95 protein-coding genes, 5 tRNA genes, 1 pseudogene, 1 riboswitch and 1 other annotated feature (1 of these 103 running past the window's edge) are annotated in these 115343 nt (G+C 66.0%); of the genes and pseudogenes, 62 read left to right on the forward strand and 39 right to left on the reverse strand.

What is annotated here, in order from left to right; all coding sequences use genetic code 11:
• Positions 1 to 50 precede the first annotated feature (50 nt).
• Both A1D30_RS16170 and A1D30_RS16175 read left to right on the forward strand, forming a co-directional pair.
• A protein-coding gene (locus tag A1D30_RS16170; RefSeq protein ID WP_109790971.1) for an IS3 family transposase occupies positions 51 to 1282 on the forward strand; the annotation gives its coding sequence in 2 pieces (ribosomal slippage) (positions 51 to 342 and positions 342 to 1282; 1233 coding nt in all).
• Positions 329 to 445, forward strand: a sequence feature (AL1L pseudoknot). Its footprint overlaps the gene before it by 117 nt.
• A gap of 188 nt (positions 1283 to 1470) precedes the next feature.
• Positions 1471 to 2238: pseudogene (locus A1D30_RS16175) on the forward strand (HD-GYP domain-containing protein); the annotation flags it as partial.
• 255 nt (positions 2239 to 2493) lie between these two features.
• Here the strand turns inward: A1D30_RS16175 and hrpA are convergent.
• Positions 2494 to 6594 carry an ATP-dependent RNA helicase HrpA gene (gene hrpA, locus A1D30_RS16180; RefSeq protein ID WP_063461889.1) on the reverse strand — a complete coding sequence of 1367 codons (4101 nt, stop codon included), beginning with the start codon at positions 6592 to 6594 and terminating at the stop codon, positions 2494 to 2496.
• A gap of 105 nt (positions 6595 to 6699) precedes the next feature.
• On the opposite strand from hrpA, the gene A1D30_RS16185 reads away from it, so the two are divergent.
• The 4 genes from A1D30_RS16185 (at position 6700) to argA (ending at position 12657) form a co-directional block, all read left to right on the forward strand.
• Entirely contained in the window at positions 6700 to 8571 is a 1872-nt protein-coding gene (locus tag A1D30_RS16185; RefSeq protein ID WP_063461890.1) for a serine hydrolase domain-containing protein, read from the forward strand.
• A gap of 358 nt (positions 8572 to 8929) precedes the next feature.
• Complete coding sequence (locus A1D30_RS16190) at positions 8930 to 9181, forward strand: hypothetical protein (protein ID WP_063461763.1); 252 nt, start codon at positions 8930 to 8932, stop codon at positions 9179 to 9181.
• Between the two features lie 17 nt (positions 9182 to 9198).
• Positions 9199 to 11226 (forward strand): AAA family ATPase, encoded by a 2028-nt coding sequence (locus A1D30_RS16195; RefSeq protein ID WP_082836489.1) that lies wholly within the window; start codon positions 9199 to 9201, stop codon positions 11224 to 11226.
• 84 nt (positions 11227 to 11310) lie between these two features.
• A complete protein-coding gene (gene argA / locus A1D30_RS16200) occupies positions 11311 to 12657 on the forward strand; it encodes an amino-acid N-acetyltransferase (RefSeq protein ID WP_063461764.1) in 1347 nt (448 codons plus the stop codon).
• Between the two features lie 161 nt (positions 12658 to 12818).
• Here the strand turns inward: argA and bla are convergent, their stop codons facing one another.
• Entirely contained in the window at positions 12819 to 13721 is a 903-nt protein-coding gene (gene bla, locus A1D30_RS16205) for a class A beta-lactamase (RefSeq protein ID WP_063461765.1), read from the reverse strand.
• Positions 13722 to 13834: 113 nt separating this feature from the next.
• Between bla and A1D30_RS16210 the strand changes: the two genes are divergently transcribed.
• A complete protein-coding gene (locus A1D30_RS16210; protein WP_063461766.1) occupies positions 13835 to 14713 on the forward strand; it encodes a LysR family transcriptional regulator in 879 nt (292 codons plus the stop codon).
• Between the two features lie 90 nt (positions 14714 to 14803).
• On the opposite strand, the gene A1D30_RS16215 is transcribed toward A1D30_RS16210, so the two are convergent.
• On the reverse strand, positions 14804 to 17860 hold the full coding sequence (locus A1D30_RS16215) for an EAL domain-containing protein (RefSeq protein WP_131798472.1): 3057 nt from the start codon (positions 17858 to 17860) through the stop codon (positions 14804 to 14806).
• Between the two features lie 156 nt (positions 17861 to 18016).
• The gene (locus A1D30_RS16220) at positions 18017 to 19645 is read right to left on the reverse strand and encodes an HD family phosphohydrolase (protein ID WP_063461768.1); all 1629 of its coding nucleotides are present in this window, start codon (positions 19643 to 19645) and stop codon (positions 18017 to 18019) included.
• 90 nt (positions 19646 to 19735) lie between these two features.
• On the opposite strand from A1D30_RS16220, the gene A1D30_RS16225 reads away from it, so the two are divergent.
• The 3 genes from A1D30_RS16225 to A1D30_RS16235 all read left to right on the forward strand — a co-directional run bounded on the left by A1D30_RS16225 (position 19736) and on the right by A1D30_RS16235 (position 21802).
• On the forward strand, positions 19736 to 20737 hold the full coding sequence (locus tag A1D30_RS16225) for a rhodanese-related sulfurtransferase (protein ID WP_063461769.1): 1002 nt from the start codon (positions 19736 to 19738) through the stop codon (positions 20735 to 20737).
• Entirely contained in the window at positions 20734 to 21429 is a 696-nt protein-coding gene (locus tag A1D30_RS16230) for a glutathione S-transferase (RefSeq protein WP_082836490.1), read from the forward strand. Before A1D30_RS16225 ends, A1D30_RS16230 begins: the two co-directional genes overlap by 4 nt.
• Positions 21430 to 21583: 154 nt before the next feature.
• Positions 21584 to 21802, forward strand: a complete 219-nt coding sequence (locus A1D30_RS16235) for a hypothetical protein (RefSeq protein WP_063461770.1) — start codon at positions 21584 to 21586, stop codon at positions 21800 to 21802.
• Positions 21803 to 21938: 136 nt separating this feature from the next.
• Here the strand turns inward: A1D30_RS16235 and A1D30_RS16240 are convergent, their stop codons facing one another.
• The 6 genes from A1D30_RS16240 to A1D30_RS16265 all read right to left on the reverse strand — a co-directional run bounded on the left by A1D30_RS16240 (position 21939) and on the right by A1D30_RS16265 (position 27274).
• Positions 21939 to 22475, reverse strand: a complete 537-nt coding sequence (locus A1D30_RS16240) for a disulfide bond formation protein B (protein ID WP_199866001.1) — start codon at positions 22473 to 22475, stop codon at positions 21939 to 21941.
• A gap of 56 nt (positions 22476 to 22531) precedes the next feature.
• A complete protein-coding gene (locus A1D30_RS16245; RefSeq protein ID WP_063461771.1) occupies positions 22532 to 23656 on the reverse strand; it encodes a sulfate ABC transporter ATP-binding protein in 1125 nt (374 codons plus the stop codon).
• A 13-nt stretch (positions 23657 to 23669) separates the two neighbouring features.
• On the reverse strand, positions 23670 to 24572 hold the full coding sequence (gene cysW / locus A1D30_RS16250) for a sulfate ABC transporter permease subunit CysW (protein ID WP_063461772.1): 903 nt from the start codon (positions 24570 to 24572) through the stop codon (positions 23670 to 23672).
• Complete coding sequence (gene cysT / locus A1D30_RS16255; RefSeq protein ID WP_063461773.1) at positions 24569 to 25438, reverse strand: sulfate ABC transporter permease subunit CysT; 870 nt, start codon at positions 25436 to 25438, stop codon at positions 24569 to 24571. The genes cysW and cysT overlap by 4 nt, the downstream gene beginning before the upstream one ends.
• Positions 25439 to 25475: 37 nt before the next feature.
• Positions 25476 to 26480 carry a sulfate ABC transporter substrate-binding protein gene (locus A1D30_RS16260; protein ID WP_063461894.1) on the reverse strand — a complete coding sequence of 335 codons (1005 nt, stop codon included), beginning with the start codon at positions 26478 to 26480 and terminating at the stop codon, positions 25476 to 25478.
• A gap of 209 nt (positions 26481 to 26689) precedes the next feature.
• Positions 26690 to 27274: an alpha/beta hydrolase gene (locus A1D30_RS16265; RefSeq protein ID WP_063461774.1), complete on the reverse strand. Its 585-nt coding sequence runs from the start codon at positions 27272 to 27274 to the stop codon at positions 26690 to 26692.
• Positions 27275 to 27467: 193 nt separating this feature from the next.
• Here A1D30_RS16265 and A1D30_RS16270 point away from each other — a divergent pair, with 193 nt between their 5' ends.
• From A1D30_RS16270 to A1D30_RS16285, 4 genes are all read left to right on the forward strand, one after another.
• Entirely contained in the window at positions 27468 to 28373 is a 906-nt protein-coding gene (locus A1D30_RS16270) for a hypothetical protein (RefSeq protein ID WP_063461775.1), read from the forward strand.
• Between the two features lie 152 nt (positions 28374 to 28525).
• Positions 28526 to 29275, forward strand: coding sequence for a hypothetical protein (locus tag A1D30_RS16275; protein WP_063461776.1), 750 nt, complete (start codon positions 28526 to 28528; stop codon positions 29273 to 29275).
• A gap of 39 nt (positions 29276 to 29314) precedes the next feature.
• Positions 29315 to 29929, forward strand: a complete 615-nt coding sequence (locus A1D30_RS16280; RefSeq protein WP_063461777.1) for a sigma-70 family RNA polymerase sigma factor — start codon at positions 29315 to 29317, stop codon at positions 29927 to 29929.
• Positions 29926 to 31074: an ankyrin repeat domain-containing protein gene (locus tag A1D30_RS16285; RefSeq protein WP_063461778.1), complete on the forward strand. Its 1149-nt coding sequence runs from the start codon at positions 29926 to 29928 to the stop codon at positions 31072 to 31074. The genes A1D30_RS16280 and A1D30_RS16285 overlap by 4 nt, the downstream gene beginning before the upstream one ends.
• Before the next feature lie 221 nt (positions 31075 to 31295).
• Here A1D30_RS16285 and A1D30_RS16290 read toward each other — a convergent pair whose 3' ends face one another.
• Both A1D30_RS16290 and A1D30_RS16295 read right to left on the reverse strand, forming a co-directional pair.
• A complete protein-coding gene (locus A1D30_RS16290) occupies positions 31296 to 32165 on the reverse strand; it encodes an HDOD domain-containing protein (RefSeq protein WP_082836492.1) in 870 nt (289 codons plus the stop codon).
• A 299-nt stretch (positions 32166 to 32464) separates the two neighbouring features.
• On the reverse strand, positions 32465 to 33412 hold the full coding sequence (locus A1D30_RS16295; RefSeq protein ID WP_063461895.1) for a LysR family transcriptional regulator: 948 nt from the start codon (positions 33410 to 33412) through the stop codon (positions 32465 to 32467).
• A gap of 131 nt (positions 33413 to 33543) precedes the next feature.
• Between A1D30_RS16295 and A1D30_RS16300 the strand changes: the two genes are divergently transcribed.
• Positions 33544 to 34188, forward strand: coding sequence for an FMN-dependent NADH-azoreductase (locus tag A1D30_RS16300; protein ID WP_063461780.1), 645 nt, complete (start codon positions 33544 to 33546; stop codon positions 34186 to 34188).
• 128 nt (positions 34189 to 34316) lie between these two features.
• On the opposite strand, the gene A1D30_RS16305 is transcribed toward A1D30_RS16300, so the two are convergent.
• The gene (locus A1D30_RS16305) at positions 34317 to 36647 is read right to left on the reverse strand and encodes an EAL domain-containing protein (RefSeq protein ID WP_063461781.1); all 2331 of its coding nucleotides are present in this window, start codon (positions 36645 to 36647) and stop codon (positions 34317 to 34319) included.
• Between the two features lie 321 nt (positions 36648 to 36968).
• A complete protein-coding gene (locus A1D30_RS16310) occupies positions 36969 to 37949 on the reverse strand; it encodes an IS110 family transposase (protein ID WP_063461782.1) in 981 nt (326 codons plus the stop codon).
• Between the two features lie 345 nt (positions 37950 to 38294).
• Between A1D30_RS16310 and A1D30_RS16315 the strand changes: the two genes are divergently transcribed.
• Positions 38295 to 38732 (forward strand): hypothetical protein, encoded by a 438-nt coding sequence (locus A1D30_RS16315; protein WP_063461783.1) that lies wholly within the window; start codon positions 38295 to 38297, stop codon positions 38730 to 38732.
• Between the two features lie 18 nt (positions 38733 to 38750).
• On the opposite strand, the gene A1D30_RS16320 is transcribed toward A1D30_RS16315, so the two are convergent.
• The 7 genes from A1D30_RS16320 to hpnC all read right to left on the reverse strand — a co-directional run bounded on the left by A1D30_RS16320 (position 38751) and on the right by hpnC (position 46503).
• Complete coding sequence (locus A1D30_RS16320) at positions 38751 to 39764, reverse strand: tripartite tricarboxylate transporter substrate binding protein (RefSeq protein ID WP_063461784.1); 1014 nt, start codon at positions 39762 to 39764, stop codon at positions 38751 to 38753.
• Between the two features lie 120 nt (positions 39765 to 39884).
• Positions 39885 to 41201, reverse strand: a complete 1317-nt coding sequence (hpnE, locus tag A1D30_RS16325) for a hydroxysqualene dehydroxylase HpnE (protein ID WP_063461785.1) — start codon at positions 41199 to 41201, stop codon at positions 39885 to 39887.
• Positions 41202 to 41217: 16 nt separating this feature from the next.
• Positions 41218 to 42060 (reverse strand): presqualene diphosphate synthase HpnD, encoded by an 843-nt coding sequence (gene hpnD / locus A1D30_RS16330; protein WP_063461786.1) that lies wholly within the window; start codon positions 42058 to 42060, stop codon positions 41218 to 41220.
• Positions 42061 to 42169: 109 nt separating this feature from the next.
• Positions 42170 to 43012, reverse strand: coding sequence for an amino acid ABC transporter substrate-binding protein (locus tag A1D30_RS16335; protein WP_063461787.1), 843 nt, complete (start codon positions 43010 to 43012; stop codon positions 42170 to 42172).
• Positions 43013 to 43183: 171 nt separating this feature from the next.
• Positions 43184 to 44584, reverse strand: coding sequence for an L-serine ammonia-lyase (locus tag A1D30_RS16340; RefSeq protein WP_063461788.1), 1401 nt, complete (start codon positions 44582 to 44584; stop codon positions 43184 to 43186).
• Between the two features lie 8 nt (positions 44585 to 44592).
• Positions 44593 to 45345: a hypothetical protein gene (locus A1D30_RS16345; protein WP_242421922.1), complete on the reverse strand. Its 753-nt coding sequence runs from the start codon at positions 45343 to 45345 to the stop codon at positions 44593 to 44595.
• A 321-nt stretch (positions 45346 to 45666) separates the two neighbouring features.
• Positions 45667 to 46503: a squalene synthase HpnC gene (gene hpnC / locus A1D30_RS16350; RefSeq protein WP_063461897.1), complete on the reverse strand. Its 837-nt coding sequence runs from the start codon at positions 46501 to 46503 to the stop codon at positions 45667 to 45669.
• 301 nt (positions 46504 to 46804) lie between these two features.
• Between hpnC and A1D30_RS16355 the strand changes: the two genes are divergently transcribed.
• The 13 genes from A1D30_RS16355 to A1D30_RS16415 all read left to right on the forward strand — a co-directional run bounded on the left by A1D30_RS16355 (position 46805) and on the right by A1D30_RS16415 (position 59508).
• The gene (locus tag A1D30_RS16355) at positions 46805 to 47980 is read left to right on the forward strand and encodes an efflux RND transporter periplasmic adaptor subunit (protein ID WP_063461789.1); all 1176 of its coding nucleotides are present in this window, start codon (positions 46805 to 46807) and stop codon (positions 47978 to 47980) included.
• Between the two features lie 9 nt (positions 47981 to 47989).
• Positions 47990 to 51172: an efflux RND transporter permease subunit gene (locus A1D30_RS16360; protein ID WP_063461790.1), complete on the forward strand. Its 3183-nt coding sequence runs from the start codon at positions 47990 to 47992 to the stop codon at positions 51170 to 51172.
• A gap of 94 nt (positions 51173 to 51266) precedes the next feature.
• A tRNA-Leu gene (locus A1D30_RS16365) sits at positions 51267 to 51353 on the forward strand.
• A gap of 75 nt (positions 51354 to 51428) precedes the next feature.
• On the forward strand, positions 51429 to 52742 hold the full coding sequence (gene tig / locus A1D30_RS16370; protein WP_063461791.1) for a trigger factor: 1314 nt from the start codon (positions 51429 to 51431) through the stop codon (positions 52740 to 52742).
• A gap of 122 nt (positions 52743 to 52864) precedes the next feature.
• Positions 52865 to 53473 (forward strand): ATP-dependent Clp endopeptidase proteolytic subunit ClpP, encoded by a 609-nt coding sequence (gene clpP / locus A1D30_RS16375; RefSeq protein WP_063461792.1) that lies wholly within the window; start codon positions 52865 to 52867, stop codon positions 53471 to 53473.
• A gap of 102 nt (positions 53474 to 53575) precedes the next feature.
• Positions 53576 to 54841, forward strand: coding sequence for an ATP-dependent Clp protease ATP-binding subunit ClpX (gene clpX, locus A1D30_RS16380; protein ID WP_063461793.1), 1266 nt, complete (start codon positions 53576 to 53578; stop codon positions 54839 to 54841).
• 126 nt (positions 54842 to 54967) lie between these two features.
• Positions 54968 to 57400 (forward strand): endopeptidase La, encoded by a 2433-nt coding sequence (gene lon / locus A1D30_RS16385; RefSeq protein ID WP_063461794.1) that lies wholly within the window; start codon positions 54968 to 54970, stop codon positions 57398 to 57400.
• 85 nt (positions 57401 to 57485) lie between these two features.
• Positions 57486 to 57561, forward strand: a tRNA-Gly gene (locus A1D30_RS16390).
• A 58-nt stretch (positions 57562 to 57619) separates the two neighbouring features.
• A tRNA-Cys gene (locus A1D30_RS16395) sits at positions 57620 to 57693 on the forward strand.
• 178 nt (positions 57694 to 57871) lie between these two features.
• Positions 57872 to 57947 (forward strand) — tRNA-Gly (locus tag A1D30_RS16400).
• A gap of 154 nt (positions 57948 to 58101) precedes the next feature.
• Positions 58102 to 58194: transfer RNA gene (locus A1D30_RS16405), tRNA-Leu, on the forward strand.
• A 13-nt stretch (positions 58195 to 58207) separates the two neighbouring features.
• Positions 58208 to 58843 (forward strand): DUF6806 family protein, encoded by a 636-nt coding sequence (locus A1D30_RS16410; protein ID WP_063461795.1) that lies wholly within the window; start codon positions 58208 to 58210, stop codon positions 58841 to 58843.
• A 140-nt stretch (positions 58844 to 58983) separates the two neighbouring features.
• The gene (locus A1D30_RS16415) at positions 58984 to 59508 is read left to right on the forward strand and encodes a M48 family metallopeptidase (protein ID WP_109790973.1); all 525 of its coding nucleotides are present in this window, start codon (positions 58984 to 58986) and stop codon (positions 59506 to 59508) included.
• A 93-nt stretch (positions 59509 to 59601) separates the two neighbouring features.
• On the opposite strand, the gene murI is transcribed toward A1D30_RS16415, so the two are convergent.
• Positions 59602 to 60495, reverse strand: a complete 894-nt coding sequence (murI, locus tag A1D30_RS16420; RefSeq protein WP_063461797.1) for a glutamate racemase — start codon at positions 60493 to 60495, stop codon at positions 59602 to 59604.
• 163 nt (positions 60496 to 60658) lie between these two features.
• Entirely contained in the window at positions 60659 to 62236 is a 1578-nt protein-coding gene (locus A1D30_RS16425) for a fumarate hydratase (RefSeq protein ID WP_063461798.1), read from the reverse strand.
• A gap of 183 nt (positions 62237 to 62419) precedes the next feature.
• On the opposite strand from A1D30_RS16425, the gene fumC reads away from it, so the two are divergent.
• Positions 62420 to 63829 carry a class II fumarate hydratase gene (fumC, locus tag A1D30_RS16430; RefSeq protein ID WP_063461799.1) on the forward strand — a complete coding sequence of 470 codons (1410 nt, stop codon included), beginning with the start codon at positions 62420 to 62422 and terminating at the stop codon, positions 63827 to 63829.
• Positions 63830 to 63994: 165 nt separating this feature from the next.
• Here fumC and A1D30_RS16435 read toward each other — a convergent pair whose 3' ends face one another.
• The 7 genes from A1D30_RS16435 to A1D30_RS16465 form a co-directional block, all read right to left on the reverse strand.
• Positions 63995 to 64813, reverse strand: a complete 819-nt coding sequence (locus A1D30_RS16435; protein WP_063461800.1) for a Crp/Fnr family transcriptional regulator — start codon at positions 64811 to 64813, stop codon at positions 63995 to 63997.
• A gap of 157 nt (positions 64814 to 64970) precedes the next feature.
• Positions 64971 to 65663: a response regulator gene (locus tag A1D30_RS16440; RefSeq protein WP_063461801.1), complete on the reverse strand. Its 693-nt coding sequence runs from the start codon at positions 65661 to 65663 to the stop codon at positions 64971 to 64973.
• A complete protein-coding gene (locus tag A1D30_RS16445; RefSeq protein WP_242421923.1) occupies positions 65660 to 66991 on the reverse strand; it encodes an ATP-binding protein in 1332 nt (443 codons plus the stop codon). The genes A1D30_RS16440 and A1D30_RS16445 overlap by 4 nt, the downstream gene beginning before the upstream one ends.
• Before the next feature lie 247 nt (positions 66992 to 67238).
• On the reverse strand, positions 67239 to 67526 hold the full coding sequence (locus A1D30_RS16450) for a hypothetical protein (RefSeq protein WP_063461802.1): 288 nt from the start codon (positions 67524 to 67526) through the stop codon (positions 67239 to 67241).
• A gap of 32 nt (positions 67527 to 67558) precedes the next feature.
• On the reverse strand, positions 67559 to 68467 hold the full coding sequence (locus A1D30_RS16455) for an intradiol ring-cleavage dioxygenase (RefSeq protein WP_063461803.1): 909 nt from the start codon (positions 68465 to 68467) through the stop codon (positions 67559 to 67561).
• A gap of 218 nt (positions 68468 to 68685) precedes the next feature.
• Positions 68686 to 69648, reverse strand: a complete 963-nt coding sequence (locus A1D30_RS16460) for an RDD family protein (RefSeq protein WP_242421924.1) — start codon at positions 69646 to 69648, stop codon at positions 68686 to 68688.
• Between the two features lie 202 nt (positions 69649 to 69850).
• Positions 69851 to 70462 (reverse strand): TIGR00645 family protein, encoded by a 612-nt coding sequence (locus tag A1D30_RS16465; protein ID WP_063461805.1) that lies wholly within the window; start codon positions 70460 to 70462, stop codon positions 69851 to 69853.
• Between the two features lie 195 nt (positions 70463 to 70657).
• Here A1D30_RS16465 and acs point away from each other — a divergent pair, with 195 nt between their 5' ends.
• Positions 70658 to 72652 (forward strand): acetate--CoA ligase, encoded by a 1995-nt coding sequence (gene acs, locus A1D30_RS16470; RefSeq protein ID WP_063461806.1) that lies wholly within the window; start codon positions 70658 to 70660, stop codon positions 72650 to 72652.
• Positions 72653 to 72930: 278 nt separating this feature from the next.
• Here the strand turns inward: acs and A1D30_RS16475 are convergent, their stop codons facing one another.
• Entirely contained in the window at positions 72931 to 73236 is a 306-nt protein-coding gene (locus tag A1D30_RS16475; RefSeq protein WP_063461807.1) for a c-type cytochrome, read from the reverse strand.
• A 115-nt stretch (positions 73237 to 73351) separates the two neighbouring features.
• On the opposite strand from A1D30_RS16475, the gene A1D30_RS16480 reads away from it, so the two are divergent.
• Positions 73352 to 73594 (forward strand): TIGR04438 family Trp-rich protein, encoded by a 243-nt coding sequence (locus A1D30_RS16480; RefSeq protein WP_063461808.1) that lies wholly within the window; start codon positions 73352 to 73354, stop codon positions 73592 to 73594.
• Positions 73595 to 73731: 137 nt separating this feature from the next.
• On the opposite strand, the gene ilvD (A1D30_RS16485) is transcribed toward A1D30_RS16480, so the two are convergent.
• Positions 73732 to 75435 carry a dihydroxy-acid dehydratase gene (gene ilvD / locus A1D30_RS16485; protein ID WP_063461809.1) on the reverse strand — a complete coding sequence of 568 codons (1704 nt, stop codon included), beginning with the start codon at positions 75433 to 75435 and terminating at the stop codon, positions 73732 to 73734.
• Positions 75436 to 75681: 246 nt separating this feature from the next.
• Between ilvD (A1D30_RS16485) and ilvD (A1D30_RS16490) the strand changes: the two genes are divergently transcribed.
• Positions 75682 to 77541, forward strand: a complete 1860-nt coding sequence (ilvD, locus tag A1D30_RS16490; RefSeq protein WP_063461810.1) for a dihydroxy-acid dehydratase — start codon at positions 75682 to 75684, stop codon at positions 77539 to 77541.
• 159 nt (positions 77542 to 77700) lie between these two features.
• Here ilvD (A1D30_RS16490) and bfr read toward each other — a convergent pair whose 3' ends face one another.
• Positions 77701 to 78180 (reverse strand): bacterioferritin, encoded by a 480-nt coding sequence (bfr, locus tag A1D30_RS16495; protein WP_063461811.1) that lies wholly within the window; start codon positions 78178 to 78180, stop codon positions 77701 to 77703.
• 184 nt (positions 78181 to 78364) lie between these two features.
• On the opposite strand from bfr, the gene lgt reads away from it, so the two are divergent.
• On the forward strand, positions 78365 to 79192 hold the full coding sequence (lgt, locus tag A1D30_RS16500) for a prolipoprotein diacylglyceryl transferase (protein ID WP_063461812.1): 828 nt from the start codon (positions 78365 to 78367) through the stop codon (positions 79190 to 79192).
• A gap of 189 nt (positions 79193 to 79381) precedes the next feature.
• Here lgt and A1D30_RS16505 read toward each other — a convergent pair whose 3' ends face one another.
• Positions 79382 to 80344, reverse strand: a complete 963-nt coding sequence (locus A1D30_RS16505; RefSeq protein ID WP_063461813.1) for a DMT family transporter — start codon at positions 80342 to 80344, stop codon at positions 79382 to 79384.
• A 128-nt stretch (positions 80345 to 80472) separates the two neighbouring features.
• On the opposite strand from A1D30_RS16505, the gene A1D30_RS16510 reads away from it, so the two are divergent.
• The 6 genes from A1D30_RS16510 (at position 80473) to A1D30_RS16535 (ending at position 88102) form a co-directional block, all read left to right on the forward strand.
• A complete protein-coding gene (locus tag A1D30_RS16510) occupies positions 80473 to 81390 on the forward strand; it encodes a LysR family transcriptional regulator (RefSeq protein WP_063461814.1) in 918 nt (305 codons plus the stop codon).
• 965 nt (positions 81391 to 82355) lie between these two features.
• Positions 82356 to 83024, forward strand: coding sequence for a GntR family transcriptional regulator (locus tag A1D30_RS16515; RefSeq protein ID WP_063461815.1), 669 nt, complete (start codon positions 82356 to 82358; stop codon positions 83022 to 83024).
• A complete protein-coding gene (locus A1D30_RS16520; protein WP_063461816.1) occupies positions 83024 to 84508 on the forward strand; it encodes a malonyl-CoA decarboxylase in 1485 nt (494 codons plus the stop codon). The genes A1D30_RS16515 and A1D30_RS16520 overlap by 1 nt, the downstream gene beginning before the upstream one ends.
• Positions 84509 to 84671: 163 nt before the next feature.
• Positions 84672 to 85673, forward strand: coding sequence for a tripartite tricarboxylate transporter substrate binding protein (locus A1D30_RS16525; RefSeq protein WP_063461817.1), 1002 nt, complete (start codon positions 84672 to 84674; stop codon positions 85671 to 85673).
• An 8-nt stretch (positions 85674 to 85681) separates the two neighbouring features.
• Entirely contained in the window at positions 85682 to 86485 is an 804-nt protein-coding gene (locus A1D30_RS16530) for an enoyl-CoA hydratase/isomerase family protein (RefSeq protein ID WP_063461818.1), read from the forward strand.
• Between the two features lie 63 nt (positions 86486 to 86548).
• Positions 86549 to 88102, forward strand: coding sequence for a malonyl-CoA synthase (locus tag A1D30_RS16535; RefSeq protein ID WP_063461819.1), 1554 nt, complete (start codon positions 86549 to 86551; stop codon positions 88100 to 88102).
• 143 nt (positions 88103 to 88245) lie between these two features.
• Here the strand turns inward: A1D30_RS16535 and A1D30_RS16540 are convergent, their stop codons facing one another.
• Positions 88246 to 88689 carry a universal stress protein gene (locus A1D30_RS16540; RefSeq protein ID WP_063461820.1) on the reverse strand — a complete coding sequence of 148 codons (444 nt, stop codon included), beginning with the start codon at positions 88687 to 88689 and terminating at the stop codon, positions 88246 to 88248.
• Between the two features lie 158 nt (positions 88690 to 88847).
• Between A1D30_RS16540 and A1D30_RS16545 the strand changes: the two genes are divergently transcribed.
• The 9 genes from A1D30_RS16545 to A1D30_RS16585 all read left to right on the forward strand — a co-directional run bounded on the left by A1D30_RS16545 (position 88848) and on the right by A1D30_RS16585 (position 96977).
• Complete coding sequence (locus tag A1D30_RS16545) at positions 88848 to 91343, forward strand: cation-translocating P-type ATPase (RefSeq protein WP_063461821.1); 2496 nt, start codon at positions 88848 to 88850, stop codon at positions 91341 to 91343.
• A complete protein-coding gene (ccoS, locus tag A1D30_RS16550; RefSeq protein ID WP_063461822.1) occupies positions 91343 to 91480 on the forward strand; it encodes a cbb3-type cytochrome oxidase assembly protein CcoS in 138 nt (45 codons plus the stop codon). Before A1D30_RS16545 ends, ccoS begins: the two co-directional genes overlap by 1 nt.
• 64 nt (positions 91481 to 91544) lie before the next feature.
• The gene (ccoN, locus tag A1D30_RS16555) at positions 91545 to 92984 is read left to right on the forward strand and encodes a cytochrome-c oxidase, cbb3-type subunit I (RefSeq protein WP_063461823.1); all 1440 of its coding nucleotides are present in this window, start codon (positions 91545 to 91547) and stop codon (positions 92982 to 92984) included.
• 17 nt (positions 92985 to 93001) lie between these two features.
• Complete coding sequence (ccoO, locus tag A1D30_RS16560) at positions 93002 to 93634, forward strand: cytochrome-c oxidase, cbb3-type subunit II (RefSeq protein WP_063461824.1); 633 nt, start codon at positions 93002 to 93004, stop codon at positions 93632 to 93634.
• Positions 93635 to 93646: 12 nt separating this feature from the next.
• Positions 93647 to 93784: a cbb3-type cytochrome c oxidase subunit 3 gene (locus tag A1D30_RS16565; protein ID WP_063461825.1), complete on the forward strand. Its 138-nt coding sequence runs from the start codon at positions 93647 to 93649 to the stop codon at positions 93782 to 93784.
• A 24-nt stretch (positions 93785 to 93808) separates the two neighbouring features.
• Positions 93809 to 94729, forward strand: a complete 921-nt coding sequence (gene ccoP / locus A1D30_RS16570; protein WP_063461826.1) for a cytochrome-c oxidase, cbb3-type subunit III — start codon at positions 93809 to 93811, stop codon at positions 94727 to 94729.
• Positions 94730 to 94818: 89 nt separating this feature from the next.
• Positions 94819 to 96264 (forward strand): cytochrome c oxidase accessory protein CcoG, encoded by a 1446-nt coding sequence (gene ccoG, locus A1D30_RS16575; RefSeq protein ID WP_063461827.1) that lies wholly within the window; start codon positions 94819 to 94821, stop codon positions 96262 to 96264.
• Positions 96265 to 96333: 69 nt separating this feature from the next.
• A complete protein-coding gene (locus A1D30_RS16580; protein WP_063461828.1) occupies positions 96334 to 96609 on the forward strand; it encodes a FixH family protein in 276 nt (91 codons plus the stop codon).
• 74 nt (positions 96610 to 96683) lie between these two features.
• The gene (locus A1D30_RS16585; RefSeq protein WP_063461829.1) at positions 96684 to 96977 is read left to right on the forward strand and encodes a hypothetical protein; all 294 of its coding nucleotides are present in this window, start codon (positions 96684 to 96686) and stop codon (positions 96975 to 96977) included.
• A gap of 56 nt (positions 96978 to 97033) precedes the next feature.
• On the opposite strand, the gene fnr is transcribed toward A1D30_RS16585, so the two are convergent.
• Entirely contained in the window at positions 97034 to 97756 is a 723-nt protein-coding gene (gene fnr / locus A1D30_RS16590; RefSeq protein WP_063461830.1) for a fumarate/nitrate reduction transcriptional regulator Fnr, read from the reverse strand.
• Between the two features lie 192 nt (positions 97757 to 97948).
• Here fnr and hemN point away from each other — a divergent pair, with 192 nt between their 5' ends.
• The 4 genes from hemN to A1D30_RS16610 all read left to right on the forward strand — a co-directional run bounded on the left by hemN (position 97949) and on the right by A1D30_RS16610 (position 104067).
• Entirely contained in the window at positions 97949 to 99331 is a 1383-nt protein-coding gene (gene hemN, locus A1D30_RS16595; protein WP_063461831.1) for an oxygen-independent coproporphyrinogen III oxidase, read from the forward strand.
• Positions 99332 to 99336: 5 nt separating this feature from the next.
• On the forward strand, positions 99337 to 100080 hold the full coding sequence (locus tag A1D30_RS16600; RefSeq protein WP_063461832.1) for a sulfite exporter TauE/SafE family protein: 744 nt from the start codon (positions 99337 to 99339) through the stop codon (positions 100078 to 100080).
• Positions 100081 to 100327: 247 nt separating this feature from the next.
• The gene (locus tag A1D30_RS16605) at positions 100328 to 101626 is read left to right on the forward strand and encodes an HD-GYP domain-containing protein (RefSeq protein WP_063461833.1); all 1299 of its coding nucleotides are present in this window, start codon (positions 100328 to 100330) and stop codon (positions 101624 to 101626) included.
• Complete coding sequence (locus tag A1D30_RS16610; RefSeq protein ID WP_063461834.1) at positions 101623 to 104067, forward strand: bifunctional diguanylate cyclase/phosphodiesterase; 2445 nt, start codon at positions 101623 to 101625, stop codon at positions 104065 to 104067. The genes A1D30_RS16605 and A1D30_RS16610 overlap by 4 nt, the downstream gene beginning before the upstream one ends.
• A 63-nt stretch (positions 104068 to 104130) precedes the next feature.
• Here A1D30_RS16610 and A1D30_RS16615 read toward each other — a convergent pair whose 3' ends face one another.
• From A1D30_RS16615 to A1D30_RS16625, 3 genes are all read right to left on the reverse strand, one after another.
• The gene (locus A1D30_RS16615; RefSeq protein ID WP_063461835.1) at positions 104131 to 104946 is read right to left on the reverse strand and encodes a sulfite exporter TauE/SafE family protein; all 816 of its coding nucleotides are present in this window, start codon (positions 104944 to 104946) and stop codon (positions 104131 to 104133) included.
• Between the two features lie 384 nt (positions 104947 to 105330).
• Positions 105331 to 105699 carry a cell division protein ZapA gene (locus A1D30_RS16620; RefSeq protein WP_063461836.1) on the reverse strand — a complete coding sequence of 123 codons (369 nt, stop codon included), beginning with the start codon at positions 105697 to 105699 and terminating at the stop codon, positions 105331 to 105333.
• Complete coding sequence (locus A1D30_RS16625; RefSeq protein ID WP_063461837.1) at positions 105696 to 105920, reverse strand: hypothetical protein; 225 nt, start codon at positions 105918 to 105920, stop codon at positions 105696 to 105698. Before A1D30_RS16625 ends, A1D30_RS16620 begins: the two co-directional genes overlap by 4 nt.
• 36 nt (positions 105921 to 105956) lie before the next feature.
• Positions 105957 to 106193, forward strand: a riboswitch (cobalamin riboswitch).
• Between the two features lie 83 nt (positions 106194 to 106276).
• Here A1D30_RS16625 and A1D30_RS16630 point away from each other — a divergent pair.
• The 9 genes from A1D30_RS16630 to cobN all read left to right on the forward strand — a co-directional run.
• Positions 106277 to 108160 (forward strand): TonB-dependent receptor, encoded by a 1884-nt coding sequence (locus A1D30_RS16630; RefSeq protein WP_063461898.1) that lies wholly within the window; start codon positions 106277 to 106279, stop codon positions 108158 to 108160.
• A 142-nt stretch (positions 108161 to 108302) separates the two neighbouring features.
• Positions 108303 to 109664, forward strand: a complete 1362-nt coding sequence (locus A1D30_RS16635; RefSeq protein WP_063461838.1) for a cobyrinate a,c-diamide synthase — start codon at positions 108303 to 108305, stop codon at positions 109662 to 109664.
• A complete protein-coding gene (locus A1D30_RS16640; RefSeq protein WP_063461839.1) occupies positions 109661 to 110248 on the forward strand; it encodes a bifunctional adenosylcobinamide kinase/adenosylcobinamide-phosphate guanylyltransferase in 588 nt (195 codons plus the stop codon). The genes A1D30_RS16635 and A1D30_RS16640 overlap by 4 nt, the downstream gene beginning before the upstream one ends.
• Positions 110248 to 111150 carry a helical backbone metal receptor gene (locus A1D30_RS16645; protein WP_063461840.1) on the forward strand — a complete coding sequence of 301 codons (903 nt, stop codon included), beginning with the start codon at positions 110248 to 110250 and terminating at the stop codon, positions 111148 to 111150. The genes A1D30_RS16640 and A1D30_RS16645 overlap by 1 nt, the downstream gene beginning before the upstream one ends.
• A complete protein-coding gene (locus A1D30_RS16650) occupies positions 111147 to 112181 on the forward strand; it encodes an iron ABC transporter permease (protein ID WP_063461841.1) in 1035 nt (344 codons plus the stop codon). Before A1D30_RS16645 ends, A1D30_RS16650 begins: the two co-directional genes overlap by 4 nt.
• Entirely contained in the window at positions 112178 to 112972 is a 795-nt protein-coding gene (locus A1D30_RS16655) for an ABC transporter ATP-binding protein (RefSeq protein WP_063461842.1), read from the forward strand. Before A1D30_RS16650 ends, A1D30_RS16655 begins: the two co-directional genes overlap by 4 nt.
• A gap of 29 nt (positions 112973 to 113001) precedes the next feature.
• Positions 113002 to 113469: a hypothetical protein gene (locus tag A1D30_RS16660; protein ID WP_063461843.1), complete on the forward strand. Its 468-nt coding sequence runs from the start codon at positions 113002 to 113004 to the stop codon at positions 113467 to 113469.
• Entirely contained in the window at positions 113466 to 113834 is a 369-nt protein-coding gene (locus A1D30_RS16665; RefSeq protein ID WP_063461844.1) for a DUF2149 domain-containing protein, read from the forward strand. The genes A1D30_RS16660 and A1D30_RS16665 overlap by 4 nt, the downstream gene beginning before the upstream one ends.
• Positions 113831 to 115343 carry the start of a cobaltochelatase subunit CobN gene (cobN, locus tag A1D30_RS16670; protein WP_063461845.1) on the forward strand. The gene runs 2678 nt beyond the window's last position, so 1513 of the gene's 4191 nt are visible here — the first part of the coding sequence; it begins with the start codon at positions 113831 to 113833; its stop codon lies off the right edge, out of view. Before A1D30_RS16665 ends, cobN begins: the two co-directional genes overlap by 4 nt.

Here is a 115343-nt window from a genome sequence, read left to right on the forward strand (position 1 = left end):
TGAATCGCCCCGGGTTTTGAGGAGGCTCTTTTCTCTGAGAGGATTGAGCCATGAAGAAGTCAAACAAGTTCTCGCCTGAGGTGCGTGAGCGTGCGGTGAGATTGGTGCAGGAGCACCGGGGGGAGTACCCATCCCTTTGGGCAGCCATCGAATCCATTGCGCCCAAGATCGGCTGCGTGCCGCAGACGCTGCATGAATGGATCAAGCGCGCCGAAGTTGACGCAGGTAAGCGCGAAGGCGTCACCACTAGCGAGGCGCAACGTGTCAAGGATCTGGAGCGCGAAGTCAAGGAGTTGCGCCGGGCCAACGAGATCCTGAAGCTGGCCAGCGCGTTTTTCGCCCAGGCGGAGCTCGACCGCCGACTCAAGTCCTGAATGACTTCATTGACAAGCATCGCGATACCTTCGGGGTCGAGCCGGTCTGCAAAGTGCTGCAGGTCGCCCCGTCGGCATATCGAAGACATGCAGCGCTTGTGCATGATCCGCACAAACGCTGCGCCCGAGCTTGTCGTGACGAGGTCCTTGCACCGCAGATACAACGCGTCTGGCAGGCCAACATGCAGGTCTACGGCGCCGACAAGATCTGGCGCCAGTTAGCCCGCGAGGGTGTGACTGTGGCCCGCTGCACGGTCGAGCGGCTGATGCGCAGCATGGGGCTGCGCGGCGTGATGCGTGGCAAGGTCGTACGCACCACCATCGGCGATGCCAAGGCCCCTTGCCCGCTGGACAGGGTCAACCGGCAGTTCAAGGCGGATCGGCCCAATCAGCTTTGGGTGTCGGACTTCACCTATGTCTCGACCTGGCAGGGCTGGCTCTACGTGGCCTTCGTCATCGACGTATTTGCCAGGCGCATCGTGGGCTGGCGGGTGAGCAGTTCGATGCGAACGGACTTCGTGCTCGATGCACTGGAGCAGGCGCTGTATGCCCGCAAACCCGAGCAGGGCAGCAGCCTGGTCCATCACAGCGACAGGGGGTCGCAATACGTGTCCATCCGGTACAGCGAACGCTTGGCCGAGGCTGGCATAGAGCCCTCGGTGGGCAGCAAGGGAGACAGCTATGACAACGCGCTGGCCGAGACGATCAACGGTCTGTACAAGGCCGAGCTGATTCATCGCCGCGCCCCCTGGAAGACCAAGGAGGCCGTGGAGTTGGCCACGCTGGAATGGGTGGCCTGGTTCAACCATCACAGGCTGCTCGAACCCATCGGGTACATCCCGCCCGTAGAAGCTGAGGCAAACTACTACCGGCAACTCGCCAGTCAGACTGCCATGATGGTGGCCTGACTTAAACCAACTGGCCTCCACGAAAGCCGGGGCGATTCANGGTTCAACCATCACAGGCTGCTCGAACCCATCGGGTACATCCCGCCCGTAGAAGCTGAGGCAAACTACTACCGGCAACTCGCCAGTCAGACTGCCATGATGGTGGCCTGACTTAAACCAACTGGCCTCCACGAAAGCCGGGGCGATTCAAGACGGCCGACGACTACACCTACATGCACTCGGTGGCCGTGTGTGCGCTCATGGTGGCGCTGTCCAAGCAGCTTGGTCTCAAGGATGATCAGCAGCGGCTGGCCGGCATGGCGGGCCTGCTGCACGACCTGGGCAAGGCGGCCATTCCACTGGCCGTGCTCAACAAGCCCGGCAAGCTTACCGACCAGGAGTTCACCGTGGTGCGCAGCCACCCGGTGGAGGGCTACCACATGCTCAAGGAGGGGGGCAACGTGCCCGATGTAGTGCTGGACGCCTGCCTGCACCACCACGAGAAGGTGGACGGCTCTGGCTACCCCGACAAGCTGGCGGGTGAAGGCATCAGCGTGATTGCCCGCATGACGGCCATCTGCGACGTGTACGACGCCATCACCTCTGACCGCCCCTACAAGCGCGGCTGGAACCCGGCCGAGTCGCTGCGCCGCATGGCTGAGTGGACCAAGGACCACTTCGACGCGCGCATCTTCCAGGCGTTTGTCAAAAGCATCGGCATCTACCCCGTGGGCTCGCTGGTGCGGCTGACCTCGGGCCGCATCGGGGTGGTGACCGAGCAGTCCCCCACCGCGCAGACCACCCCTATGGTCAAGGTGTTCTTCTCGACCAAGTCCGACCTGCGCATTCCGCCCGAGGTGGTGAACCTGGCCGCCCCGGACTGCAACGAGAAGATCGTGGCACGCGAAGACCCCGAGAAGTGGCGATTTCCTGACCTGGACGAGCTGTGGTCCGGCTTTGCCGATAAAGCCTGGTAATCCGTGCCTTCATTGGCCATCGAAGATGGCTCGGTCTCCACACTTGCGGAACGTTTTCGAACGGCTCTGTTTGCACTGTCGAACTACTAGCAGTGCATTTTTTCCACATCAAATCGCGGTAGCTTTCAGATCGCAAAGCATTGCATGACAGCTTCAAGAGACAGAACGTGCGTTTTAAGCGCGTCAACCACCGACTGCAGACGCTGCAAAGCCGCCTAAGATGCCCCTAACCCGGCCCCCTCCCGTCCCATCACATCAGCTATTCACCTGCGCCCACAGCTTGTCCAGCCGCTTCACACTCACCGGCTGCGGTGTGCGCAGTTCCTGCGCGAAGAAGCTCACGCGCAGTTCCTCCAGCAGCCAGCGCAGCTCCTGCATGCGTGCATCGACCGCCCCCTTGCGCTCGGCCACCAGGCGCCAGTAGCGTTGCTCTTGCGGGCGCAGCTCGGCCAGCTTGGCCGCGTCGCGGGCGGGGTCGGCGCGGACCTTGTCCAGGCGCAGGGTGATGGCCTTGAGGTAGCGCGGGAAGTGGGCCAGCTGGCCCCAGGGCGCCTGGGCGATGAACTGCTTGGGCACCAGGCGCTGCAGCTGCTGCAGTGCGTCGGCTGTCGCATCGGGGGCGTTCTTCGTGTCCTTGATCTTGCGGGCGGCCGCCGCGTATTCGATGAGGATGGTGCCCGCCAGGCGGGCGACCTCGTTGGCGATCAGCGTGAGGCGGCCCCTGCCCTCTTCCACGCGGCGCTTGAAGGCGTATTCGTCGGTGGGCAGCGGGTCAAGCAAAAAGGCCCGGTCCAGCGCCACGTCGATGATCTGGGTGCGCAGCTCTTCCTGCGTGCCCAAGGGCATGTAGGCCACGGCCATTTTCTGCAGGTCGGGGATGTTCTTTTCGAGGTACTTGAGCGCGTCTTTGATCTGCAGCGCGAACAGGCGGCGCAGCCCCGCACGGTGCTTGGCGGCGGCCACCTCGGGCTCGTCAAACACTTCAATGCTCACCGCATCGCCGCCGTCAATGAGCGCGGGGAAGCCGATCAGCGTCTGACCGGCCTTCTTGATCTCCATGAGTTCGGGCAGCTCGCCAAACGTCCAGCTGGTAAAGCGCTGGCCTGCGGGGGCCGATGGTGTGGCCTGCGCTGCGGGGCTGGGCTGGGCGGGCTGCGCGGGCGAATTTGCTCCTGATTTAATAGCTGCTTGCGCTTTACCATCGCGCGCAGAGGGCATTTTTGACTCAGATTTTTGTTCCTCTGCCGCTGCTCCACCCAGCTTGAGCCCCGCCAGCGCCTGGAAGGCACCGCGCGCCTTGGCGCCCCACTCGGCCTTGAGGGCGCCCAGGTTGCGGCCATGGCCGAGCTGGCGGCCGTGCTCGTCCACCACGCGAAAGTTCATGAACAGGTGGGGGCTGAGCATGTCGAGCTTGAAGTCGGCGCGCTTCACGTCCAGCGAGGTCTCGTCGCGCACCTGCTTGAGCAGCGCGTCTGTCAGGCTGCCGGTGCCAAAACGCTCGGGCGCGTTGAACAGCTCGGCCAGCCGCGCGGCCGATTCGGGCAGCGGCACAAAGCGGCTGCGTGGGCGCTGGTGCAGGCTTTTGAGCAGCGCCTGGATCTTGTCCTTGAGCATGCCGGGCACCAGCCATTCGCAGCGCTCGTCGCTCACCTGGTTGAGCACAAACAGCGGAATGGTCACGGTGATGCCGTCGCGCGCGTCGCCGGGCTCGTGCAGGTAGGTGGCGGTGCAGTCCACGCCGCCCAGGCGCACGGTCTTGGGGAAGGCGCTGGTGGTGATGCCCGCCGCCTCGTGGCGCATGAGTTCGTCGCGCGTGAGCTTGAGCAGCTCGGGGTTGGCACGGCTTGCGTCCTTGTACCAGCGCTCAAACGTGGTGCCGCTGCACACGTCCTGCGGCACCTGCTGGTCGTAGAAGGCGTAGATGAGCTCGTCGTCCACCAGCACGTCCTGGCGGCGCGACTTGTGCTCCAGCTCTTCGACCTTGGCGATGAGCTTCTGGTTGGCGGCCAGGAACGGCAGGCGCGTCTCCCACTCGCCGCCCACCAGCGCTTCGCGCAGGAAGACTTCGCGGGCGCCCTGCGGGTCTACCTTGCCAAAGTCCACGCGCCGGTTGTTGTAGACCACGATGCCGTAGAGCGTGGCGCGCTCCAGCGCCGTGACCTGCGCGGCTTTCTTCTCCCAGTGCGGGTCCAGCATCTGCTTTTTGAGCAGGTGGCCGCCCACCTGCTCCAGCCACTGGGGTTCGATGGCGGCAATGCCCCGGCCGAAGAGGCGCGTGGTCTCGACCAGCTCGGCAGCCACGATCCAGCGGCCTGGCTTCTTGCTCAAGTGGGCGCCCGGGTGCTTGTAGAACTTGATGCCACGCGCGCCCAGGTACCAGTCCTCCTCGTCGCTCTTCACGCCGATGTTGCCCAGCAGGCCCGAGAGCATGGACAGGTGGATCTGCTCGTAGCTGGCGGGCTGGGTGTTGATCTGCCACTTGTGCTCGGTCACCACGGTGAGCAGCTGGGTGTGGATGTCGCGCCACTCGCGCAGGCGGCGGATGCTGATGAAGTTCTGGCGCAGCAGCTGCTCGTACTGGCGGTTGCTGAGCTTGTGGGTAGGCGCAGGCGCCGCCACGCTGGCCACGGCGGGCACAGGCGCGGCCGCCGCCGAGCGCTGTGCCACAGGCAAATGCGCCTGCGATGGCGCTTTCTGCTGCGCCATGGCCTTTTGTGCACGCGCCGACGGCAGGCTGGGCGCCCCGCCGCGCGCTTCGTTGATCCATTTCCAGAGCTTGAGGTAGCCGCTGAACTCGCTTTTTTCGTCGTCGAACTTGGCGTGTGCCTGGTCGGCCTGCTGCTGCGCTTCGAGCGGGCGGTCGCGCACGTCCTGCACGCTGAGCGCGCTGGCGATGACCAGCACCTCGTCGAGCGCGCGGCGCTCGCGCGCCTCCAGGATCATGCGGCCCACGCGCGGGTCCAGCGGCAGCTTCGACAGCTCCACGCCCATGGGCGTGAGTTCGTTGGCGTCGTCCACGGCGCCCAGCTCGGACAGCAGCTGGTAGCCGTCGGCAATCGCACGGCCCGAGGGCGCCTCGATGAACGGAAACTGCCCCACGTCGCCCAGGTGCAGCGACTTCATGCGCAGGATGACGCCAGCGAGCGAGCTGCGCAGGATTTCGGGGTCGGTAAAGCGCGGGCGGCTGTTGAAGTCCGCCTCGTCGTACAAGCGGATGCAGATGCCGTTGGCCACGCGGCCGCAGCGGCCTGCGCGCTGGTTGGCGGCGGCCTGGCTGACGGGCTCGACCAGCAGCTGCTCCACCTTGCTACGGAAAGAATAGCGCTTCACGCGCGCTGTTCCTGCGTCAATGACGTACCGCACGCCGGGCACGGTGAGCGAAGTCTCGGCCACGTTGGTGGCCAGCACGATGCGCCGGCCGGTGTGGCCGTCGAAGATGCGGTCCTGCTCGGCCTGCGACAGGCGGGCGAACAGTGGCAGCACCTCTGCGTTGCGCATCACGGGCTGGTGCGACAGGTGCTTGCGCAGGTGGTCGGCCGCCTCGCGGATTTCGCGCTCGCCGGGCAGGAAGATCAGGATGTCGCCCGCCGCGTTGCCTGCCCAGAGTTCATCCACGCCATCGGCAATGGCTTCGTTCAGGCCGTGGTCGCGCGTTTCTTCAAACGGCCGCCAGCGCTGCTCCACCGGGAAGGTGCGCCCAGAGACCATGATGACCGGGGCCGGGCCCTTGGCACTCTCGAAATGCTTGGCAAACCGGTCGGCGTCGATCGTGGCGGATGTGACGATGACCTTGAGGTCCGGCCTGCGCGGCAGGATCTGGCGGATGTAGCCCAGCAGGAAGTCGATGTTGAGGCTGCGTTCGTGCGCCTCGTCGATGATGATGGTGTCGTAGGCCTTGAGCAGCGGGTCGGTCTGCGTCTCGGCCAGCAAGATGCCGTCGGTCATCAGCTTGACGGACGCATCGCGGCTCAAGCGGTCCTGGAAGCGCACCTTGAAGCCCACCACGTCACCCAGCGGCGTGTTCAGCTCTTCGGCAATGCGCTTTGCCACGCTGCTGGCGGCAATGCGGCGCGGCTGGGTGTGGCCGATGAGCTGGCCTTTCTGCCCCGGCTTGGCATTGCACTTGCCCCGGCCCAGCGCCAGCGCAATCTTGGGCAGCTGCGTGGTCTTGCCCGAGCCCGTCTCGCCACACACGATGATGACCTGGTGCTTGGTGATGGCCGCCATGATCTCTTCGCGCTTGCCCGAGACGGGCAGGGAATCAGGAAAAGTGATGCGCAGCGGTGTGGTGGCAGGGGCGGCAGGCGCAGCGCGGGGGGCGGGAGGCGTGGGGGAGAGAGGCGCGGATTCGGTCATGAAGGCACGCATTATCCGAGAGCCGGGGTTTTCGGTATGTAATGCGCACACCTTCTCCACCGCGCGGCGATGTCTCCGTGGCCGGTGCCCCCCTGGAACGACCGCATGCCCTTGCAGACATCTGCCCACCCGCCCGCTGCCGACGGCCACGCCCTACCCCGCCCCCCGTCCCGCCGCGACTGGCTGGCATGGGCAGGCACCACCGCCGTGGCACCTTGGCTGCCAGGCTGCGGCGGCAGCAACAACCCCGGGCCCCAGCTGCCAGCCACCATGGCCTGGGGCCGCCAGGAGATACGGCAGGCCATGCAGGCCAGCCGGGCGCGGGCCGCATCGATTGCGCTGCTGCAGGGCGAGCGCCTGGTCTGGCAGGAGGCGTTTGGCGTGCTGGACGACAGCTCCCGCGCGCCTGCCACCCCGGACACGCGCTTCAACGTGGGATCTGTGAGCAAGGTGCTGGCCGCGCTGGCCGTGATGATCCTGGTGGACCGCCAGCTGGTGGCGCTGGACGCCCCCGTGCTGCGCTACCTGCCGCAGTTCGCCATGCTGTCGCCGGGCTACCGCGACATCACGGTGCGGCACTTGCTGAACCATGCGTCGGGGTTGCCAGGCACCCACACCCACAACCTGTTTGCCTTTGCCCCGCAACCGGGCTATGCGGCCGAACTAGAAGCTGCATTGGCCGACGTGCACCTGAAGCATGCGCCCGGCGCCATGGCGGTGTACTGCAACGACGGTTTCACCCTGGTCGAGCGCATCGTGCTCGCGGTCACCGGGCAGACCTATCCGGCGTTTGTGCAGTCGGCCATCCTCAACCCGTTGGGCATGGCGCGGTCGGGCTACACGCTGCAGCCCCTGCCCGCAGGCAGCTTTGCCCACGGCTACATCGGCGATGTGCGCCAGGGCCAGGAGTTTGTGATGGGCTACGCCACCGGCGGGCTGTGCACCACCCCGGGCGACATGATGAAGCTGGCCGCCCTGCTGATGCGGGGCGGTGAGCTGGACGGCCAGCGCATCGTCTCGAAAACCGCCGTGGCCGAGATGGGCAGCGCGCAGCACCAGGGCATGCGCCTGAGCCACCTCAGCCCCGACTGGTACGCGGGCCTGGGCTGGGACAGCACCCAGCACCCCGGGCTGGACGCTGCAGGTTTTGTGGCCTGGCAAAAGAGCGGCAGCACGATGTTTTACGCCAGCGACTTCTATGTGCTGCCGCAGGCGGGCCTGGCGCTGCTGATCACGGGCAGTGCGCCCGGCTTCAAGCCCGGGCCTGTGGCCGAAGGCATCCTGCTGCGCGCGCTGCAGGAAACGGGGCAGCTGCGCACCTTGCCGCCCAAGGTGTCGGCGGCCCCACCAGCGCAGGCCACCATTTCCTCCAGCGCGGTGGACGCCTTGCTGGGCATCTATGGCTGCTCTGCCCGGCCCATCAAAGCCACCTCGCCCGACAGCCAGCAGGTGGACCTGTCGATCTGGTCTGCCAAGGCCAAAGGATGGGAGCCCCTGTGCACTGGGTTGCGCCTGTGCAGCGATGGCTGGTGGTGGTCAGACGCCCAGCTCCGCACCCAGTACCGCTGGGAGCAAGCCGAAGGCCGCCGCTACCTGCTTGCGCGCGAGACGGCCACGGCCGGGCACTACGGAGTTGCCACGCCGGTGGCACAGCAGATGCAGCGGGCCCCGGCCCCGCTGCCGCCGCAGTGGTCGGCGCGGTTGGGCAGCACCTGGCTGCTGGCCAACGAGGCGCCCGACTCCATCCCGCTGGCCATGGGTGTGGGGGCCGCCACCCTGCAGGAGCTGCCAGACCTGCCCGGTTACCTGTTCTGGGACGACAGCCAGTTTTTGCGCCCCCTGTCGGCAGACCGCGCGGGCATGGCGGTGCAGGTGCCCCACAACGCGGGCCGCGACCTGGTGGAGCTGGTGGTGCACACGCACGACAAGGATGAGTGGATGCACGCCGCTGGCTGGGTGTATCGCCGCCACGACTGATCCGCTCTGCAGCAGTGCACAAGTGCGGGCACTGCGCGCGTGCTGTGCCCGCACTGTGCGTTTTGTGCGACATATCCGCCAGTGCCGCGCGCCCTGCGCTTGCCACGCGCAGCATGCCTCGCCACAATCGCGCCTTCTTTCAGCACTGCGCGGCCATGTCGGCCAGCCCCTGAAAGCCCTGGAGGTCACCGCTATGTTTGTTCCCTTGTTCGCTCCCGCCTGACCACTGTCCACCGCCCCGGCTGGACTGTGTTTTCACGCATCCAGCCACGGCAGACAAGCGACCTCCTGCACCCCAGTGCAGCGCTCCACAAGCCCTGGCTAATTTGCCGGGGTTTTTTGTTTGTGGAACGCACACATGAGTGCCAAAAAACTGTCTCGGGCCTTCGCCGAGGGTGAAATCAAAAAGCTGCGCCGCATGAAGCAGCCCCTGGTGTTGAAACTCGAAGCTTCGGGCCCGCCCCGAAACCCTGTGGCCGCCGCACTGGCCCAACGCAGCCTGTCCAGCGCAGCAGGCAAACACATCCGAGCCCGTGGCGCCCAGCGCCGTGCGGACACCGTCGCCCTGCGCAAGGCGACCCTGAACGCTCGCTTTACCGAGCGCGACTGACAAGAACGATTGAACATATGGACCTTTCAACCCAAACCCCAACGCTGCCGCATGGGCAGCACCCCCCCACCAAAGCACACCGGGCCCTGCTGGCCGAGCGCCAGCAGGCGCTGGGCCACGCCGCCGAGCAGCTCAAAGCCGAGCTGTTTGGCATCGACGACGTGATCGACCGCGTGATCGACGCGGTGCGTGCCTGGTACGTGCTGCCGCAGCTCATCACCCGACCCGTCATCGTCTGCCTGTGGGGCCTGACGGGCACGGGCAAGACGCAGCTCACGCGGCGCCTGGCGCAGCTGCTGGGCTTTTACGACCGCTTTGTGGAAGTGCAGATGGACGGCTTCAGCCATGGCGCGAGCTACCGCAGCTCGTCCATCTCAGGCATGCTGGGCGACTCGGGCATCCACGAGGGCGCACCCGGCATCCTGGTGCTGGACGAGTTCCAGCGTTTTCGCACCGTAGACCGCAAGGGCGAAGACGTGAAGGTGGAGCGCTACCAGGATGTGTGGACGCTGCTCTCCGACGGGCGCCTGCCCCCGGCCCTGAGTGCGCTGACCAACATCGAGCGCAAGCTGGCCGATGCGCACTACGAGGCCGAACGCGCCGAAGACGGCGACGGCGATCGCGCGGGCAAAAAGCCCTACCGCTTCCAGCTAGATGCCTGGGACGCACAGGAACTCAAGCGCATGCTCAAGCTGCAGGAGCCGCTGGCCGAGATCATGCAGTGGCCGCCCGCCCAGGTGCAGGCGCTGTTCACGCGGTTCCAGCAGTCGCTGTCGTCGTGGGAGACCGACTACAGCAAGCTGCTGGTGTTTGTGTGCGGCAACCTGGACGAGATGTACCACGAGACCGCGCAGCGCGTGGAAGACTGCGACACCGATGCCGACATCTTTCACCGCCTCACGCGCAAGCTGTCGCTCATCGATGTGAAAAAGGCGCTCTCCGAACGCTTCAAGCCCGAGCAGATTGCGCGGCTGGGCAACGAGCATGTGGTGTACCCGTCGTTCAACAAGGCGACCTATGAGCAGCTGATTCGCAACCTCTGCACACGCTACTGCGACGACATTGCCACCCAGTGCGGCGTGCGCTTTGCCATTGCCCAGGATGTGCACGACGAGCTGTATGCCAACGCCGTGTTCCCCGCCCAGGGCACCCGACCGCTGTTCTCGTCAGTGCACGCCATCCTGAGCGCCAACCTCGTGAAAGCCGCGCTGTGGGTGCTGGAGCAGGCCCTGCCGCTGGGCACCACCTACCCCATCACGCTGGCGGCAGACAAGCGCCACCTGGTGGTGCAGGCCGGTGCACAGCAGGCGCTGTTTGCCGTGACGCTGGAGCTGAACCGGCTCAAGCAACGCGCCAACGCCGACTTTCGCGCACTGCTGGCGGTGCATGAGGCGGGCCACGCGCTGGTGTACGGCCTGCTGCTAGGCCAGGCCCCGCAGGAGGTGAAGATCAACATCGCATCCTTCGAAGGCGGCTACAACAGCTTTGCGGGCCTGAAGGTGACCACGCGCCAGAACGCGCTGGACATGATGTGTGTGGGCCTTGCAGGCCGTGTGGCCGAGGAGCTGGTGTTTGGCGAAATGGCCTGCACCACAGGCGCCGAGCAGGACTACAAGCAGGTGACGGCCGAGGCCGCGCGCTACATCCGCCACCACGGCTTTGGTGCCCGGCTGGCACGCACCGATGTGACGGTGGAGATGGACCACCACATCAACACCGATGTGGCGCCCAGCAACGCCGCCATCGAGGAGCTGCTGCAGGCCCAATACCAGCGCGCAGTCACCCTGCTGCGCCAGCACCAGGGCGCGCTGAACCGGCTGGTGGATGCGCTGATGGACCACGGCATGATCGCCCGCCCCGAGATGCAGGCGCTGATGGCCCAGAGCGGCATCGCCATCACGGTGCCGCCCGCGTCGGGGCCCGACGAAACCCTGGTGCTGGAGCCCTTTGCGGCGCGGCTGGCGGCGTTTCAGCAACACGCAGACGGCACCGCTGCCCCGGCTGTGGCGCCGAATGTGGCGCAGCAAAGCTCAGCATGCTTATGATGCGCGGTTTGGCGGCCCCACGGGGCCGCCCGCCGTTGCCGCTTTTTCCGTCATTCCAAGGCCCGCCCCACCGCTTGCACCGCCATGTCCGCCGTCTTCAACTTCACCTTCGTGCCCTGGTTCCGCTCGGTGGCGCCCTACATCCACAAGTTCCGCAACCAGACCTTTGTGATCGGGCTCACGGGCGAGGCGATTGCGGCGGGCAAGCTACACAACATTGCGCAGGACTTGGCCTTGATCCAGGCCATGGGCGTGAAGATCGTGCTGGTGCACGGCTTTCGCCCGCAGGTGAACGAGCAGCTGGCAGCCAAGGGCCATGCGGCCAAATACTCCCACGGCATCCGCATCACCGACTCGGTGGCGCTCGATTGCGCGCAGGAGGCCGCAGGCCAGCTGCGTTATGAGATCGAGGCCGCCTTCAGCCAGGGCCTGCCCAACACGCCCATGGCAGGCGCCACGGTGCGCGTGATCTCGGGCAACTTCCTCACGGCACGGCCCGTGGGCATTGTGGATGGCGTGGATTTTCAGCACTCGGGCCTGGTGCGCAAGGTGGACGTGGCGGGCATCCGGCAGACGCTGGACATGGGCGCGCTGGTGCTGCTGTCGCCGTTTGGCTTCTCGCCCACGGGGGAGGCGTTCAACCTGAGCATGGAAGAAGTCGCCACCAGCGTGGCCATCGAGTTGCGGGCTGACAAGCTCATCTTCTTGACCGAGGTGCAGGGCATCCGCATGTCGCCCACCGAGCCCGAAAGCGACGACAACCCCATCGACACCGAGCTGCCCCTGGCCGCCGCCCAGGCCCTGCTGGCCCAGCTGCCGCCCGCCCAGCAGCCCACCGACACGGGCTTTTACCTGCAGCACTGCGTGAAGGCCTGCAAAGCAGGCGTGGAGCGCAGCCACATCCTGCCGTTTGCGGTGGATGGCTCGCTGCTGCTGGAGGTGTATGTGCACGACGGCATCGGCACCATGGTCATCGACGAAAAGCTCGAAGAGCTGCGCGAGGCCACGATTGACGATGTGGGCGGCATCCTGCAGCTGATCGAACCGTTCGAGAAGGACGGCACCCTGGTCAAGCGCGACCGCACCGAGATTGAGCGCGACATCGCCACCTACACCATCATCGAACACGACGGCGTGATCTTTGGCTGCGCGGCGCTCTACCCCTACCCCGAGGCCAAGACAGCCGAGATGGCGGCCGTAACGGTATCGCCACAAAGCCAGGGCACGGGCGATGGCGAAAAGCTGCTCAAGCGCATCGAGCAGCGCGCGCGCCTGCTGGGGCTGGACAGCATTTTTGTGCTGACCACGCGCACCATGCACTGGTTCATCAAGCGCGGCTTCCAGCCGGTGGACCCGGACTGGCTGCCCGACGCCCGCAAGCGCAAATACAACTGGGACCGCAAGAGCCAGGTGCTGGTCAAGAAGCTCTGAGTCTTCGGCTTAGGGACCTTGGGCCACGGCAACCCCACAACCGTTCACGCTGAGCCTGTCGAAGCGCAGCGCAGCGCGAGGCTTCGACAGGCTCAGCCCGAACGGTGCGGGGGATATTGCAGCCCCAATGACTTCCTGGCCCTGCCAAAAAAAGACTTCGGCTATCCCTGCCTGGCCGCCACCACGGCGCGCGCCACCTGCGCAATCGCCGCATCCCGCTGCTCAGCTGGCGCCGTGGAGCGTGTGAGGTAGCAGGTCACCAGCACGGGTGCGCCACCGCCCGGGGGCCACAACACGCCGATGTCGTTGGCCGTGCCACTGTCGCCCGACGTGCCTGTCTTGTCGCCCACCTTCCAGCCCGGCACACCGGCGCGCAGGCGCTTGTCGCCCGTGCTGGTCTCCACCAGCCAGCGCTGCAGCCAGGCGCGGGATGCGGGGCTGAGCGCGTCGCCCAGCACCAGCTTTTGCAACGTCAGCAGCATGGCCAGCGGCGTGGTGGTGTCGCGCGGGTCGCCCACGGCCGCCTCGTTCAGCGTGGGTTCGGTGCGGTCCAGCCGCGTGACCTGATCACCCAGCGACCGCACAAAGGCCGTGAACCCCGCCGGGCCGCCGTGGCGGGCCATCAGCACATTGGCGGCGGTGTTGTCGCTCAGGCTCACGGTGGCGGCACACAGCTCGCCCACCGTCAGGCCGCCCGCGTTGCCTGCGCGCGGGCCGCTCACGGGCGAATAGGCCACGACGTCGGCCGCTGCGTAGTGCACGCGCGCATCCAGCCGCTCCCGTCCCTGGTCCACCAGCGCCAGCATCCAGCCCGCCAGCGCGGCCTTGAAGGTGCTGGCCATGGCAAAACGCTCGTCCTGGCGCCAGCCCAGGGCCAGGCCCGATCCGGTGTCCAGCATGGCCACGCCCAGGCGGCCTTGGGCGCTGCGTTCGATGGTGGCGAGGGCGTCGTTCCAAGCGCGGGCGGTCTGGTCGCGGCCGACTGGGTTGCTGGCAGCAGCGCAACCCCACAAAGGCATGGCCGTGGCAGCCATCAAACCCAAGGAAAACTGTCTTCTTTGCATATCAAATGGATGCGTGATGGGGAACAAGGCCCGAACGATACGGAGGTTCAGCCCCCAGCACCATCGACAATAATTGCCGCCAACCCCAAGAAAAACTTCCATCTCCGAAAAAGATGCACCTGCCGCTCAACGCCCTGCGCGCCTTCGAGGCATCGGCGCGCCACCAGAACCTCACCCGCGCGGCCGAAGAGCTGCACGTGACCCAGACCGCCGTGAGCCAGCACATCCGCAAGCTTGAAGACCGCCTGGGCAAACCGCTGTTCCGCCGTCTGCCGCGCGGGCTGGCGCTCACGGACGAGGGCCAGGCGCTGCTGCCGGTGGTGGTGGAATCCTTCGGCAACCTGCAGCGCGCGCTGGAAAAACTGGGCGACACCCGCCCGCGCGAGGTGCTGACCGTGGGCGCCGTGGGCACCTTTGCCGTGGGCTGGCTGCTGCCCCGGCTGCGCGACTTTCAGCAGGCCTGCCCCTTTGTGGACCTGCGCCTGCTCACCCACAACAACCGGGTGGACATGGCGGGCGAAGGGCTGGACTTTGCCATCCGCTTTGGCGACGGCGCCTGGCACGGCACACATGCCGAGCGCATCATGGACGCGCCCATGTCGGTGATGTGCACGCCCGCGCTGGCCCATGGCCTGCGCACTGCGGCCGACCTGGCACGCCAGCCTTTGCTGCGCAGCTACCGCACCGATGAGTGGGCGGCCTGGTTCGACGCCGCCGGTGCACCCTGCCCCGTGGTGCGCGGCGCGGTGTTCGACTCGTCCCTCACCCTGGCCGAGGCGGCCGCCCAGGGCGCAGGCATGGCGCTGCTGCCAGTGCGCATGTTCACCCGCGAACTGCGCCAGGGCCGGCTGGTGCAGCCCTTTGCGCAGGAGCTGCATCGGGGCGCCTACTGGCTTACGCGGCTGCAGTCACGCCCCACCACGGGGGCCATGGCCGCCTTCAGTGACTGGCTGCTGGCCCAGGCGCACGCAAGCGTTGAAGAATTTGAGTGAATTTGGCCTTCTCCGCGCGCCCACATTGCCCAATAAGCTATCAAATTAATAGCAATTACATTCAAGGCGGTATAGCGCCCTCACCGGTGCCTACACCATGGGTGTGGCCAGCGCAGGGTGTTCGGCCTGCGGCTGGTCCAGGTGGTAGCCCTGCACCATGTCCACGCCCAGCGTTTTCAGCATGTCCAGGATCTCCTGGCTCTCCACAAACTCTGCCACCGTGCGCCTGCCCAGCCCACGGGCCACGTCGATGATGGCGCGGACAAACACCTGGTTGTCGTGCTCGTGGGTGAGGTTGCGGATGAACAGTCCGTCGATCTTCAGCACATCCACCTTGAGGTGCTTGAGGTAGGCAAACGACGCAAAACCCGTCCCGAAGTCGTCCAGGCAGACCTGGCACCCTGTGTGGCGCAAGGTGTCGATGAACCGCTCGGCATCGCGCAGGTCCGACACCGCCGAGGTTTCCGTCAGCTCCACCAGCAAACGCTGGGGCGCCACGCCCGCCGCCTGCAACTGGGCCGCGATGTAGGCAGGCAGGCTGGGGTCATCGAACGAGCGCGCCGAGATATTGATCGCCAACGCAGGCAGCTGCGGCTGCGCACCCAGCAGGGCAATGCTTTCGCGAGCCACCCAGCGGTCGATCTCCAGGATCTTGCCGCTCTTCTCGGCATAGCCGATGAACTGCATGGGCCCGATCAGCCGCGTGGCATCGGCCTCGTCCCGCATGCGCACCAGCACCTCCAGGTGGGCCAGTTCCCCGGTGGTGGCGTCGTACACCCCTTGGTAGTGCAGGCGCAGCAGGTTTCTTTCGAGCGCCCTGGAAATACGCTCGTTCCAGGCCAGGCGCGTGATCGTCTCTTGCGACGCGTGGTGGTCGGGCCGGTAGAGGGACCAGCAGTTCTTGCCCAGGTGCTTGGCCTGGTACATCGCGGCATCGGCATGGGCCACCAGCTCTTGCGCGTTGTCGGCATGCTGCGGCGCCAGGGCGATGCCCAGGCTGGTGGTCAGCCTCAGGTTCTGCCCCTCGATGCAGAACGGGCCCTGCGAGATGGCGCGGACGATGCGCTCGGCCAGGCGCTGGGCGTCCTCCACCGAGGCATGGGGCATCAGCACCGCGAACTCGTCGCCCCCCAGGCGGCACAGGGTTTCGGTCTGGCGCACCAGTGCCTGCACGTCGCTGCCCACACGCACCAGCACCGAATCGCCGATGCGGTGGCCAAAGGTGTCGTTGATGGCTTTGAATTCGTCCAGGTCAAAGAACAGCAAGGCGCCCTGGCGCTCATGCTGATCACGCCGATCGTGCTGGCCGTGCCGGTCGAACTCCCGGAAAAAGCGCAGCAACTCGTCTTCAAACCTGCGTCGGTTGTACAGGCCCGTGAGGGCATCGCGCTCGGCCAGATAGATCAGCTGCGCAGCCGTCTTGCGCTCGCGCGTCACATCCTCGTGGATGCAGAGCCTGCCGATGAGGCGCTTGTCGCTGTCATGCACAGGGTGCGATGTCAGCAGCAGGGTCTGCCCGTCGCCCAGATCCATCTCGTACCGGCTGGACAACCCAGGCGCCGTCAGCGCCTCTTGCGCGTGGCGTGCCAGGGCCGCCAAGGACGACGGACCATGCCCCACCGCCTGGAAGATGTCGCTGGCCGGGCGGCCCACAAACGATGCTTCATCGCCCTCTATCCGCCAGATCTTCAAGAACGCGGGGTTGCAGTAGGTCACCTGGTTCTCGGCCGTGACGAAGAGGATGCCCAGCTTCATGGCCCCCAGGAGCGCAAACAGGCGGGCGCGCTCCTCCTCCAGGCTCACCATGTACTGGCGCCGCTCGTCCACCTCGGTCTGCAGTGCCTGCGCATGCGCCACCGCCATGGCGCGCTGCTGGGCCAGCTCGGACACCATGCCGTCAAAGGCCCGGGCCAGGCGGCCCAGTTCGTCGTCGGTGCCCAGTGCCACCGGGGTCGGCGTCTGCCCCTGGCCCAGGGCGTCCACGGCTTCCGTCAGGCGCTGCAGCGGGCGCACTACCAGCGTGTTCACCCGGCGGCGCATGGACCACAGCACCGGCATCAAGCCCAGCAGGCCAATGCCGCACAGGCCCAGCATGCCCCACATCACCAGGTCATCCACCCGCGACTGGGGCATGAGGTAGATCTGGTACCAGTTCGGCCCCCGGATGCGCGACCAAGCGATCCATTGCGTCCCGTCGGCACTAAGGCCTGCGCCACGATCAGCTTGCGCGTTCGACACCATGTGGTGCACCTGCTCCAGCAGCGGGTCCTTCAGTCCGGCGATCTGAAGCTGCCCACTCGCTGCGGCGATCCGCTCCCTCAGGTCGGGGTGGGAGATCAGGTCCCCCTCCGCGCTCAGGATCAGTTGCACGCCGACCTGGTCACGGCTGGCGGCCACGGCGTCGATCAGGGTTTCGATCGTCAGGTCATGGCCCACCGTGCCCACCCAGCGCCCCTGCCAGTCCAGAGGCTGGATCACCGACACCATCCAGGCCTTGGCCTGCTCGTCCAGGTACACCGGCGTCCAGAAGATGCGCCGCTCGGAGTTGCGCTGGGGGTCGGCACCCCGCATGGTGAGGTAATCGGCGTTGCTGGCGTCTGCGGTGGCGCCGCTGGCCCAATCGACGCCGCGCGCATAGACCATCAGGCCGTCTTCCACAAAATCCATGTATGCGGAAAAAAATGGCGGCACCAGCGCAGGCCCGCGCTCTCGCAGCAGGTCGTAGCTGACGGCCGCGCGCACGCGGGTGGATTCGTCCGGGCCATCGCGGCCATGGTGCAGGTACAGGGTGGGCGCATTGACCGTGTCCACTTTTTCGGGCCGCAGCCGCCACAGCCCGTCCGGCCCGCGTGCAAACAACTCATCGAACCGGCTCAGGGCGGCCTCGGTATCGGCTGCGCGCAGCCGCGTGAGCAAATCCTGCTGCAGATGTTGGGCGCTTTGCCCCGCCTGGATAAAAAGGCCCTCCACGGCCTGCGCGCGCAATTCCACCGCCTGGCGCATCACGAGCGGCACCACGCGATCGGCAACGGCAGTCAGCGCCACATACCCCAGCAGCGAAAGCAGGACCACCAAACCCAGAAACAGGCCCCATATCGACAGGGACAGCCTGTGGATCACGGAAGTACGAAGCCTGGAGGTCAGCAAGCGAGGCCCCTCGAAAAGGTCTGGACACGGATGGGGCGGCAGCCCAATCGTTTCAACATGTTAATGGAATCCAGCAGGGGTGCACGCCCAGTGTGGCAGCCCCATGCGCGCCTCCTTCACGGCCTGTTCACACCCTCGTCACGGCCTGCTCGCACCCTAAAACCCCAGCGCCCCAATGTCCACTCCATCCACCTGCCCCGCGTCCAGGAACGCCTGCCCGTAGCGCAGGTACACCCCTTCGCGCACAAACACCTCGAACAGATCGGGGTCGATGTGCCCGTTGTCGCGCATCCTGCACATGATGGCCAGCGCCTGCGACAGGGTCATGCCGCTCTTGTAGGGCCGGTCGGCCGCCGTGAGCGCCTCGAAGATGTCGGCAATGCCCATCATGCGGGCCTGCAGCGACATCTGGTCGCGTGTGAGGCCGCGCGGGTAGCCCTTGCCGTCCATGCGTTCATGGTGGCCACCTGCGTATTCGGGCACGTTCTTGAGGTGGCGCGGCCAGGGCAGCGTCTCCAGCATCTTGATGGTGGCGACGATGTGGTAGTTGATGGTGTCGCGCTCGGACTGGTTCAGCGTGCCTGCGCGAATGGTGAGGTTCTCCACCTCTTCGGCGCTCAGAAAGCTGGTCTGCACCCCCTGCGGGTTGCGCCAGTGGCGCATGGCGGCGATGTCGCGCACACGCTGCTGGTCCTCGGGGCGCATGGCCTCGGTGCCGGTGTTGCTGCGGCGCAGAAACTCGCGGTCTTCCTCCAGCGCGTGGATCTCGTGCTGCAAAGCCTGCAGCTCCTGTCCCTCGGCGCGCGCATCCACCACGGGGCGCAGCGCCAGCTGGCGGCGCAGCGCGGCCAGTTCGGCGTCGCGCTTGAGCACTTCAAACCGCGTGTCCACCAGGCCAATGCGGTCGTAGATGGTCTGCAGCTTGGTGGCCTTGTCCACCACATGCACGGGCGTGGTGATCTTGCCGCAGTCGTGCAGCAGGCCCGCCATCTTCAGCTCGTAACGGTCGCGGTCGGTCATGCTGAAACCCGCCAGCGGTCCCTCGCGCGTGGCATCCACGGCCTCGGCCAGCATCATAGTGAGCGCGGGCACGCGCTGGCAGTGGCCGCCGGTGTAGGGCGATTTTTCGTCAATGGCCAGGTTGATGAGGTTCACGAACGACTCGAACAGGCGTTCGAGCTGCGTGATGAGCAACCGGTTGGTGAGCGCAATCGCCGCCTGTGAGGCCAGCGACTCGGCCAGGCTCTGGTCGGCCTGCGAGAAGGTGATCACATCCCCGGTATCCGGGTCGCGCGCATTGATGAGCTGCAGCACGCCAATCAGCTCGCGGTCGTGGTTCTTCATGGGCACCGTCAGGAACGACTGCGACCGGTAGCCCGTGCGCTGGTCAAACGCCCGCGTGCCCGAAAAATCAAACCCCGCCGCGCTGTAGGCGTCGGCAATGTTCACCGTGCGGTCGTGGATGGCCGAGTGCGCCGCCACCAGCGAATCGTTGGGTGCGCCGTCGGCCGTGCGCAGGGGCAGCAGCGGCAGGTCGATGGGTTTACCCGTGGTGCCCCCCAGGCGGATGCCCAGCGAGTCGGTGCGCAGGATCTCGAACTTGAGGGCGGACTGGTCTTCGGTGACGCTGTAAAGCGTGCCCCCGTCAGCGCCGGTGATGGTCTTGGCCGCCTCCAGGATGTTCTCCAGCAGCCGGTCGATGTCCCGCTCGCGCGAGAGCGCCGCACCAATGCCGTTGAGCTGCTCCAGCCGGCGGAACAGATGGATCGTGGATTCCTTGCTCATACAACCACCTTGGAAACAGCGTTGGCGACCCTGCATCGTAACGAAAGGTGACAGCTATCATCACCCCCTTCTTCCAAAAACGCCCTTTTCGTGGACTCGGTCACACCCCGCTTTCTCACCGCCGCGCTCTACCAGTTTGTGGACCTGCCGGACTTTGCCGCCCTGCGTGAGCCCCTGCAGTCCCTGTGCGACACCCACGGCGTGCGCGGCATGCTGCTGCTCGCGCCCGAGGGCATCAACGGCACCATCGCAGGCGAACCACAGGGCGTGCACGCCGTGCTGGCCGGGCTGCGCAGCGATGCGCGCTTTGCCGCCCTGCAGCACAAAGAGGCGCGGGCAGAGCGCATGCCCTTCTACCGCATGCGCGTGCGCCTCAAGCGCGAGATCGTCACCCTGGGCGTGCCGGGCCTGAACCCTGCACGCAACGCGGGCACCTATGTGAAGCCTGAGGACTGGAACGCACTCATCGACGACCCGGGCGTGGTGGTGGTGGACACGCGCAACGACTACGAGGTGGGCATTGGCACGTTTGAACGTGCGGTCAATCCACACACAAAAACCTTTGCGGAGTTTCCCGCGTGGGTCGAACGTGAAGAACAACCCGGCGGCGTGCTGGCGGGCAAACCCCGTGTGGCCATGTTCTGCACCGGCGGCATCCGCTGCGAAAAATCCACCGCCTTCCTCAAGTCACAGGGTTTCGATGAGGTGTACCACCTCGAAGGCGGCATCCTCAAATACCTCGAAACCGTGCCCGAAGAAGCCAGCCGCTGGCATGGCGACTGTTTTGTGTTCGACGAACGCGTGTCGGTGGGCCATGGCCTGGTGCCCGGCCACTACCAGCTGTGCCGATCCTGCCGCATGCCGCTGGGCGAGGCCGAGTTGCATTCGTCGCACTACGTGCCCGGCGTGAGCTGCCCGTATTGCCACGGCACCCGCACACCCGAGCAGGAACGTGCCCTGGCCGAGCGCGAGCGGCAGATGCAGCTGGCCCGGCAACGCGGGCAGGAGCACATCGGCGCACAGCAACCCGGCCGCCCCGCGCGCACTGCGGCCAGGGACGCAGCGGACGATGGCATGGATGGCCCAACGTGACCGCCCTGCCCACCCTCTATTCCTTCCGCCGCTGCCCCTACGCCATGCGCGCCCGCCTGGCCCTGGCGGTGAGCGGCCAGGCCTGCGAGCTGCGCGAGGTGGTGCTCAAGAACAAGCCCCAGGGGTTGCTGCTGGCGTCGCCCAAGGGCACCGTGCCCGTGCTGGTGCTGCCGAGTGGCCAGGTGCTGGAGCAGAGCCTGGAGATCATGCGGTGGGCGCTGGCGCAGCACGACCCCGGGGGCTGGCTCACCCCCAGCCAGGGCAATCTGCAGGACATGCTGGCGCTGATTGCCGAATGCGATGGCCCGTTCAAGCAAGCCTTGGACCGGTGTAAGTACCCCAGCCGCTACCCCGATGCCGACATCAGCGTTGAACGCGCCCGTGCCGTGGCCTGGCTCAGTGCGCTGGAGGCACGCTTCTCCCCGGATCAGCCCTTCCTGTTCGGCACCCACGCAGCCCTGGCCGACATGGCAATTGCGCCTTTTGTGCGGCAGTTTGCGGGCATTGATGCGGACTGGTGGGCTGCGCAGCCGTGGCCACGTTTGCAAGCCTGGCTGGCGCAATGGCAGGCCAGCGATCTTTTGGCCAGCGTGATGCACAAGCTGCCAGCGTGGGTGGATGGGACGGAGGGTGTGCTGTTCCCGCACGCGGTCGAGAGCACCGACGGAATCCCTGACCAAGGTTCTGCTTGAGATTGGGGCTCGGGGCACCATGTGCTTCAGACAACCCACGCACCACACCGGCTAAAGTGGCTGGAGCGCGCCTTGCTTCAGCAATGCGCCATCCAACACCCTGCCGGGCTTTGCGCCTGCACAGCCACACCAAACAACCCTGGATTTGCCAAAGATGAAGATCATCGACGAGATGCTGAACCTGGACTTGCTCACCCACGAGCAGCACCTGCAAATCAGCGCATGGATCGCCCGCTCCTCATCCCCTGACGAAATACTGCAAATGCCTGCGCCACTGTGGCAGGCCGTGGAGCGCGCCAGCCAGACCATGGGCATCGATGAGGACCTTCTGCGTCCACCCTCCCTGGACGCTGGTGGCGCTATTTTTGTCTGACCGCCTCCCATTGCACCCGCTCAAACACCCGAAGCGGCTGGCGTCTCTTTGGCGGGCTGACCATGGCCCACAACCTGCCCTCAACGAAAAAGCGCTCCGAAGAGCGCTTTTTGTTTTCTGAGCCAGACCGAGAGGATCAAGCCATCGAGTAGCCCGAGCTGCCCTTGTTGCCACCCTTGAGGCCACGCACCAGCAGCGCCAACAGCACCACCGCAAACCCCACAAAACACACAAACGACCAGTTGGCAATTGATCCGCCAAGGAAGGTCCAGTCAATCGCAGCGCAGTCGCCCGAGCCCCGAAAGATCATGGGGATGGCGCGGCTGATGGGGTAGTTTTCGATCATGCCGTAGAAGTCACGGCCACAGGTGGCGACTTCGGGCGGGTACCACTGCAGCCAGCTCTGGCGGGCCGCCACAAAGGCGCCAAAGCCAGAGGCGATCAGCGCCAGAAAACCCCAACCCATCCACCAGCCTTTTGAGGCCCTTGCGCTCGCCAGGCCTGTGAAGATTGCTACGCCAATGAGAGCATAGCGCTGCACGATGCACATCGGGCATGGCTCCAGGCCCACCACATGCTGCAGGTACATGCCAAAGGCCAGCATCGCCACACAGGCTGCGCTGATCAGCGCCAGCACACGGCGCGGGGCCTGATCCATCCAGTTCAACAACATCTTTGTTATCCCTCAAGGCCGCGCGGCACCTGGCGCGGCATCCCAGGGGAAACAGCTCAGATACCAGCGGCGTGATCCAAGAACACTCGGGCGCGGCGTGGTGTGACCACCAGCGTTTCGCCCTCTTTGAAACCCATTTCCTTGAACTGCTGCGCAGGGATCTGCGCTTCGATCAGGGATTCTGGGGACGCATTGTCCGCTGGTTTGTGGTCATCGGTCGGAATAAGTTCCAGCCGCGCAATCGGTCCCACCACAATGGCGCGGCTCAGCTGGGCCACGATGCCACGCGGGCGCCCTTCGGCGTCCAGGCCCGCGCCGGGGGAGTAGCGCTCCACGTCCAGGTCGTGCGGACGCACGTAGGCAAAGGCCTTGGCGTTCTGCGCCGCCTGGTGTTCGGGTGAATCGAGCTGCATGCCTTCCAGGTGCACCAAGCCCTCGTGGGCGCGGCCATGGAACAGGTTCACATCGCCCAAAAAGCCATACACAAACGGGCTGGCAGGCTGGTCCCACACCTGCTGGGGCGAGCCGCTTTGCTCAATGCGGCCCTGGTTAATCACCACCACGCGGTCGGCCACTTCCAGCGCTTCTTCCTGGTCGTGGGTCACGAAGATGCTGGTCACATGCAGTTCGTCATGCAGGCGGCGCAGCCAGCGGCGCAGTTCCTTGCGCACCTTGGCATCGAGCGCGCCGAAGGGCTCGTCGAGCAGCAGCACCTTGGGCTCCACCGCCAGCGCGCGGGCCAGGGCAATGCGCTGGCGCTGGCCGCCGGACAGCTGCGAGGGGTAGCGCTCAGCCAGCCAGTCGAGCTGCACCAGCTTGAGCAGGTCCATCACCTTTTTCTTGATCTGCGCCTCGCTCGGGCGCTCGCTGCGGGGCTTCACGCGCAGGCCGAAGGCCACGTTCTCAAACACCGTCATGTGGCGGAACAGTGCGTAGTGCTGGAACACAAAGCCCACGTTGCGCTCGCGCACATGCACGTCGGTCGTGTCCTCGCCGCTGAAGTGGATGGTGCCCACATCGGCCGTCTCCAGCCCGGCAATGATGCGCAAGAGCGTGGTCTTGCCGCAGCCCGAGGGGCCGAGCAGCGCAATGAGTTCGCCAGACTGGATGTCCAGGCTCACATCGCGCAGCGCCTGGAAGTCGCCGAACTGCTTGCTGACGTTACGGATTTCAATGCTCATGTTCTGTGTTCCTTCACACGCCAGCGGGCGCAGGGCGCTCGGGCGGCAATTCGGCGGCGGCCTTCAGGGCCTGCTCGTTGCGGTGTTCGGCAATCGTCTTGATGACCAACGTGACCAAAGCCAGCAGGGCCAGCAGCGAGGCTGCGGCAAACGCGGCCACCGACTGGTATTCGTTGTAGAGAATTTCGACGTGCAGCGGGATGGTGTTGGTCTGCCCACGGATATGGCCCGACACCACCGACACCGCGCCAAACTCGCCCATGGCGCGCGCGTTGCACAAAATCACGCCATACAGCAGGCCCCACTTGATGTTGGGCAAGGTCACGTACCAGAAGGTCTGCCAGCCGGTGGCGCCCAGCACGATGGCGGCCTGCTCCTCGTCGTTGCCCTGCGCCTGCATCAACGGGATGAGTTCACGCGCGATGAAGGGGAAGGTCACGAAGATCGTTGCCAGCACGATGCCGGGCACAGCAAAGATGATCTTGATGTCGTTGGCCATGAGCCAGGGGCCAAACCAGCCTTGCGCGCCAAACATCAGTACATAGATCAAACCCGCCACCACGGGCGACACCGAGAACGGCAGATCCACCAGCGTGGTCAGGAACGCCTTGCCCTTGAACTCGTACTTGGCAATGCACCAGGCCGCTGCCACACCAAACACCAGGTTCAGCGGCACCGCAATCAGCGCCGTGATGAGTGTGAGCTTGATGGCCGACCAGGCATCGGGCTCGCGCAGGCCTTCCAGGTAGGCACCAAAGCCCTTGCGCAGCGCCTCGGCAAACACGGCGGCCAGCGGCAGCACCAAAAACAGCAACATGAAGCCCAGCGCCAGCGTGATGAGCGTGTAGCGCACCCATGGTGCTTCGGTGGTACCCGCTTGTGCGCGGCGAACAGTTCGAGAGTTGGCGCCGCTCATGCTGGAGCCCCCGCGTGGCGTCGCTGCCAGGCTTGCAGCGCGTTGATGATGAGCAGCAGGATGAAGGAGATGACCAGCATCACTACGGCCACGGCCGTGGCGCCTGCGTAGTCGTACTGCTCCAGCTTGCCGATGATGATGAGGGGCGTGATCTCGGACACCATGGGCATGTTGCCCGCGATGAAGATGACCGAGCCGTATTCACCCACCGCCCGCGCAAACGCCATGGCAAAGCCGGTGAGCAGTGCGGGCGTGATGGAGGGCAGGATGACCTTGGTGAAGGTCTGCAGGCGCGTCGCGCCCAGGCAGGTGGCGGCTTCTTCCAGCTCCTTCTCGGCGTCTTCCAGCACGGGCTGCACGGTGCGCACCACAAATGGCAAGCCGATGAAGATCAGCGCAATCACGATTCCCGCAGGCTTGAACGCGAGCTGGATGCCCATGGGCTCCAGAATGCTGCCGACCCAGCCATTGCCGGCCAGCAAGGCCGTGAGCGAGATGCCTGCCACAGCGGTGGGCAGCGCAAACGGCAGGTCCACCAGCGCATCCACGATCTTCTTGCCCGGGAACTTGTAGCGCACCAGCACCCACGCGATCAGCAGGCCAAACACCAGGTTGACCAGCGCCGCGAGGAACGATGCGCCAAAGGTCAGCCGGTACGACGCCATCACACGCGGTGCGCTGATGGCTGCCCAGAACTGCTCCCAGGTGAGCGTGAAGGTCTTGAAGATCAGTGCCGACAACGGGATCAGCACGATGATGCTCAAGTAGAAAAGGGTGTAGCCCAGTGACAGCCCGAAACCGGGCAGCACGCGCTTGGGCGCGCGCCGTCCGGCCGGGGCTGCGGCCACAGCGGTCGCAGTGGTCATAGATGCAGTGGTGAGTCGGGAAAAGCGCTGCGCCTGTTTACTTGGCGCCGGGCGTGTACAGCTTGTCGAACTGGCCGCCGTCATTGAAGTGCACCTTCTGCGCTTCGGTCAGCGAACCGAAATACTTGGCCACGGTGAACTGCTTGAGCGGCTTGAAAGTGTCGGCGTACTTCTTGAGCACGGTTTCCGAGCGGGGGCGGATGGCGTGCTTGGCCGCGATCTCTTGCGCTTCTTCCGAGTACAGGTAGTCCAGGTAGGCCTTCGCCAGTTGGGCCGTGCCCTTCTTGGCCACGGTGCGCTCCACCACGGCCACAGGGTTCTCGGCCACCACGCTCACCGAGGGGTAGATCGCATCGACCTTGCCCGCACCAAACTCGCGGTCGATGGAGACCACTTCGGACTCAAAGGTGATCAGCACGTCGCCCTGGTTGCGCTGCAGGAAGGTGGCGGTGGCGTCGCGCCCGCCCTTCGCCAGGATGGGCACGTTCTTGTACAGCTTGCCCACAAATTCGGCCGCCTGCGCCTCCGTGCCACCCTTTTCACGCACGGCGCCCCAGGCTGCCAGATACGCATAGCGGCCGTTGCCACCGGTCTTGGGGTTGACCACGATGACCTGCACACCGGGCTTGATCAGGTCGTCCCAGTCCTTGATGTTCTTGGGGTTGCCGTTGCGCACCAGGAACAGCATGGTCGAGGTGGTGGGCGATGCGTCGTGCGGGAACTTCTTGGTCCAGTCCTTGGCGACCACGCCGCTGTCGGCCAGGAACTGCACGTCAGTCGTCGTGTTCATGGTCACCACGTCGGCGGCCAGGCCATCGTTCACGGCGCGGGCCTGGGCGCTCGATCCAGCGTGCGACTGGTCGATCTTCACATCCTGGCCCGTGGTCTTCTTGTAGTGCGCCGCAAAGGCGGCGTTGTAGTCCTTGTAGAACTCGCGGGCCACGTCGTACGACACGTTGAGCAGCGAATTTTGTGCGGCAGCCATGCCACTGGCAGCCAGGGCCAGGGAGGCCAGAAGGGTCTTGAGTTTCAAAGAAGTCATGGTGTTGTCGCCCAAAAAATTGCTGGAGATGCCGGATTGTGCGGAGGCGCTCTTAAAACTCAAAAGAATATATTCTTGTTAAATAATCAACTATTGGCATATAGATTGTTGATGGACTGCGCGCCGCAGATAGCGGCCGCGCTTTTCTCATCAAAAAAGGCCTCTTCCGCCTTACCACAAAGGCTTTAAAGCTATTAAAACAATAGCAATCAAAGCACAGCGGGCAGGGAATGCAATTGGGGGGCTGCTGGCTGATGGGCGGCAGGCCCGCCTTCCAGCGACTGCAGCAATGCCCAGCCCAGGGGCCATTCGCCATGGCCCGAGTCGATATTGATGTGCCCCGCGTTCTGCATGCGCACAAACTCGCTGCCCCAGGCCCGCGCATAGGCGCCCGCCAGGCGGATGGGGCAAAACGGGTCGTTGCTGCTGGCCACCACGATGCTGCGGTAGGGCAGCGCGGCATAGGGCACGGGCGCAAAGTCACTCAGGATGGCACGGCGCTCCGGGTCGGCCGGGGCCACCAGCAACGCGCCACACACCCTGGCCGCAGCCTCCGGGCCCATGTGGTTGGTGGCAATGCAGCCCAGGCTGTGCGCCACGATCACAACGGGGTGCGGTGCGGCCAGCACGGTTTTTTCGAGCTGGCTCACCCAGGCCGAGCGCGTGGGCGTGATCCAGTCGTCCTGCACCACACGGCGCGCGTTGGGCAGGCGCTCGGCCCACAGGCTCTGCCAGTGGCCGGGGCCCGAGTCGCGCCAGCCGGGGACGATGATGATGGAGGTGTTAGGGGTCACAGGGCTGGCATTCTGCGAGCCGCGCTTTAAAACCCAAACGACTTAATTTTTGTTATTTAATCGCCAAATCATCTAAAAAACCACCGGTTTGCCGCCGCCACCGGGTCGTTTGGGCTTTTTTTCACCCGGTTTAACCCCATCCAGCCGCCCCGTTCGTTTCACCCAGCACCACCACTTTTTTGATGGAGCTGCCATGAAACCCCGTGCCTTCACCCTGTCCGCCCTCCCCGCCATCACGGCCCTGGCCACACTGCTGGGCCTGGCCCACCTGCCCGCCCAGGCCATTGGCCGCCTGGCCGACGTGACCATCGTGGACCGCGACACCGGCGCCACGCTGCCCGTGCACTACGCCCGGGGCGAATACTGGGTGGCGGGGCGACCCGGTGCGCGCTATGCCATCAGTGTGCGCAACCGGCTGGGCGAGCGGGTGCTGGCCGTGCCCTCGGTAGACGGCGTCAACGTGCTCAGCGGCGAGACGGCCGCCTGGGACCAGCGGGGCTATGTGTTCTCGCCACACGAGCGCTACCAGATCACCGGCTGGCGCAAGAGCGACAGCCAGGTGGCAGCGTTCGAGTTCTCCCACATCGCCAACTCGTATGCCGCCCGCACGGGCCGCCCAGCGCATGTGGGCGTGATTGGCGTGGCGCTGTTCCGCGAGCAGCCACCGGTGCCCCTGCCCGCGCCTGCCATCACCCCCGAGCCCTACAGCCAGCGCCGTGACAACGGCCAGAGCCTGGGGCGCCTGCGCGAGGAATCAGCATCGCCCGCATCGCCCGCTGCCGCTGCACCGGCCGCCCCTGCCCCATCGGCCGAGTCTGAATCCTCCGCCCGCTCACTGTCCGCCGACAGCGTGGCCAAGGCCGCCCCCATGCCATCGGCCAAGCTGGGCACGGCCCACGGCCAGCGCGAAACATCGGTCGTCTCGCACACAAGCTTTACGCGCTTGCAGGAGCAGCCCAACGAAATCATCAGCATCCGCTACGACAGCCGCGAGAACCTGGTGGCCAGCGGCATCATCCGTGAGCGGCCGGCACGCATGCCGGTGCCCCGGGCATTCCCGCAGTCGGACAACACATCCTATGTGCCAGACCCGAATTGACTGGCCCGGGACATCGAACCGACCCTGCGCAGCCGTCCCGCGCGCTGGTGAGCGGACACCACGCACAGCGCGCGGCAGCCGACCTCCCCTCATCCGGTCAAGCCATCCCGCTCGTTTCACTCAGCACCGATAAAACCGTCCACAAAACTGCCATGAAAACCGGGTCCCCCACCTGCCCTGCCCTCATCCATCCCACCGTGATCGCGCTGGCCGTAATGCTCGCGCTGACCGGCTTGCCCGCCCAGGCGATCGGCCGCTTGGCCCAAGTCACTATCGTCAACCCCACTACAGGCGCCAGGCTGCCGATGTACTACGCAAACGGCCAATACTGGGTTGCAGGCCGACCCGGGGCCCGGTATGCGATCACATTGCGCAATCGCAGCGGCGATATCGTGCATGCCGCGCTAACGGTGGATGGCACCGACGTGCTCACCGGTCAGGCTGGCGGGAGTCGGAGCCACTATGCGTTCTCGCCCTATGCGCGCTCTCGAATTGACGGCTGGTACAAACCCAGCGGCACGTTGCCTCCCTTCGAATTCGCTAACGTTGCAAACGCCCACGCTGACCTCACAGCGCGCTCAGTCGAGGTGGGCCTGATCCAGATTGCATTGTCCCGTCGGCATATCCTCGCCCCCGTTGCACCGGTAAAGCCTGAACCGCCAGGCCAACGCCGCCACCAAGGTAGCAACGAAAACCGTATGAGGGAAGAAGCTCCGAGCGGGCAGCGCCAGACCCCGGATGTGTCGTACCTGCCCCTCCTTGAAGAGGTCATCAGCATCCGTTACGACAGCCGCAAAAACCTGATTGCCAACGGCGTGATCCGAAAGCAGCGTGTGCACCCGCAGATGCCGCAGGACTCTGCACCATCGGACCACCTGTCATACGTTCCAGACCCGAAATAGGCCTTGCAAGCCGCTCCCAGCAGACCCGCCCGCGAGCACATGAGGCCCTCGCATAATGCGCGGGTGCCATCCATCCTATTCCCCGCCGCGACGGACGACTCCGACGAAACGCTGATGCAGCGCTACGCCGCAGGCGACATGGGCGCATTCGATGTGCTGTATGGGCGGCACGAACTGGCGGTGTGGCGGTTTGTGTTTYGCAGCGTGAAGGTGCAGGCCGTGGCCGACGACCTGCTGCAGGACGTGTGGTTTGCAGTGGCACGCAATGCTGCCCGCTACGAGGTGAAGGCCAAGTTCCGCACCTGGTTGTTCACCCTGGCGCACCACCGCCTGGTGGACCACCTGCGCACCGCCAAACACCACACCAGCCTGGACGCGAGCGACGACGACGCGCGCACGCTGGCCGACACGCTGGTGGCCGACTCGGGCTTCGGGCCCGTGCGGCAACTGCAGTCGCGCGAACAGGCGGCCGCGCTGATTGCGGCGGTGGAGCAGTTGCCGCTGGAGCAGCGTGAGGCCTTTTTGCTGCAGGCCGAAGGCGACCTGAGCGTGCAGGAGATTGCCGAGGCCACCGGCGTGAACTTTGAAACCGCCAAGAGCCGCCTGCGCTATGCGCGGGCCAGCCTGCGCCAGCACCTCAAGGAGTTTGTATGACCCGGCAGGACGACGAACTGGTCCGGCGCTACCAAGAAGCCAGCGAACAGGAAGGCGCCCGCCCCGGCGCACATGTGCGCGAGGCCGTGCGCGCCCATGCGCAGATGGTGGCGGCCGCCCACACTGCGGCCGCTACGCCAGCGCCTGCCGCCCCCGCCCCTGCACGCACCGCCGCCAACCAGGCCCGCTGGAAGATCTCGGCCCTGGCCACCGTGGCCGTGGTGGGGCTGACCGGTTTGCTGATGCTGCAGTTCGAGCGCGGAACGCCCGAGGAGCGAGACACCGCATTCAGCCACCGCCGGGCCGAGACGCCCGCACCTTCAGTCCAAACCGCCCCAGCGCCCGCGCCCTCGGCCAACCCCGCAACCAAGCCTTTGCCGGAGCCCCTCTCCGCGCCCCCGTCGGCCACACTGCCAGCCCCTGAGCGCCAACAAGAGCAGGAGCAGGAGCGTGCCAGCACCACCACCAGCAAAACCACGGAGGCCGTGGCCCCCAAGCCCGCCACGGTACCTGCACCTTCGCCTGCGCACACACCTGTCCCGCCCTCCGCACAGCCCTTGGCCAAGACCGCGCCAGCACCGGCTCCGGCTGCTGCGCCCGCGCCTGCCCCCCCCGCAGCCGCAGACACTGCAACCCTGCCAGCCCCCCGCGCAGCCGGGGCCATGTCCGGGTTCCCCGCATCGCCCTCACCGGCCGCCGCCCCCAGCGCCGAAAGGCGCGAGCGCGCGTCAGCAGTTCCCACAGAACAGCCCCCGCCACCTGCGGCGGCCGCAGCAGCCGCCCCGGCCGCCCGCAGCCCGCTGGCCGACTCCATGGCCCGCGACAACAACGCGGCAGCCACCGCCTCCGTGCAGAAGCGCCTCGGGGCTTCGTTGCCAGTCAACCTGTGGGATGCAGCCCGTGCTGGCAACCCCCAGCAGGTAGAAAGCCTCATTCACCAGGGCACGCCCGTAGACGCCCGCGACAACGAGGGCAGAACCGCCTTGATGCTGGCGGCCATGCACGGCCACACCACCACTGCCCAGAAGCTGCTGGCCCTGGGCGCCAACCCCCGGCTGGTGGACCGCGAGGGCATGAATGCGGCGCAGTGGGCTGCGCACCGGGGGCACGCGCGCCTGGCCGAGTTGCTGGAGGCTGCGCGCTGAGACCGGCTTCGACAGGCTCTGCCCGAACGGGCGGAGCAGGTGCGGGAAGGAACTGGAGCACATCCGCGCCCACCGGCCTCATGCCGAAGAGTGTTCAAAAAGCCCCATCCGCTCACGCTGAGCCAGTCGAAGCGCCGCGCGAGACTTTGATGGACCTGTCCTGGGCCCGCCCGAAGGCTCTGCCCGAAAGGTTCTTCCGATGGATCAGCCGCGCACCGGCATCAGAACCGCACGGCCTCAAACGCCGGGTGCAGCGCGTCGATCCAGTGATCCAGCTCGTCCTGCGTCACATGCAGGTGGTCCATGCAGGCCTGGCCGTGCTGGTTCCATTCGCGCGTGGGCGCCAGGCCGTCGTGCTGGTTGACCAGAAACTCGGCCAGCAGGCCCAGGGCCACCAGGTGGCGCACGGTGGGGGCAAAGCGTTCGTCGTTCAGGCACGCAAAGTCGTGGTGCAGCCAGATGGCCTGGGCCACGTCGCCCGGCAGGTGCCAGGTGCGCGCCACGATGGCGCCCATCACGGCGTGGTCGGTGCGGTGGCTGGCGTTTTCGGTCTGGGTGAAGGTGCGGTCTTTGCGGGCCAGGGCTTCGGTCACGGTGCCCGCATAGCCGCGCACGGCCTTCACCAAGACGGGCATGCCCACATGGCAGAACAGGCCAAAGCTGTAACCCAGGCCGGGGTCAAAGCTGTAGAGCTGGTGACCGATGTGCTCGCAGGCAATGGCGCGGCGCTGCGAGCTTTCCCAGAAGTGGTCGAGCAGCGGCGAGCGCACCTGCAGCGCGTTGCGCGTGATGAAGGCCGACATCAGCTCCACCGCCGGGCGCAGCCCCAGCACCGTGAGGGCCATGCCCACCGTCTGCACCGGCTGGGCCAGGCCATAAAGCGGGCTGTTGGCCAGCCGCATCACGGCGGCGGCCAGGGCCACGTCAGACGCGGCCAGTTGCTCCAGCGCCGCCGCGTCCAGTTCGGGCTCGGCCATGATTTGCTGCAGGCGCAGCAGCGACTCGGGGCATGGCGGGATCACGATGGCGCGCACCGCAGGGTGCACGCGGGCTTGCCGGATGTCTTGGTCGATGGAGTGAGAAGCGGTCACAAGGGCCCAGTTCCGGGCCGTTCCGCGCAGCGCCGCACCCAGTGGCGCTCAGATGCGCTGTGGTGCAGGAGGGAAGGCAGCCCAAACAGTTGCAATTCGTTGCATTGTGGGGCCAAAAATGCACGCGGCGGGCGCCGCCCCACGGGGGCACACGGTCTTTGTGGCGGCCGCTTGCCAAGCACCTTGCAAGGTGCCCTAGGTTGCCTGTTGCCTGTTGCCTGTTGCCTGTTGCCTGTTGCCTGTTGCCTGTTGCCTGTTGCCTGTTGCCTGTTGCCTGTTGCCTGTTGCCTGTTGCCTGATCAGATGTCCGCGCCGTCCACCCCTTGCAGCGCCTGGCGCGTGCTCAGGCTGCTGCGTCCGGGCATGGCATCGCCCAGAAAGTCCAGAAACCGCCGCACCGCAGGCGACAACCCCCGGCGCGACGGGAACACGGCGTGCACGATGGCGGGCGCGGGCGCCCAGTCGGGCAGCACGCGCACCAGCTTGCGCTCGCGCATTTCGTCCTGGCACATGTAGTCGGGCATCCAGCACACGCCCGTGCCCGCCACGGCGGCGTATTTGAGCGTGAGCAGGTCGTCGGCCACGTAGCGCGGGGTGTGCTGCACCACCTGGTGCACACCGCCCGGGCCAATCAGGTTCCAGGTCGATCGGCCGTCGGGCGCCGACATGGCAATGCTGTCGAGCTGGGCCAGGTCTTCCAGCGTCTTGGGCGTGCCCTGGCGGATTAGCAGCTCGGGGCTGGCCACCAGGATCTGCGTGGTGTGGTCCAGCCGCTTGACCACCATGCTGCCGCTGTCGTCCACCGAGGGGCGCACGCGCAACGCCACGTCGATGCCCTCTTCCACCAGGTTCACGGCGCGGTTGCTCACCAGCATGTCGATGCGCACTTCGGGGCAACTGGCCAGAAACCGGGGGATCAGTTCGGCCACCACGGTCTGCGCCAGCGTGACGGGGCAGCTCACGCGGATGGTGCCGCGCGGCACGGTCTGCACCTGGGCCACCGTGTCGGCCGCCGCCTGGGCCGACTCGCGCATGGCCTGGCAGTGGCGCAGGTAGGCCTCGCCCACCTCAGTCAGCGACAGCTTGCGGGTGGTGCGCTGCAGCAGGCGCACGCCCAGGTGGGTCTCCAGGTCGGACACGCGCCGCGACAGGCGCGACTTGGGAATGCCCAGCGCACGGCCCGCTGCGGCAAAGCCGCCGCGCTCCACCACTTCGGCGAAATAGAGCATGTCGTTGAGGTCTTGCATAAAGTACATCGTCCTACTGATAGAACAATCTATCGCAAGTTCACCACCTTATCAACATTTTGATGAATCTTCACAATTCATCCCATGGCCACACGCTGTGGCTCCGATCCACAGAACCCCAGGAGTTCCTCATGCAACTGCTTCACATCGACTCCGCCATCACCGGCGAACAATCCGTGTCCCGCCAACTGACGGCACGCACCGTGGCCGCCTGGCAAGCCGCCCACCCCGGCACCACCGTGCAGTACCTGGACCTGGCCCAGCAGGCGCCTTCGCACCTGTCGGCCCAGTCGCTGGGTTTTCGCACCGGCCAGGCCGCCGCCACCGAGGCAGAGCGCGCTGAAAACGCACTGTCCGAAGCGCTGGTGAGCCAGTTCCTGGCCTCCGATGTGATCGTGATCGGCGCGCCGCTGTACAACTTCTCCATCCCCAGCCAGCTCAAGGCCTGGATCGACCGCCTGGCCCAGGCCGGCCGCACCTTCAAGTACACCGACAAGGGCCCCGTGGGCCTGGCCGGTGGCAAGACGGTGATCGTGGCTTCCACCCGTGGCGGCGTGTATTCGACCAGCGAAGGCGGCCAGGCGATGGAGCACCAGGAGAGCTACCTGAAGGTGGTGTTCGGCTTCTTCGGCATCACCGACGTGCGTTTTGTGCGCGCCGAAGGCGTGGCCATGGGCCCGGACGCCAAGGCCGCCGCCCTGGCATCGGCCGATGTGGAGATCAGCAGCCACACCAGCGTGGCCGCCAACCAGGCGCGTGTATCGCAGGCAGCATAAATGGCAGGCCGCCAAAGCAGCGGCCACCCAGCCCCCTTCCCACACCCGGCCATGTGCCGGGTGTTGCGCTTTGGGGGGGGCACGATTTAGAGTAAAAATCGGCCCTACCGCGCGTCCATCATGCCTTGTTAGCTATCATTTTTGATAACCGGTGCCAACGAGCCAGCAGCCACCGGCTGCAGCCAGTGCTGCGCCAGATCCTCGGGCGCCAGCGCAGGCGCAAACAGCCAGCCCTGAAACCGCTGGCAGCCCATCTTCACCAAGAGCTGCCACTGCGCCTCAGTCTCTACCCCTTCGGCCACCACCTCCAGGCCCAGCGCGCGGGCCAGGGCGTTGACGGTGGCGCAGATCTCGCGGTCGTTCGGGTCCACCACGATGTCGCGCACAAACTCCTTGTCGATCTTCAGCTCGCTCACCGGCAGGCGCTTGAGCTTGACGAGCGACGAGTGGCCGGTGCCGAAGTCGTCGATGGACAGCACAAACCCGGCGTTTTTCAGGTCCAGCGCCATGGCGTAGAGTGACTCGTCCAGCAGCTGCGACTCAGTGATCTCCAGCACCAGGCTGGCGGGCGCCACCCCGGCGCGCTGCGCAATGCCCAGCAGGGCCTGCGCAAACCCCGGCTCGCGCAGCTGGATGGTGGACACATTGACCGACACCACCGGCACCTGCCAGCCCTCGGCGCGCCACTGCGCCACCTGGCGGCAGGCGGTCTCGAACACCCACAGCCCCATGGGCACGATGAGCCCGCTCTCTTCGGCCAGGGGGATGAACTCGTCGGGCGGCACCGGCTTGCCGTCCACCGACCAGCGCAGCAGCGCCTCGGCCCCCACCGTCTGGCGCAGGTGGTTGAGCTGCGGCTGGTACACCAGCGTGAACTCGCCCCCCTGCAGCGCGCCATGCAGGCGGCGGCGCAGCTCCAGCCGGGTGCGCGTGGCGTGGGTGAACTCCTCGATGTAGAAGCGGTACGAGCCCCGCCCCGCACTTTTGGTGGCATGCAGGGCCGAATGCGCGTGCCGCACCAGTTCCACGCTGTTGCTGGCATCGTCGGGGAACAGGCTGATGCCGATGCTCGCGCCCATGTACTGCGCGCCCACCTCCGACAGCTCCCAGGGCCGCGCCAGCCCCTCCAGCAGCGTGGTCGCCAGCTGCGCCAGCACCGTGCGCGACGCGGGGCGCTGCAGCATCACCGTGAACTGGTCATTGGCCAGGCGCGACACCAGCCACTGGCCTTCGAGCAGCTGGTGGATGCGCTGCGCCACCTCGCTCAGCAGCGCATCGCCCACGCGGTGGCCGTAGGTTTCGTTGACGCTTTTGAAGTGGTCCAGGTCGATCAGCAGCAGCGCCACGCAGCGGTCGGGCGCCTGCGTGTACCGCCCGGCTTCTGCCACCGCGCGCTCCAGCGCATCCTCAAAGTAGCGGCGGTTGGGCAGGCCCGTGAGGGCGTCGAAATGCGCCACGTGGTAGAGCCGCTCTTCGTTGCGCAGCACCGCCGCCTCGGCCGTGCGCAGGCGGTTGAGCAGGCCCACCACAATCGCCTGGCGCAGCGCCGCCAGCAGCAGCACCAGCAGGCAACACACCAGGATGAGCGCCTGCACCCCGGCCCGGCCGTCGGGGGTGATGATGAAAAGCCGCACCAGGGTGACGCCCGCCAGCCCCATCGCCACCAGGGGCACGTAGTTCATGGCCTGGTCGCAGCGGCGGCGGTAGTCCGGGTCGTCCGACACCTCAAACCGCAGCCCGCGCGCCCCCCAGCCCAGCGCCAGCGCGGCCAGGCTGAAGCTGGCGTTGAACAGCATGCCCGGCTGCACGGTGCCGCCCAGCAGCATCAGGTTCCACTGCATCCAGCTCAGGCCATAGCCCAGCATGCCCGCCAGCACCAGCAGATGGGCCCGCGTGACGCGCACACCCACCGTGGGCATGGCCAGCGCCGTCACGCCCGCCGCCGTCAGGTACACCGCCGGGTACAGCAACAGCACCGTGGCCACAGCCAGCGGCTGGTCCTGGCCCGAAGGCAGGTAGATCACCAGGGTAAAGGCCAGCAGCGCCAGCACCGCGCCGCCAAAGTCCAGCGCAGCGGGGTAGGCGCGGTCTTTGGAAAGCCTCGCAAACGTGGCGCGGATCACCGTGGCCGCCCACAACGGCCCCACGCTCAGAAAGAACAGGTCGGCAGGCGCCGGGAACGGGTTCCAGTCCAGCGCCACCTGCAGGTTCCACACCAGCTGCCCGGCCAGCACCAGCACCGTGCCCACCCACAGCCCCGTGTGCAGCAGGCGCTGCGCAGGCGGCACCTGCGCCCGCCCCCGCCAGGCCCAGAAGGCCGACAGGCCAAACGCCAGCGTCCAGGAGGCGTTGTCCAAAAACAGCCTGAGCGACGCATCCTGCACCCAGAGCGATGCCCCAAACAGCAGCAAGGCTGCGCCCAGCCAGACCGCTGTGAGGGCTCGTTCGGCAAAGGGCATGGGGGTGGATGGGCGGGGTGTTACCGGAGGTTACCCTTCCATTGTGGATGCAAGCGCTGGGGCGCCGTTTCCCCAGCGGGGCGCTGGGATACTGAGCGACATGCGATTGCTACCAATACGATAGCTATCAGCGCTTTATGGACAGGCGGTAAGTCCTGATTTCCTTCAGATTTTGGGTTGCTGCATGCAGTATCCAGACTCTCCACCCCGTTGCGGGCTGGGGAGTGGGGCGAACAGGTGAGGCGGTGGCGATAAATCCACCCCCTCTCCCCGGCCCTCTCCCGCGAGGGGAGAGCAACTGTGTTTGAAGTCAAGCCTTTCTCAAGCACCGGCGGCCTGTGGATAACCAGSCTGCCACGGCTTGCCCGAGCGGATCACCGCGTTGATGATCGTCAGCAGCTTGTGCATGCATGCGGTCAGCGCCACCTTCTTGGGTTTGCCCGCCTGCASCARCCGCTCATAGAAGGCTTTGAGACAGGGGTCRTAGCGCACCGCACTCAACGCCGCCATGTACAGCGCCGCGCGTACGTTGGCCCGCCCGCCCCAGGTCGTTCGCTTGCCTTTGAACTTGCCACTGTCGCAGTTCAACGGGGCCACGCCCACCAGCTTGGCGATCTCGCGCTGCCCCAGCCTGCCCAGCTCGGGCAAGGCGGCCATCAGCATGGTTTGTGTGCCTGGGCCCACGCCTTTGAGCCCCTTGAGCARCGCGAGCTTGTCTTTGAAGTAATGCCTCAAGTGCCGGTCCGCATCGTCGTCTATCYGCCCGATCTGGCGGTCCAGCTGCTTGAGCATCGCCTGRATGCTCTTGCGYTGCGATGGGTGGGCGCCGCTGAGCCGATTGCTCTCAGCCACCCGCATGCCCACCAGTTGGCTGCGCCGCGTCACCATGGCCAGCAGCAACTCCTGCTCGGGCGTGGGCAGTCTGTGCAGCAGTCTCTCGCGCTTGTCGCTGTGGTACAGGGTGCGCGCAAAGTGCGACAGGGCCCGTGCATCGGTGCTGTCTGTCTTGGCCAGGTAGCCCAGCGCCTTGGCAAAGTCATGTGCCTGCCGAGGGTTGACCACCATGACTGCAAGCCCGCTGGCGCACAGGGCCGTCGCAGCCGCCCGCTCCAGGCCTCCTGTGGCCTCCAGCAGCACAACAGCAACCCGGGGCTTCATGGCACTGAGTTCGGCCACCAGGGYCTTSAGGCCCGTTTCGTCGTTTCCCAGCGTTCGCGTCCTGGCRCTGTCGTCCAGTGCGATCTCCAGCGTCGCCTTGGACACGTCGATGCCTACAAAAATCAGCTCATTGGCGTCTGTCATCACCCATCCTTGCACATACGAGGTCTGTGCGGCTTACGCCTTGCACAGCCAACCAGCAACTGTTCGGGCTCGCAACAAACGGCCAGCCATCCACGCCAAATGCTCTCCCGCGGGCTCGCGGCCCAGAGGGCCAACGGGCTGTGGATAACCGCACAAACTCATTTCCCCAAACATCGAAAACGAAAGATACAAGGGNGCCAACCAGCAACTGTTCGGGCTCGCAACAAACGGCCAGCCATCCACGCCAAATGCTCTCCCGCGGGCTCGCGGCCCAGAGGGCCAACGGGCTGTGGATAACCGCACAAACTCATTTCCCCAAACATCGAAAACGAAAGATACAAGGGTATGGACAAACGTGACAAGCGGCCTTTGCGGGGGCTGTCCCACAGATGGCGCATGGAAGAGAGGGTGAGAGACGCAGGCGGCTGGTGGTCGTCCAGCTTGGTTTTCAAGGTCGCCTGCGCGCTGTTGGGCATTGCCGCAGGGAGCCTTTTGGCGTTGCTGCTCGGCTTTGCGGGGGCTGCGTTGGGCGGCCCCTCTGATGCGATGGGCTCCTTGCTGGCCGCTGGAGCAATGTCGGGCGCCGCGTGTGGCGCGTTGGCGCCCAACATCTTGCTGCATGCCATCACAGGGTTGGCGTACTTTCTTGCAGGACTGATCTCCGCCATGGGAGGAGAAGACATCGCTGACACCCCCTCCCGTGAAGGCTGGTTGAAGGCCTGCGTCATTGTGGGAGCCCTCTATGTGCTGGGGCTTTCCATTGGATGGGGCATCTTGCGCTGAAACGCAACGCCCCCCTTCTCAATCTGGCTTGATCTGCGCGCGCTTGATGACTTTCTGCCAGCGCGCCTGCTCCGCCGCAATGAACTGTGCAAACTGCGCGGGTGTGCCGCCGATGGCTTCGGCGGCGTCACCGTTCAGGCGCTTGAGGGCTTCGGGGGCCTTGACGGCCTTCATGGTTTCGGCGGCCAGCTTGTCCAGGTGTTCTTTGGGCAGGCTCGCGGGGGCCAGCATGCCGTACCACTGCGTCATCTCGAAGCCGGGGAAGCCCTGTTCGGCCACGGTGGGTACGTCGGGCAGCTGCGGCAGGCGCTGGGTGGAGCCGGTGGCGATGCAGCGCACCTTGCCGGACTTGATGAACGGGAGCAGGGCCGCAGCGCCCACCGATGCGGCATCAAGGCGGCCCGAGAGCAGGTCGGTCATCATGGGGCCGGTGCCCCGGTAGGGCACGTGCAGCATGAAGATCTCGGCGGTCATCTTGAGGTATTCAAACGCGAGGTGGCCCGCGCTGCCATTGCCTGCCGAGCCGTAGCTGAGCTTGCCCGGGTTCTTCTTGGCGTAGGCGATGAACTCCTTGAGGTTCTTGGCGGGCACGTCGGGGTGCACCACGTACAGGCTGGGCACCTTGGCCAGCAGGCTCACGGGCTTGAAGTCCTTGTTGGCGTCGTAGGGCAGCTTGTCGAAGATGTAGGGGTTGACGGCCAGCGTGCCGATGTGGCCCAGGATGAGGGTGTGCTGGTCTTCGGCACGGGCCACTTCCTGCATGGCGATGTTGCCTGCGGCGCCGGGCTTGTTGTCCACAAACACGCTCTGGCCCAGGGTCTTGCTCAACTCGGCCGCTGTGGAGCGCGCAACGATCTCGGAGCTGCCGCCCGGTGCAAAGGGCACCACAAAACGCACAGACTTGGCGGGCCATGCGGCCTGAGCCGACGCAGCGGCGGGCAGCAGGCCGCCCAGGGCCAGGGCGCTGCCTGCGCCCAGCAGGTGGCGGCGGGTGGGGTGGAAGGCGGGGGTGGTGTCGTTGTCGAACAGCATGGGTGTCTCCGTGAAAGCCGTAGTGGCGTTGCCGGGCGTATGGTGTGCGCAGCGTGCTTTCGGAATGCTGTCAGTCGGCCTGGGGTTTACCCGAGGCACCCTGGGCCGTCAAAGCGGGGATCAGGCCTGTGCCGCTACTGCCGTGCCGCTGAGCACGGCGCCTTCCAGCGTGGCCGGGTAGGGGCCTGCCACATAGTCGCCGCAGGCCGTCAGCCCCGGCAGCACCTGCATGCCGGGCCGCTGCAGGCCAGGGGTGCAGGCAAAGGTGGCGCGTTTTTCCACCACGGTCTGCACGGGCTGCAGGCCGGTCAGGCCCAGCTGGGCGGCGGCCTGCTGCAGCACCTGCTGCTCGATCAATGCGCGGTCCCCATCACTGGCGCTCACCACAAAGGCAAGCAGCCCGTGCTGGCCGTCGAGCTGGCCCCTGTCGAACACAAACTGCGCCGGGTGGGCAGCGGTATTGCGCAGCGCCAGCATGGGCAAGGGCAGGTGGGCGCCCGGGGCGTGGGCATAGACGGTGGTGATGGCCTCGAACCGCAGGGCGCTGGTGGTGGCGCTCCAGCGGGCTGCACTGGCCAGGCCCGCCGTGCCTGCCAGGCCTTCGACCAGGCGGCTGGCCTCCCAGGACGGGCAGGCCAGGGTGATGTGGTCGAACGCTCCGGGTTCTTCGGTGCCGTTGGCGGCCACTACCGGCTGCCAACGCCCGCCGGGCAATGGTTGCAGGCGCTGAATGCGCTGGCCGGTGAGGACCTGGCCGCCTTGCTGCTGCAGCCAGTGGGCAGCGGCTTCGGGAAAGAGGGCGCCTAAGTCCGCACGTGGCAGCAGCAGGTTGGAGCCGCCGCGCCCGCTGAACAGGCTGTCCTGCAGCACGCGCAGAAACACCTGGCCGCTGGCCTGGTTGGCGGGGGTGTTGAGGGCCGACACACACAGCGGGTCGATGAACTCAGCCATGAGCCGGGGCGTGAGCGGCGCGCACAGCGTGGCCACCGATGTGGCGGGCGCGCAGCGAAAGCCGCGCAGCTGCCAGGCCGTGGCTGTGCGCAGCAGTGCCAGCTTGTCGCGCCAGCCCCAGCCCTTGGCGCGGGCAATGCCCAGCAGCGCATCGAGGGGTGGGGGCAGGTCGGGCAGCTGCAGGCCCTGGCCGTCGGGGAACTGCAGCGTGAGCGGCAGGCGCAGCAGCGCAGTATCGATGTCCACGCCCACCAGCCGCATCAGGCGCAGGCTTTCGGCGTAGGCGCCGATCAGGATGTGCTGGCCGTTGTCGAGCGTGGCGGGCGTGCCATCGGGCAGCGCGCCCGGCACGGCGCGCGCCCGGCCGCCCACGGTGCGCGCGGCCTCGAACACGGTGACCTGGCGCCCTGCCTGCACATGGGCAATGGCGGCGGCCATGCCCGCCCAGCCTGCGCCCACCACTGCCACGTTCGCGGCGACCTTCATGGACGCGGGCCCACGGCTAGGACATCCGGCCCAGGGCTTGCACCTTCCACGCCAGCCAGAACTTGCGCAGCGGCGTGAGGCGGATGCGCTGGTGCAGCACCTGGAAGTTTTCGTGCTCGATCTCGCGCAGCAGGGTGCGGTAGATGTTGGCCATCATCAGGCCGGGTTTCTGGGCGCGGCGGTCGGCATCGGGCAGCAAGGCAAACGCTTCGTCGTACAGCCGGTGCGCGCGCTCGGCCTGAAAGCGCATCAGCGCCGTGAAGCGGTCGGAGTAGGTGCGCTTCAAGATCTCGTGTGCCTTCACATCAAACTGCTGCAGCTCGTTCACCGGCAGGTAAATGCGGCCCAGCATCGCGTCTTCGCCCACGTCGCGGATGATGTTGGTGAGCTGGAAGGCCAGGCCCAGCTTGTGGGCGTATTCGGTGGTGCGCGGGTCGGTCTGGCCGAAGATGCGTGCGGCGACTTCGCCCACGATGCCCGCCACCAGGTGGCAGTAGCCCTTGAGGCCCGCAAAGTCGAGGTAGCGGGTCTGCTCCAGGTCCATCTGGCAGCCGTCGATCACGGCCTGCAGGTGGCGTTGTTCAATGCCATAGTCGGCCGCCAGCGGCATCAGCGCCTGCATCACGGGGTGGGTGGGCTGGCCCGCATAGGCCTTGGCCACCTCGCCCTGCCACCAGGCCAGCTTGGTGCGCGCCACGCCAGGGTCGGAGACTTCGTCCACCACATCGTCCACTTCGCGGCAGAAAGCATAAAACGCCGTGATCGCGGCGCGGCGCGGGGCCGGCAGGAACAGGAAGGCGTAGTAGAAGCTGCTGCCCGAGGCCACGGCTTTTTGCTGTACGTATTGCTGTGGGGTCATGGGGCGCGATTGTCCCATGGCGGACATGGCCCGCCACGGCAACCGGGCAGCTGGCGGAGGCCGCAACTCCGCAGTTTGGCCTGACTGTTCTGCGGCAGGCCGAAGGGCATCAAAAGGCGATTTGTTCCACGCCCACGTCGCTGGGCCGCTTGAGCGCTTCGCGCATGAAGATGCTCATGGGGAGCGTGCCTTGGTCCGAGTGGAACCACTTTTTGTAGAGAGCCGCCATCTCCCCGGTCTGGATCAGGCGACGGGTGACTTGGTCTACCAGCTCCTTGAAGCGAGGGTCTTGCCTGCGCAGGCCAATGCTGTAGGGCTCTACCGAAAGGCGCTTTTCCAGAAACTGGTAGTCCCCCATGGCCTTGCCCAGGCGGGTCATGGGGCTCCACAGGCCTGCATCGTCTGCAAAAACCGCATCTGCCTCCCGGCGCGTGAGTGCATCCAGCCCCTGTGCGGTGCTGTCTACCGGCACGTAGATGAACTTGCGGTGGTAGGTGCGTTCGTTGGTGGCCAGCAGGCCGTCATTGGTGGTTTTTCGTTCGACGGCAATGCGTTTGCCGTTCAGATCGTCCACCGTCTTGATGCCCGAGTCCTTGCGCACGAGGAACGCAGTGGTGGCGATGAAGATGTGGTGGCTGAAGGCGACTTCCTTCTGGCGCTCCAGGGTGTTGGTGGTCGTGCCGCATTCCAGGTCCACTACGTTGTTTTTCAGGTCCGCCAAGCGGTTCTTGCCGTCCACCAGTACATAGGTCAGGCGCAGGTCGGGACGCTTGAGTTCCTTCTTGAGCTCCTCATAAATCTTGGTGCAGATATCAACGCTGTAGCCACGCACCTGCCCGGTGGCTGGGTCTTTGTAGGAGAAGGGGTGGGATGCCTCGCGGTGCCCCAGTCGCAATTCGCCGGTCTTGGCAATGTGGGTCAGGGTGTCTTGCGCCCAGGCGCCAGGGGACATGCAGGACAGGGGAAGGATCAGTAGCAGGGCTCGCAGCGAAGAGAAGAGATGCATAGGAAACGGAAAAGGTGACGGGGCCATGCATGCCAGGCGTCACAGGAAGCGCGCCAGGCTGCATGCCGCGCATTGTGCTGCGGCATCTGCTGTTGTGTCACATTGGTGACAGGTTTGTCAGCATTCCACAACATTCACCGCCAGGCCGCCGCGCGAGGTCTCCTTGTATTTGACCTTCATGTCCGCGCCGGTCTGCATCATGGTCTTGATGACCTTGTCGAGCGAGACCACATGCTGCCCATCGCCACGCAGCGCCATGCGGGCCGCGTTGATGGCCTTGATGGCGCCCATGGCGTTGCGCTCGATGCAGGGGATCTGCACCAGGCCGCCCACGGGGTCGCAGGTCATGCCCAGGTTGTGTTCCATGCCGATCTCGGCGGCGTTCTCGATCTGCTCGGGGCTGCCGCCCATCACGGCGGCGAGTGCGCCCGCCGCCATGGAGCAGGCCACGCCCACCTCGCCCTGGCAGCCCACCTCGGCACCCGAGAGCGAGGCGTTCTCCTTGTAGATGATGCCGATGGCGCCTGCGGTGAGCAAAAAGGTGGCAATGCCGTCCTCGTTGGCGCCGGGCAAGAAGTTGACGTAGTAATGCAGCACGGCCGGGATCACGCCCGCCGCGCCGTTGGTGGGCGCTGTCACCACGCGGCCGCCAGCGGCGTTTTCTTCGTTGACGGCCATGGCGTAGAGGTTCACCCAGTCCAGCATCGAGAGCGGGTCGCGCAGTGCGGCCTCGGGGGCGCTGCTGAGCTTGTGGTGCAGTTCGGCCGCGCGGCGGCGCACATGCATGGGGCCGGGCAGGGTGCCGGTGCTGGCACAGCCGCGCTGCACGGCACCCGCCATGGTTTTCCAGATGGCCATGAGCTGGCGGCGCACCTCGGAGGCGCTGCGCCAGTGTTGTTCATTGGCGGCCATGAGCTGGGCCGGGGTGAGGCCGGTGGCCTGGCACTGGGCCAGCAGCTCGGCCCCGGTGCGGAAGGGGTGGGGCAGGCCCTGGGCATGGCCGACCGCATCGGGCCCTGCAGTGGCAGCGCTGTTGAGCACGCGCTCGCCCGCTGCGTCGATCACAAAGCCGCCGCCCACCGAGTAGTACTCACGCGTCGCAATTTCGTTGCCCTGCGCGTCGAACGCGTGAAACGCCATGCCGTTGGGGTGCAGCGGCAGGCTTTTGCGGCGAAACAGCAGGTGCTCTTTTTCGACAAACGGCACCGGGTGCTCGCCCAGCAGGGCCAGTGTTTGCCGGGTGCGGATGTCGGCAATGGCGGGCAGGATCTGGTCGGGGTCGATGTGGTCGGGTTCGTGCCCGGCCAGGCCCAGCAGCACGGCCTTGTCGGTGCCGTGGCCCACGCCCGTGGCAGACAGGGAGCCGAACAGTTCTACGGTGACGTGGTGCACGGCGTCCAGGCCCAGGGTGCCCTGCACATGGCAGGCAAACTGCCGCGCCGCAATCATGGGCCCCACGGTGTGGGAGCTGGAGGGGCCGATACCGATCTTGAAGAGGTCGAAAACGCTGACGGACATGGTGGTGCTCAGGAGCGGCGCAGTGGTTTGGCCGATGGGTGGGGACGGACTGGCGGCCGGGTAGGCTGCGACAGGTGCGATTTCAGGGCATAGGTGGCCACGATCAGTGCCAGCCAGCCCAGCAGGACATCCCAGAACCCCATGACCAGCCACACGGGCGCCAGCAGAGGGCCTGCGAGGGGAAGGACGTACAGCGAGAGGCGGGGCGTCCAGAAGCCGGGGGCTCTCATGCAGGGGGATGAGAAGGGGTCGAAGGTGCCGGGCGAGCAGCCCAGGCTTTCAAGGATGGTGCGTGCGGTCTGGTTGCCCACGATGGGCAGGCCCAGCGCAAAGATGAACACGATGAAGCCCGCCAGCAACAGCCAGAACAGGCCGACCACACCCCAGCGCAGTACGTCCGCCGGGGTGGCGTTGCTGCGGCGCGGCCTCCAGCGCTGCAGCAGGTCCGCTGCGGCGGCTGGGTGGTGGTCTGCCCAGCGTGCGGCGTACAGCGCCAGCCCCCACGCCAGCAGCAGCGCCCAGAAGTTGCTCAGCAGCACAAAGGGGTAGTCCACGATGCTGCCCGCCGACAGAAACGGCATCAGCCGCAGCCCGATGGCATTGGTCAGCCACGTGCAGGTGCCCAGCGTGGGGGAGGTGTGGGGCTGGCAGCGCAGCACATCCAGCACCCGCTCTGCCGCCACGCCCCCGACGATGGAAAACACCAGGCAGAAAAGGATGAGGCCCCACTGCAGGGTCTTGAAGAGATGTCTGGCGGTCAACGGAAGGCCCTCCTGGCAAGCCACGGGTACTGGCTTGCGGACATTGTTGTCTTTGTTGTTGTGTTCCGGAACTGGTAAGACCCGGGCGGCTGGCCGCATGGGGCGCAAGACTAGCGCGCTGTAAAGAGGACGCCATGCGCGCTATCCCTGCCCCGCCCAGGGCCAGCCTGCCGTCTGCCGCTCGGCGCAGATGACTTTTTGCTCACAAATTGATAGCTAATAAGGCAATGTGGATGCGCGGTGAAGGCCGTTTTTTCCTCAAATTCACAGCCAGATCACGCGCAGATGTGAGCGCGCCTTGTGGCCCATGAATCTTTCTTCTTACATGATCAGCGCGCGGCCCAGCATCACCAGCCAGTCCCACGCATGCAGGCGCGGGCGGGTGTGCAGGCTGCCGCCTTTGAGGGCTTCGACCTTGTCGAGGATGCGCAGGCCGCCCTGCACCACCAGGCGCAGCTCCCAGCCCGCGCGGCCGGGCAGGCGGTGCACCAGGGGGGCGCCGCTATCCATGGTGGTGCGGGCCCAGTCGGCGCAGTCGGCAATCAGGCGCGCGTTTTCGCGCGTGCTTTGCAGGGCCAGCAGCTCGGCCTGGCAGGCGCCATGGAGGGCGCAGTCGGCACGCGGCAGGTAGTGGCGGTGGCGGGGGRTGTCCACCGACAGGTCTTGCCAGAAGTTGATGAGCTGCAGCGCGGTGCAGATCGCATCGCTTTGCTGCAGCGCCTGCGCGTCGCCCACGCCATACAGGTGCAGCAGCAGGCGCCCCACAGGGTTGGCCGAGCGGCGGCAGTAGTCCAGCAGCTCGGCGCGGTCGGCATAGCCTTCGCCATCGCGGGTTTTTTCCACGTCTTGGGCAAAGGCGCTGAGCAGGTCTTCGAGCAGCGGCGCGGGCAGCTGGTGGCTGCGCAGCACGCCCTGCAGCGGCAGGAACACATCCGCCCAGCGTGGGGAGGGCGGCTGGCCCTGGGCAATCGCGCGCAGGTCGGCCAGGTAGGCCGCCAGGTCGTCCAGGCGGGCGGCCGGTGTGGCGTCGCCTTCATCGGCAATGTCGTCGGCCGTGCGGGCAAAGGCGTAGATGGCGGCGATGGGCTGGCGCAGGTGAGGCGGGCACAGCAGCGAGGCGACAGGGAAGTTTTCGTAGTGCGTCACGGGTGCAGCCAGGGCCGTGGCGGGCGCAGGCGCGGCGGTGGCACTGGCCGGAGCGGCAACGGGTGCAGCTGCGGTGGAAGATGGGCTGGAGGGCTGTGGGGGGCTGGAGCGGTCGTTCACACCCCGGATTGTCGCTTGACAAGGTGGGGGCGCTTCTCATAGATTACTAACCGGTCAGTCAGTAATCAAAAAGCATCCATTCAGGGACAAGGAGGCTGGCCCCCACCCCGTTGCAGCGCAGGTCGCGAGGCCTGTGCTGCGTGTGCTGTTCCGTCGCTTCTTCCTTGTGGCCCTTTTTTTCACCGGATTTCCCATGCGCACACCCTCCGCTTTGCGGCCCCTCCAACGGCACTCCCGGTTCTTGCTGGTGCTGGCCACCGCCTCTTTGCTGGCCGCCTGTTCGCGCCCCGCGCCGCCCGAGGAGCCGGTGCGCTCCGTCAAGCTGCTCACGGTGGGGGTGGGTGCGCTGCAGTCCAGCCTGGAGTATTCGGGTGAAGTGCGGGCGCGGGTCGAGTCGCGACTGGGCTTTCGGGTGGCGGGCAAGATCGTCAAGCGCCAGGCCGAACTGGGCCAGCATGTGAAGGCGGGGCAGGTGCTGGCGCAGCTGGACCCGAAGGACTACCAGCTGGCAACCGACGCGGCGCGTGCGCAGCTGGCATCGGCCACCACGCAGCGTGACTTGGCGGCGGCAGACCTCAAGCGCTACCAGACCCTGAAAGACCAGAATTTCATCAGCGGCGCCGAGCTGGAGCGCCGCGAAGCCACGCTGAAAGCCGCGCAGGCCACGCTGGACCAGGCGCGCGCGCAGCTGTCGTCGCAGGGCAACCAGGCGGCCTACACCACGCTGGTGGCCGATGTGTCGGGCGTGGTCACAGGCATCGACGCCGAGCCGGGCCAGGTGGTGGCTGCAGGCACGCCCGTGGTGCGCATTGCCCAGGACGGTCCGCGCGATGTGGTGTTTGTGGTGCCCGAGGACAAGGTGGCGCAGATGGCCGTGGGCTCGGAAGTGGCCGTGCGTGGCTGGTCTGGCGGCGCCACGCTGGCGGGCGCGGTGCGCGAGGTGGCGGCCAGCGCCGATGCGGCCACGCGCACTTTCCAGGTCAAGGTGGCCATCGACGGCGCAGAGGCCCCCGCGCTGGGCGCCACCGTGTACGTCACGCCCAAGGCGCTGAGCCATGCGGGCATCCCGGCCATCAAGCTGCCCACCAGCGCGCTGCGCCAGGAGGGCCAGGCCACGGCCGTGTGGGTGTACGACCCGGCCAGCAGCACCGTGAAGTCGCAGCCCGTGCAGATCGCCACGGCCGACGGCAACGAAGCCGTGGTGGCAGCGGGCCTCGCGCCCGGCATGCAGGTGGTAGCGACGGGCGTGCATGTGCTTTCGCCCGGGCAGAAAGTGATGGTTTATCAGCCAAAAACGGCTTCTCCGCCCGCTGGTAAAGCGAAAGCAGCTCCTGAATTGGTAGCAAACCCGGCCTCGGCTGCCAACTGAGGGCCACGCATGTCACAACAACAACCCAAAGAGGGGTTCAACCTCTCCAAATGGGCGCTCGACCATCCCGCGCTCACCCGCTACCTGATGGTGGTGCTGATGCTGCTGGGTTTTGCGGCCTACTTCCAGCTGGGGCAGGACGAAGACCCGCCGTTCACCTTCCGCGCCATGGTGGTGCGCACCTACTGGCCCGGCGCCACGGCGCAACAGGTGGCCGAGCAGGTCACCGACAAGATCGAGCGCACGCTGCAGGAAGTGCCGTACGCCGACAAGATCCGCAGCTACTCCAAGCCCGGCGAGTCGCAGATCATTTTCCAGATCAAGGACTCGTCCAAACCCGGCGATGTGGCCAACGTCTGGTACACCGTGCGCAAGAAGGTGGGCGATATGCGCTACACCTTGCCGCAGGGCATCCAGGGGCCGTTCTTCAATGACGACTTTGGGGATGTGTACGGCGTGATCTACGCGCTGGAGTCCGAGGGCTTCAGCTATGCCGAACTCAAGCAGTTTGCCGACGACGCGCGCCAGCAGCTGCTGCGCGTGCCCGATGTCGCCAAGGTCGAGCTGTTCGGCGTGCAGGACGAAAAGGTTTTCATCGAAATCTCGCAAAAGCGCCTGTCGCAGCTGGGCCTGGACATGAACCAGGTGCTGGCCCAGCTGGGCCAGCAAAACGCGGTGGAAAGCGCAGGCGCCATCCAGACCCCGCAGGACCAGGTGCAGGTGCGGGTGCAGGGCCAGTTCAATGCCGTGGAAGACCTGGCGGCCATGCCGATCCGAGGCCCGTCGGGCGCGCAGCTGCGCCTGGGCGATATCGCCGAGGTCAAGCGCGGCTATGTAGACCCGGCCACTGTGAAGGTGCGTCACCAGGGCCGTGAGGTGATTGCGCTGGGTGTTTCCATGGCCAAGGGCGGCGACATCATTGCGCTGGGCAAGGCGCTGCACACCGTCACTGACCGCATTGGCGCCTCGCTGCCAGCGGGCGTCAAGCTCGTGAACGTGCAAGATCAGCCCACGGCCGTGGCCACCTCGGTGAACGAGTTCGTCAAGGTGCTGATCGAGGCCGTGGTCATCGTGCTGGCGGTGAGTTTCATCAGCCTGGGCTTTCACAAGCGGCCGGGCAAGAACCCGCTGTGGAAACGCTGGTACATCGACCCGCGCCCCGGCTTGGTGGTGGGCATCACCATCCCCATGGTGCTGGCGGTGACCTTTCTGGCCATGTGGTACTGGGGCATTGGCCTGCACAAGATTTCGCTGGGTTCGCTCATCATCGCCCTGGGCCTGTTGGTGGACGACGCCATCATTGCGGTGGAGATGATGGTGCTCAAGCTCGAAGAGGGCTACGACAAGGTGCGCGCCGCCACCTTCGCCTACGAACTGACGGCCATGCCCATGCTCACGGGCACCTTGATCACGGCAGCCGGGTTCTTGCCCATTGGCTTGGCCAAGTCCACCACGGGCGAGTACACGTTTGCGATTTTTGCCGTGACGGTGATCGCGCTGGTGCTCAGCTGGATCGTGTCGGTGTACTTTGTGCCGTACCTGGGCACGCTGCTGCTCAAGGTGCCGCCGCATGTGCTGGCGGCCCAGGCGAACCAGGGCGTGACGGACGACCCGCACGAGGTGTTCGACAGCCCGTTCTACCGCACCTTCCGCCGCCTGGTGGACTGGTGCGTGCAGCACCGCTGGCTCACCATCGGCGCCACCATCCTCACCTTTGCGCTGGGCATTGTGGGCATGGGCAAGGTGCAGCAGCAGTTCTTCCCGGATTCGAGCCGGCCTGAAATCCTGGTGGACATCTGGTTCCCCGAGGGCACCTCGTTTGCGGGCAATGAAGAAGTCACCAAGCGCGTGGAGCAGCGCCTGCTGGCCGAGCCCGGCGTGACGGCCGTGAGCACCTGGGTGGGTTCGGGCGTGCCGCGTTTTTATCTGCCGCTGGACCAGGTGTTCCCGCAAAGCAACGTGTCGCAGTTCATCGTGCTGCCGCAGGACCTGAAGCTGCGCGAATCGCTGCGCGTGAAGCTGCCCGGCTTGCTGGCCGAGGAGTTCCCCGAGGTGCGCGGCCGCGTCAAGCTGCTGCCCAACGGGCCGCCGGTGCCGTACCCCGTGCAGTTCCGCGTGGTGGGGCCGGACCCGCTGGTGCTGCGTGAGCGCGCCGACGAGGTGAAGGCACAGCTGCGCCAGAACCCCGACATGCGCGGCGTGAACGACAACTGGAACGAGTCCGTGAAGGTGCTGCGCCTGGAGGTGGACCAGGCTAAGGCGCGTGCTTTGGGTGTCACCAGCCAGTCGATTGCCCAGGCGTCCAAGACCATCCTCTCGGGCACGCAGGTGGGCCAGTTCCGCGAGGGCGACAAGCTCATCGACATCCTGCTGCGCCAGCCGCTGGATGAGCGCAACGCCATCACCGACATTGCCAACGCGTATCTGCCCACGGCTTCGGGCAAATCGATCCCGCTCACGCAGATCGCCAAGCCCGTGTTCACCTGGGAGCCCGGCGTGATGTGGCGCGAGAACCGCGACTACGCCATCACCGTGCAGGGCGACGTGACCGAGGGCCTGCAGGGCGCGACGGTGACGGCGGCGCTGCAGCCTGCGCTGCAGAAGATCGAGGCGCAATGGCGTGCGTCGGGGCAGGGCGCTTACCGCATCGAAGTGGCGGGGGCGGTGGAGGAAAGCTCCAAGGGCTCGGCCTCGATTGCGGCCGGTTTGCCGGTGATGCTGTTCATCACCTTCACCCTGCTCATGCTGCAGCTGCACAGCTTCAGCCGCGCGATGCTCGTCTTCCTGACTGGGCCGCTGGGCCTGGCGGGGGTGGCGGCGGCGCTGCTGGTGCTGAACCGGCCCTTCGGGTTTGTAGCGCTGCTGGGCGTGATTGCGCTCATGGGCATGATCCAGCGCAACTCCGTGATCCTGATCGACCAGATCGAGCAGGACCGCGCCCGGGGCGTGCCTGCGTGGGATGCGATTGTCGAATCCGCCGTGCGCCGTCTGCGCCCCATCGTGCTCACGGCCGCTGCGGCGGTGCTGGCCATGATCCCGCTGTCGCGCAGCGTGTTCTGGGGTCCGATGGCCGTGGCCATCATGGGCGGGCTCATTGTGGCCACCGTGCTCACGCTGCTGGCGTTGCCTGCGATGTATGCCGCCTGGTTCCGGGTCAAACGGCCCGCGCCAGAGGTTCTTGGAGGGGTTTGATTCCCACCCAGCCCGCATCAGGGTAAAATAGAAGGTTGACCGATTTCACGCAGGCGGCAGCTGAGGTTGCCGCCTGTTTGTTTGTTGTAGAACCGCGCGGGTGGCGAAATTGGTAGACGCACCAGGTTTAGGTCCTGACGCCAGCAATGGTGTGGGGGTTCGAGTCCCCCCCCGCGCACCACCCATGTGAGACTTTGCGGAACACGGCGCTGCTGCGCTGCAGCCAGCACGATCCACATTCATAAGAGGAATAGCCATGGCCGTTACTGTTGAAACCCTTGAGAAGCTCGAGCGCAAGATCACGCTGAGCGTGCCCGTCACCCTGATCCAGTCCGAAGTCGATACGCGCCTCAAGCGCCTGGCTCGCACCGTGAAGATGGACGGCTTCCGTCCTGGCAAGGTCCCCATGAATGTGGTGGCCCAGCGTTATGGCTACTCGGTGCAGTACGAAGTGCTCAACGACAAGGTGGGTGAAGCCTTTGCCGTGGCCGCGAACGAAGCCAACCTGCGTGTGGCTGGCCAGCCCCGCATCACTGAAAAGGAAGGCGCTCCCGAAGGCCAGGTGACTTTTGACGCCATCTTCGAAGTGTTCCCCGAAGTCAAGATCGCCGACCTGTCGGACGCCGAAGTCGAAAAGCTGTCGTCCGAAGTGACCGACTCCGCCATCGACAAGACCATCGACATCCTGCGCAAGCAGCGCCGCAGCTTCGCCCAGCGCGCCATCGACGCCGCTGCCCAAGACGGCGACCGCGTGACCGTGGACTTCGAAGGCAAGATCGACGGCGAACCCTTTGACGGCGGCAAGGCCGAAGACTTCCAGTTCCTGGTCGGCGAAGGCCAGATGCTCAAGGAATTCGAAGACGCCGTGCGTGGCATGAAGTCCGGCGAAAGCAAGACCTTCCCCCTGGCGTTCCCCGCTGAGTACCACGGCAAGGATGTGGCTGGCAAGACCGCCGACTTCCTCGTGACCGTGAAGAAGATCGAAGCCGCCCACCTGCCCGAAGTGAACGACGCCCTGGCCAAGTCGCTGGGCATCGCCGACGGTTCCGTGGATGGCCTGCGCGCCGACATCAAGAAGAACCTGGAGCGCGAAGTCAAGTTCCGCCTGCTGGCCCGCAACAAGCAAGCCGTGATGGACGCCCTGGTGGCCAAGGCCGAGCTGGACCTGCCCAACGCCAGCATCCAGGCTGAAATCGCCCGTCTGCTGGAAGGCGCCCGCGCCGAGCTGAAGCAACGCGGCATCAAGGACGCCGACAAGGCCGAGATCCCTGAAGACGTGTTCCGCCCCCAAGCCGAGCGCCGTGTGCGCCTGGGCCTGGTGCTGGCCGAGCTGGTGCGCGCCAACGAACTGCAGGCCAAGCCCGAGCAGCTCAAGGCCCACATCGACGAGCTGGCTGCCAGCTACGAGAAGCCCGAAGACGTGGTGCGCTGGTACTTCGGTGACCGCCAGCGTCTGGCCGAAGTCGAAGCCGTTGTGATCGAAAACAACGTGACCGAATTCGTGCTGGGCAAGGCCAAGGTGGTCGAAAAGGCCGTGTCGTTTGACGAACTGATGGCCCAACAGGGCTGATGGGTCTGACCGGGCGTTTGGCTACCAAACTGCCCGGTTGTTGCCATCACACAGGGGCTTGTGCTTTCGTGCACAGGCCCCAATTCATTTCTGGGTACAGTACCTGCTTGACTGGAGAAAACATGAGCGCATTGGAAACACAAGGCCTGGGCATGGTCCCCATGGTCATCGAGCAGTCGGGCCGTGGCGAACGGTCCTATGACATCTACTCGCGCCTGCTCAAGGAGCGCGTGATTTTCCTGGTGGGTCCGGTCAATGACCAGACCGCCAATCTGGTGGTGGCGCAGCTGCTGTTCCTGGAGAGCGAGAACCCCGACAAGGACATTTCGTTCTACATCAACTCCCCTGGCGGCTCGGTGAGCGCTGGCATGGCGATTTTTGACACCATGAACTTCATCAAGCCCGATGTCTCGACCCTGTGCACCGGCATGGCGGCCAGCATGGGCGCCTTCCTGCTGGCGGCGGGTGCAAAGGGCAAGCGTTTTGCACTGCCCAACTCCAAGGTCATGATCCACCAGCCCCTGGGCGGCATGCAGGGCCAGGCCACCGAGATCGAGATCCACGCACGCGAAATCCTCAAGACCCGCGAGCAGCTCAACAACATCCTGGCCGAGCGCACGGGCCAATCGCTGGAGAAGATCCAGCGCGACACCGAGCGCGACTACTTCCTGTCGGCCGACGAGGCCAAGGAATACGGCCTGGTGGACCAGGTGATCAGCAAGCGCTCCTGATCGCCACAGGCTCACACAGCGGCGTTTTCCCCCGGGGAAGACGCCGTTTTTTATTTGGTTATCATCCCGACAACTTTCCGTACGTAACAAGGCATTGCCCCCATGGCCGAGAAAAAAGGCTCTTCCAGCGAAAAAACCCTTTACTGCTCTTTTTGCGGCAAAAGCCAGCATGAAGTGAAGAAGCTGATCGCCGGTCCGTCGGTCTTTATCTGCGACGAGTGCATTGACCTGTGCAACGAGATCATTCGCGATGAGCTTCCGGCTGGTGACCTGGCCCGCGAAGGCCGCAGCGACCTGCCCACCCCGGTAGAGATCAAAACCAACCTCGACAACTATGTGATTGGCCAGGAAGTGGCCAAGCGCACGCTGGCGGTCGCGGTGTATAACCACTACAAGCGCCTGCGCCACAAGGACAAGGCTCACAAGGACGATGTGGAGCTGTCCAAGAGCAACATCCTTTTGATCGGGCCCACGGGCTCGGGCAAGACGCTGTTGGCCCAGACCCTGGCGCGCATGCTGGACGTGCCCTTCGTGATGGCCGATGCCACCACGCTGACCGAGGCGGGCTATGTGGGCGAGGACGTCGAAAACATCGTCCAGAAGCTGCTGCAAAGCTGCAACTACGAGGTCGAGCGCGCCCAGCGCGGCATTGTCTACATCGACGAAATCGACAAGATTTCGCGCAAGTCGGACAACCCGAGCATCACGCGCGACGTGTCGGGCGAGGGCGTGCAGCAGGCGCTGCTCAAGCTCATCGAGGGCACCATGGCCAGCGTGCCGCCGCAGGGTGGACGCAAGCACCCGAACCAGGACTTTTTGCAGATCGACACGACCAACATCCTGTTCATTTGTGGCGGTGCGTTCGCGGGCCTGGAGAAGGTCATCGAGAACCGCACCGAGGCATCGGGCATCGGCTTTGGCGCATCGGTCAAGAGCAAGAAGCAGCGTTCGCTGACCGAAGTGTTCACCGAGATCGAGCCCGAAGATCTGATCAAGTTCGGCCTGATCCCTGAGCTGGTGGGCCGCATGCCCGTGGTGACGGCGCTGGCCGAGCTGAGCGAAGACGCCCTGGTGCAGATCCTGACCGAGCCCAAGAACGCGCTGGTCAAGCAGTACAGCAAGCTCCTGGCCATGGAGGGTGTGGACCTCGAAATCCGTCCTGCCGCGCTGAAAGCCATTGCCCGCAAGGCGCTAGCCCGAAAGACAGGCGCCCGAGGACTGCGTTCGATCCTGGAACAATCGCTGATCGGCACGATGTTCGATTTGCCCAATACCAGCAATGTCGAGAAAGTGGTGGTGGATGAATCCACCATCGAAGAAAACAAGCCGCCGCTGCTCGTCTACCGCGAAGCGGCCAAGAAGGCCTGAGATGCCCGGAGCGGGCGCCTTGTTGTCGCCCCTTGCACCATCAACCCTTGCGCCAGTACGGCTGCGCGCAAGGGTTGAAAATCCCCACATGTGGAACCACTTCCACAGAGCACTTTGAGGATTTCCATGTCCGGACATACCCCCCTGCCAGCCACCCCCATTGACCTGCCACTGCTGCCATTGCGCGATGTGGTGGTGTTCCCCCACATGGTGATCCCGCTCTTCGTGGGCCGTCCCAAGAGCATCAAGGCGCTTGAGATGGCCATGGAGGCCGACCGCCGCATCATGCTGGTCGCCCAGAAGGCAGCCGCCAAGGATGAGCCCTCGGTGTCGGACATGTTCGACGTCGGCTGCGTCTCCACCATCCTGCAGATGCTCAAGCTGCCCGATGGCACGGTGAAGGTGCTGGTGGAAGGCCAGCAGCGCGCGCTGGTGACTTCCATCGACGACACCGAAACGCATTTCATGGCCACGGTCACGCCGGTCGAGGCCACGCCGGAGGCCAACAAGCCCAGCGAGATCGAGGCCCTGCGCCGTGCGGTGATGCAGCAGTTTGACCAGTACGTCAAACTCAACAAGAAGATCCCGCCCGAGATCCTCACGTCGATCTCCAGCATCGACGATCCTGGCCGCCTGGCCGACACCATTGCTGCCCACTTGCCGCTCAAGCTGGAGAACAAGCAGGTGGTGCTGGACCTGTCGGACGTGAAGGCGCGCCTCGAAAACCTGTTCGAGCAGCTCGACCGCGAGGTGGACATCCTTAACGTGGACAAGAAGATCCGGGGCCGCGTGAAGCGCCAGATGGAGAAGAACCAGCGCGACTTCTACCTGAACGAGCAGGTCAAGGCCATCCAGAAGGAACTGGGCGAGGGCGACGAAGGCGCCGACATCGAGGAGATCGAGAAAAAGATCAAGCTCGCCAAAATGCCAGCCGAAGCGCGCAAGAAGGCAGAGGCCGAACTCAAGAAGCTCAAGCTGATGTCGCCCATGTCGGCCGAGGCGACCGTGGTGCGCAATTACATCGACGTGCTCACCGCGCTGCCCTGGAGCAAAAAGACCAAGATCAAGCATGACCTGGTGAATGCCGAGGGTGTGCTCAACGAAGACCATTACGGCCTGGACAAGGTCAAGGACCGCATCCTTGAATATCTTGCAGTGCAGCAGCGCGTGGACAAAGTCAAGGCGCCCATCCTGTGCCTGGTGGGGCCACCGGGCGTGGGCAAGACCTCGCTGGGCCAGTCGATCGCCAAGGCCACGGGGCGCAAATATGTGCGCATGGCCCTGGGCGGCATGCGCGACGAGGCCGAGATCCGGGGGCACCGCCGCACCTACATCGGCGCGCTGCCGGGCAAGGTGCTGCAGAGCCTCTCCAAGGTGGGTACGCGTAACCCGCTGTTCCTGCTCGACGAGATCGACAAGCTGGGCACGGACTTCCGGGGCGACCCATCGAGCGCGCTGCTGGAGGTGCTGGACCCCGAGCAGAACCATACCTTCGGCGATCACTACGTCGAGGTGGATTTCGACCTGTCCGACGTGATGTTCGTGGCGACCTCCAACTCGATGAACATCCCGCCAGCCCTGCTGGACCGCATGGAGGTGATCCGCCTGTCGGGCTACACCGAAGACGAGAAGACCAGCATCGCCATGAAGTACCTGCTGCCCAAGCAGCTCAAGAACAATGGCGTGAAGGACGAAGAGCTGCTGATCACCGAACCCGCCGTGCGCGACATGGTGCGGTACTACACGCGGGAGGCGGGCGTGCGTTCGCTGGAGCGTGAACTCTCCAAGATCTGCCGCAAGGTGGTCAAGGGCCTGCAGCTCAAGAAACTCACGCCCCAGGTGGTGGTGACGGCGGACAACCTGCCCGACTTCCTGGGCGTGCGCAAGTACACCTATGGCCGCGCCGAGTTGCAAAACCAGGTGGGGCAGGTCGTGGGCCTGGCCTGGACCGAAGTGGGCGGCGACCTGCTGACCATCGAAGCGGCGATCATGCCCGGCAAGGGCGTGATCACGCGCACCGGCTCGCTGGGCGATGTGATGAAGGAGTCCGTGGAGGCAGCACGCACAGTGGTGCGCAGCCGCGCGCGCATCCTGGGCATCAAGGACGAAGCGTTCGAGAAGCGCGACATCCACATCCACGTGCCAGACGGTGCCACACCCAAGGACGGCCCGAGTGCAGGCGCTGCGATGACTACCGCGTTTGTGTCGGCGCTCACGGGCATTCCTGTGCGCGGCGACGTGGCCATGACGGGTGAAATCACGTTGCGTGGTGAGGTCACGGCCATTGGCGGGCTCAAGGAAAAGCTGCTGGCGGCACTGCGTGGCGGCATCAAGACCGTGTTGATCCCTGAAGAAAACGTGAAGGATCTGCAGGAGATCCCCGACAACGTGAAGAGCGGGCTGGAAATCGTGCCCGTGCGCTGGATCGACAAGGTGCTGGAAGTGGCGCTGGAGAGCAAACCCGTGCCCCTGACGGACGAAGAGGTGGCGGTGGTGGCACCAGCTCCGGCCGAAAAAGCAGCTGCCTCGTCGGCGGCCGCCGATGGTTTGAAACATTGACGCAAAATTTTTTGGAGAGCCCCAAAAATGCGCTACAATTCATTCCATCGCAGCAAACGTTGTACAATGTAAGGCTTCGGTAAATGCGGGAATAGCTCAGTTGGTAGAGCGCAACCTTGCCAAGGTTGAGGTCGAGAGTTCGAGACTCTTTTCCCGCTCCAATTTCCAGAAAAAGGGAAGCAGATGCTTCCCTTTTTTGTCAGAGGAATGTGAATTCCTGGCGCGGTAGCAAAGCGGTTATGCCCCGGATTGCAAATCCGGTTAGTCCGGTTCGACTCCGGACCGCGCCTCCAGATACGGTCTGTACCGTCGATGGCTCAGAATCTTCAAGGTTCTGGCTGTGATGAAGACGGGCAAGGCTGTTAGGTGATTGGAAAATTTTTGGTCAGCAATCGAATGAGACCAAAAATAGCGATATAATTTGAGGCTTGCTGATAAGCAATAACGGATACGTTAAAGCGGCAGGCAAATGCGGGAATAGCTCAGTTGGTAGAGCGCAACCTTGCCAAGGTTGAGGTCGAGAGTTCGAGACTCTTTTCCCGCTCCAATTTTGAAAAGGGAAGCTTAGGCTTCCCTTTTTTCTTGGTGCTCCGGATTGCGTCGTTTTCAAGCGCAAGCCTGTGGACTGAGATGCGACAGGGCATTGCGCACAGGTGCTGCCCGGGTTACGCTGCAACGCAGGTGTGCGCTCAGCAGCCGGCGCCCCGATGGTGAAATTGGTAGACACTGCGGACTTAAAATCCGCCGCTTTCCTGAAAAGGGGCGTGCCGGTTCGACCCCGGCTCGGGGCACCACTACGAATCAATCATGTCAAGTTACAACGCTCCCTTTGAAATCCACGTCCACGGACAGGTCCCCTTGCGCGCTGATGTGAGTTTTGACCAGCTCCAGGAAGCGCTCAAACCTTTGTGGAAGTACGCTGGAGCCCGTTCGCTGGCCGATGGCGCGGCCAGTGCGTACGAGGAAGAGCCGGGCATCAAGTTTGATGCGCAAGAGCATCTGCTGCAGATGTGCTGGACCGTGCGGGGCGATGAGGACTTTCGCCAGTCGCTCGACGAGATGTGCATGAGCCTCAACGAACTGGCCGAGCAGGGGGCCGCGATCGAGGTCACGTTCTACGACGCCGACTTTGACGAGGAAGAGGAAGAGCAGGGCGCCGAGTCGCGCGACGACTTTGTGATGCTGTTCGTCGGCCCCACCCCGGCCGCCATCATGCAGGTGCAGCGTGACCTGCTGGTGCAGGACGTGGTGAACATGATGGAGCGTCACTTTGATGGCGCCGAGCTGGGCGGCGTGGTCGCGGAAATCGACAAGTTGTTCAGCCAGCGGTTTGATGCGTTGGTGAACTCGCTGGAAATCGGCAAGCCCCCGCGCGGCCCGGGGGGGCCAGGCAGCAGTGGCCATGGTGGCGGCGGTGGTCGCCGTCCTCGCCACCTGCACTGACGCTTCGCGGCGCAAGCAAGGCGCTCAACAAGGCCGGGCGGCTGTGTCCCGGCTTCATGCTGAGGCCCACAGGTGGTTGGCATGCCTGCCTAGCTGCCTTGCCACCGCGTGGCAACCATGCCGCCATGTCGCTCCCTGCCATGACTTCCGACCTCCCTTATCTGCGTTCTTACCCTGCGGCTCTGCAGGAGCAGGCGCGCGACCTGCTGGCGCAGGGAAAGCTCGGGGCTGTTCTGCTGCGCAAGTACCCCGCAGCCCACGCCGTGCGCAGCGACAAGGCGCTGTACGACTACACGCAGGAGCTGAAGGCGCGCTACCTGCGCAACGCGGGCACGGTCAACAAGGTGCTGTTCGACAACAAGATCCACGTGGTGCGCCATGCACTGGGTTTGCACACGGCGGTGTCGCGTGTGCAGGGCAACCGGCTGACGGCCAAACACGAGATCCGCATTGCCGCGATGTTCAAGCAGGCGCCGGACGAGTTCCTGCGCATGATCGTGGTCCATGAACTGGCCCACCTGCGCGAGAAGGACCATGGCAAAGCCTTCTACCAGCTGTGCACCCACATGGAGCCGCAGTACCACCAGTACGAGTTCGACCTGCGCTTGTACCTCACGCATGTGGAACACGCGGGCACCCGGCTGTGGGGTGTGGAGCAGTCCTGAGGGCTGTGAATTCAAGCCTGAAATGCTATTGCTATTATTTTGGTAGCTATTCAGGCTTGATGGATACGCGCAGAGGCCGATTTTTGCTTTGAATCAGGGCACTTGCACAGACTGGCAGCAACTCGCGGGCAGGTCCAGCCAGCGCTGCGCGGCGGCCTCCAGCATGGTGACGGGGCCCGTGGTCAGCAGTTGCACCGGGGGCGTAGCCCCGTGCGGCGTTGCGGGGGGCTGGCCCGGCCGAGTTTCTGCGGGCACATGCAGCAGGCCAGCAGCTTCCAGCAGGCGCCGCGTCTGTCGGGCCACGGGCTCGCCGGTCTCGATGAACTGGACGCCCGGCCCCACCAGCGCACGCAGCTCGTGGGCCACGAAGATGTAATGCGTGCAGCCCAGCACCAGGGTGTCCATTTGCCCAGCGCCGGTGCCAAAACTGCCCATGGCCTGGACATAGCGCGCGCACAGCGCGCCAGTCTCTGTGGCATCGACGGGGCTGCCCGGGGCGGCCACCGGCTGTGCCACGCTGCGCTCGATGGCGTGGGCCAGGCCATCACAGGGCTGCACAACAAACTGCGCCTGGCCTTCCAGTGAAGCCATCAGCTTGCCGAACTTGGTGCTGGTGAGCGTGCCCCGCGTGCCGATCACGCCCACATGTCCGGTCTTGGTGACGGCCAGGGCGGGCTTGATGGCAGGCTCCAGGCCTACCAAGGGCAATGTGGGGTGGCTGCTGCGCACCTCGTGGATGGCGGCTGCCGTGGCGGTGTTGCAGGCCACCACCAGGGCCTTGATGCCGTGCTGCTCGCACAGGTACTGGGTGATGGCATGGGTGCGTGCCGCCACATAGGCGTCGCCGCGTTCGCCATAGGGTGCGTTGGCGCTGTCGGCTAGGTAAACGAAGCGCTCATGGGGCATGGCTGCCAGCAGCGCGCGCAGCACGCTCAGCCCGCCGACGCCACTGTCAAAAACACCGATGGGAGAAGAGGCCTGCGGCATCAAAAAACCAAGCTCTGGCTGTTGGACGAAAGCGTGGATTGTAGGAAAGACGCCGCCTCCGTGCTGGCAGGTGCGAGCGCGCAAGAAAAAACCGCCCGAAGGCGGTTGGGAGAGCTGTCACAGGCGCTGGTACATGGCGCCTGGGTCATGGCATGGGCCGGGCTCAGGCCGTCGCGACTTCGATGCCCTTGAACTCGCCCGAGGCGATGCGCTTTTGCCACTCGGCCGGGCCGGTGATGTGGGCGCTGGTGCCACCCGCGTCCACGGCCACGGTCACGGGCATGTCCACCACGTCGAACTCATAGATGGCTTCCATGCCCAGGTCGGCAAAGCCCACGACCTGGGCGGTCTTGATGGCCTTGGAGACCAGGTAGGCGGCGCCGCCCACGGCCATGAGGTAGGCGCTTTGGTGCTTCTTGATGGCCTCGATGGCGACGGGGCCGCGTTCGGCCTTGCCCACCATGGCGATCAGGCCGGTCTGGGCCAGCATCATCTCGGTGAAACCGTCCATGCGCGTGGCGGTGGTGGGGCCTGCGGGGCCCACGGCCTCGCCCTTCACGGGGTCCACGGGGCCCACGTAGTAAATGATGCGGTTGGTGAAGTCCACGGGCAGCTTCTCGCCCTTGGCCAGCATGTCCTGGATGCGCTTGTGCGCGGCATCGCGGCCGGTCAGCATCTTGCCGTTGAGCAGCAGCGTGTCGCCGGGCTTCCAACTGGCGACTTCTTCCTTGGTCAGCGTGTCCAGGTTGACCTTCTTGCTCTTGTTGTAGTCGGGCGCCCAGTCCACGTTGGGCCACAGGTCCAGGCTGGGGGGCGTGAGGTACACGGGGCCCGAGCCGTCCATCACGAAGTGCGCATGGCGCGTGGCAGCGCAGTTGGGGATCATCGCAATCGGCTTGCTCGCCGCGTGCGTGGGGTACATCTTGATCTTGACGTCCAGCACCGTCGTCAGGCCGCCCAGGCCCTGCGCGCCAATGCCCAGGGCGTTGACCTTTTCAAACAGCTCCAGGCGCAGTTTTTCGACATTGTCGAGTTCGGCCCCGCTGGCTTGCTTGGCCTGCAGCTCGTACATGTCCAGGTCGTCCATCAGGCTTTCCTTGGCCATGAGCACCGCCTTCTCCGCCGTGCCGCCAATGCCGATGCCCAGCATGCCGGGCGGGCACCAGCCAGCGCCCATGGTGGGCACGGTCTTGAGCACCCAGTCCACCACGTTGTCACCGGGGTTGAGCATGTACATCTTGGACTTGTTCTCCGAGCCACCGCCCTTGGCTGCCACGGTGATGTCCACGGTGTTGCCGGGCACGATCTCGGTGAAGATCACGGCGGGGGTGTTGTCCTTGGTGTTCTTGCGGGCGAACTGCGGGTCGGCCACGACCGAGGCGCGCAGCGTGTTGTCGGGGTGGTTGTAGCCACGGCGCACGCCTTCGTTGATGGCGTCGTCCAGGCTGCAGGGCTTGCCATCGACGCCAGCATCGAAGCCTTCCCAGCGCACGTCCATGCCCACCTTCAGGAACACGTTGACGATGCCGGTGTCCTGGCAGATGGGGCGCTGGCCGGTGGCGCTCATCTTGCTGTTGGTCAGGATCTGGGCGATCGCATCCTTGGCCGCCGGGCTCTTTTCGCGCTCGTAGGCGCGGGCCAGGTGGGCGATGTAGTCGGTGGGGTGGTAGTAGCTGATGTACTGCAGCGCGCCGGCAATGGATTCGATCAGGTCTTCTTGGCGAATGGTCGTCGTGGTCATGGCGGTGGGGGKTTTAGGGAAAACGCGAACCCCGAATTATCCCCCGCCGGGCTTGCGCGGTCCTGTCAGGGGCCTTGGGGGGGGGGCTGGCGGGTGCTGGCACGCCGTAGCCTGGGGTGGGTATGCTGCGGTCTGGTGTTTCGTTCCACCCCCCATTCGCTCGCTGAGCGGCAAGGCCCGCCCGTGAAAACTTCCACCCCCGCCCCGACCGCAGTCCGCACCGAAAAAGACACCTTCGGCCCCATCGATGTGCCTGCCGACCGGCTGTGGGGCGCGCAGACGCAGCGCTCGCTGCACCACTTTGCGATCTCGGGCGAGCGCATGGCGCCCGAGCTGATCCGCGCGCTGGCGCAGGTCAAGCGGGCCAGCGCCTATGTGAACCACGCGCTGGGCCTGCTCGATGCGGCCAAGACCACCGCCATCGTGGCGGCGGCGGACGAGGTGATTGGCGGCGGCCACCTGCAGGAGTTTCCGCTGGTGGTGTGGCAGACCGGATCGGGCACGCAGACCAACATGAACATGAACGAGGTGCTGGCCAACCGCGCGAGCGAGCTGCTGGGTGGCCCGCGTGGCGAGGCGCGGCTGGTGCACCCGAATGACGAGGTGAACAAAAGCCAGTCGAGCAACGACGTGTTCCCCACCGCCATGCACCTGGCGGCGGTGGACGCGCTGATGCACCGCCTGCTGCCCGCGCTGCACGGCCTGCGCACCACGCTGGCGGCCAAGGCCCGGGCGTTTGACGGCATCGTGAAGATTGGCCGCACGCATTTGCAGGACGCCACGCCCCTCACGCTGGGCCAGGAGATCTCGGGCTGGGTGGCGCAGCTGCAGCATGGCGAGCAGCATGTGCGCGCCGCGCTGCCCCATCTGGGCGAGCTGGCCCTGGGCGGCACAGCGGTGGGCACGGGGCTCAATGCGCCCGCTGGTTATGCGCAGGCCGTGGCCAAGGAGCTGGCCGACCTGACCGGCCTGCCGCTGGTCACCGCCCCCAACAAGTTCGAAGCGCTTGCGAGTTGCGACGCGCTGGTGCATGCCCATGGCGCGCTCAAGACCCTGGCGGCCAGCCTGATGAAGATTGCCAACGATGTGCGCTGGCTGGCCAGCGGCCCGCGCAGCGGGCTGGGCGAGATCGCCATCCCCGAGAACGAGCCGGGCTCGTCCATCATGCCGGGCAAGGTCAACCCCACGCAGTGCGAGGCGCTGACCATGCTGTGCGCGCAGGTGCTGGGCAACGACGTGGCCATCAACATCGGCGGGGCCTCGGGCAACTTCGAGCTGAATGTGTTCCGGCCCCTGGTCATCCACAACTTCTTGCAGAGCGTGCGCCTGCTGGCCGACGGCATGACCAGCTTCAACGAGCACTGCGCCGTGGGCATAGCGCCCAACCAGGCACGCATCAACGACCTGGTGGAGCAGTCGCTGATGCTGGTGACAGCGCTGAACCCGCACATTGGCTACGACAAGGCCGCCTTCATTGCCAAGAAGGCACACAAGGAAGGCACCAGCCTGCGTGCGGCGGCCGTGGCTTCGGGCCATGTGACGGGCGAGCAGTTTGACCAGTGGGTGGTGCCTGGGCAGATGGTGGGGCGCTGATGTCTGCCGGGGGCGCTGCGCCCCCTGTGTGCCACTGAATTGATGAAGAAAAAGGGCGTTTGCGCGCGTCCATCAAACGATGGTTGCTATCAAATTTGATGTTTTGAGGTGCGCTGGGTGTGACGAACGGTTGCTTTGACGGCAGAGGTTCCCGCTCTGCCAGGCTCAAGGCGCCGAGCCACCCTGGCTACCGCCCTGCGTCTCGGCCCGGGCGTCCGACACCTCCTGCTGCGCCAGCGCTTCGAGCTGGTCCTGCTGGTAGACCACGATGCTGCGCTGGTGGATGCCGATGATGCCCTCGCGCTCCATCCACTTGAGTTCCACATTGATGCGCTGGCGCGAGCCGCCCAGCAGCTGCGCCAGCTCGTCCTGCACCAGCGACAGCCCGATGGCGCCGCGCTGGCCCGGCATGGCGGCGCGTTCGCCAAAGCGGCGCAGCACATGCAGCAGCTGCTTTGCCAGCCGCGCGCGCAGGGGCAGGGTGGCCATGTCTTCCATCATCCAGTACAGGTAGCGCATGCGGCGCGCCTGTAGCGTGAGCAGGGCTTCGCCAAACTCGGGGTGCGCACGCAGCAGCTGGCGGAACACGCCCTCGGCCAGGCTGAGCACCGTGGTGGGGCCGTGGGCATGCCCGTCGTAGGTGTTGGGCCCGCCGTGCAGCACCTCGGCTTCGCCCACCCAGATGCCGGGCTCCACATAGGCCAGCGTCACCTGTTTGCCTGCGGGTGTGGTGCGCCGAAAGCGGATGGCGCCGCTGGCGCAGGCAAACCAGTCCTGGGCGGGTTCGCCCTGCTCCACGATCATCTGGCCGTGCGCATAGCGGGTGACGCGGCCCAGCCGGAAGATGTCGTGCCGCAGCGAGGGCGTGAGCGCCGCAAACCAGCGGCCCCGGTTGATGGCTTCGCGCTCCTGCGGGCTCAAGAAGGGCCGCTGCAGGGGGTGCTCAAGGCTGGCGGCGGGCTCGGTCAGAGTGGTGGCGGGCATGGGCGGGCTCTCGGTGCACAGGGCTGGTGGACCTCTGCGCTGTGCAGGGCGGACAGGGCGGGCGGGGGCGGACGCGCCAGTTTAGCGGCGGCCCCCGGCCGGTCGGGCTGCGTGGCTGCACCTGCGCGACACTGCCGTGTGCCGATGGCGCGCAGGCTCAGTTCGACGCGGCCGGGTCGAGCGCAAAGCCCACGCCGTACACCGAGCGGATCCAGTCGGTGTCGTCGCCGCTGGCGGCCTTGAGTTTCTTGCGCAGGTTCTTGATGTGGCTGTCGATGGCGCGCTCGTTCACGTCCAGCGTGTCGTCATAGGCCTGGTCGAGCAGCTGGGCGCGCGAGAAGATGCGGCCCCGCTGGCGCGCCAGCACCTGCAGCAGCTTGAATTCGCGGCGCGTGAGGTGGAGCGGCGTGCCGTGCAGCGTGGCTTGCCACAGGGCTTCGTCCAGCACCAGGGCTGTTGCCACGCCTACCAGCGGTGGCGCGCCGGGCGCCGCGCGGCGCAGCACGGCCTTGACGCGGGCCACCACCTCGCGCGGCGAAAACGGTTTGCAGATGTAGTCGTCCGCGCCCAGTTCCAGGCCAATCAGGCGATCCACCTCTTCCACGCGGGCGGTGAGCATGATGATCGGGTGCTGCGTGTGGCGCCGCGCCTGGCGCAGGATGTCGAGGCCATCCATGCCGGGCAGCATGATGTCCAGCAGCGTGAGGTCGGGCGGTGTGGTGATGAGGCTTGCGAGGGCTGCACGGCCCTCGGCCTGGTGCTCCACCGTGTAGCCCGCGTGGCGCAGGTAGTCCACCACGATGGCGGCGATGTCGGGTTCGTCTTCGACGACGAGGATGCGTGGGCTCATGGGGTGGTGTTGTCCAGAAGGGGCAGGGTCAGCGTGATGCGCAGCCCGCCCAGGGGCGATCCCTCGGCCACCAGCGTGCCGCCATGTGCGAGCACGATGGCGCGGCAGATCGCCAGGCCCAGGCCCGAGCCGCCATGGTCGCGGTTGCGCGAGGTCTCGGCGCGGTACAGGCGCTCGAAGATGCGCGGCAGCTCGTGCGCGGGCACACCGGGCGCGCTGTCGTCCAGTTGCACCTGCAGCACCTGCGGGTGGGCCGCGCCGCTGGGCGCCGCCACTTCGCGCGCCGAAATCTGCAGCCGGCCGCCTGCATCGGTGTAGCGCAGGCTGTTCTCCAGCAGGTTCAAGAACACCTGGTGCAGCTGCTGCGCGTCGCCCAGCACCAGCGGCGCGGGCACTTGCTTGGCCAGGGCGTCCAGGCCTGCGGTGTCTACGCCAATGCCCGCCTGCGCCAGGCGTGGGCGCATGGACGCCAGTGCCTCGCCCAGCAGCGACAGCGGGTGCACGGGCACCTGGGCCGAGGGCGCGCTGGTGCCCGCCGCGTCCAGGCTGGCGCGCAGGTCGCCCACCAGCTGGATCAGGCGCATCACCTGCCGGTGCAGGCGCAGCGCGGTCTTGTCGTCAAAGGGGCGGATGCCGTCCTGCACGGCCTCGATCTCGGCGCGCATGGCGGCCAGGGGGGTGCGCAGTTCGTGGGCCACGTCGCCCAGCCACTGGCGGCGGCTGGCCTCGATGCTGCTCAGTTGTTCGGCCATGGTGTTGAAGGTGCGGGCCAACTGGGCCAGTTCGTCGTTGCCGTGCACGGGCACGCGGGTGTGCAGGGCGCCTTGCGCAATGCCACGTGCGCCGGTGGCCAGGGCCTCGACGGGGCCCAGCCAGCGCCGCGCCAGCCAGCCCGACAGCAGCAGCGCCAGCGCCAGCCCGGCCAGGCCGGTCCAGGCCACAAAGCCCAGGTGCTGGGCCAGAAAGGTCTGGTCGGCCTCGCTGCGCACCCCCTGGGGCGGCGCCAGCACCAGGTGGCCGATGGTCTGGCCATCGGTGCCGCGCAGCGCCAGTCGTGCGCCGCCGGGCTGGGGCGCGGTGCCCACCACCAGGCGCTCCTGCGCGTCGAGCAGGCCCAGGCGGGGGTAGATGTCATCGCGGTGGCGCTGGGGGGGTGGGCCGCTGCCCGGGCCCTGGCTGCGCTGGTCGTCGGGCGGTGGGGGCGGGGGGCCGAGTCCGTCTGGCCCGGGGGCGTGCCGGGGCGTGTGTCGGGCGCACTGCCGGGGTTGCCCGAGGGCGGTGCGCCGGGGCGGCGCGGGCCGCCGCCGGGGTGGCTGAGGCGGCCCCACAGCGTGGACTGGCTGCGCAGGCTGTCCCATCCGCCCGCCTGGGTGTGGTGGGCCTGCAGGCGCTCGGCCAGCCAGTCCATGCGCGCCAGCTCGATCTCGGCCACATACGGCCCCAGGCCCCGCTGCAGGCCCAGGCGCGAGAAGCCCGCGAAGATCAGCAGCAGGGCCACCAACAGGGCGGCCAGGGCGATGAAGGCTTTGCGGTGCAGCGTCAGGTGGGGCATGGGGCTGGGGTGGCGGTCAGCGATCAGCGGGCAGGTGGTGGGCCGCCTGCGCCGCCGGGGCCACCGGGCCCGCCTGCGGGCATGGCCACCAAGGTGCCGTTCATTGTGCGGCATGTGCCTGTCAGGGTTTTGCCGTCCGGCATGGTCAGCGTGACGGACGCGCCTTCGGCCTTGCCCTTGCAGGCGGCATAGGCCTCGGGCGGTGGTGCAGGCGGCGTGCCGCCACGCTCCGGCTGGGCCCAGGCGGTGAGGGTGGTGGCGCCCAGGGCCAGAAGGGCCAGGCGGGCGAGAGAGCTGCGAATCACGGACATGGGGGTTGCCTTGTGGAAGAGAGAGATGGGGATCAGGCGGCGATCGAGATCGTGATGTTGGCGGCATAGCCACCGCCGGTGTTGGCCTGCATGCTGGTCATCTCCAGCGTGGTGCCGTCGCTGAACACGTTGTCGGTGGCAAAGGTGATGGACGCGAGGTTGCGCACGCTGGCGCTGTAGCCCGCATTGCTGCTGTAGATGCTGCTGAGCAGCGCGGTGGGGAAGGCCAGCTGCGTGGTCTTGACCTTGTTGCGGGCGTTGCTGGCGGCGGCGAGGCTGGGGTACACCTCCAGGTGCATGTGGGGCATGCGGCCCGCGTAGCAGCCGGGCACGATGGTGGTGAAGGTGACGGTGCCATTGGCATCGGTGGCCTGCACGCCGCGCAGGTAGTTGTCGGCGATGTTGTTGGAGGTGTAGACCGAGTAGTTGCCGTCCTGCGTGCAGTGCCACAGGTAGATGGCGTAGCCCGCCAGCGGGGCGCAGCTGGCCTGGGTGTTGGTCAGCGTGATGGTGATGGTGAGTGGCACGCCCCCGACCTGGGTGGACGAGCCGATGGAGCTGCGGATGTCCGAGCGCACGATGCCGCTGAGCGCCAGCACGTTGTAGGTGTTGTTGCTGGCCGTGGAGCCGTCGGCGGGGTAGGGGCCGGCGGTTTCCTCGGGCACGACCGAGCAAGTGGTGGTGGTGCCTGTACCCGTCCCGGTGCCTGTGCCGGTACCGGTTCCTGTCCCGGTCCCGGTCCCGGTCCCGGTCCCGGTCCCAGTGCCCGTTCCCGTGCCCGATGTATCGGTGGTGTCCGTGGCGGCTGTATCGCTGCCCCCGCCGCAACCCCACAGGGTGGCCACGCCCAGCGAGCCCAGGGCGCTCAGGGCAAATCGGCGGTTGGCAGAGGCCTGCGCGGCAGGGTGGATGGGAGCGGGGGTGAGGGGGCTGTGGTCCATGGATTTCTCCTGCAAGTGGGAACAGTGGGGGGATGGCCTGCACTGTGCCGCCCGATTGGGGAGAAATCTGGGAGCGGGAGGGTGGGGTGTAAATGCTATATTTTTGATAGCTATCAGGGCATGACTGTTGCGCGGTAAGCCCTGTTTTTATTCAAAATTTTTGTCCCTGCGCCGTTCAACAGCGCCATGCACCGGGCCCGGGCCGGGCCATGGCCGCCCTACGGCGCCGCACGGGTAGAGGTGTGGCGGCACTGGAACGGGCGGTCGCTGCGCGCAATGTCGTCGCTGCCACATTGCCACTGGCGGATGTCGGTCTGCTGTTGGCGGGTGCGCAGCAGCGGGGTGTAGACCAGGTGCTTGCCCGCCAGGGCTGCGCCCTCGGTGCCGCCCACGCCCTCGGCAATCGTCAGCCGCACCACGCCGCTGGCGGGGTCGATGCTCAGGGCCTGGAAGCCCGCAGGCAGGCGTTCGGACGGGCCGGACGGCCCCAGGCCGATGGCGGCTGCACTGGGCGGAAACCTGCCTGTGCTGCGGTAGTGGTTCTCCACCAGTTTCAGCACCACCCGCGCCGCGCCATCGAGCTGGCGCACGGTATCGCGCTGCGGGTTGGCGGGCTCACTGCGGGGGCTCCACAGCACCAGCGCGACCACCACGGCCAGGCCCAGCACCGCCATGCCGCCCAGCACCACCAGCCCCTTGAGGAACCAGCCGGGCCCCGGGGCGTTGGCAATCGCCTCGCGGACGGCGGCGTCGTCGGCATCGCGCGCAACCACAAAGGTGCCCGTCATGGAGCTGTGCAGGCCGCGCTCGCCAAACAGCGCCGTGAGCAGGCGGTGCAGCAAAAACGGCACGGCCAGCGTGAGGCCGAGGGTGATCGAATATTTCAGGAAGTGCCGAAGCGCCGAACGCGCCGCGCCCGGCCGCTCGCCCGTGTGGGTGACCACCCGCAGGCCCAGCGCCCGCTTGCCGAAAGAGCCCGCGCCCAGCGCATCCATCAGCCCCGGCAGGAACAGTCCCAGGGCGCCCAGCGCCAGGGCGGCGGCCAGCAGGGGGCCGGGTAGAGCGCTATCGAGGGCGCCGCTGGCCAGCGCCCAGGCGGTCAGCAGGGCCGCCGGGACGGCCACCATGGCCAGGCCATCGATCAGCGTGGCGCCCAGGCGCGCCAGCATGCTGGGGAACACGGCCGCCTGCGTGTGCTGCGCTGGGGTGGGGGAGGGCTTTGAACGAGGGTGTGCCTTGCCAGGGGCTGCCCCTGCAGCGCGTGGTCCGGGCCCCTCACCCGCTGCGGCCAGGGGCGCGTTGCAGCTGAAACAGTGGGTGTACGAGGCCGGGTTCTGCCAGTTGCACTGCGGGCATTGCATGGCGCTGCGGCGGCCGGGGGGCTCAGTGGTGGTTGGCTGCGGGGGCCGTGTGCGACATCAGGCGGTCGGTCAGCGCAATCGCCAGCGCGCTGAGCAGGAACACGGTGTGGATGATGGTCTGCCACATCAGCACCTTGACGTCGTAGTTGGCGGCGTTGATGAAGGTCTTGAGCAGGTGGATGGAGCTGATGCCGATGATGGCGGTGGCCAGCTTGACCTTGAGCACCGAGGCGTTCACGTGGCTCAGCCATTCGGGCTGGTCGGGGTGGTCTTCGAGGTGCAGGCGCGACACAAAGGTTTCGTAGCCGCCCACGATCACCATGATCAGCAGGTTGGAGATCATGACCACGTCGATCAGCGCCAGCACCACCAGCATGATGATGGTCTCATTGAGCGCGGTGACCTCGAAATCGCTCTTGTAGCCAATGCTGGAGACCAGGCTCTTGAGCGCCGCCGAGTTGCCAAAGGCGGCTTCGATCAGGTGCACCAGCTCCACCCAGAAGTGGAAGACATACACCGCCTGCGCCAGGATCAGGCCCAGGTACAGGGGCAGCTGCAGCCAGCGGCTCGCAAAGATCAGCGAGGGCAGGGGGCGCATCGGCAAGGGAGAGGCGGAGTTTTTGGGCTGCGTCATAGGGAAAGGGAAAGGTTGGAGGGGCTTGGGTCGCGCGATTTTAGGGGCGTGGCGTGACAGCCCTTCCCCCCAGCGGCCATCCCGGCCCGGCGCAGGGTGTAGATTCTGTAAGCTTCGCGCCAGTCAGTGGCTTGTAAGTGCTGCGCCCGACAGTACCGCCCAATTTCAATTCCATCAAAACCAGGAGACAACACCATGAGTGCGCCCACATCCGCGATCGAGTCCGTTTTGGTCGAGAACCGCGTGTTCCCGCCGTCCGATGCGGTCGTCAAGGCCGCCCGCGTGTCCGGCATGGCGGGCTACGACGCACTGTGTGCCGAGGCCGACAAGGACTTCGAAGGCTTCTGGGCCCGCCTGGCGCGCGAGAACGTGAACTGGACCAAGCCTTTCAACCGCACGCTGGACACGTCGAATGCCCCGTTCTTCAAATGGTTTGACGATGGCGAGCTGAACGCATCGGCCAACTGCCTGGACCGCCACATCGGCACCCCCACCGAGAACAAGACCGCCATCGTCTTCGAAGCCGACGACGGCACGGTCACCAGGATCACCTACAAGGAACTGCTGGCCCGCGTCAGCCAGTTTGCCAACGCGCTCAAGGCCCACGGCGTGACCAAGGGCGACCGCGTGCTGATCTACATGCCCATGACCATCGAGGGCGTGATCGCCATGCAGGCCTGCGCGCGCATCGGCGCCACGCACAGCGTGGTGTTCGGCGGCTTCAGCGCCAAGGCGGTGCAGGAGCGCATCATCGACGCGGGTGCCGTGGCTGTGATCACCGCCAACTACCAGATGCGTGGCGGCAAGGAGCTGCCGCTCAAGGCCATCATCGACGAAGCCCTGGCCATGGGCGGCTGCGACACCATCCGCAACGTCTTCGTCTACCAGCGCACGGCCACGGCCTGCAACATGGTGGCGGGCCGCGACAAGACCTTTGGCGAGATGCTGGCCGGGCAAAGCACCGAATGCGCCCCCGTGCCCGTGGGCGCCGAGCACCCACTGTTCATCCTGTACACCAGCGGCTCCACCGGCAAGCCCAAGGGCGTGCAGCACGCTACCGGCGGCTACCTGCTGTGGGCCAAGCTCACCATGGACTGGACGTTCGACCTGCGGGCCGACGACGTGTTCTGGTGCACCGCCGACATCGGCTGGATCACCGGCCACACCTATGTGGCCTACGGCCCGCTGGCAGCGGGCGCCACGCAGATCATTTTTGAAGGCGTCCCCACCTTCCCCAACGCTGGCCGCTTCTGGCAGATGATCGAAAAGCACAAGTGCACGATCTTCTACACCGCGCCCACCGCCATCCGCTCGCTCATCAAGGCGGCCGAGGGTGACGCTGCGGTGCACCCCGCGCGCTCGGATTTGTCGAGCCTGCGCATCCTGGGCAGCGTGGGCGAGCCCATCAACCCCGAAGCCTGGATGTGGTACCACAAGAACGTGGGCGGCGAGCGCTGCCCCATCGTGGACACCTTCTGGCAGACCGAGACCGGCGGCCACGTCATCACCCCGCTGCCCGGCGCCACACCGCTGGTGCCCGGCAGCTGCACGCTGCCGCTGCCCGGCATCTCGGCCGCCATCGTGGACGAGATGGGCAACGACGTCGCCAACGGCGCGGGCGGCATCCTGGTCATCAAGAAGCCCTGGCCCAGCATGATCCGCACCATTTGGAACGACCCCGAGCGCTTCAAGAAGGCCTACTTCCCCGAAGAACTCAAGGGCTACTACCTGGCCGGTGACGGCGCCGTGCGCAGTGCCGACCGGGGCTACTTCCGCATCACCGGGCGCATCGACGACGTGCTCAACGTCTCGGGCCACCGCATGGGCACGATGGAGATCGAATCGGCATTGGTCTCCAAGACCGACCTGGTGGCCGAAGCCGCCGTGGTGGGCCGCCCCGACGACGTGACCGGCGAGGCCATCTGCGCGTTTGTTGTGCTCAAGCGCTCGCGCCCCACGGGCGAAGAGGCCAAGCAGATCGCCAACGAACTGCGCAACTGGGTCGCCAAGGAAATCGGCCCCATTGCCAAGCCCAAGGACATCCGCTTTGGCGACAACCTGCCCAAGACCCGCAGCGGCAAGATCATGCGCCGCCTGCTGCGCAGCATTGCTAAGGGCGAGGCCATCACGCAGGACACCTCGACGTTGGAAAACCCCGCAATCCTGGATCAATTGGCCAAGGCCAACTGATCGAGAAGGGCGCCGCAGGCGCCCGCGCATAGCGCTTGCAGGGTTCGTGGACACTCATATCGCGCAGCGATGTGACGTGGCCACAGAATCCGGGTCGATCATCCCCCGACGGTGATCGAAGCCGCTGCAATTGATCGAGAAGGGCGCCGCAGGCGCCTGCGCGCAGCGCTTGCGATCACCCCCCAAAACAAAAGCCGCGTCACATACCCTGTGGCGCGGCTTTTTTGTTGCGGATTTGGGGCGTTACACCCCAGAGCCGCAGTGGCTTGAAGAGTGTTTTACTTCTGCGTCAGCACCCAAGCGGCCAGCTTCTTGGCGTCTGCGTCGTTGACCTGTGCGTTGGCAGGCATGGGAACGGGGCCCCACACGCCAGAGCCGCCCTTGACGATCTTGGCGGCCAGCTTGTCCACGGCGTCTTTCTGGCCTGCGTACTTGGCAGCCACGTCCTTGTACGACGGGCCCACCAGCTTCTTGTCCACTGCGTGGCAGGCCATGCAGTTCTTCGATGTCGCCAGGGCCATGTCGGCCATTGCGGGTGCCGCAACCGACAGCGTCATGGCAAGAGTGATCAGGGTACGCTTCATGGTGGGATTTCCTGTGGTTGAGTTACAGTGCTTTTAATGCGATTGTAGTGACTTGGGTTGACAGGCCCTTGTCCCTCATCAATCAGGCCTGTGATGGCGTTTTCTGGAGATTGCGATGTATCTGCTGGGTCTTTCCCTTCTCATACTGGCACTGAAATATTTTGAAATCGGCCCCGTGGCGGCCTGGTCCTGGTGGTGGGTGCTGGCGCCTTTCGGGGCCACAGCGCTGTGGTGGGCCTGGGCCGATTCCACAGGCTACACCAAGCGCAAGGCCATGGAAAAAATGGACCAGCGCAAACAGGACCGCATCAACAAGCACAAGGAAGCCCTGGGCATCCAGCCGCGCAAGCCGCGCTGAATGCAGCGCTGGTGTGCTTTGCCCGCCGACAACAAAAAACGCCCGGAGCAATGCTTCCGGGCGTTTTTTTGTCTGGAGCGCGGCAGGGGGGGATCGCTCCCCGAACTCTCCCTGCTGCTAGATCTTCCAAAGCCTCTTCAATAGGCGTCCAGCACCGCGCCCTTGCTGGCGCTCGATGCATTGAACGCAAACTTGGCCTGCACGCCCCGCGTGTAGCGCGGGGCGGGGGCCGTCCAGGCGGCTCGGCGCCGGGCAATCTCTTCTTCGCTCACATTCAGCTCCAGCAGCAGCTGGCGCGCGTCGATGGTGATGCTGTCGCCTTCGTGGACAAAGGCAATGGTGCCACCCGCTGCAGCCTCGGGCGCCACGTGGCCCACCACCATGCCCCAGGTGCCGCCGGAGAAGCGGCCGTCGGTGATCAGGCCCACGCTTTCGCCCAGCCCGGCGCCGATGAGCGCCCCGGTGGGCGCCAGCATCTCGGGCATGCCAGGGCCGCCCTTGGGGCCCAGGTAGCGCAGCACCATCACGTCACCGGCTTTGATCTTGCCTGCCAGGATGGCTTCCAGTGCCGATTGCTCGTCTTCAAACACGCGGGCTGGGCCGGTGATGACGGGGTTCTTGAGTCCTGTGATCTTGGCCACCGCGCCTTCGGGGCTCAGGTTGCCTTTGAGGATGGCCAGGTGGCCCTGTGCGTACATGGGGTTGTTGATGGGGCGGATCACGTCCTGGTCGGCGCGCGGCTGGTCGGGTACGTCCTTCAGCACTTCGGCCACCGTCTTGCCCTCGATGGTGAGGCAGTCGCCATGCAGCAGGCCCGCGTTGAGCAGCACCTTCATGACCTGCGGAATGCCGCCTGCGCGGTGCAGGTCCACGGCCAGGTACTTGCCGCTGGGCTTGAGGTCGCACAAAACAGGGGTCTTCACGCGCACGCGCTCGAAGTCGTCGATGCTCCATTCCACGCCCGCCGCATGGGCAATCGCCAGGAAGTGCAGCACCGCGTTGGTCGAGCCACCCGTGGCCATGATCACGGCCACGGCGTTCTCGATGGACTTCTTGGTCACGATGTCGCGCGGCTTGATGTCCTTCTTGATGGCCTCGATCAGCACCTTGGCTGATTCCTTGGCCGAGTTCATCTTCTCGTCGTGCGGGTTGGCCATGGTGGACGAATAGGGCAGGCTGATGCCCAGGGCCTCGAACGCGCTGCTCATGGTGTTGGCGGTGTACATGCCGCCGCACGAGCCGGTGCCGGGGATGGCGCGTTTCTCGATTTCTTTCAGGTCAAAGTCGCTCAGCTTGCCCGCAGCGTTCTCGCCCACGGCCTCGAACACGCTCACGATGTTCAGGTCCTTGCCCTGGTAGTGGCCGGGCAGGATGGTGCCGCCATACACATAGATGGCGGGCACGTTGGCGCGCAGCATGCCCATGAGGCCGCCGGGCATGTTCTTGTCGCAGCCGCCCACCACCAGCACGCCGTCCATCCACTGGCCGCCCACGCAGGTCTCGATGCAGTCGCTGATGACCTCGCGGCTCACCAGGCTGTATTTCATGCCCTCGGTGCCCATGGCCATCCCATCGCTGATGGTGGGGGTGCCGAACACCTGGGCGTTGCCACCGGCCTCCTCAATGCCCGCAATCGCCGCATCGGCCAACTTCTGCAGCCCGCTGTTGCAGGGCGTGATGGTGCTGTGGCCGTTGGCCACGCCCACCATGGGTTTCACGAAGTCGCCTTCCTCGTAGCCCATGGCGTAGTACATGGAGCGGTTGGGTGCGCGTGACTTGCCCTGGGTGATGTTGGCGCTGCGGCGGTTGATGGGCGCGGAGGGCTTGCTGGAGTCGGTCATCGTGGGGCGTCCTGGTGTCGGGGTTGGGGGGCTGGAGCGGAATGGATCATTCTGCCAGCGCCGTCGCAGCGCGTGGGGGTAGTCCCCGCCATCCCCAATGCCGCCGCCCCGGCGGGCCCAAAGGGCTGGGCGATAATTGACAGGTTTGCCCCCGGCACGGCTCAAGAGGTTGGTTGCACGGGTGCGCGAGGGGCCAATATTCCGGCGGCCCGCTTCCTTTTCAGCGATTTTCCAGAAGCCAGCACGATGCCCATCTACCGTTCCAAAACCTCCACCGCCGGTCGCAACATGGCAGGCGCGCGCTCCCTGTGGCGCGCCACCGGCATGAAAGACGATGACTTCAGCAAGCCGATCATCGCGGTGGTCAATTCGTTCACCCAGTTTGTGCCCGGCCACGTGCACTTGAAGGACCTGGGCCAGCTGGTGGCCCGCGAGATCGAAGCCGCTGGCGGCGTGGCCAAGGAGTTCAACACCATTGCCGTGGACGACGGCATCGCCATGGGTCACGACGGCATGCTGTATTCGCTGCCCAGCCGCGACATCATTGCCGACTCGGTCGAATACATGGTCAACGCGCACTGCGCCGACGCCATGGTCTGCATCTCCAACTGCGACAAGATCACCCCCGGCATGCTGATGGCCGCGATGCGCCTGAACATCCCGGTGATCTTCGTCTCGGGCGGCCCGATGGAAGCAGGCAAGACCCGCCTGGCCAACCCGGTCACCAAGGTCATGGAGTTCAAGAAGCTCGACCTGGTGGACGCGATGGTGATTGCCGCCGACAGCAACTACTCCGACGCCGACGTGGCCGAGGTGGAGCGCTCGGCCTGTCCCACCTGTGGTTCGTGCTCGGGCATGTTCACCGCCAATTCGATGAACTGCCTGACCGAGGCGCTGGGCTTGTCGCTGCCCGGCAATGGCACGGTGGTGGCTACCCATGCCGACCGCGAACAGCTCTTCAAGCGCGCAGGTCGCCGCATTGTGGACCTGGCCAAGCAGTACTACGAGCAGGACGACGAACGCGTGCTGCCCCGCTCAGTGGGCTTCAAGGCGTTTGAAAACGCCATGACGCTGGACATCGCCATGGGCGGCTCCACCAACACCATCCTGCACCTGCTGGCGATTGCGAGCGAGGCGGAAATCCCCTTCACCATGGCCGACATCGACCGCCTCTCGCGTGTCGTGCCGCAGCTGTGCAAGGTAGCGCCCAACACCAACAAGTACCACATCGAAGACGTGCACCGCGCGGGCGGCATCATGGCCATCCTGGGCGAGCTGGACCGTGCGGGCAAGCTGCACACCGACGTGCCCACCGTGCACACCGCCACGCTGAAAGACGCGCTGGACCAGTGGGACATCGTGCGCACGCAAGACGAAGCCGTGCGTACTTTCTACATGGCAGGCCCGGCTGGCGTGCCCACGCAGGTGGCGTTCAGCCAGGCCACCCGCTGGCCCAGCCTGGACCTGGACCGCGCCGAGGGCTGCATCCGTTCGTACGACCACGCTTTCAGCAAGGAAGGCGGCCTGGCCGTGCTGACGGGCAACATCGCGGTGGACGGCTGCGTGGTCAAGTCCGCTGGTGTGGACGAAAGCATTTTGGTGTTCGAAGGCACAGCCCATGTCACCGAGTCGCAGGACGAGGCCGTGGCCAACATCCTGGCCGATAAGGTCCAAGCCGGTGACGTGGTCATCGTGCGCTACGAAGGCCCCAAGGGCGGCCCCGGCATGCAAGAGATGCTCTACCCCACGAGCTACATCAAGTCCAAGGGCCTGGGCAAGGCCTGCGCGCTGCTGACGGATGGTCGCTTCTCGGGCGGCACCTCGGGCCTGTCGATTGGCCACTGCTCGCCCGAGGCCGCTGCGGGCGGTGCCATCGGCCTGGTGCAGAACGGCGACCGCATCCGCATCGACATCCCCAACCGCACGATCAATGTGCTGGTGAGCGATGAAGAACTGGCCAAGCGCCGCGAAGCGCAGAACGCCAAGGGCTGGAAGCCCGCCCAGCCCCGCCCGCGCAAGGTCTCGGCCGCGCTCAAGGCCTATGCCAAGCTGGTGATGTCGGCCGACAAGGGCGCCGTGCGCGACCTGTCGCTGCTGGAAGACTGACCTGCCGCAGGGCAGGGGCGGCGCCCCTTCACCCACAAAAAAAGCCGCATCCCGAGGGTGCGGCTTTTTTATGGGCTTTTGCTTCTATTTTTATAGCGTACTAAGCATACTGGTCGCGCGCAGAAGCCGATTTCCTTCTGAAATTCTGAGGTGAATGGCTTACACCGCCGCGCTGCCCATCTGCGACTGCAGGTAGTTGGGCAGGCCGATCTTGTCGATCAGGCCCAGCTGCTTTTCAAGCCAGTAGGCGTGGTCTTCCTCGGTGTCGCGCAGCTGGGCCAGCAGCAGGTCGCGGCTCACGTAGTCGCCCACGCTCTCGCACAGGGCCATGCCTTTTTGCAGGGCGGCGCGCACCTCGTATTCGGTGGCCAGGTCCTTTTGCAGCATCTCGGGCACGGTCTCGCCCGAGGTGAAGGGGTTGGGGCGCATGTCGGGGCGGCCGCCCAGAAAGAGGATGCGGCGCAGCAGCGCGTCGGCGTGCTGGGTTTCTTCCTGCATCTCGTGGTCCAGGCGCGTGTAGAGCTTGATGAAGCCCAGATCCTCATAGGTGCGCGAGTGCACGAAATACTGGTCGCGCGCAGCCAGCTCGCCGCGCAGCAGTTCCTTGAAATACTCGATGACTTGTGGGTTTCCCTGCATGTTGTTGTCCTTTGCTTCTGGGCGGCGAGTATCGCGCGGACGCAGGCGGGCCGGAGGCAATGCCCCCGCATTCGCGCTCTGCATGCGTACGGTGATCAGACGCGTTCGCATTGGGCGGGTGGATGGCGCGGATTGGGCGCGCGGCGCCCGGGCCATTCGATGCGCGGGCACAATACCGCCCACCATGCTGACCTACCCCCATATCGACCCCGTTGCCCTGCAGATCGGCCCGCTGGCCATTCACTGGTACGGCCTCACCTATCTGGTGGCCTTTGGCCTGTTCATGCTGCTGGGCATCCGGCGCCTGCGGCACGAGCCCTTTGCCTCCATCACCGGCCCGGCCGCCTGGACGCGCAAGGACGTGGAGGACATCCTCTTCCTGGGCGTGGCCGGTGTGGTCATCGGCGGGCGGCTGGGCTACTGCCTGTTCTACAAACCCGGCTATTACCTCAGCCACCCGCTGGAGATTTTTGCGGTGTGGCAGGGCGGCATGGCCTTCCATGGCGGCTTGCTGGGCGTGGTGGTGGCCATGCTGTGGTTCGCCCATTCGCGCCAGCGCCCCTGGCTGCAGGTGGCCGACTTTGTGGCGCCCTGTGTGCCCACGGGCCTGGCGGCCGGGCGGGTGGGCAATTTCATCAACGGCGAGCTGTGGGGCCGTTTTGCCAGCCCCGACCTGCCCTGGGGCATGGTGTTTGCACACAGTGGCTCGATGCAGCCGCGCCACCCCTCGCAGGTCTACCAGTTCCTGATGGAAGGGCTGCTGCTGTTCATCCTGCTGTGGCTGTATGCGCGCAAGGAGCGCCGCCCGGGCCAGGTGGCTGCCGCCTTCCTGTTCGGCTACGGCGTGTTCCGCTTTATCGCCGAATACTTCCGCGAGCCCGATGCCTTCCTGGGCATCCTGTCGCTGGGTATGAGCATGGGGCAGTGGCTGTGTGTGCCGATGATCGTGGGTGGCATCGTGCTGTGGTTGTGGGCGCAGCGCCAACCCACCTTGGCGCTCGGATCACGGTGAAATTGGCTGCTACCGCGCGATGGATATGCCCTGGTAGCTATTAGAAATATAGTGATTGAAAGCCGCTGGCACTGCAGGGTGCCAGCGGCTTTTTTGTGGCGCCTGCGGTGCTGTGGGTTGCTCCGCCGCACCATGCGCGCCGTCGCCAAGGTGCTGCTGCCCGGTATGGGCGGCAGCAGCATCTCGTCGTTAGCTGGATGCGCTTTCCGCAGCCGTGTGTGCAGATCCCGGAGGCGATGGGCTCCGCCGTGCCATGGTCCACAGCGCTGCCCCCACAATCAGCGCGCCCCCCAGCCAGGCGGTGGGGCTGAGCTGCTCGCCCAGCCAGAACACTGCGAACAGCGCGCCAAACGCGGGCTCGCTGCCCATGAGCAAGCCCACGCGGGTGGGCGGGCTGTGGCGCAGGGCCCAGTTCTGCACCACAAATGCAAACACCGTGCAGCCCAGCACCAGGTAGATGCAAGCCAGCCAGAAGGCGCCGCCATCGGTGAGCGAGGGCAGGGGCGGCAATTTGCCCGGCAGGGCCAGCGCCAGCAGCAGGCTGCCCAGGCCGATCACGCCCGCCTGCACGGCGGTGAGCGCCAGCACGGGCGCGTTGCGGCGGCGGGTGAGCCGGGTGGTCTGGCACACGGTGATGGCGCGCAGCACGGCGGCGACCAGCATCAGTGCGTCGCCCCAGCCCCATTGGGCCGAGCCGCCTGAATAGCCGCCGCTCAGCAGCGCAGCCCCCAGCAGCGAGACTGCTGCAAACACAAACATCGCGCGGCCGGGCCGCAGGCGCAGCAGCCACCACTCGGCAAACGGGGTGAACACCACACACAGGCTGATCAAAAAGGCCGCATTGCTGGCCTGCGTCAGCGCCAGCCCAAAGGTTTCGCACAGAAAAATGCCCAGCATCAGTGCGCCCAGCGGCAGGCCCGCCGCCAGGGCATCGCGCCGCTCTGGCGCCGGGGCGCGCAGCAGCGCAGGCAGCAACAGCGCAAAGGTCAACAAAAAGCGCACGGCCAGAAACCCCAGCACCGGGTAGAACACCAGCGCGCCCTTGGCCACGCCATAGCTCGTGCCCCACACCACGGCCACCAGCAGCAAGGCCAGGTCAGAGAGGCGCGGGGCCAGAGGAGAGGTGGGGGCGAGCGGCAGGGTGGGGTGCATGGGGAAGGGTGGGCGGGCCGGTGGGTGGAGGGAGGGAGGGGGCTCTGCGGCAGTTTTGCAGGGCACTGAAATTATCGATTTGCGCGTGCATGGTGATAATCGCCATCCAAGAACAGCACTTGTGCGCAATGAGCATCAATCAACCCCTCGACAGCCTGCCCGACATGGCGGTGTTTGCGCGCGTGGTGGACGCGGGCAGCTTTTCGGAGGCTGCGCGGCAGCTGGGCATCACCCCGTCGGCCGTGAGCCGCCAGGTGGCGCGGCTGGAAGGCACGCTGCGTGTGCGCCTGCTGGAGCGCACCACCCGCAAGCTCAAGCTCACCGACGCCGGGTCCGCCGCCTACAGCCGCTGCCAGGCCATGGTGGCCGCCGCGCGCGAGGTGTGGGCGCTGAGCGACACTCACTCTGCCGCGCCCTCGGGCTTGGTGCGCATGAGCATGCCCAAGGCCGTGGGGCGCCAGCTGGTGCACCCGCTGGTGCTACCGTTTTTGCAAAAGTACCCCGAGGTGGATGTGCAGCTGCTCATCACCGACCGCACGGTGGACCTGTTCGAGGAATCCATCGATCTGGCCCTGCGCGTGACCGACACCCCGCCCCCCGGCCTGGCGGGGCGGCCGCTGGCCAGCTTGCACCACTGCATCTGCGCCAGCCCCCAATACCTGGCGGAGCGCGGCCACCCCCAGCACCCGCGCGATCTGGAGCAGCACGCCTGCATCACCCTGGGCGAGGACGAGCGCGACCGGCACTGGCGGTTTGAGCGCGCGGGTGAAGCAGCCACCGTGGCCGTGCGTGGCCGCTATGTGGCCAACCACAGTGAGGTGCGGCTGGAGGCGGCTTTGAGCCACCTGGGCATTGCCAGCCTGCCCGGCTTTGCTGCGCGCGCGGCGCTGGAGCGGTGTGATCTGGTGGCCGTGTTGCCGGACTGGCAGCACAAAACCTCGTATGCAGGCACGGCCTGGCTGCTGTACCCGCCCAATCGGTTTTTGCCCGCCAAGCTGCGGGTGTGGATTGATCACCTGGTGGTGGGGTTTGCGGAGGTGGAGTAGGTTGGTTCGGACTGCGGGTTTTGAAAATTCTCCGAGGTCCCTCGCAGATACGCGGCGTCTGCCTGACCGGACGGTTGCTGCACCGGGGCCCCGTCACTGCCCCACGGCACTTAGTCAGCCCCCATGCGCATCACTCGCAGAAGGGCCTTTGGGGATTCAGGCAACTGACCACCATCTCGACCCTGATGTTTTTGGGGCTTGGTGGTTCTGCAACGGGCTGGCGTGCGCCCTGCGCGCGCATACAAATGTTGGAAGCGGGAACGCCCAGGCCGACCACAAGCCGACTGATGTAGTCCGCCCGAGCCTGCGACAACTGCTCTGCCTGCTGTGTGCTTGCTTCCCTCGGATCGGCATGGACTGACAGGGCAACCCGCCGGAAGCCGCTGTCATCGCACCAGGTCGTGCGGACGAGGCAAAGTGAGGCATATGTCACGCTTCGCAGCCTGCGATCTTTGTTGTCTGGCAATTGCGGCCATACCATCTCGATGCCGTTAATTCTGACGGTTCGATCCCACGAAGCATCGAGATATGCAAAATTTAGCCCGCCCAGTGCGGGCTATTTTTTTGCGCAACGCTGGATGATGCCTGCCGTCAGCAGACTGGGGCGCGATGAGGTGGGGGTCAGTCCTGTCACTGGATCGGAGCGCTGTGATTGGCGTTTTTTGGGCGTCCAGCTCCGCCCAGCCCGCACCCCCACGTTGCTCCGCCGCCGCAATCCCCCACTTTTGTGTAACCGAACCCTTCAATCCGCAGTTTTCTCTTGTTATTTTGCATAATTATGAGAAATTACGTGCATGGCGAAGTGATGCACCCGGTAGCCAGCATTTAACGGTGTGTTGCGAGCAGTAAAGGTGGGGCAAGCCGTTGGGTGTCTGCGGTGGCTTCTTCCGGTCTGTATGCGCCAGAGGAATCAAGCGATCAACCGAGTACCCCAGTGGGTCGATGACCCTGGAGCCCAGCCTACCATGCGTCCCGTTCCGAATTCCCTGCACGATGAAGTCGCCTCGCGGCTGCGGGATCAGATTTTTGCGGGGGACCTGCGGCCCGGTAGTTTTCTGGACGAGGCCGCACTGTGCGAGCGGCTTGAAATCTCGCGCACGCCGCTGCGCGAGGCGCTCAAGGTGCTGGTGGCCGAGGGGCTGCTGCGCCACGAGCCGCGCCGGGGCTGCTTTGTGGCCGAGATCACTGACAAGGACCTGGACGACCTGTTCCCGGTGATTGCGCTGCTGGAAGGCCGCGCGGCGCATGAGGCCACGCACAAGGCGAGCGGGGCCGATGTGGCGGCGCTGGAGCTGCTGCACCAGCGGCTGCAGCAGTGCGCGGCCGAAGGTCGCATCACCGATTACTACGAGGCCAACTACGCCATCCACGAGGCCTTCATCACGCTGGCCGACAACCGCTGGCTGGCCCAGGTGATTGGCGACCTGCGCAAGATCCTGCGCCTGGCGCGCCACCAGACGCTGCATGCCCCGGGCCGCCTGCAGCAAAGCCTGGCCGAACACCTGGCCGTGTTTGCCGCCCTCAAGGCGCGTGACTCGGAAGCCGCCGAAGAGGCCATGCGCACCCATCTGTTGCGCCAGCGCGATGCGCTGCGCGACATCGCCCGCAATCAGCAATCGAGGTTGACACCATGATGAACAGCACCCCCGAATGGATCACCCGCAGCGTGTCGCGCCTGCGCACCAGTGCCCCCGCCGCCGACAAGGGCGGTGACAAGCTGGCCAAGTCGGCCCTCGACAAATCCGTGACCGATGTGGTGGCCAAGGTGGCCGTGCCACGCTCTACCAACGAGCGGCTGCAGGCCACGCTGCGCCGGGGGCAGGAGGCGCTGTCGCCCCGCGCGCTGCGCCGTCTGCTGGCCGATCTGCAGGAGGTGGTGGCCCCGCAGGTGAGCGAGATCGAAGGCGGGCGCCGCGCGCAGGCCGTGGCCGATTGGTATGCCAAGGCCGAGCTGGAGGAGCGGCGCGACATGTGGCTGCTGATGTGCGAGCAGTTCGCGCCCGATGCCACGCGCTTCAAGTCGGCCCGCCAGCGCTATGAGGCGGCGGCGGGCACGGCCGAGGAGGGCCAGGCCGAGATCAGCCTGCGCCGCGCGCTGGTGTCGCCGCGCACGCGGCTGCTGCAGCGGTTCTCGGCGTTCCCCGAAGGCATGCGGTTTCTGGTGGACATGCGCGCCGAGATCCTGCCGCTGCTCAAGGCCGACAAGCGCTTGCTGGCGCTCGATGCCGAGCTGGAGCACCTGTTCTCGACCTGGTTCGATGTGGCCTTTCTGGAGCTGCGCAGCCTGTCGTGGGATTCGCCCGCGTCGCTGCTCGAAAAGCTCATCAAGTACGAGGCGGTGCACGACATCCGCAGCTGGGCCGACCTGAAGAACCGCCTGGACAGCGACCGCCGCTGCTACGGCTTCTTCCACCCCCGCCTGCCCAACGAGCCGCTGATTTTTGTGGAGGTGGCGCTGGTGGACAAGATCTCGGCCAGCATCACGCCCCTGCTGGACGAGGCCGCTGCGCCGGTGGACATCACCCGCGCCACCACGGCCATCTTCTATTCGATCAGCAACACGCAGACGGGCCTGCGCGGCGTGAGCTTTGGCGACTCGCTCATCAAGCATGTGGTGGAGACACTCACGGCCGAGTTTCCGCGCCTGCGCACCTTTGCCACGCTGTCGCCCATCCCGGGTTTCCGCGCCTGGCTTTCCAAACATGCGGGCACCATGCTGGAGCGCCTGGACGACAAGCGCCGAGCCGAGCTGGGCCGCGCCGTGGGTTTTGAGCCGCCGCAGGCCACGCACTTGCTGGGCGCCATCGACAAGGCGCTGGAGCTGGATGCCAAGTCGCCCGTCCGCCAGATGCTGCTGGAATGCGCCGCGTACTATCTGGGCCGCGAGATGCAGGAGGGCAAGCCGGTGGATCCGGTGGCCCGCTTCCACCTGGGCAACGGTGCACGGGTAGAGCGCCTCAACTGGGCGGGTGATCCGTCGTCCAAGGGGCAGAAGCAGTCGTACGGGCTGATGGTGAATTACCTGTATGACTTGAAGCGCATCGACAAGCACCGCAGCCTGCTGGCGCAGGGCAAGGTGCCGGTGTCGGGCGACATCGACAGCCTGTGCCGCGACTGAGTGAGTGCACAGGGTGGCCAAGAGTTTGAGTGAGTTGTGAGTTGATCGGTAAGTGCGTGAGCAGGTGAGTGAGTGAAGGAATGGCAGAGCGCGGACCGGTGCGCCACATGGCGCCCGGCCTGCGTTGCCGACAATGATTTTTACAACGACAGGAGACAAGCGAATGAATAGAAACCCATCGCGAATTCAACGCCGGGATGTGCTGCTGGGCGCGGCGGCTGCGGGCCTCGGCCTGGCCAGCGGTAGCAGCTGGGCGCAGGTCTCGGCCTGGCCCGCCAAGCCGGTGAACCTGGTGGTGCCGTTTCCGGCCGGGGGTGGCACCGACACGTTTGCGCGCCCGCTGGCAGCGCAGTTTGCCAAGACCACCGGCAAGACGCTGGTGATCGACAACCGGGGCGGCGCGGGCGGTAACGTGGGCGCCAGTTTTGCCGCCAAGGCGCCGGGCGACGGCTACACGCTGTTCATGGGCGGCGCGCACCACGTGATTGCGCCCTCCGTCTACCCCAAGCTCGACTACGACCTGGAGAAAGACTTCGTTCCGCTGGCCCTGCTGGCCAGCGTGCCCCAGGTGCTGGTGGTCAACCCCAAGAACATGCCGGTCAAGGACTTCCGCGAGTTTCTGGCCCTGGTGCGTGCCAACCCGGCCAAGTTCAACTACGGCTCGGCGGGTTCGGGCAGCTCGCACCATCTGGCGGGGGAGCTGTTCAAGATCCAGTCCAAGACCTTCATCACCCACATCCCTTACCGGGGTGCGGGCCCGGCGCTGGCGGATCTGGTGGGCGGGCAGGTGGACATGATGTTTGACGGCCTGGGCTCGTCCGCCGGGCACATCAAGGGCGGGCGCATCAAGGCGCTGATGGTGGCGGGCGCCAAGCGCAACCCGGCCTTCCCCGATGTGCCTTGTGCTGCCGAGGTGGGGCTGCCCGATTACACGGTCACCACCTGGTATGGCCTGTGGACGCCCAAGGGCACACCCGCCGACGTGCAGGCGCGCATCGTGGAAGAGGTGCGCAAGCTTGGCCAGTCGGAAGAAATCAAGACCATCTGGGCGGGCAATGGCGCCGAGTTCGGCACGCAGAGCCCGCAGGACTTCGGCAAGATGGTCAGCGGCGAGGTCAAACGCTGGGCGCAGGTGGTGAAGGCCGCCGGCGTCAAGCTGGACTGAGGGGCGCCATGCCAGGTGAAGTCACGGCCCGCCAGGGCGAGGGGGGCGTGGTGCATGTTGTGCTGCGCCACGAGGGGCGGCTCAACGCCATGTCGCGCGCCATGTGGCGCGAGTTGCGCGCTGTGTTTGAGGGTGTTCAGCGCAGTGCGGACGCACGCTGTGTGCTCATCGAGGGCGATGGCGGCGCGTTCTGCGCGGGCGGGGATATCTCTGAATATCCCGCCTTCCGTTTTGACGCCGCCGCCTTGCGTGACTTCCATGAAAACGACGTGTGGGGCGGGCTCCACGCCATGCTGGCCTGCGATGTGCCCATCGTGGCCAGCATCCGCGGGGCCTGCATGGGCGCGGGGGTAGAGATTGCGAGCTGCTGCGACATCCGCATTGCGGGCAGCGCTGCCCGTTTTGGTGCCCCCATCGCCAAGCTCGGCTTTCCCATGGCCCCGCGCGAGGCGCAGCTGGTGGCAGGCGCGGTGGGCGAGGTGGTGGCGCGCCAGATGCTGCTGGAGGCCGCCACCTTCAGCGCCCCCGACATGCTGGCGCGTGGTTTTCTGAGCCGGGTGGTGGCCGACGACATGGTGGCCACCGACGCCCTGGGCAGTGCGCAGCGGGTGGCGGCGCTCGCCCCGCAGGCCGCGCGCATGAACAAACAGACATTCAGGGCATTAAAAACGCCCTCTGCGCGCAACAGTAAAGAGTTTTCAGCTATCGAAAGCATAGTGAACGGTGTGCCCGACCCCTATGGCTATGCGAACAGCGCCGAGCACCGCGAGGGCATCACCGCATTCCTGGACAAGCGCCCGCCGGTGTTTTGACTGGACCGCCGCGGGCCCTGTCTTTCGTCTTCTTCCTTGTTTCAAAAAAGCCAAGCCCAAGCCATGAGCCAACAGAACCTCTTCAGCGCCCTGCGCGCAGCCTTCCCTGCCGACCTGTCGAGCACCGCCGTGGAGACCACGGCGCCCGATGGCTCACCCCTGTTCTACACCTGGGGCGACCTGGACCGCGCCAGCGCCCGCATGGCCAACCTGCTGGCGTCGCTGAAGCTGCCCGAGGGCAGCCGCGTGGCCGTGCAGGTGGAGAAATCGGTCGAGGCCATGGTGCTGTACCTGGCCACGTTGCGCGCGGGCTATGTGTTTTTGCCGCTCAACACCGCCTACCAGAGCGCCGAGATCGAATACTTCATCGGCAACGCGGAGCCGGGCGTGGTGGTGTGCACCCCGGGCAACTTTGGCTGGGTGAGCAAGATCGCCTTCACCCAGGGCACGGGCCATGTGTTCACGCTGGGCGATGACCGCACGGGCAGCCTGCTGGAGCGCGCGGCGCACCACAGCGACGTGCACACGCCGGTGCAGAAGTCGGCCGACGACCTGGCCGCCATCCTCTACACCAGCGGCACCACGGGCCGCAGCAAGGGCGCGATGCTCACGCACGGCAACCTGCTCAGCAATGCGGTGACCTTGAAGGACTACTGGGGGTGGAAGGCTGGTGATGTGCTGATCCACGCGCTGCCGATCTTCCACGTGCACGGCCTGTTCGTGGCCATCCACGGTGCGCTCATCAACGGCAGCAAGATGATCTGGTTCGCCAAGTTCGACCCCAAGGCCGTGCTGGCCGCCATGCCGCGCGCCACGGTCTTCATGGGCGTGCCCACGCTGTATGTGCGCCTGCTGGCCGAGGCCGGGCTTACCAAGGAGGCGGCCAAGAACATGCGCCTGTTCATTGCGGGTTCCGCGCCACTGCTGATCGAGACTTTCACCGAATGGCAGCAGCGCACCGGCCACACCATCCTGGAGCGCTACGGCATGAGCGAGACCATCATGCTCACCTCCAACCCCTACGCGGCCGACAAGCGCCACGCGGGGCAGACCGAGCGGCGCGGCGCCACCGTGGGCTTCCCTCTGCCGGGCGTAGGCCTGCGTGTGGTGGACGACGCGAACAAGCCGCTGCCCGTGGGCGAGATCGGCTCTATCCAAGTCAAGGGCCCCAACGTGTTCAAGGGCTACTGGCGCATGCCTGAGAAGACAGCTGAAGAGTTCACCCAGGACGGCTGGTTCAAGACCGGCGACGTGGGCAAGGTGGACGCGCGCGACTACGTGAGCATCGTGGGCCGCAGCAAGGACCTGATCATCAGCGGCGGCTACAACGTCTACCCCGCCGAGATCGAGGGCTACATCAACGACATGCCCGGCGTGGCCGAGAGTGCGCTGGTGGGCGTGCCCCACCCCGACTTTGGCGAGGTGGGCGTGGCGGTGGTGATTGCCAAGCCCGGCGCCAGCCTGAACCCCGATGCCATCGTGGCGCAGCTCAAGTCGCAGCTGGCCAACTTCAAGATTCCCAAGAAGTGTTTTGTGGTGCCCGAGCTGCCGCGCAACACCATGGGCAAGGTGCAGAAGAACCTGCTGCGCGAGCAGCACAAGGGGCTGTTTGCCTGATGGCCAGACGGCTGGATGGCTAGACGGCCGGTGGCAAGACAAAAACAAATGGGGCCACGCAGGCCCCATTTGTTTTGCTCATATTTTGATAGCTTCTACCGCTTTGTGGGTGCGCGGTAGGGCCTGTTTTTGCTCAAATTTTCTTACCGCAGCACCAGCACCGGGATGTGCGAGTGCGTCAGCACATGCTGCGTCTCGCTGCCCAGCAGCAGGCGCTTGAGGCCCTTGCGGCCGTGTGATGCCATCACGATCACGTCGCACTTGTGCTTCTTGGCGGCGGAGATGATGGCCTCGGCCACCAGGTCGGACTTGGCGATGACGGGCTTGACCGACACGCCCTGGGCCTCGCCCTGGGCCTTCACGCCATCGACCATGGCCTGGGCCGCATCGCCCCACTGGGATTCGATGCGTTTGACATCGTTCACATCCACTGGCATGCCACCTTCAAAGTAGCTGCGGGGGTAGCGGGGCACCACCTTGAGGGCCACCGCAGAGGCGCCGGTGAGGGCGGCCAGCGACAGCCCGTGTTCCACGGCCTTGTCCGAGAGGGGGGAGCCGTCCGTTGCGATCAGGATGCGTTTGTACATAAAGGTCTCCTCAAAACGATGGATCAAGCTTAGGATGAATCATGTTCCGGGACTTGATGCAGGTCAATGTACCTGTCATGGCCCAACGATAGGCTTGAACCATGTCAATGTTTCGACCCGATGCGTCGGTGGCTTCCCCGGCGCATCTGCCTGATGGCATGGCGGATTCATCGCCCGCCGCGCCCACCCAGTTGCTGGACGACCCGCAGGAATGGCTGGCGTTTGGCCGCCCCTGCACCCCTGCAGGCAGCCCCTTGCCCGCCCACGCCTTGGAGGCGGTGCAAGCCTGCCCCGAGGCCAGCACCTGGGATTCGCATGTGGTGCTGGAGGGCATGCACTGCGCCGCCTGCGCCCTCACCATCGAAGACGCCCTGCGCGCCGTGCCTGGCGTGCTGCAGGCCGACGTGAGTGCGGCCACGCGCCGTGCCCGCGTGGTGTGGCAGCCGGGCAGGGTGCTGCCCTCGCAGTGGATGAAAGCCGTGCAGAACGCGGGCTACCGCGCCATGCCCGCCATGGATGCGTTTGCCCGCGCGCAGCGCCAGCGCGAAAGCCGCCGTGCCCTGTGGCGCTGGCTGGTGGCGGGCTTTTGCATGATGCAGGTGATGATGTACGCGTGGCCCGCGTATGTGGCGCAGCCCGGCGACCTGTCGGGCGAGATGGAGCAGCTGTTGCGCTGGGCGTCCTGGGTCATCACGCTGCCCATGGTGGTGTTCTCGTGTGGCCCCTTCTTTGCCAGCGCACTGCGCGATGTGCGGCTGCGCCGCGTGAGCATGGACCTGCCGGTGGCGCTGGGCATGGCAATCACTTTTGTGGTCAGCACGGCGGGCACGTTCGACCCGAGCGGCATCTTTGGCAAGGAGGTGTACTACGACTCCCTGACCATGTTCGTGTTCTTCCTGCTCACCGGCCGCTGGCTGGAGCTGCGCCTGCGCGACCGCACGGCCGGTGCGCTGGAGGCCGTGATGAACCGCCTGCCCGACAGCGTGGAGCGGCGTGATAACGCCACGGGCACCTTCGCCCGCGTGGCCACGCGCCGCCTGGTGGTGGGCGACACCATCCGTGTGCTGCCGGGCGAGGCTTTTCCGGCCGACGGGTGCATCACCGCAGGCAATACACATGCCGACGAGGCACTGCTGACCGGCGAATCCACCCCCGTGGCACGCCCGCTGGGCAGCCATGTCACGGCGGGCAGCTACAACCTGCAGTCACCCGTCGAAGTGCGGGTGGAGGGCACGGGCGGGCAGACCCGGTTTGCGCAGATCGTGGCGCTGATGGAAAGCGCATCGCTGCAAAAACCCCGACTGGCCTTGCTGGCCGACCGCATTGCGCGGCCGTTTCTGGTGGCCGTGCTGCTGGCAGCGGGGCTGGCCGCCGCGTGGTGGTGGCCGTCGGACCCCGGGCATGCGCTCATGGTGGCGGTGGCCGTGCTCATCGTGACCTGCCCCTGTGCGCTGTCGCTGGCCACGCCGGTGGCCATGCTCACCGCAGCGGGCACGCTGGCGCGCCACGGGGTGCTGGTGCGCAACCTGCAGGGGCTGGAGGCCCTGGCCCAGGTGGACACCCTGGTGTTTGACAAGACCGGCACCCTGACCCGCGACGGCATGGCGCTGCAGGCCGTGCATACCGCGCGGGGCTGGGCTGCCGATGACGTGCTGGGCCTGGCGGCCGCGCTGGCGCGCCACTCCATGCACCCCGCATCGCGTGCGGTGGTGGCTGCTGCCTCGGCATCGGTGCCAGCGCCGCAGGGGCGCTGGCGCGTTGCCAACCTGCAAGAGGACGCGGGCCTGGGCCTGAGCGCTGCCGTGTCAGACAACACGGGCGTTGTGCCCGATTGCAAGGTCTGGCTGGGCTCGGCCCGCCACGCTGGGGTGGCAGCGCAGCAGGGCACCGCCGCGCTGCAGGTGGTGCTGTCGGCGCAAGGGGTTGAGCAAGGGCTTGAGCAAGAGTCCGAGGGCGCCCTGCTGGAGCTGGCCCGGTTTGATCTGGTGGAAGACCTGCGCAGCGAGGCCCCGGCCGTGGTCGCCACGCTGCAGCAAGAAGGCGTGGCGGTGCAGCTGCTGTCTGGCGACCGCCTGGGGGCCGTGCAGCGTGTGGCCGCGCAGGCGGGCATTGCGCAGGTGCAGGGCGAATGTTCACCCCATGGCAAGCTGGAGGCGCTGCGGGCGCTGCAGGCGGGTGGGCACCAGGTGGCCATGGTGGGCGACGGCCTCAACGACGGCCCGGTGCTGGCTGGGGCCCATGTGTCGTTTGCGTTTGGCCGTGCCGTGCCGCTGGCGCAGTCGCGGGCGGATTTTGTGGTGCTGGGCGACAGCCTGGCGCTGGTGCCGCAGACCGTGTTGCTGGCGCGCCGCACGCTGCGGGTGGTGCGCCAGAACCTGTGGTGGGCTGCGGGCTACAACGCACTGTGTGTGCCGCTGGCCGTGGCGGGCTGGATGCCCGCCTGGCTGGCCGGGCTGGGCATGGCGCTGAGTTCGCTGCTGGTGGTGCTCAACGCCGCGCGGCTGGCGCGCGGCCTGCCTGTGCTGCCCGCCCTGGCCGGTGTTGATGCGGGTGCAGATGCTGGTATGGATGCCGAGGCCCTCGCTGCGGGCAAGGCGCAACAAGCGCCCCTGCCTCTTCCCAACCTTCCCAAGACAACCCTGGAGCCCGTCTGATGGACATCCTTTATCTCCTGATCCCGCTGTCTGTGCTGCTCGTGCTTCTGATCCTGGGCGGGCTGTGGTGGGCGGTCTACCACGGCCAGTTCGAGAGCGTGGAGCAAGAAGGGGAGCGCATTCTCAGAAGCGATTGACATGTGTCAATGTCGGAAATGATGCTCTGCAACAAACTCTTACTGCAATACAAAGAGGTGCCCGATGGATTCTCAAAAAACTATGACTGCGCACTACAACGATACGGTCGTGCGGCAGTTTTCTATCTTGGCCGTGGTTGTGGGGGTGGTTGGCATGCTGGTGGGGGTTGTCATCGCCGCCCAGCTGGCCTGGCCAGAACTCAACTTTGGCATTCCCTGGCTCAGTTATGGGCGCTTGCGCCCCTTGCACACCAATGCGGTGATCTTCGGTTTTGGCGGCAGTGCCCTGTTCGCCACCAGCTACTACGTGGTACAGCGCACCTGCCAGGTCCGGCTGTTTGCCGGGCCGTTGGCCGCTTTCACTTTCTGGGGCTGGGTGCTGGTCATCGCGGCCGCTGTGGTCAGCTTGCCGATGGGCTACACCCAAGGCAAGGAATATGCCGAACTCGAATGGCCCATTGACGTCCTGATCACGCTGGTCTGGGTGTCCTACGCCATCGTGTTTTTTGGAACCGTCGGTACCCGCAAGGTCAAGCACATCTATGTGGCCAACTGGTTCTTTGGCGCGTTCATCCTGGCCGTGGCCTTGTTGCACCTGGTGAACAGTGCAGCGATTCCTGCGGGCTTCATGAAGAGCTACTCGGCCTATGCTGGTGTGCAGGATGCCATGGTGCAGTGGTGGTACGGCCACAACGCCGTGGGCTTCTTCCTCACCGCAGGCTTCCTGGGGATGATGTATTACTTCATCCCCAAGCAGGCTGGCCGCCCCGTGTATTCGTATCGCCTGTCGATCGTGCACTTCTGGGCGCTGATCTTCACTTACATGTGGGCGGGCCCCCACCACCTGCACTACACAGCGCTGCCCGACTGGACGCAATCGGTGGGCATGGTGTTCTCGCTCATCCTGCTGGCACCCAGCTGGGGCGGCATGATCAACGGGGTCATGACCCTGTCGGGCGCATGGCACAAGCTGCGTGACGACCCCATCCTGCGCTTCCTGATCGTGTCGCTGTCGTTCTACGGCATGTCCACGTTCGAAGGCCCGATGATGTCCATCAAGACCGTCAACGCCCTGAGCCACTACACCGACTGGACCGTGGGCCACGTGCACTCTGGTGCGCTGGGCTGGGTGGGCCTGATCTCCATGGGTTCGCTGTACTACCTGGTGCCGCGCCTGTTCGGCCGCGACAAGATGCACTCCATCAAGGCGATCGAGCTGCACTTCTGGATGGCCACCATCGGCATCGTGCTGTACATCGCCGCCATGTGGATTGCCGGTGTGATGCAGGGCCTGATGTGGCGCGCCATCAACCCCGACGGCACGCTGACCTACACCTTTGTCGAGAGCGTGAAGGCGACCTATCCGTTCTACGTGATCCGTGTGGCCGGTGGCCTGCTGTACCTGGGAGGCATGGTCATCATGGCCTGGAACGTGTGGATGACCGCGATCTCTGGCCGTTCGGTCAAGGTGGCCATTCCTGCCGTGAATGCCGCCCACGCCTGAGCCGAAGGAGTCAATTCATGTCCAACAACAATTCATCTTCCTCCACCGGCTTCTCGCACGAGAAGGTCGAGACCAACAACTTCCTGATGATCGTGCTGATCCTGCTGGTGATCGCCATTGGCGGCCTGGTGGAGATCGTGCCCCTGTTCTTCCAGAAGTCCACCACCGAGGCTGTGAAGGGTGTCGAGCCCTACACCGCCACCCAGCTGGTGGGGCGCGATGTGTATATCCGCGAGGGTTGCTACAACTGCCACTCGCAGATGATCCGCCCCTTCCGCGCCGAGACGCTGCGCTACGGCCACTACTCGGTGGCAGGCGAGTTTGTGTACGACCACCCCTTCCAGTGGGGCAGCAAGCGCACGGGCCCCGACCTGCACCGCGTGGGCGGCAAGTACAGCGACGAATGGCACCGCATTCACCTGAACAACCCGCGTGACGTGGTGCCCGAGTCCAACATGCCCGCCTATCCCTGGCTGGAGAAGAGCGTGGTGGACCCCGCCAGCGTGGCGCCCCGTATGAAGGCGCTGCGCACGGTGGGCGTGCCTTACACCGACGAGCAGATCACTGCCGCTGCAGCCGAGGTGAAGGGCAAGACCGAAATGGACGCCCTCATCGCCTACCTGCAAGTCATGGGCCGCGCGCTCAAGTAAAGGAGATTGGCCATGGACATCACGACCATGCGCATCGTCGCCACCCTGGCATCGATGGCCTGCTTCATTGGCATTTGGGTCTGGGCCTACCGGGGCCGCAACAAGTCCCGGTTTGACGAGGCAGCACAACTGCCCTTCGAACAAGATTGACCCTCACCAGAACGAGAACATCCCATGAGTGACTTCACCAGCAATTTCTGGTCGGTCTTTGTGACCGCGCTGACACTGGTCGGCATCATCGCCTGCGGCATCCTGCTTTGGATGGCGGGCCGCAAGAAGGTGATGGCCACGGCCGACAACACCACGGGCCATGTCTGGGACGAGGACCTGGTCGAAATGAACAACCCCCTGCCACGGTGGTGGGTGTGGCTGTTTGTCATCACCATCGTCTTCGGCCTTGGCTACCTGGCGGCCTACCCGGGCCTGGGCAGTTTCACTGGCAAGCTGAACTGGACCCAGAAGGGCGAGTACGAGGCCGAAATGGCCAAGGCCAAGACCGAGTTGGAGCCGCTGTATGCCCGTTTTGCCTCGATGAAGCCCGAGGACATGGCCAAGGACCCTCAGGCCCATGCGATTGGCGAGCGCCTGTTCATGAACAACTGCGCGCAGTGCCATGGCTCGGATGCGCGTGGCAGCAAGGGCTTCCCCAACCTGGCGGACGGTGACTGGCTGCATGGCGGTGCCCCCGAGAAGATCCGCGAGACCCTGGAAAAGGGCCGTATCGGCAACATGCCACCCATGGCCGCGGCTGTGGGCTCGCCAGAAGATGTGCGCAATCTGTCGCACTACGTGCTGAGCCTGTCGGGCAGCCCGCACGACTCGCTGCGTGCTTCGCTGGGCAAGTCCAAGTTCACGGCGTGTGCTGCGTGCCATGGCATGGACGGCAAGGGCAACCAGGCCCTGGGCGCCCCCAACCTCACGGACGATATCTGGCTGCATGGCTGGGGCGAGGCGGCGATCACCGCGATGATCAACAACGGCAAGGTCAACCAGATGCCTGCGCAGGCCGATAAGCTGACGGAAGCCCAGATCGGGGTCCTGTCGGCCTATGTCTGGGGTTTGTCGAACGGCAAGCAGGCGGCTGCCGCGCGTTGATCGATGCTGCCAGGCAGCCCGCATCTGGCGGTGGTTGCCTGGCTTCTTTGTTGTTAGGCTGTTTACCTCCTTGTGAGTAGATCGACACCATGAAGCCCCCCAGCGAGCCTGCTCGCAAGGTCATTCCCATCGCACCCGTGGCGTCCGAGCCGTCTGCCCAGGGCGAGATCGTCTCGCTGTACGAAGCGCAGAAAAAGATCTATCCACGCTCCATCAGTGGCCTGTTTGCGCGCTGGCGCTGGGGCATGGTGCTGCTCACGCAGATCGTGTTTTATGGGCTGCCCTGGTTTGAATGGGGACAGCGCCAGATGGTGCTGTTTGACCTGGGCGCGCGCCGCTTCTACATCTTTGGGTTGGTGCTGTACCCGCAGGACTTCATCTACCTCACGGGGCTGCTGATCATTTCGGCGTTGTCGCTGTTCCTCTTCACGGCGGTGGCCGGGCGTTTGTGGTGTGGCTTTGCCTGCCCGCAGACGGTCTACACCGAGATGTTCATGTGGATCGAGCACAAGATCGAAGGCGATCGCAGTGCGCGGCTGCGGCTGGACAACGGGCCCTGGACCTTCGAGAAGATCCGCAAGAAGTTCTTCAAGCAGGTGGTGTGGGTGGCGGTGGCCTTGTGGACCGGATTCACCTTTGTGGGGTACTTTGTGCCCATTCGCGAGCTGGGCAGCGAGTTGCTGGCGCTGCAGGGGGGCTGGCAGATTTTCTGGGTGCTGTTCTACGGCTTTGCCACCTATGGCAACGCGGGCTACATGCGTGAGCAGGTCTGCAAGTACATGTGCCCATACGCACGCTTCCAGAGCGCCATGTTCGACAAGGACACGCTGATCGTGACCTACGACCCCGAGCGGGGTGAGCAGCGTGGCCCGCGCAAGAAGAACACCGACTACAAGGCGCAGGGGTTGGGTGACTGCATTGACTGCTCGCTGTGTGTGCAGGTCTGCCCCGTGGGCATCGACATTCGCAAGGGGCTGCAGTACGAGTGCATCGGCTGTGGCCTGTGTGTGGACGCCTGCAACACGGTCATGGACAAGATGCAGTACCCCCGGGGCCTGATCCGCTACTCCACCCAGAACGGCGTAGCCCAGCGGTGGACCCAGTCGCAGATGCTGCGGCGTGTGCTGCGGCCCCGGGTGCTGATTTACAGCACGGTGCTGGTGGCTTTGTGCGTAGCCATGCTGGCCAGCTTGGTCGTGCGCACCCCGCTCAAGGTTGATGTGGTGCGGGACCGTGCGGCGCTTTCGCGCATCGTGGCTGGGGGCAAGCTGGAAAACATCTACCGTCTGCAGATCATGAATGCGACGGAAGGTGAACAGCGCTATCGCATCAGCGCACGGGGGCTGGAGGGGCTGGAGGTGTCCTCGGACGCCGAGGTGGACATCGGCCCCGCAGAGTCGCGCTGGGTGGCTGTGCGTTTGCAGATCCCGTATGGTTCGGCAAACCCGGGCTCCCATGCCGTTCAGTTCGATGTGCAGGCCATCGGTGCCGCCGCCCATGTGTCAGAAAAATCGGTGTTCCTGGTGCCGCGCTGAGCGGCCCCTTGGTGCAAGGCCTCGCATGGCCTTGTGTTGATTGAGATGAATGTGAAGGAGTAAATCGCCATGTCTTCAAACCCTGCCATTGCCCCCGCTGCGTCAGCACCCTGGTGGAAATTCGGCCATGTCTGGCTGGTGATTGCTGGCCCGGCCATTGTGATCGTCGCGGGTTTTGTGACCTTGTGGCTGGCGGTGTCCCGGCCCGACCCTGTGGTGGCAGAGGATTACTACCGCAAGGGGATCGAGATCAACAAGACGCTGGAAGCCCCCGAGAAGAGCCTGGCGCCTGCCATGAAGGGACGCAACCATGCGGTCACCCCCGTGCAGGACCAGCCGCGTTGAAACCGCGCAAGCATGTGGCTCGTCAGTGATGCCAGCTTGCCACCACTGAGCCCCCAGGAGACAGGAACAACGATATGTGGACGCAACGCCTGATGTGGATTGCATGGCCCGCCTTCTTGATGGCCGGGGTGCTGGAGATGCTGGTTTTTGCCATGGTGGACCCCCTGGATCTGCACTGGTTCGGGCAGCCCCTGGCGCTGTCGCGGCAGGGGGTCTATACGCTCGCGTTTTTTGCGTTCTGGATCATCACCATGGCAAGCAGTGCGTTGACTACGCTGCTTGCGATGTCACCCTTTGAGTTGAACCGCTGTCCGGTCCCCGAGGGCGAGCGGCCGGACGACTGCCGCAAGACATCGTCCTGCTCCTGAGCAAAGAGGAGGGCGTTTTGGCCTGCCAGTGAAGGCCGACCGGGATGGCTGCCAGATCAGTGGCAGGCTTGCTGGCTGTTGACGATGCGCTTGAGGGCATCCGTGTCCAGGATACGAACATGGCGCTGCTTGACTTCCACAATGCCTTCTTCCACAAATTTGGAGAAGGTGCGGCTCACGGTTTCGAGCTTCAGGCCCAGGTAGCTGCCGATTTCTTCGCGGGTCATGCGCAGCACCAGTTCGGACTGCGAGAAGCCGCGGGCATGCAGGCGTTGCACCAGGTTCAGCAGGAAGGCTGCCAGGCGTTCTTCGGCGCGCATGCTGCCCAGCAGCAGCATCACGCCGTGTTCGCGCACGATCTCGCGGCTCATGATCTTGTGCACATGGTGCTGCAGGGCCGTGACCTCGCGCGAGAGTTCCTCGATGCGGTCGAAGGGCATCACGCAGACCTCGGCGTCTTCCAGGGCCACGGCGTCACAGGTGTGGTGGTCGTTCACGATGCCGTCGAGACCAATGATCTCGCCCGCCATCTGAAAACCGGTGACCTGGTCGCGGCCATCTTCGGTAGCCACGCAAGTTTTGAAGAAACCGGTGCGGATGGCGTAGAGCGAGGTGAAGGATTCGCCGTTGCGGAACAGCGTGCCGCCGCGTTTGACTTTGCGGCGAACGGCAACGACTTCATCGATGCGCTGCAGTTGCTCTTCGTTCAGGCCCACGGGCATGCACAGCTCGCGCAGATTGCAGTTGGAGCAGGCGACTTTGATGGTGAGCGGGTTCATAGGCACGTGAGCTAGGGGTTAGGTGTCGAGCATATCGCGCCCGATACGAAAAGCTGGGAAGGTCTCCGTAGCGTCCGAGCGACTGACATGCATCAAATTGTCGCTCGTCGGCTCGGTCGTTCACTTGATGCAAGTCAAGGACATGTTCCAGAGGGTACGGCACAGTCAGGGTGTACGCAAGGATATTCCCCCATGACCGCTGTTTCGCCCGATCTCCTGCGCCGTTTTGACGTGCCGGGACCCCGCTACACCTCCTATCCGACAGCCGACCGGTTTGTCGAAGCGTTCGGGCAGGAAGACTACATCCTGGCACTGGAGCAGCGCCGGACAGGCTCGGTGGCCAAGGCCTTGCCCCTGTCCTTGTACGTGCACATTCCGTTCTGCGAATCGCTGTGCTACTACTGCGCCTGCAACAAGATCATTACCAAGCACCATGACCGCGCTGAAGTCTATCTGCGCTATCTGAGCCGCGAGATTGACTTGCACACCGCACACTGCGGAGTGGGCCAGGTGGTGAGCCAGCTGCACCTGGGGGGTGGCACGCCCACGTTCCTGTCGGATGCGGGCTTGCGTGAGCTGATGGCCATGCTCAAGCGCAGCTTTACCTTGGCGCCTGGCGGTGAGTACTCCATCGAGGTGGACCCCCGCACCGTGAACGCCGACAGGCTGGCGTTGCTGGCTGAGCTGGGCTTCAACCGGCTCAGTTTTGGTGTACAGGATTTTGATGCCGAGGTGCAGAAGGCTGTGCACCGCATCCAGCCTGCCGAACAGGTGTTTGCACTGGTGGAGTCGGCACGCTCGCTGGGTTTTGACTCGGTGAACGTGGACTTGATCTATGGCCTGCCGCGCCAGACCCCCGAGTCATTCGACCGTACCCTGGCGCAGGTCGCTCAGCTGCGGCCTGACCGCATTGCGCTGTATGCCTACGCGCACCTGCCCGAACGTTTCAAGCCCCAGCGCCGCATCGTGCCGGCTGAGCTGCCCACGGCGTCAAGCAAGCTGTCCATGCTCTCGCGCTCGCTCGATGCGTTCATGGACGCGGGTTATGTCTATGTGGGCATGGACCACTTTGCGCTGCCCTCGGATGCCTTGGCTGTGGCCAAACGCCAAGGGCGGTTGCATCGCAACTTCCAAGGCTACAGCACACAGCCCGACTGCGATCTGATCGGATTGGGCGTATCGGCCATCGGCCGCGTGGGTGCGACCTACAGCCAGAACTCCAAGACGCTGGAAGAGTATTACGACTTTCTCGACCAGGGGCGCCTGCCGGTGGTGCGTGGCCTGGCCCTCACGCGCGACGATCTCGTGCGCCGTGCCGCCATCATGGCCCTGATGTGCCAGGGCGAGTTGCTCTATGAATCCATGGAGCAGGCCTGGTTGATCGATGTGCGTCAGTACTTTGCAGCCGAGATTGCCCAGCTCGAAGGCATGGCCGAGCAGGGGCTGGTGCGGGTGGGGCCCGAAGGGATCGAAGTGACGGCCATGGGGTGGTTCTTTGTGCGGGGCATTGCCATGGTGTTTGACCGTTATCTGCAGGCAGACCGCAACCGCGCCCGGTTTTCGCGCATCATCTGAAACCTATGCTCGCAACCGTGGCCTGGACGGCTTTGCTCATGGGACTCGCAGGTGGGTCCCATTGCCTGGCCATGTGCGCTGCGCCCTGTGGTGCCCTGGTGGGGCGGGCTGCGGCCGCAGAAGGCACGGGCAGTCTGGCGCAAGAAGGCACTGCGGAGCAGGTTGTGCAATGGGTGCCACGGGGTGGTGTGGTTTTGCGCACCCTGGCGTTCCATGGCGGGCGGCTGGTGGGCTACGCGGCCGCAGGTGCCCTGGCTGCCCTGGCCATGGACAGCCTGGCCTGGCTTACCCAGCAGACCACGGCCCTGCGCCCGGTGTGGACCCTGATGCATGTGGCCGTCATGGCATGGGGCCTGATGATGATGGTCCAGTCGCGCCAGCCCGCCTGGGTGGAGCAGGCCGGGCGGGCCGTGTGGGGGCGCGTGCGGCCACTGGTGGGGGCACCCTCTGGCGTGCTGGCGGCAGGTGCCCTGTGGGCCTTGATGCCCTGTGGCTTGCTGTACTCGGCCCTGCTGGTCGCCGCTTTGAGTGGTGGGGCATTGGAGGGAGCTCTGACCATGGTGCTGTTTGCCATGGGCAGTGGGGTGTGGCTGCTGGGTGGCCCGTGGGTGTGGAGCCGACTGCGAAGCCGTCTCAATCGGGTGCGTGCCGAGTGGGGCACCCGGGTTGCAGGAGGCCTGCTGTGTGCGGTGGCGGCCTGGGCACTCTGGATGGACCTGATCTACAAACCTTCACTCTGGTGCCGCTGAGGCCTGGGGCTGCCCGAGGCGGGGCGGCATCGGGCCCAGCGAAGGCTGGCAGGTCTCAGGACACTTCGCCCATGGCCCCATGTTTTGGGCCACCTGTCACGGTCCAGACACTTTGGGGGCAAGTGTTGCCCAAGTGTTGCCGTATCGCCGCGATGGGGTTGTGCTCCTTAGACAAGCCTCTGTAACTGGTGATAATCTGCGTAACTATTGGTGGCATTGATGTCTCCATGTTTCGCGTGCGCCTGAAGTGAACTCTTCCATCCTCATCGACATCAGCCAACTGCGGGTCGGCATGTACATCCAGCTTGATGTGGGCTGGATGCATCATCCATTCCCGACCAGCAGCTTCCGGGTGGCGTCTGCCGAGCAGATCGCCACTTTGCGGGGGCTGGGGTTGACCGAGGTGCGCTACCTGCCCAAGAAAAGCGACCCGGCACTCAAGGAGCTGGTGCCTGCCGCCTGGAGCGTGCCCGAAATGGTCCCGCCCCCCGCCAATGGCCTGGAGGCCCCGGGGGTTCCCGCAGCGGTAGACACCGAAGCCCTGCGGCGGCGCCAGTTGCTGGAAGCACAGAACAAGGCGCTGGCCGCCTGCAACCAGCGGTTCGCCGAGGCCACCCGGCAGTACCAGGCGCTGGAGCGGGCCGTGTCTGATCACCCCGACCAGGCGCGCGACAAAGGCGTGGCGCTGGTGTCCGGATGTGTTTCCGAGCTGCTCGAAAACGGTGACTCGGTGATCCGGTTGTTGTCGGAAGGTGTGGGCGAACGCAACGCCTTGCACCCTATCAACGTGATGGTTATTTCGCTCTTGCTGGGCCGTGCCTTGGGCATGAAAAGCGAAGAGCTGCAGGGCCTGGGAGTGGCGGCGCTGATTCACGACCTGGGCAAGCTCAAGCTGCCGCCGAACCTGCGGCAGCCCACGCCGTCCATGCCCCTGATGGAGCGGTCGCGGTATGAAACCCATGTGGCGGAATCCGTGGCAATGGCCAAGCGCATGGGGTTTTCTGAGGCCGTGGTGCTGGCGGTGGCCCGGCACCATGAAATGGCCGATGGCAGCGGGTTTCCGCAGCGGCTCACCGGGGTGGACCTGGGGCGGGCGAGCCAGGTGCTTGCGCTTGTCAACCGGTACGACCGGATGTGCAACCCTACGGTGGGTGTGGATGCCCTCACGCCCCATGAGGCGCTCTCGGTCATCTTTGCCCAGCTCAAGGCGAAATTCGATTCCGTGGTGCTGGGCGCTTTCATCCGCATGATGGGGGTGTATCCCCCGGGCTCCATCGTCCAGCTGGTCAACGACCGTTATGCGATCGTTGCCTCGGTAAATTCTTCGCGCCCGTTGCGGCCCAAGGTCATCGTCCACGACTCCAGGGTGCCCAAGGATGAGGCGCCTATCCTGGACCTGGAAACGGTTCCCGAGCTGGGCATACGCCGCAGCCTCAAACCGGCACAGCTGCCGCGCGACGCGCTGGACTACCTGTCGCCCCGGCAGCGCATCTGTTACTTTTTTGAGCGAGCGGTCAGTCCCGGCCCTGAAGAGGCGGATACGTGACCGATTTGCAATCGCAGGGCTGGCTGGATGGGCTGCAAGAAGCCGTCTGGCTGGTCGATGAGGCGCACCACCTCATCCTGCACGCCAATTCCGCCGCCGAGCGTCTGGTGGGCATGCCTGCAGCCGACATGGCGGGCAAGCCCGTGCTGGGCCTTGCAGCCACTCCGCAAGACCAGGCCTTCTGGGCCGAACCCCCGGAGGTGATTGCAGCAGGAATCCACTCGCACACCAGCCTGGTGCGTGCCAATGGCCAGCTGGTGCCTGTGGAGCGCCATGTGGTGCGTGTGCCCTGGGGGCCGGATGGGCGCACGGTCTTCATGCTGACCATGCTCGACCGCAGCGCCCAGGAGGCGACGGAGCGTGAGCTGGAAACCTTGTTGTCCGAGTTGCGTGCGACGCTGGATTCAGCGGCCGACGGCATGCTCGTCTGCGGGCTGGACCGCAGTGTGCGCGCCTTCAACCAGAGGCTGGCCCAGCTCTGGGGTTTGCCGCGCCAGTTGCTGGTGGAGCGCGACGATGCGGCCGTCTATGCCTTCATGGCCAGCCAGGTGGCAGATGCCCGCGCCTACGCCGAGCGCATGGTTGCCATTGAGCGCGAACCCATGCAGGAGAGCACGGACATCCTGGAGCTGCGCAGCGGCGTGGTGCTGGAAATGCGGACCGTGCCGCAGTTTCGCCAGGGGCGGGCGGTGGGGCGTGTCTACTCGTACCGGGACATCACCCGGCAGACCGAAATCCAGGCCAGCCTGCGCTTGGCGGCACGCGTGTTCGAGTCCAGCCTGGATGCCATTTTTATTGCCGACAGCCAGCACCGCATCATGCGCATGAACCCGGGCTGTGAGCGCCTGGTGGGGCCCGCTGCCAAAGCCTTTGAGGGCTGCATGGCGGCTTCTCTGTTTGGTGGCGGCTCGGATGCAGCCTTCATGGAGCGGGTGCAGCAGGGCTGGTCGCGTGATGGTTTTTGGGAGGGGGAGCTTTGGCTGCCCCGTGATAACGGGGCCTACTGTGCCGTGCAGCTGTCCTGGGTGGCGCTGCGCGACGACGAAGGGCGGCTGGTGCAGAGCATTGGCTTCATGCGGGACCTCACGCTGCAGCATGCTGCACAGAAGCGCATCGAGGAACTGGCTTACAGCGACGTGCTCACCGGCCTGCCGAACCGGCTGCTGCTGTCGCAGCGGGTGGACACCGCGATCCAGGGTGCGCGCCAGAGCGATACCGGGTTTGCCATCCTCTTTCTGGATCTGGACCGTTTCAAGATCATCAACGACTCCCTGGGGCACCCTTTTGGCGACCGGGTGTTGCAACTGGTGGCCGAGCGCCTGCAGACCTGCCTGCGGCAGACCGACATGCTGTGCCGGTTGGGGGGGGATGAGTTCGTCATTTATCTGCACGGTGGTGACGCGCAGGTGGCCGAAAGCGTGGCGCGCCGCATCCTGGACGACATGCTCAAGCCTTTCATGCTCGACAGCATGGGGTTCTCCATCCAGTGCAGCATTGGCATTGCCCTGTATCCGCAGGACGGGGCGACGCTGGACGACCTGATCAAGCAGTCCGACACCGCGATGTACCGGGTCAAGGAGCGTGGGCGCGGCAGCTACGGCTTCTACCAGCCGCAGATGAATGCCAACCTGCTGGCCCGCATGCAGATGGAGCATGCCATGCGGCAGGCACTGGGCCTGCAGCGCATGGCTGTGCACTACCAGCCGCAGGTCAACATGGCCACGGGGCGCATCACCGGGGCCGAGGCATTGATCCGCTGGACCGATCCCGAGTTCGGAGCGGTCTCACCAGGTGTCTTCATTCCTCTGGCGGAGGAGTCGGGCTACATCGTGACCCTGGGCGCCTGGGTGATGGAGCAGGCAGTGCGTGAGGCAGCGGTGTGGATGCACAGCGGCATGCCGATCATGATTTCCGTGAACGTGTCCGCGCTGGAGTTCCGCCAGCCCGATTTTGTGGACCGGATCACGCGCCTGCTGGCCGTGCACCAGCTGCCGCCGACCTTGCTGGAGCTGGAGCTGACCGAAACCATCCTGCTGCAGGATGCGCAAGAGATGGAGCAGCGCCTGCGGGTGCTGGCCGACCTGGGCATTGGCCTGGCCATTGATGACTTTGGCACGGGTTATTCCAGCCTGGCCTACCTCAAGAAGTTGCCGATCCACAAGCTCAAGATCGACCAGTCCTTTGTGCGCGGCCTGCCCGATGACGATGGCGACCGGGCCATCGTGAGTGCCATCATCAGCATGGGCCGCGCCATGCACATCGAGGTGGTGGCAGAAGGCGTGGAAACCGAAACCCAGCAGGCCGTGCTGCAGCAGATGCTGTGCGAGCACTACCAGGGTTTTCTGTGCGCCCCCGGGCTTCCGGCCGACAAGTTCCGCGCCATGCTGCGCGAGCCCTTGCCGCTGAAGGCGCAGGGCAAACACCGGCCGATCATTTCGTAACCCCTCGTTGGGGGAAGGGCCTGCATCAGCAGGACTGCCAGAGCGCGCGGTTGCGCCGTGGCCTCAAAGGGCTGCCAAGCCCTTCCACAGCATGTAGGCCGCCAGGCCAAACAGCAGGGATGCAAAAACGCGCTTGAGCTGCTTCACGGGCAGGCTGTGCGCGGCCTTGGCGCCCAGTGGCGCCGTCAGCACGCTGCAGGTGGCGATCACCGCGAGCGCGGGCAGCCAGACATAGCCCAGGGATGCCGTGGGCAAGCCCGCCACGTTCTGCCCGCCCACCACGTAGCCGACTACGTTGGCCAGCGCAATCGGAAAACCGAGCGCTGCACTGGTGGCCACAGCGTTGTGGATGGGCACATTGCACCAGGTCATGAACGGCACGCTCACAAAGCCACCACCAGCCCCCACCAGGCCGGACAGGAATCCGATCACGCCGCCAGCGGCCACCTGGCCTGCGCCACCAGGCATCTGGCGTGTGGGCGCGGGTTTTTTGTCCAGGAACATCTGCGTGGCGGAGAAGCTCACGAACAGCGCAAAGAAGATGGCGAGGAAGGAGCCCTTGAGCAGCGCAAACACCCCGAGGCTTGCCACAAACCCGCCCAGCACGATGCCGGGGGCCAGGCGCTTGACGATGTCCCAGCGCACCGCTCCGCGTTTGTGGTGGGCCCGCACGCTAGAGATCGATGTGAACATGATGGTGGCCATCGACGTGGCAATCGCCATCTTCACGGCCAGGTCTGGCGCAACTTTTTGTGCTCCCAGGATGTAGGTCAGAAACGGCACCAGCAACATGCCGCCACCAATGCCCAGCAGGCCGGCGAGAAAGCCGGTGGCCAGGCCCAACACACCGAGTTCAACAATCAGGAGAGGGTCCAGCATGGCGCAATGAGAAGAAATGAAAGAGCGGGCCGTGGCCCCGGGGAGAGGGGGCAATGCCCTGCCTGGAGGGGGCAGCGGTGGCGTGCGATGGCAGGGGCATGGGGAAGAGGGTGTCTGCGAATGCCACCGGACTCTCATCCTGAACCGGGGGTTCAGGTGGGCGAGGGCAGCCAAGCGTTGGGTTCATCTGACGCGAGATGATCACGCTCACCGGGCGATGTACCAAGCCCGAGCTCGTTGAGCATTGGTTCAAGGAAATATAAAGCCCGGCGGCTTCGCAGACCCGACCATTGTAGGCGCTTGCAACAGGTGCGGAGAGTGGAGCAAAGGAAAAGCCCGCAGGCTTGCTGGAGCATGGCCTGCGGTGACCTTTGCGCCGGGGCGTCAGAGCAGGCGGCCGTCGTCGCCCAGGGCCTGGTCCAGGCGTTGCACCAGGGTCTGCAGGCGTTGGTTCTCGTCTTCGGGCAGCAGGGATTCTTGTTGCCCTGCCGCTGATGCGGGCGCTGCTGGGGGTGCCGCTTTGGCGGCAGAACCCGCCGCCAGGTCGGCGGCTTCACGGTCTGCAATTTCGAAGGCCAGGTTCAGGGCGGCCAGCACGGCGATGCGTTCGCGGGCGCGCACCTTGCCTGCATCGCGGATGCGGGTCATGGCGGTGTCCACGCGCTCTACAGCGTCCAGCAGGCGGCTCTCTCGGCCCTCGGGGCAGGTCAGCAGGTAGCTTTGCTGCAGGATCTGCACCTCGATTTGCTTCATTCGGCTTCTTTCGTGAGCGGCACGGCGGCGGGAAGGCGTTCGAGCAGGGCATCCACACGGGCACGCGCTGCACTCAGGCGGGATTTGAGCGAGTCCCGCTCCTGGGTGAGGGCGGCCACCTGGTCCGTCAGCAAGGCGTTGGTGCGTTGCAGTTCCGCGTGGCGCAGCAGCAGGCGCTCTACGCGGTCGGCGATCTGGTCGGTGGGGGACGGTGTTGCCATACAGCCAGCGATTGTAGGGTTGCGCGTTGTAAACGGTCGTAAAATCCCGCCGTTGGTGCTCGCGGTGTGGTTCGCATGCCGCAGTTCAACGGGAAGCAGGGAGGTGCCGCCACACATGGCGCGCCCAGCCTGCGCTGCCCCCGCAACGGTCAGCGGACGAATCTTCGATTCTCTCTCCATCCATAAGCCACTGGGCGCCTTGAACAAGCGCCTGGGAAGGCATTGGGGGGTGCTCCGCCAGCCCGGATACCGGCCAACACGGTGGCTGCGTGCGCCCTTTTTTGGGCGCTGCGCGGCTGTATCACCCACATGCTGGCGGGAGGCCGGCCCCGGGTTGTTTGTTGACGATGATCCCCATGAAAATCCGTACTCTTCGTGCGCGCCCTGTGGCGTCGCTGCGCGTGCCCGCCCAACGCCTTGCGCTGGTGGCCCTGGCGGTTGGCAGTGCCTGCAGCGCCCTGGCCCAGGCCGCGCCCGGCGCAGGTGAACTGCTGGCCCAGAACCTGCGCGCGCCCCAGCTCGGCGAGACCGTGGTGGCTGCCACACGCACGCCGCAGCCGCTCACCGACCTGATTGCCGACGTGTCCATCGTGGACCGCGAAACCATCGAAACCAGCGGCGCCACCGGCCTGGCCGACCTGCTGGCGCGCCTGCCAGGGGTGGAGTTCTCGCGCAATGGCGGCCCGGGCACAACCACCGGCGTGTTCCTGCGCGGCGCCGAGTCGCGCTTCACTGCGGTGTACATCGACGGCGTGCGCATCGACTCGCAGTCCACCGGCGGTGCGCCCTGGGAGAGCATTCCGCTCGGCCTGATTGACCGCATCGAAGTGCTGCGCGGCCCGGCTGGGGCGGTGTATGGCTCGGACGCCATGGGCGGCGTGGTGCAGATCTTCACCAAACGCGGCGAGAACGGCACGGCGCCTTATGTGGGCGTGGGGCTGGGCAGCCATGGCACCTCCAAACTGGAGGCCGGTATCAGCGGTGCCAGCGGTACCCTGGACTACGCACTGGGCCTGTCCCGCGAAAACAGCAAGGGCTTCAACGCCCGCACTGTCGCCACGCAGAACCCTGACCGCGACGGCTACCGCAACACGGCGGGCCATGCCCGCGTGGGCCTGCAGGTGGATGCCGTGCACCGCCTCGAAGGCACGCTGATGGTCAACGACACCAACAGCGGCTACGACAACGGCCTGGGCAAGGACGACCGCAACCTGCACACCATGCACGCGCTGGGGCTGAACTGGAATGCGCAGTGGAGCAGCGCCTACAAGACGCGCTTGTCCATCACCGACTCGCGCGATGAGTACGAGACCCGTCCCTCGCCCTACCTCAGCGACACACGCCTGCGTGGCTACTACTTCCAGAACGAGTACCGCCAGGGCGCGCACCTGGTCACCGCTGCGCTGGAGCGCCGCGAAGACCGCCTGGAGAACCAACCCATCGACGCCAAACGCTCGCAGGATGCGCTGGCCCTGGGCTATGGCTACAACGCCGCAGGCCATACCGTGCAGCTCAACCTGCGCCATGACTCCGACAGCGAGTTTGGCGGCAAGAGCACCGGCAGCGCGGCCTATGGCTATGCCATCACCCCGCAGTGGCGCGCCACGGCATCGGTGGGCACGGCCTTCCGCGCGCCCACGCTGTACCACCGCTTCAGCGAATACGGCGTGGCCACACTGCGCCCCGAAAGCAGCCGCAATGCCGAAGTGGCACTGCGCTACGCCCAAGGCAGCAGCACCTTCTCGGCCACGCTGTTCCGCAACCGCGTGATCAACCTGATCTCCTTCGGCGGCGCGGGCACCTGTGCTTCGAGCTTTGGCTGCTACGCCAACACGGCTCGGGCTGAATACAAGGGCGTGACGTTTGCGGGCTCGCACCGCGTGGGCGACGTGCAACTGCACGGCTCCATCGACCTGCAGCGCCCGCGCGACCTGGACACCGGCAAGCAGCTGGCGCGCCGTGCCAAGCAGCACGCCACCTTCGGCGCCGACACGCGCCTGGCGGGCTGGACCGTGGGCGCCGAAGTGCAGGCCTCGGGCCGCCGCTTCGATACCGTGGCCAACACCAACGTGCTGGGCGGTTATGCCCTGGTCAACCTGTACGCCAGCACCCGCATTGCACGCGACTACACGCTGATCGCCCGCATCGACAACCTGGCCGACAAGGACTACCAACTGGCCCGCACCTACGCCACTGCGGGCCGCGTGGCCTATGTGGGGGTGAAGTGGGCGCCTCAATGAAGCCCCCCCTGAGTCGCTGCGCGCCTTCCCCCCGGAGGGGGGACGCCACCCGTGGCCTGGCGGAGCCAGTTCCACGGTGGCACTGGCTTGGGGCGCGCCAGTTTCGTCGGCCGCTGGGTGAGTACCGCACTGGGGGTGGGGTGTGACACGCTGTCCCGCGCTGCTGATCGCCGCCCCGGCTTCGGGCCAGGGCAAGACCACCGTCACCGCCGCCCTGGCGCGCTTGCATGCGCGCCAGGGGCGGCGCGTGCGGGTCTTCAAGTGCGGGCCGGATTTTCTGGACCCGCACTGGCACCAGCTGGCCAGCGGTGCGCCCGTGCACCAGCTCGACCTGTGGATGAATGGCGCGGCGGACTGCGCGCAGCGCCTGCATGAGGCTGCGGGTGATGCGGACCTGATCCTCATCGAAGGCGTGATGGGTCTGTTTGATGGCAGCCCCAGCGCGGCCGACCTGGCCCGGCACTTTGGCGTGCCCGTGCTGGCCGTGGTCGATGCCTCGGCCATGGCGGGCACGTTTGGTGCGCTGGCGTTTGGCCTGCGCCACTACCGTCCCGGCCTGCCCTGGGCGGGTGTGTTGGCCAACCGCGTGGGCAGCGCACGCCACGCCGACATGCTGCGGGACGGCCTGCAGGATGCCGACGACTGGATGGGCGCACTGATGCGGGTGCAGGCCACCGGCAATGCGCCCGCTGCCGCCAAGGCGGCTGCCGCATTGCTGCCCGAGCGCCACCTGGGCCTGGTCGCCGCGCACGAGCTGGACGACAGCCTGCAGCGGCTGGACGCTGCCGCCGACGCTCTGGCCGCCACGCCGCTGGGCCAGATGGACCTGGACGACCTGCAGTGCTGGGCGGTGGACTTCCCGGCGCCCGCATCAGCGCCCGCCGTGCCACGCCTGCTGGCAGGCCGCACGGTGGCCGTGGGGCGCGATGCGGCGTTCTGCTTCATCTACGCCGCTAACGTGCAGTGCCTGGAGCAGATGGGAGCGCGCGTGGAGTTCTTCTCGCCACTGCACGATGCCGCGCTGCCCGATTGCGATGCGGTGTGGCTGCCCGGCGGCTACCCCGAGCTGCACACCGCACAGATAGCGGTCAACACCGGCATGCAAACTAGCCTGCGCGCCCATGCGGCCGCAGGCAAGCCCCTGTGGGCCGAGTGTGGCGGCATGATGGCGTTGTTTGAATCCATCACCCTGGCCGACGGCAACACAGCCCCGCTGTGGGGGCTGTTGCCAGGCCATGTGACCATGCAAAAGCGCCTGGCGGCGCTGGGCCCGCAGCAACTGGCGGTGGCGGGGCACATGTTGCGCGGCCACACCTTTCACTATTCGACCAGCGACAGCAGCGCCCCCGTGGTGGCCCGCACGGCGCGCCCGAACGAGGCGGTTGCGCCGGATGCGGGCGAGGCGCTGTACCGGCAGGGCAGCATCCATGCCAGCTACTTCCATGCGTGGTTCCCGTCCAGCCCCGAAGCCGTGGCGCATTTGCTGGGGGGCGCATCGGTATGACCATCACCACCGAGCTGATCCTGGGCGGCCAGAAAAGCGGCAAGTCCCGCCGTGCCGAGCTGCTGGCGCGCGACTGGCTGGCGCAGTCCGCCGATCACCGCGCGGTGCTGATCGCCACCGGTGAAGCCTGGGACGACGAAATGCGCGAGCGCATCGCCCGCCACCAGCGCGACCGCGCCGAGCGCGTGCCCGGCCTGCAGACGGTTGAAGAGCCGCACGACGTGGCCGCAGCGATCACGCGGCTCAGCACACCGCAGACCCTGCTGGTGGTGGACTGCCTGACGCTGTGGCTCACCCACTGGAGCATGCCCCTGGGTGTGGAAGCCATGAATTTTGAACAAAAACAGGCCCTTGCGCGCGACTGGCAAGCGCAAGCAGCTATGTTTTTAGGAGCGGTTCGGAAATCCCCCGGCCCCGTTGTTCTGGTGGGCAACGAAATTGGCCTGGGGGTCATCCCGATGGGGCGCGAGGTGCGCGCCTTTGTGGATGCGCTGGGCACGCTCAACCAGCAGGTGGCCCAGGCCTGCCCCCGCGTCACGCTCATGGCCGCCGGGCTGCCCCTCACTTTGAAAGAAACTCGCTGATGAAACCCACCCCCGTGCGCCGCATCCTGTGGGTGATCGCCATCCTGGTGCTGCTGGGCCTGCTCATGGCCGGGCTGGCGCGTGCGCAGCCCGTGCACATCAAGGATGACAAGGGCCGCGAGGTCTCGCTGCCCCGCCCCCCGCAGCGCATCGTGAGTCTGCTGCCCTCGCTGACCGAAAGCGTGTGCGAGCTGGAGCAATGCCATCGCCTGGTGGGGGTGGACCGCTATTCCAACTGGCCCGAGGCCGTGATCGGCAAGCTGCCCAAGGTGGGCGGCGGCATCGACCCGAGCATCGAGGCCATCGTGGCGCTCAAGCCCGATGTGGTGCTGATGTCCGTCAGCTCGCGCGCCAGCGACCGGCTGGAGGCGCTGGGCCTCACCGTGGTGCAGCTGGAGCCCAAGACCCATGCCGATGTGCGCCGCGTGCTGGGCACCGTGAGCGACCTGCTGGGCGTGCCCCGCGCACAGGGCGCTGAACGCCTCTGGCGCGTGATCGACGCGGGCGTGCTGGCGGCGGCCCAGTCCCTGCCGCCCAAGGCGAAAAATGCGCGCGTGTACTTCGAGGTGAGCCGGGGGCCGTATGCGGCGGGCGAGGCCTCGTTCATCGGCGAATCGCTCACCCGGCTGGGCGTGCGCAACGTGGTGCCCGCGTCGCTGGGCCCGTTTCCGCGCCTGAACCCCGAGTTTGTGGTGCGCGCCAATCCCGACATCATCATGATCGGCAACCGCAGCATGCAGGCCATGGTGCCGTACCCCGGCTGGGCCACGATGCGCGCCATCCGTGAGAACCGGCTGTGTGTGTTTGGCCCCGGCGATTCCGACGTGGTGGTGCGCCCCGGCCCGCGCATGGCCGAAGCCGCGCGCATCATGGCGCGCTGCCTGGTGGACAAGGCCCCATGACCAGCGTTCCCGTGGACCTGCCCACTGGCTCCGCCACCCGCCGCGCCGCATGGTGCGCTGCCTGGCTGCTGCTGGCCAGCGCCGTGCTGACCGTGTGTGGCGCCAGCGTGGGCAGCACGGGTTTTGACAGCGTGCTGCGCATGCACGGCGACCCCGTGGCCTGGCAGATCGTGTGGGACATCCGTTTGCCGCGCACGCTGGGCGCGTGGCTGGCGGGTGCGCTGCTGGGCCTGTCGGGCGCGGTGGCGCAGGGGCTGTTCCGCAACCCGCTGGCCGACCCGTACCTGCTGGGCAGCGCCTCCGGCGCCGCGCTGGGCGGGGCGGTGGCCATGGCGATGTTCGGCGTGTCACCGGTGGCCGCGCAGTGGCTGGCGCGCATCGGTATCACGGGCATGGCCTTTCTGGGCGCGGCGGGGGCTGTGGTGCTCACGCTGATCCTGGCCCGGGGCGTGCAGCACACGCTGCGCCTGCTGCTGGCGGGCGTGATCGTGGGCGTGGTGCTGGGCGCTATGCGCGATCTGGTGGAGCTGGCCTCGCCCGACATCCTGCAGGCCATGCAGGCCTTTGTGCTGGGCAGCACGGCCTTTGTGGGCTGGATGGCCTGTGTGCTCATGGCCGTGGCCTGGGGGCTGTGCTCGGCGGTCGCCTGGATGCTGGCGCGTGCGCTCGACGGCCTCACGCTGGGCGAGGCCACGGCCGCCAGCCTGGGCCTGCCGCTGTTGCCCATGCGCGCCGGGCTGGTGGCCGCCATGGCGCTGGCCACGGGGGCGGCGGTGGCGCAGACGGGGCTCATCGCCTTTGTGGGGCTGGCGGCACCCCACCTGGTGCGCTCCATCGTGCGCGTGACGCACGAGCGGCACATCGTGCTCTCCAGCCTGATGGGTGCGGTGCTGCTCATGGCAGCCGACATTCTGGCGCGCTGGCTGCTGGCGCCGCAGGAGCTGCCCGTGGGCGTGCTCACGGCGGCGCTGGGCGGCACCTACCTGCTGTGGCTCATGCACCGGCGCACGGCGCAAGGCGGTGCGCTATGAATTCAATAGCTATAAAGGCTTTCCAGATAGGCGCAAGCATCGGAAATCGCTTGATATTGCAGGGCATTGACCTGCAACTGCCCGCGGGGCGCTGGACCAGCATCGTCGGCCCCAATGGCGCGGGCAAGTCCACCTTGCTCAAGGTGCTGGCGGGCCTGCTGCCGCGCGCAGCCGTGCAGGGCGAGGTGCAGTTGCTGGGCCGCCCGCTGGCGCAGATCCCCGCGCGCGAACGCGCCCGTCAGCTCGCCTGGCTGGGCCAGAACGAAGGCTCGGCCGACGACCTCACAAGCTACGACGTGGCCATGCTCGGCCGCCTGCCGCACCAGGCCTGGCTGGCCCCGCCCGGCGCGGCCGACCACGCAGCCGTGGAGCAGGCGCTGCGCACCACGCAGGCCTGGGACTGGCGCCACCGCCCGCTGTCGCAACTGTCGGGCGGCGAGCGCCAGCGCGTGCTGCTGGCCCGCGCGCTGGCCGTGCAGGCGCAGGTGCTGCTGATGGACGAACCCCTGGCCAACCTCGACCCCCCGCACCAGACCGACTGGCTGCACACCATGCGTGCGCTGGTCGAAGCGGGCGGCACAGTGGTCAGCGTGCTGCATGAGGTGTCGCTCGCGCTGCAGGCCGACGACATGGTGGTGATGGCGAATGGCCGCGTGCTGCACCAGGGCGCGTGCGGCGCACCCGCCACCCACGCGGCGCTGGAAGAGGTGTTTGACCACCGCATCCAGGTGCGGCACCTCGATGGCCTGTGGATGGCGCTGCCATCGCTGCAACGCCAGAACAAACAATGAAACAACCCATGAATTGAGGGAGTGAAAGCATGAACATTGAATCGGGTTTTGCGCAGGTCGCGCAGTCGCTGCTCTGGCCGGTGCTGGTGCTGGTGGGGCTGGCGTTTGTCTACGCGCTGTGGGCGGGTGGTGCCACGCTGATGGAAGCATGGCAGCGCTGGCGCCAGCCGCAGTACCGCTCGCTGCGCGTGCTGCCTGGGCTGTCGATGGAAGAGCTGGAGCTGCAGCTGGTGCGCCAGGTCGAGCCCGTGCGCCTGCTCAGCCGCCTGTCGCCCATGCTGGGGCTGATCGCCACGATGATCCCGCTCGGCCCCGCGCTGCAGAGCGTGGCGGCTGGCAACGGTCAGCAGGCGCTGGCCGTGTTCAGCGGCGCGTTTGCAGGGGTGGTGCTGGCGCTGGCGGCCGCGTCGGTGGGCCTGGTGGTGTATTCGGTGCGCCGTCGCTGGCTGCTGGCCGAACTGCTGGTGGTGCGCAAGGAGCGCGGGGTGGCGCAATGACTTTGAAGCACCTGAATGTGCTGGCCGAGGACGACGACGACCCGATGCTGTCCGCCGTGAACCTGGTGGATGTGTTCCTGGTGCTCGTGGTGGCGCTGCTCACGGCCGTGGCGGTGCAGACCCAGACCAGCGCCAATGAAAGCGTCACCATCATCCGCAACGCGGGCCAGCCCGACATGGAGGTGGTGGTGCGCGAGCAGGGCAAGGAGGTGCGCTTCAAAGGCGCGGGCAGCGCAGCGCAAGGGCAGGGCGTGCGTGCAGGCGTGGCCTACAAGCTCGAAGACGGCAACATCGTCTACATCCCCGAAACCGGTGTGGCGCCTGCAGACGCGGGCGCTGGCGCGGCCGACCCCGCCAAGCCATGAAGGCGCTGATTCTGCGCACGGCACTGTGGTGCCTGCTGCTGGCCGCGCCACTGGTGCACGCAGCTCAGTCTGCGCCCGTGCTGCTCTGGCTCACCTCCGACATCACCACCGCCCCGCGCACCGCCATGGTGCAGCGTTTGGCCGCCGAGGCGGGCCTGGGTTTTGCGCACATCGACTATCCGCTGGGTGGCCCAGCGGTGCTGGACGTGGCCCAGGCCCAGAAGCTGGAGCGCGCGCTGGCGGGTGCCGCCATGGTGTGGGTGGATGCGCCGCATGCGAGCGTGGAGGCACGCCTGCGCCGCATGGCGGGGCCGCAGCTCGATGCGCGGGCTGCGCGCACCCCTGGTCGCGTGGTCTGGGTGCCTGCGGGCACGCCCGCAGTTGACCTGTCTGCGCTGGACGCTTCCGCCCGCATGGTGGCCTATCTGCAGGCGGGCGGCCCGCGCAATCTGAAGAACGCCATCGTCCTGGCGCGCGCCACGGTGGCGGGTGTTGCGATGCCGACCTTGCCTGCACCCGACATCCTGCCCCCCCGGGGCATCTACCACCCCGACGCGCCCCGCCTGCTGCCCAACGCCGCCGCGCTGGAGGCCTGGCGCCAGGGCCAGCCCGCGCTGCGCAGCCTGCCCGCCGTGGCCGTGCTGGTGCACCGCCACCATTTCATCGACGGCAGCACCGAATGGCTCGATGCCTGGCTGCGCACTTTCCGCCAGCAGGGCCTGTTCGCCTATGCCGCCTTTGGCCAGCAGGTCACGGCGCAGACGCTGGCCGAGGTGCTGGAGCTGCCCGCTGAACCAGGCACTGGCCCCGGCCGCCTGCATGCCTCCGCCCTGATGCTGCACCAGCTCGTGCCCCAGGCCGCCGCGCTGCAGCCGCTGCTGGCGCGCTGGGGCGTGCCGCTGCTGGGCACGCAGCCTTACCGCGCGGGCGATGCGGCAGCGTGGGAGGCCAGCGACACGGGCCTGTCGCTGTCCGACGTGCCGTTCTACCTGGCGCAGCCCGAGGCGGCGGGTGCCATCGACCCGGTCCTGGTCGTTGCCCATGGTGCAGAGGGCAAGGACTTCCGCCTCATCGACCGCCAGGCCCAGGCCGTGGCCGCCAAGGCGCGGCGCCTGATAGCGCTGCAGACGAAGCCCGCTGCCGAAAAGCGCCTGGTGGCCATGGTCTACAACTACCCGCCGGGCGGCACCAATTTCGGTGCATCGTTCCTCAACGTGCCGCGCAGCCTGGAGCAGGTGTCCGGCGGCCTGGCCCAGGCGGGCTACCGCACGCAGCAGGTGCCCGAGCAGGGCTGGATCGATGGGCTCAAGCCGCTGCTGGCTGCCTATTACCCCGGCGCCGATGTGCGCGCGCTGCTGCAAAGCGGCCAAGCCGCCGCGCTGCCGCTGGCGCGCTACGAGCAGCACCTGGCCACCTTGCCCCAGGCCGTGCGCGACCGCATGAACGCGCATTGGGGCCCGCCCGCAAAGAGCCGCTACGTGGTCGATTGGCAGGGCGAAAAAGTGTTCG

Origin of the sequence: Acidovorax sp. GW101-3H11, from assembly GCF_001633105.1 — a bacterium.
Classification (GTDB): domain Bacteria; phylum Pseudomonadota; class Gammaproteobacteria; order Burkholderiales; family Burkholderiaceae_C; genus Acidovorax.

Excerpts from the sequence above, each read along its gene's own strand:
- hrpA (WP_063461889.1), bottom strand. The coding sequence starts at position 6,594 with ATGACCGAATCCGCGCCTCTCTCCCCCACGCCTCCCGCCCCCCGCGCT.
- A1D30_RS16185 (WP_063461890.1), top strand. The coding sequence starts at position 6,700 with ATGCCCTTGCAGACATCTGCCCACCCGCCCGCTGCCGACGGCCACGCC.
- A1D30_RS16190 (WP_063461763.1), top strand. The coding sequence starts at position 8,930 with ATGAGTGCCAAAAAACTGTCTCGGGCCTTCGCCGAGGGTGAAATCAAA.
- A1D30_RS16195 (WP_082836489.1), top strand. The coding sequence starts at position 9,199 with ATGGACCTTTCAACCCAAACCCCAACGCTGCCGCATGGGCAGCACCCC.
- argA (WP_063461764.1), top strand. The coding sequence starts at position 11,311 with ATGTCCGCCGTCTTCAACTTCACCTTCGTGCCCTGGTTCCGCTCGGTG.
- bla (WP_063461765.1), bottom strand. The coding sequence starts at position 13,721 with ATGCAAAGAAGACAGTTTTCCTTGGGTTTGATGGCTGCCACGGCCATG.
- A1D30_RS16210 (WP_063461766.1), top strand. The coding sequence starts at position 13,835 with ATGCACCTGCCGCTCAACGCCCTGCGCGCCTTCGAGGCATCGGCGCGC.
- A1D30_RS16220 (WP_063461768.1), bottom strand. The coding sequence starts at position 19,645 with ATGAGCAAGGAATCCACGATCCATCTGTTCCGCCGGCTGGAGCAGCTC.
- A1D30_RS16235 (WP_063461770.1), top strand. The coding sequence starts at position 21,584 with ATGAAGATCATCGACGAGATGCTGAACCTGGACTTGCTCACCCACGAG.
- A1D30_RS16240 (WP_199866001.1), bottom strand. The coding sequence starts at position 22,475 with ATGTTGTTGAACTGGATGGATCAGGCCCCGCGCCGTGTGCTGGCGCTG.
- A1D30_RS16245 (WP_063461771.1), bottom strand. The coding sequence starts at position 23,656 with ATGAGCATTGAAATCCGTAACGTCAGCAAGCAGTTCGGCGACTTCCAG.
- cysW (WP_063461772.1), bottom strand. The coding sequence starts at position 24,572 with ATGAGCGGCGCCAACTCTCGAACTGTTCGCCGCGCACAAGCGGGTACC.
- cysT (WP_063461773.1), bottom strand. The coding sequence starts at position 25,438 with ATGACCACTGCGACCGCTGTGGCCGCAGCCCCGGCCGGACGGCGCGCG.
- A1D30_RS16260 (WP_063461894.1), bottom strand. The coding sequence starts at position 26,480 with ATGACTTCTTTGAAACTCAAGACCCTTCTGGCCTCCCTGGCCCTGGCT.
- A1D30_RS16270 (WP_063461775.1), top strand. The coding sequence starts at position 27,468 with ATGAAACCCCGTGCCTTCACCCTGTCCGCCCTCCCCGCCATCACGGCC.
- A1D30_RS16275 (WP_063461776.1), top strand. The coding sequence starts at position 28,526 with ATGAAAACCGGGTCCCCCACCTGCCCTGCCCTCATCCATCCCACCGTG.
- A1D30_RS16285 (WP_063461778.1), top strand. The coding sequence starts at position 29,926 with ATGACCCGGCAGGACGACGAACTGGTCCGGCGCTACCAAGAAGCCAGC.
- A1D30_RS16295 (WP_063461895.1), bottom strand. The coding sequence starts at position 33,412 with ATGCAAGACCTCAACGACATGCTCTATTTCGCCGAAGTGGTGGAGCGC.
- A1D30_RS16300 (WP_063461780.1), top strand. The coding sequence starts at position 33,544 with ATGCAACTGCTTCACATCGACTCCGCCATCACCGGCGAACAATCCGTG.
- A1D30_RS16305 (WP_063461781.1), bottom strand. The coding sequence starts at position 36,647 with ATGCCCTTTGCCGAACGAGCCCTCACAGCGGTCTGGCTGGGCGCAGCC.
- A1D30_RS16315 (WP_063461783.1), top strand. The coding sequence starts at position 38,295 with ATGGACAAACGTGACAAGCGGCCTTTGCGGGGGCTGTCCCACAGATGG.
- A1D30_RS16320 (WP_063461784.1), bottom strand. The coding sequence starts at position 39,764 with ATGCTGTTCGACAACGACACCACCCCCGCCTTCCACCCCACCCGCCGC.
- hpnE (WP_063461785.1), bottom strand. The coding sequence starts at position 41,201 with ATGAAGGTCGCCGCGAACGTGGCAGTGGTGGGCGCAGGCTGGGCGGGC.
- hpnD (WP_063461786.1), bottom strand. The coding sequence starts at position 42,060 with ATGACCCCACAGCAATACGTACAGCAAAAAGCCGTGGCCTCGGGCAGC.
- A1D30_RS16335 (WP_063461787.1), bottom strand. The coding sequence starts at position 43,012 with ATGTCCCCTGGCGCCTGGGCGCAAGACACCCTGACCCACATTGCCAAG.
- A1D30_RS16340 (WP_063461788.1), bottom strand. The coding sequence starts at position 44,584 with ATGTCCGTCAGCGTTTTCGACCTCTTCAAGATCGGTATCGGCCCCTCC.
- A1D30_RS16355 (WP_063461789.1), top strand. The coding sequence starts at position 46,805 with ATGCGCACACCCTCCGCTTTGCGGCCCCTCCAACGGCACTCCCGGTTC.
- A1D30_RS16360 (WP_063461790.1), top strand. The coding sequence starts at position 47,990 with ATGTCACAACAACAACCCAAAGAGGGGTTCAACCTCTCCAAATGGGCG.
- tig (WP_063461791.1), top strand. The coding sequence starts at position 51,429 with ATGGCCGTTACTGTTGAAACCCTTGAGAAGCTCGAGCGCAAGATCACG.
- clpP (WP_063461792.1), top strand. The coding sequence starts at position 52,865 with ATGAGCGCATTGGAAACACAAGGCCTGGGCATGGTCCCCATGGTCATC.
- clpX (WP_063461793.1), top strand. The coding sequence starts at position 53,576 with ATGGCCGAGAAAAAAGGCTCTTCCAGCGAAAAAACCCTTTACTGCTCT.
- lon (WP_063461794.1), top strand. The coding sequence starts at position 54,968 with ATGTCCGGACATACCCCCCTGCCAGCCACCCCCATTGACCTGCCACTG.
- A1D30_RS16410 (WP_063461795.1), top strand. The coding sequence starts at position 58,208 with ATGTCAAGTTACAACGCTCCCTTTGAAATCCACGTCCACGGACAGGTC.
- A1D30_RS16415 (WP_109790973.1), top strand. The coding sequence starts at position 58,984 with ATGACTTCCGACCTCCCTTATCTGCGTTCTTACCCTGCGGCTCTGCAG.
- murI (WP_063461797.1), bottom strand. The coding sequence starts at position 60,495 with ATGCCGCAGGCCTCTTCTCCCATCGGTGTTTTTGACAGTGGCGTCGGC.
- A1D30_RS16425 (WP_063461798.1), bottom strand. The coding sequence starts at position 62,236 with ATGACCACGACGACCATTCGCCAAGAAGACCTGATCGAATCCATTGCC.
- A1D30_RS16435 (WP_063461800.1), bottom strand. The coding sequence starts at position 64,813 with ATGCCCGCCACCACTCTGACCGAGCCCGCCGCCAGCCTTGAGCACCCC.
- A1D30_RS16440 (WP_063461801.1), bottom strand. The coding sequence starts at position 65,663 with ATGAGCCCACGCATCCTCGTCGTCGAAGACGAACCCGACATCGCCGCC.
- A1D30_RS16450 (WP_063461802.1), bottom strand. The coding sequence starts at position 67,526 with ATGTCCGTGATTCGCAGCTCTCTCGCCCGCCTGGCCCTTCTGGCCCTG.
- A1D30_RS16455 (WP_063461803.1), bottom strand. The coding sequence starts at position 68,467 with ATGGACCACAGCCCCCTCACCCCCGCTCCCATCCACCCTGCCGCGCAG.
- A1D30_RS16465 (WP_063461805.1), bottom strand. The coding sequence starts at position 70,462 with ATGACGCAGCCCAAAAACTCCGCCTCTCCCTTGCCGATGCGCCCCCTG.
- acs (WP_063461806.1), top strand. The coding sequence starts at position 70,658 with ATGAGTGCGCCCACATCCGCGATCGAGTCCGTTTTGGTCGAGAACCGC.
- A1D30_RS16475 (WP_063461807.1), bottom strand. The coding sequence starts at position 73,236 with ATGAAGCGTACCCTGATCACTCTTGCCATGACGCTGTCGGTTGCGGCA.
- A1D30_RS16480 (WP_063461808.1), top strand. The coding sequence starts at position 73,352 with ATGTATCTGCTGGGTCTTTCCCTTCTCATACTGGCACTGAAATATTTT.
- ilvD (WP_063461809.1), bottom strand. The coding sequence starts at position 75,435 with ATGACCGACTCCAGCAAGCCCTCCGCGCCCATCAACCGCCGCAGCGCC.
- ilvD (WP_063461810.1), top strand. The coding sequence starts at position 75,682 with ATGCCCATCTACCGTTCCAAAACCTCCACCGCCGGTCGCAACATGGCA.
- bfr (WP_063461811.1), bottom strand. The coding sequence starts at position 78,180 with ATGCAGGGAAACCCACAAGTCATCGAGTATTTCAAGGAACTGCTGCGC.
- lgt (WP_063461812.1), top strand. The coding sequence starts at position 78,365 with ATGCTGACCTACCCCCATATCGACCCCGTTGCCCTGCAGATCGGCCCG.
- A1D30_RS16505 (WP_063461813.1), bottom strand. The coding sequence starts at position 80,344 with ATGCACCCCACCCTGCCGCTCGCCCCCACCTCTCCTCTGGCCCCGCGC.
- A1D30_RS16510 (WP_063461814.1), top strand. The coding sequence starts at position 80,473 with ATGAGCATCAATCAACCCCTCGACAGCCTGCCCGACATGGCGGTGTTT.
- A1D30_RS16515 (WP_063461815.1), top strand. The coding sequence starts at position 82,356 with ATGCGTCCCGTTCCGAATTCCCTGCACGATGAAGTCGCCTCGCGGCTG.
- A1D30_RS16520 (WP_063461816.1), top strand. The coding sequence starts at position 83,024 with ATGAACAGCACCCCCGAATGGATCACCCGCAGCGTGTCGCGCCTGCGC.
- A1D30_RS16525 (WP_063461817.1), top strand. The coding sequence starts at position 84,672 with ATGAATAGAAACCCATCGCGAATTCAACGCCGGGATGTGCTGCTGGGC.
- A1D30_RS16530 (WP_063461818.1), top strand. The coding sequence starts at position 85,682 with ATGCCAGGTGAAGTCACGGCCCGCCAGGGCGAGGGGGGCGTGGTGCAT.
- A1D30_RS16535 (WP_063461819.1), top strand. The coding sequence starts at position 86,549 with ATGAGCCAACAGAACCTCTTCAGCGCCCTGCGCGCAGCCTTCCCTGCC.
- A1D30_RS16540 (WP_063461820.1), bottom strand. The coding sequence starts at position 88,689 with ATGTACAAACGCATCCTGATCGCAACGGACGGCTCCCCCCTCTCGGAC.
- A1D30_RS16545 (WP_063461821.1), top strand. The coding sequence starts at position 88,848 with ATGGCGGATTCATCGCCCGCCGCGCCCACCCAGTTGCTGGACGACCCG.
- ccoS (WP_063461822.1), top strand. The coding sequence starts at position 91,343 with ATGGACATCCTTTATCTCCTGATCCCGCTGTCTGTGCTGCTCGTGCTT.
- ccoN (WP_063461823.1), top strand. The coding sequence starts at position 91,545 with ATGGATTCTCAAAAAACTATGACTGCGCACTACAACGATACGGTCGTG.
- ccoO (WP_063461824.1), top strand. The coding sequence starts at position 93,002 with ATGTCCAACAACAATTCATCTTCCTCCACCGGCTTCTCGCACGAGAAG.
- A1D30_RS16565 (WP_063461825.1), top strand. The coding sequence starts at position 93,647 with ATGGACATCACGACCATGCGCATCGTCGCCACCCTGGCATCGATGGCC.
- ccoP (WP_063461826.1), top strand. The coding sequence starts at position 93,809 with ATGAGTGACTTCACCAGCAATTTCTGGTCGGTCTTTGTGACCGCGCTG.
- ccoG (WP_063461827.1), top strand. The coding sequence starts at position 94,819 with ATGAAGCCCCCCAGCGAGCCTGCTCGCAAGGTCATTCCCATCGCACCC.
- A1D30_RS16580 (WP_063461828.1), top strand. The coding sequence starts at position 96,334 with ATGTCTTCAAACCCTGCCATTGCCCCCGCTGCGTCAGCACCCTGGTGG.
- A1D30_RS16585 (WP_063461829.1), top strand. The coding sequence starts at position 96,684 with ATGTGGACGCAACGCCTGATGTGGATTGCATGGCCCGCCTTCTTGATG.
- fnr (WP_063461830.1), bottom strand. The coding sequence starts at position 97,756 with ATGAACCCGCTCACCATCAAAGTCGCCTGCTCCAACTGCAATCTGCGC.
- hemN (WP_063461831.1), top strand. The coding sequence starts at position 97,949 with ATGACCGCTGTTTCGCCCGATCTCCTGCGCCGTTTTGACGTGCCGGGA.
- A1D30_RS16600 (WP_063461832.1), top strand. The coding sequence starts at position 99,337 with ATGCTCGCAACCGTGGCCTGGACGGCTTTGCTCATGGGACTCGCAGGT.
- A1D30_RS16615 (WP_063461835.1), bottom strand. The coding sequence starts at position 104,946 with ATGCTGGACCCTCTCCTGATTGTTGAACTCGGTGTGTTGGGCCTGGCC.
- A1D30_RS16620 (WP_063461836.1), bottom strand. The coding sequence starts at position 105,699 with ATGAAGCAAATCGAGGTGCAGATCCTGCAGCAAAGCTACCTGCTGACC.
- A1D30_RS16625 (WP_063461837.1), bottom strand. The coding sequence starts at position 105,920 with ATGGCAACACCGTCCCCCACCGACCAGATCGCCGACCGCGTAGAGCGC.
- A1D30_RS16630 (WP_063461898.1), top strand. The coding sequence starts at position 106,277 with ATGAAAATCCGTACTCTTCGTGCGCGCCCTGTGGCGTCGCTGCGCGTG.
- A1D30_RS16640 (WP_063461839.1), top strand. The coding sequence starts at position 109,661 with ATGACCATCACCACCGAGCTGATCCTGGGCGGCCAGAAAAGCGGCAAG.
- A1D30_RS16645 (WP_063461840.1), top strand. The coding sequence starts at position 110,248 with ATGAAACCCACCCCCGTGCGCCGCATCCTGTGGGTGATCGCCATCCTG.
- A1D30_RS16650 (WP_063461841.1), top strand. The coding sequence starts at position 111,147 with ATGACCAGCGTTCCCGTGGACCTGCCCACTGGCTCCGCCACCCGCCGC.
- A1D30_RS16655 (WP_063461842.1), top strand. The coding sequence starts at position 112,178 with ATGAATTCAATAGCTATAAAGGCTTTCCAGATAGGCGCAAGCATCGGA.
- A1D30_RS16660 (WP_063461843.1), top strand. The coding sequence starts at position 113,002 with ATGAACATTGAATCGGGTTTTGCGCAGGTCGCGCAGTCGCTGCTCTGG.
- A1D30_RS16665 (WP_063461844.1), top strand. The coding sequence starts at position 113,466 with ATGACTTTGAAGCACCTGAATGTGCTGGCCGAGGACGACGACGACCCG.